Source organism: Parazoarcus communis (genome assembly GCF_003111665.1).
GTDB classification, from domain to species: Bacteria; Pseudomonadota; Gammaproteobacteria; order Burkholderiales; family Rhodocyclaceae; genus Parazoarcus; species Parazoarcus communis_B.
Genome location: NZ_CP022188.1, coordinates 850,732 through 960,245, shown reverse-complemented (window position 1 = coordinate 960,245; position 109,514 = coordinate 850,732). Strand labels below are relative to the sequence as shown.

Annotated in this window: 123 protein-coding genes and 1 pseudogene (2 of these 124 only partly in view); 81 read left to right on the top strand and 43 right to left on the bottom strand. The window is 63.3% G+C overall.

Annotated elements, in window-relative coordinates:
- Both CEW87_RS04470 and CEW87_RS04465 read left to right on the top strand, forming a co-directional pair.
- Window positions 1-967, top strand: partial view of a UbiH/UbiF family hydroxylase gene (locus tag CEW87_RS04470; RefSeq protein ID WP_108971639.1) — the 3' portion only. 197 nt of this gene lie to the left of the window's left edge; 967 of the gene's 1,164 nt are visible here — the last part of the coding sequence; its start codon lies beyond the left edge, outside the window; the stop codon is at window positions 965-967.
- A 15-nt stretch (window positions 968-982) separates the two neighbouring features.
- The gene (locus CEW87_RS04465; RefSeq protein ID WP_108949749.1) at window positions 983-1,711 is read left to right on the top strand and encodes a DsbC family protein; all 729 of its coding nucleotides are present in this window, start codon (window positions 983-985) and stop codon (window positions 1,709-1,711) included.
- A gap of 39 nt (window positions 1,712-1,750) precedes the next feature.
- Here the strand turns inward: CEW87_RS04465 and CEW87_RS04460 are convergent, their stop codons facing one another.
- Window positions 1,751-2,848, bottom strand: a complete 1,098-nt coding sequence (locus tag CEW87_RS04460) for a murein transglycosylase A (protein WP_234421665.1) — start codon at window positions 2,846-2,848, stop codon at window positions 1,751-1,753.
- A gap of 421 nt (window positions 2,849-3,269) precedes the next feature.
- Between CEW87_RS04460 and CEW87_RS04455 the strand changes: the two genes are divergently transcribed.
- Window positions 3,270-4,133, top strand: coding sequence for an ATP-binding protein (locus CEW87_RS04455; protein WP_108949747.1), 864 nt, complete (start codon window positions 3,270-3,272; stop codon window positions 4,131-4,133).
- A gap of 3 nt (window positions 4,134-4,136) precedes the next feature.
- Entirely contained in the window at window positions 4,137-5,090 is a 954-nt protein-coding gene (locus tag CEW87_RS04450) for a Nudix family hydrolase (RefSeq protein WP_108971637.1), read from the top strand.
- On the opposite strand, the gene CEW87_RS04445 is transcribed toward CEW87_RS04450, so the two are convergent.
- From CEW87_RS04445 to CEW87_RS04395, 11 genes are all read right to left on the bottom strand, one after another.
- Complete coding sequence (locus CEW87_RS04445; protein ID WP_108971636.1) at window positions 5,087-5,254, bottom strand: DNA gyrase inhibitor YacG; 168 nt, start codon at window positions 5,252-5,254, stop codon at window positions 5,087-5,089. The genes CEW87_RS04450 and CEW87_RS04445 overlap by 4 nt on opposite strands.
- A gap of 23 nt (window positions 5,255-5,277) precedes the next feature.
- Window positions 5,278-6,033 carry a cell division protein ZapD gene (zapD, locus tag CEW87_RS04440; protein ID WP_108971635.1) on the bottom strand — a complete coding sequence of 252 codons (756 nt, stop codon included), beginning with the start codon at window positions 6,031-6,033 and terminating at the stop codon, window positions 5,278-5,280.
- 102 nt (window positions 6,034-6,135) lie between these two features.
- Window positions 6,136-6,750, bottom strand: coding sequence for a dephospho-CoA kinase (gene coaE, locus CEW87_RS04435; protein ID WP_108971634.1), 615 nt, complete (start codon window positions 6,748-6,750; stop codon window positions 6,136-6,138).
- Window positions 6,747-7,454 carry an SPOR domain-containing protein gene (locus tag CEW87_RS04430; RefSeq protein ID WP_108971633.1) on the bottom strand — a complete coding sequence of 236 codons (708 nt, stop codon included), beginning with the start codon at window positions 7,452-7,454 and terminating at the stop codon, window positions 6,747-6,749. The genes coaE and CEW87_RS04430 overlap by 4 nt, the downstream gene beginning before the upstream one ends.
- An 88-nt stretch (window positions 7,455-7,542) precedes the next feature.
- Window positions 7,543-8,259: a type III pantothenate kinase gene (locus CEW87_RS04425; protein ID WP_108971632.1), complete on the bottom strand. Its 717-nt coding sequence runs from the start codon at window positions 8,257-8,259 to the stop codon at window positions 7,543-7,545.
- Complete coding sequence (locus CEW87_RS04420; protein ID WP_108971631.1) at window positions 8,256-9,086, bottom strand: biotin--[acetyl-CoA-carboxylase] ligase; 831 nt, start codon at window positions 9,084-9,086, stop codon at window positions 8,256-8,258. The genes CEW87_RS04425 and CEW87_RS04420 overlap by 4 nt, the downstream gene beginning before the upstream one ends.
- Before the next feature lie 63 nt (window positions 9,087-9,149).
- Window positions 9,150-10,577, bottom strand: a complete 1,428-nt coding sequence (gene ntrC, locus CEW87_RS04415; RefSeq protein WP_108971630.1) for a nitrogen regulation protein NR(I) — start codon at window positions 10,575-10,577, stop codon at window positions 9,150-9,152.
- Window positions 10,578-10,617: 40 nt separating this feature from the next.
- Window positions 10,618-11,685: a nitrogen regulation protein NR(II) gene (gene glnL, locus CEW87_RS04410; RefSeq protein ID WP_108971629.1), complete on the bottom strand. Its 1,068-nt coding sequence runs from the start codon at window positions 11,683-11,685 to the stop codon at window positions 10,618-10,620.
- Window positions 11,686-11,738: 53 nt separating this feature from the next.
- Entirely contained in the window at window positions 11,739-12,248 is a 510-nt protein-coding gene (locus CEW87_RS04405) for a DUF4124 domain-containing protein (RefSeq protein ID WP_420094129.1), read from the bottom strand.
- A gap of 92 nt (window positions 12,249-12,340) precedes the next feature.
- Window positions 12,341-13,750 (bottom strand): type I glutamate--ammonia ligase, encoded by a 1,410-nt coding sequence (gene glnA / locus CEW87_RS04400; protein ID WP_108971627.1) that lies wholly within the window; start codon window positions 13,748-13,750, stop codon window positions 12,341-12,343.
- Between the two features lie 192 nt (window positions 13,751-13,942).
- Window positions 13,943-15,130, bottom strand: coding sequence for a cation diffusion facilitator family transporter (locus CEW87_RS04395; RefSeq protein ID WP_108971626.1), 1,188 nt, complete (start codon window positions 15,128-15,130; stop codon window positions 13,943-13,945).
- 58 nt (window positions 15,131-15,188) lie between these two features.
- Between CEW87_RS04395 and CEW87_RS04390 the strand changes: the two genes are divergently transcribed.
- The 4 genes from CEW87_RS04390 (at window position 15,189) to clsB (ending at window position 18,766) form a co-directional block, all read left to right on the top strand.
- A complete protein-coding gene (locus CEW87_RS04390; RefSeq protein WP_108971625.1) occupies window positions 15,189-15,641 on the top strand; it encodes a rhodanese-like domain-containing protein in 453 nt (150 codons plus the stop codon).
- Window positions 15,642-15,729: 88 nt separating this feature from the next.
- The gene (nadA, locus tag CEW87_RS04385; RefSeq protein WP_108971624.1) at window positions 15,730-16,830 is read left to right on the top strand and encodes a quinolinate synthase NadA; all 1,101 of its coding nucleotides are present in this window, start codon (window positions 15,730-15,732) and stop codon (window positions 16,828-16,830) included.
- Between the two features lie 32 nt (window positions 16,831-16,862).
- Window positions 16,863-17,612, top strand: a complete 750-nt coding sequence (locus CEW87_RS04380) for an endonuclease/exonuclease/phosphatase family protein (RefSeq protein WP_108971623.1) — start codon at window positions 16,863-16,865, stop codon at window positions 17,610-17,612.
- Window positions 17,609-18,766 carry a cardiolipin synthase ClsB gene (clsB, locus tag CEW87_RS04375; RefSeq protein ID WP_108971622.1) on the top strand — a complete coding sequence of 386 codons (1,158 nt, stop codon included), beginning with the start codon at window positions 17,609-17,611 and terminating at the stop codon, window positions 18,764-18,766. The genes CEW87_RS04380 and clsB overlap by 4 nt, the downstream gene beginning before the upstream one ends.
- A gap of 210 nt (window positions 18,767-18,976) precedes the next feature.
- Here the strand turns inward: clsB and CEW87_RS04370 are convergent, their stop codons facing one another.
- A complete protein-coding gene (locus CEW87_RS04370) occupies window positions 18,977-20,068 on the bottom strand; it encodes an IS5 family transposase (RefSeq protein WP_108971474.1) in 1,092 nt (363 codons plus the stop codon).
- 124 nt (window positions 20,069-20,192) lie between these two features.
- On the opposite strand from CEW87_RS04370, the gene CEW87_RS04365 reads away from it, so the two are divergent.
- Window positions 20,193-20,648, top strand: coding sequence for a helix-turn-helix domain-containing protein (locus tag CEW87_RS04365; RefSeq protein ID WP_199917116.1), 456 nt, complete (start codon window positions 20,193-20,195; stop codon window positions 20,646-20,648).
- A 202-nt stretch (window positions 20,649-20,850) separates the two neighbouring features.
- Here the strand turns inward: CEW87_RS04365 and CEW87_RS04360 are convergent, their stop codons facing one another.
- On the bottom strand, window positions 20,851-21,936 hold the full coding sequence (locus CEW87_RS04360) for an IS5 family transposase (RefSeq protein WP_075146924.1): 1,086 nt from the start codon (window positions 21,934-21,936) through the stop codon (window positions 20,851-20,853).
- 103 nt (window positions 21,937-22,039) lie between these two features.
- Between CEW87_RS04360 and CEW87_RS04355 the strand changes: the two genes are divergently transcribed.
- Window positions 22,040-22,507: an AraC family transcriptional regulator gene (locus tag CEW87_RS04355; protein WP_199917115.1), complete on the top strand. Its 468-nt coding sequence runs from the start codon at window positions 22,040-22,042 to the stop codon at window positions 22,505-22,507.
- A 161-nt stretch (window positions 22,508-22,668) separates the two neighbouring features.
- Here CEW87_RS04355 and CEW87_RS04350 read toward each other — a convergent pair whose 3' ends face one another.
- From CEW87_RS04350 to CEW87_RS04330, 5 genes are all read right to left on the bottom strand, one after another.
- Window positions 22,669-23,082 carry a CoA-binding protein gene (locus CEW87_RS04350; RefSeq protein WP_108971621.1) on the bottom strand — a complete coding sequence of 138 codons (414 nt, stop codon included), beginning with the start codon at window positions 23,080-23,082 and terminating at the stop codon, window positions 22,669-22,671.
- A 13-nt stretch (window positions 23,083-23,095) separates the two neighbouring features.
- Window positions 23,096-24,004, bottom strand: a complete 909-nt coding sequence (gene gluQRS, locus CEW87_RS04345) for a tRNA glutamyl-Q(34) synthetase GluQRS (protein ID WP_199917114.1) — start codon at window positions 24,002-24,004, stop codon at window positions 23,096-23,098.
- A complete protein-coding gene (locus tag CEW87_RS04340; RefSeq protein ID WP_108971620.1) occupies window positions 24,001-25,605 on the bottom strand; it encodes a Na/Pi cotransporter family protein in 1,605 nt (534 codons plus the stop codon). The genes gluQRS and CEW87_RS04340 overlap by 4 nt, the downstream gene beginning before the upstream one ends.
- Window positions 25,606-25,838: 233 nt before the next feature.
- Complete coding sequence (locus CEW87_RS04335) at window positions 25,839-26,660, bottom strand: ferritin (protein WP_108971619.1); 822 nt, start codon at window positions 26,658-26,660, stop codon at window positions 25,839-25,841.
- Between the two features lie 204 nt (window positions 26,661-26,864).
- On the bottom strand, window positions 26,865-27,785 hold the full coding sequence (locus tag CEW87_RS04330) for a MerR family transcriptional regulator (RefSeq protein ID WP_108971618.1): 921 nt from the start codon (window positions 27,783-27,785) through the stop codon (window positions 26,865-26,867).
- 82 nt (window positions 27,786-27,867) lie between these two features.
- Between CEW87_RS04330 and CEW87_RS04325 the strand changes: the two genes are divergently transcribed.
- From CEW87_RS04325 to CEW87_RS04250, 17 genes are all read left to right on the top strand, one after another.
- Window positions 27,868-28,098, top strand: coding sequence for a hypothetical protein (locus tag CEW87_RS04325; protein WP_159098081.1), 231 nt, complete (start codon window positions 27,868-27,870; stop codon window positions 28,096-28,098).
- A 17-nt stretch (window positions 28,099-28,115) separates the two neighbouring features.
- The gene (locus tag CEW87_RS04320) at window positions 28,116-28,658 is read left to right on the top strand and encodes a glutathione peroxidase (protein WP_234421663.1); all 543 of its coding nucleotides are present in this window, start codon (window positions 28,116-28,118) and stop codon (window positions 28,656-28,658) included.
- Between the two features lie 33 nt (window positions 28,659-28,691).
- Window positions 28,692-29,516, top strand: coding sequence for a GTP cyclohydrolase FolE2 (gene folE2 / locus CEW87_RS04315; RefSeq protein WP_108971615.1), 825 nt, complete (start codon window positions 28,692-28,694; stop codon window positions 29,514-29,516).
- Complete coding sequence (locus CEW87_RS04310) at window positions 29,503-30,840, top strand: NAD(P)/FAD-dependent oxidoreductase (RefSeq protein ID WP_108971614.1); 1,338 nt, start codon at window positions 29,503-29,505, stop codon at window positions 30,838-30,840. Before folE2 ends, CEW87_RS04310 begins: the two co-directional genes overlap by 14 nt.
- A complete protein-coding gene (locus CEW87_RS04305; RefSeq protein ID WP_108971613.1) occupies window positions 30,837-31,631 on the top strand; it encodes a DUF1365 domain-containing protein in 795 nt (264 codons plus the stop codon). Before CEW87_RS04310 ends, CEW87_RS04305 begins: the two co-directional genes overlap by 4 nt.
- Window positions 31,631-32,860 (top strand): SAM-dependent methyltransferase, encoded by a 1,230-nt coding sequence (locus CEW87_RS04300; protein WP_108971612.1) that lies wholly within the window; start codon window positions 31,631-31,633, stop codon window positions 32,858-32,860. The genes CEW87_RS04305 and CEW87_RS04300 overlap by 1 nt, the downstream gene beginning before the upstream one ends.
- Window positions 32,861-32,875: 15 nt before the next feature.
- Window positions 32,876-33,442: a chalcone isomerase family protein gene (locus CEW87_RS04295; RefSeq protein WP_108976915.1), complete on the top strand. Its 567-nt coding sequence runs from the start codon at window positions 32,876-32,878 to the stop codon at window positions 33,440-33,442.
- On the top strand, window positions 33,439-34,731 hold the full coding sequence (locus tag CEW87_RS04290) for an MFS transporter (RefSeq protein WP_108971611.1): 1,293 nt from the start codon (window positions 33,439-33,441) through the stop codon (window positions 34,729-34,731). Before CEW87_RS04295 ends, CEW87_RS04290 begins: the two co-directional genes overlap by 4 nt.
- Window positions 34,731-35,261: a DUF3833 domain-containing protein gene (locus CEW87_RS04285; RefSeq protein WP_108976913.1), complete on the top strand. Its 531-nt coding sequence runs from the start codon at window positions 34,731-34,733 to the stop codon at window positions 35,259-35,261. Before CEW87_RS04290 ends, CEW87_RS04285 begins: the two co-directional genes overlap by 1 nt.
- Window positions 35,261-36,046, top strand: coding sequence for an SDR family NAD(P)-dependent oxidoreductase (locus tag CEW87_RS04280; protein WP_108971610.1), 786 nt, complete (start codon window positions 35,261-35,263; stop codon window positions 36,044-36,046). The genes CEW87_RS04285 and CEW87_RS04280 overlap by 1 nt, the downstream gene beginning before the upstream one ends.
- A complete protein-coding gene (locus CEW87_RS04275; RefSeq protein ID WP_108971609.1) occupies window positions 36,046-36,486 on the top strand; it encodes a nuclear transport factor 2 family protein in 441 nt (146 codons plus the stop codon). Before CEW87_RS04280 ends, CEW87_RS04275 begins: the two co-directional genes overlap by 1 nt.
- 198 nt (window positions 36,487-36,684) lie before the next feature.
- Entirely contained in the window at window positions 36,685-37,815 is a 1,131-nt protein-coding gene (gene coxB / locus CEW87_RS04270; protein WP_108971608.1) for a cytochrome c oxidase subunit II, read from the top strand.
- A 103-nt stretch (window positions 37,816-37,918) separates the two neighbouring features.
- Window positions 37,919-39,517 carry a cytochrome c oxidase subunit I gene (ctaD, locus tag CEW87_RS04265; protein WP_108971607.1) on the top strand — a complete coding sequence of 533 codons (1,599 nt, stop codon included), beginning with the start codon at window positions 37,919-37,921 and terminating at the stop codon, window positions 39,515-39,517.
- 84 nt (window positions 39,518-39,601) lie between these two features.
- Entirely contained in the window at window positions 39,602-39,733 is a 132-nt protein-coding gene (locus tag CEW87_RS22995) for a cytochrome oxidase small assembly protein (protein ID WP_420094128.1), read from the top strand.
- Window positions 39,730-40,308, top strand: a complete 579-nt coding sequence (locus CEW87_RS04260) for a cytochrome c oxidase assembly protein (protein ID WP_108971606.1) — start codon at window positions 39,730-39,732, stop codon at window positions 40,306-40,308. The genes CEW87_RS22995 and CEW87_RS04260 overlap by 4 nt, the downstream gene beginning before the upstream one ends.
- Window positions 40,305-40,505: a DUF2970 domain-containing protein gene (locus tag CEW87_RS04255; protein ID WP_108971605.1), complete on the top strand. Its 201-nt coding sequence runs from the start codon at window positions 40,305-40,307 to the stop codon at window positions 40,503-40,505. The genes CEW87_RS04260 and CEW87_RS04255 overlap by 4 nt, the downstream gene beginning before the upstream one ends.
- 16 nt (window positions 40,506-40,521) lie before the next feature.
- Window positions 40,522-41,373 (top strand): cytochrome c oxidase subunit 3, encoded by an 852-nt coding sequence (locus tag CEW87_RS04250; RefSeq protein WP_108971604.1) that lies wholly within the window; start codon window positions 40,522-40,524, stop codon window positions 41,371-41,373.
- Between the two features lie 35 nt (window positions 41,374-41,408).
- Here the strand turns inward: CEW87_RS04250 and CEW87_RS04245 are convergent, their stop codons facing one another.
- On the bottom strand, window positions 41,409-41,603 hold the full coding sequence (locus CEW87_RS04245; protein WP_108949713.1) for a twin transmembrane helix small protein: 195 nt from the start codon (window positions 41,601-41,603) through the stop codon (window positions 41,409-41,411).
- Between the two features lie 84 nt (window positions 41,604-41,687).
- Here CEW87_RS04245 and CEW87_RS04240 point away from each other — a divergent pair, with 84 nt between their 5' ends.
- The 5 genes from CEW87_RS04240 to CEW87_RS04220 are packed head-to-tail and all read left to right on the top strand — an operon-like array spanning window position 41,688 to window position 45,602.
- The gene (locus CEW87_RS04240; protein ID WP_108971603.1) at window positions 41,688-42,428 is read left to right on the top strand and encodes an SURF1 family protein; all 741 of its coding nucleotides are present in this window, start codon (window positions 41,688-41,690) and stop codon (window positions 42,426-42,428) included.
- Window positions 42,394-43,038: a hypothetical protein gene (locus CEW87_RS04235; RefSeq protein WP_234421662.1), complete on the top strand. Its 645-nt coding sequence runs from the start codon at window positions 42,394-42,396 to the stop codon at window positions 43,036-43,038. The genes CEW87_RS04240 and CEW87_RS04235 overlap by 35 nt, the downstream gene beginning before the upstream one ends.
- Window positions 43,035-44,081, top strand: coding sequence for a COX15/CtaA family protein (locus CEW87_RS04230; RefSeq protein ID WP_108971602.1), 1,047 nt, complete (start codon window positions 43,035-43,037; stop codon window positions 44,079-44,081). Before CEW87_RS04235 ends, CEW87_RS04230 begins: the two co-directional genes overlap by 4 nt.
- Window positions 44,082-44,111: 30 nt before the next feature.
- Window positions 44,112-45,011: a heme o synthase gene (cyoE, locus tag CEW87_RS04225; RefSeq protein ID WP_108971601.1), complete on the top strand. Its 900-nt coding sequence runs from the start codon at window positions 44,112-44,114 to the stop codon at window positions 45,009-45,011.
- Between the two features lie 9 nt (window positions 45,012-45,020).
- Window positions 45,021-45,602 (top strand): SCO family protein, encoded by a 582-nt coding sequence (locus CEW87_RS04220; protein ID WP_108971600.1) that lies wholly within the window; start codon window positions 45,021-45,023, stop codon window positions 45,600-45,602.
- Window positions 45,603-45,660: 58 nt separating this feature from the next.
- Here the strand turns inward: CEW87_RS04220 and rpoH are convergent, their stop codons facing one another.
- Complete coding sequence (rpoH, locus tag CEW87_RS04215) at window positions 45,661-46,515, bottom strand: RNA polymerase sigma factor RpoH (RefSeq protein ID WP_108971599.1); 855 nt, start codon at window positions 46,513-46,515, stop codon at window positions 45,661-45,663.
- Between the two features lie 253 nt (window positions 46,516-46,768).
- Here rpoH and CEW87_RS04210 point away from each other — a divergent pair, with 253 nt between their 5' ends.
- A complete protein-coding gene (locus CEW87_RS04210) occupies window positions 46,769-48,241 on the top strand; it encodes a cobyric acid synthase (RefSeq protein ID WP_108971598.1) in 1,473 nt (490 codons plus the stop codon).
- Window positions 48,242-48,256: 15 nt separating this feature from the next.
- Here the strand turns inward: CEW87_RS04210 and CEW87_RS04205 are convergent, their stop codons facing one another.
- The gene (locus CEW87_RS04205) at window positions 48,257-49,039 is read right to left on the bottom strand and encodes an enoyl-CoA hydratase/isomerase family protein (RefSeq protein WP_108971597.1); all 783 of its coding nucleotides are present in this window, start codon (window positions 49,037-49,039) and stop codon (window positions 48,257-48,259) included.
- Between the two features lie 257 nt (window positions 49,040-49,296).
- On the opposite strand from CEW87_RS04205, the gene CEW87_RS04200 reads away from it, so the two are divergent.
- The 4 genes from CEW87_RS04200 (at window position 49,297) to CEW87_RS04185 (ending at window position 54,211) form a co-directional block, all read left to right on the top strand.
- Window positions 49,297-49,617, top strand: a complete 321-nt coding sequence (locus tag CEW87_RS04200) for a DUF485 domain-containing protein (protein WP_420094127.1) — start codon at window positions 49,297-49,299, stop codon at window positions 49,615-49,617.
- Window positions 49,617-51,293, top strand: a complete 1,677-nt coding sequence (locus tag CEW87_RS04195) for a cation acetate symporter (RefSeq protein WP_108971595.1) — start codon at window positions 49,617-49,619, stop codon at window positions 51,291-51,293. Before CEW87_RS04200 ends, CEW87_RS04195 begins: the two co-directional genes overlap by 1 nt.
- Window positions 51,294-51,436: 143 nt before the next feature.
- On the top strand, window positions 51,437-52,858 hold the full coding sequence (gene fumC, locus CEW87_RS04190) for a class II fumarate hydratase (protein ID WP_108971594.1): 1,422 nt from the start codon (window positions 51,437-51,439) through the stop codon (window positions 52,856-52,858).
- A gap of 63 nt (window positions 52,859-52,921) precedes the next feature.
- Complete coding sequence (locus tag CEW87_RS04185; protein ID WP_234421661.1) at window positions 52,922-54,211, top strand: hemolysin family protein; 1,290 nt, start codon at window positions 52,922-52,924, stop codon at window positions 54,209-54,211.
- A 33-nt stretch (window positions 54,212-54,244) separates the two neighbouring features.
- On the opposite strand, the gene CEW87_RS04180 is transcribed toward CEW87_RS04185, so the two are convergent.
- Entirely contained in the window at window positions 54,245-54,916 is a 672-nt protein-coding gene (locus CEW87_RS04180; protein WP_108971592.1) for a GntR family transcriptional regulator, read from the bottom strand.
- A gap of 309 nt (window positions 54,917-55,225) precedes the next feature.
- Here CEW87_RS04180 and scpA point away from each other — a divergent pair, with 309 nt between their 5' ends.
- From scpA to CEW87_RS04145, 7 genes are all read left to right on the top strand, one after another.
- The gene (gene scpA, locus CEW87_RS04175; protein WP_108971591.1) at window positions 55,226-57,391 is read left to right on the top strand and encodes a methylmalonyl-CoA mutase; all 2,166 of its coding nucleotides are present in this window, start codon (window positions 55,226-55,228) and stop codon (window positions 57,389-57,391) included.
- 79 nt (window positions 57,392-57,470) lie between these two features.
- Entirely contained in the window at window positions 57,471-58,481 is a 1,011-nt protein-coding gene (meaB, locus tag CEW87_RS04170; protein ID WP_108971590.1) for a methylmalonyl Co-A mutase-associated GTPase MeaB, read from the top strand.
- Between the two features lie 94 nt (window positions 58,482-58,575).
- The gene (locus CEW87_RS04165; protein ID WP_108971589.1) at window positions 58,576-60,108 is read left to right on the top strand and encodes an acyl-CoA carboxylase subunit beta; all 1,533 of its coding nucleotides are present in this window, start codon (window positions 58,576-58,578) and stop codon (window positions 60,106-60,108) included.
- Window positions 60,109-60,127: 19 nt separating this feature from the next.
- Window positions 60,128-62,119 carry an acetyl-CoA carboxylase biotin carboxylase subunit gene (accC, locus tag CEW87_RS04160; protein WP_108971588.1) on the top strand — a complete coding sequence of 664 codons (1,992 nt, stop codon included), beginning with the start codon at window positions 60,128-60,130 and terminating at the stop codon, window positions 62,117-62,119.
- A 212-nt stretch (window positions 62,120-62,331) separates the two neighbouring features.
- Window positions 62,332-64,773: an EAL and GGDEF domain-containing protein gene (locus tag CEW87_RS04155; RefSeq protein ID WP_108971587.1), complete on the top strand. Its 2,442-nt coding sequence runs from the start codon at window positions 62,332-62,334 to the stop codon at window positions 64,771-64,773.
- Between the two features lie 230 nt (window positions 64,774-65,003).
- Window positions 65,004-66,395 carry a KamA family radical SAM protein gene (locus CEW87_RS04150; protein ID WP_108971586.1) on the top strand — a complete coding sequence of 464 codons (1,392 nt, stop codon included), beginning with the start codon at window positions 65,004-65,006 and terminating at the stop codon, window positions 66,393-66,395.
- Window positions 66,396-66,511: 116 nt separating this feature from the next.
- Window positions 66,512-67,384 carry a neutral zinc metallopeptidase gene (locus CEW87_RS04145; RefSeq protein ID WP_108971585.1) on the top strand — a complete coding sequence of 291 codons (873 nt, stop codon included), beginning with the start codon at window positions 66,512-66,514 and terminating at the stop codon, window positions 67,382-67,384.
- A 6-nt stretch (window positions 67,385-67,390) separates the two neighbouring features.
- On the opposite strand, the gene CEW87_RS04140 is transcribed toward CEW87_RS04145, so the two are convergent.
- The 4 genes from CEW87_RS04140 to CEW87_RS04125 all read right to left on the bottom strand — a co-directional run bounded on the left by CEW87_RS04140 (window position 67,391) and on the right by CEW87_RS04125 (window position 71,995).
- Entirely contained in the window at window positions 67,391-67,870 is a 480-nt protein-coding gene (locus CEW87_RS04140; protein ID WP_108971584.1) for a VOC family protein, read from the bottom strand.
- Between the two features lie 98 nt (window positions 67,871-67,968).
- Window positions 67,969-68,694 (bottom strand): response regulator transcription factor, encoded by a 726-nt coding sequence (locus tag CEW87_RS04135; RefSeq protein WP_108971583.1) that lies wholly within the window; start codon window positions 68,692-68,694, stop codon window positions 67,969-67,971.
- 1 nt (window position 68,695) lies between these two features.
- Entirely contained in the window at window positions 68,696-70,726 is a 2,031-nt protein-coding gene (locus tag CEW87_RS04130) for a PAS-domain containing protein (RefSeq protein ID WP_108971582.1), read from the bottom strand.
- Between the two features lie 159 nt (window positions 70,727-70,885).
- Entirely contained in the window at window positions 70,886-71,995 is a 1,110-nt protein-coding gene (locus CEW87_RS04125; protein ID WP_108971581.1) for an AraC family transcriptional regulator, read from the bottom strand.
- A 135-nt stretch (window positions 71,996-72,130) separates the two neighbouring features.
- On the opposite strand from CEW87_RS04125, the gene icmF reads away from it, so the two are divergent.
- The gene (gene icmF / locus CEW87_RS04120; RefSeq protein ID WP_108971580.1) at window positions 72,131-75,397 is read left to right on the top strand and encodes a fused isobutyryl-CoA mutase/GTPase IcmF; all 3,267 of its coding nucleotides are present in this window, start codon (window positions 72,131-72,133) and stop codon (window positions 75,395-75,397) included.
- A gap of 231 nt (window positions 75,398-75,628) precedes the next feature.
- On the opposite strand, the gene CEW87_RS04115 is transcribed toward icmF, so the two are convergent.
- The 16 genes from CEW87_RS04115 to CEW87_RS04045 form a co-directional block, all read right to left on the bottom strand.
- A complete protein-coding gene (locus CEW87_RS04115) occupies window positions 75,629-75,976 on the bottom strand; it encodes a Mor transcription activator family protein (protein ID WP_108971579.1) in 348 nt (115 codons plus the stop codon).
- Between the two features lie 14 nt (window positions 75,977-75,990).
- Window positions 75,991-76,641, bottom strand: a complete 651-nt coding sequence (locus CEW87_RS04110; protein WP_108971578.1) for a gp16 family protein — start codon at window positions 76,639-76,641, stop codon at window positions 75,991-75,993.
- A 261-nt stretch (window positions 76,642-76,902) separates the two neighbouring features.
- On the bottom strand, window positions 76,903-77,271 hold the full coding sequence (locus CEW87_RS04105; RefSeq protein WP_108971577.1) for a hypothetical protein: 369 nt from the start codon (window positions 77,269-77,271) through the stop codon (window positions 76,903-76,905).
- A 217-nt stretch (window positions 77,272-77,488) separates the two neighbouring features.
- On the bottom strand, window positions 77,489-77,704 hold the full coding sequence (locus CEW87_RS04100) for a hypothetical protein (protein WP_108971576.1): 216 nt from the start codon (window positions 77,702-77,704) through the stop codon (window positions 77,489-77,491).
- Entirely contained in the window at window positions 77,701-78,087 is a 387-nt protein-coding gene (locus CEW87_RS04095) for a hypothetical protein (RefSeq protein ID WP_108971575.1), read from the bottom strand. Before CEW87_RS04095 ends, CEW87_RS04100 begins: the two co-directional genes overlap by 4 nt.
- Window positions 78,087-78,581: a host-nuclease inhibitor Gam family protein gene (locus CEW87_RS04090; RefSeq protein WP_199917113.1), complete on the bottom strand. Its 495-nt coding sequence runs from the start codon at window positions 78,579-78,581 to the stop codon at window positions 78,087-78,089. Before CEW87_RS04090 ends, CEW87_RS04095 begins: the two co-directional genes overlap by 1 nt.
- A gap of 50 nt (window positions 78,582-78,631) precedes the next feature.
- Entirely contained in the window at window positions 78,632-79,036 is a 405-nt protein-coding gene (locus tag CEW87_RS04085; protein WP_108971573.1) for a hypothetical protein, read from the bottom strand.
- Between the two features lie 10 nt (window positions 79,037-79,046).
- On the bottom strand, window positions 79,047-79,286 hold the full coding sequence (locus tag CEW87_RS04080; protein ID WP_108971572.1) for a hypothetical protein: 240 nt from the start codon (window positions 79,284-79,286) through the stop codon (window positions 79,047-79,049).
- The gene (locus CEW87_RS04075; RefSeq protein ID WP_159098080.1) at window positions 79,283-79,501 is read right to left on the bottom strand and encodes a hypothetical protein; all 219 of its coding nucleotides are present in this window, start codon (window positions 79,499-79,501) and stop codon (window positions 79,283-79,285) included. The genes CEW87_RS04080 and CEW87_RS04075 overlap by 4 nt, the downstream gene beginning before the upstream one ends.
- 2 nt (window positions 79,502-79,503) lie before the next feature.
- Window positions 79,504-80,778 carry an ExeA family protein gene (locus tag CEW87_RS04070; RefSeq protein ID WP_108971570.1) on the bottom strand — a complete coding sequence of 425 codons (1,275 nt, stop codon included), beginning with the start codon at window positions 80,776-80,778 and terminating at the stop codon, window positions 79,504-79,506.
- A gap of 100 nt (window positions 80,779-80,878) precedes the next feature.
- Window positions 80,879-82,642, bottom strand: coding sequence for a DDE-type integrase/transposase/recombinase (locus tag CEW87_RS04065; RefSeq protein WP_108971569.1), 1,764 nt, complete (start codon window positions 82,640-82,642; stop codon window positions 80,879-80,881).
- 10 nt (window positions 82,643-82,652) lie between these two features.
- Window positions 82,653-83,615, bottom strand: coding sequence for a DUF3102 domain-containing protein (locus CEW87_RS04060; RefSeq protein WP_108971568.1), 963 nt, complete (start codon window positions 83,613-83,615; stop codon window positions 82,653-82,655).
- Window positions 83,616-83,617: 2 nt separating this feature from the next.
- On the bottom strand, window positions 83,618-83,923 hold the full coding sequence (locus tag CEW87_RS04055) for a helix-turn-helix domain-containing protein (RefSeq protein WP_108971567.1): 306 nt from the start codon (window positions 83,921-83,923) through the stop codon (window positions 83,618-83,620).
- 1 nt (window position 83,924) lies between these two features.
- Window positions 83,925-84,389, bottom strand: coding sequence for a hypothetical protein (locus tag CEW87_RS04050; RefSeq protein WP_108971566.1), 465 nt, complete (start codon window positions 84,387-84,389; stop codon window positions 83,925-83,927).
- An 87-nt stretch (window positions 84,390-84,476) separates the two neighbouring features.
- Entirely contained in the window at window positions 84,477-84,602 is a 126-nt protein-coding gene (locus CEW87_RS22875; protein ID WP_267897194.1) for a hypothetical protein, read from the bottom strand.
- An 11-nt stretch (window positions 84,603-84,613) separates the two neighbouring features.
- Window positions 84,614-84,859: a DNA-binding protein gene (locus tag CEW87_RS04045; RefSeq protein WP_108971565.1), complete on the bottom strand. Its 246-nt coding sequence runs from the start codon at window positions 84,857-84,859 to the stop codon at window positions 84,614-84,616.
- A gap of 133 nt (window positions 84,860-84,992) precedes the next feature.
- Here CEW87_RS04045 and CEW87_RS22990 point away from each other — a divergent pair.
- The 36 genes and pseudogenes from CEW87_RS22990 to CEW87_RS03890 all read left to right on the top strand — a co-directional run.
- A pseudogene (locus CEW87_RS22990) lies at window positions 84,993-85,142 on the top strand (hypothetical protein); the annotation flags it as partial.
- A 6-nt stretch (window positions 85,143-85,148) separates the two neighbouring features.
- Entirely contained in the window at window positions 85,149-85,520 is a 372-nt protein-coding gene (locus CEW87_RS04040) for a hypothetical protein (protein ID WP_234421660.1), read from the top strand.
- 481 nt (window positions 85,521-86,001) lie between these two features.
- Window positions 86,002-86,163 carry a hypothetical protein gene (locus CEW87_RS22325; protein ID WP_159098079.1) on the top strand — a complete coding sequence of 54 codons (162 nt, stop codon included), beginning with the start codon at window positions 86,002-86,004 and terminating at the stop codon, window positions 86,161-86,163.
- 157 nt (window positions 86,164-86,320) lie between these two features.
- Window positions 86,321-86,761, top strand: coding sequence for a DUF4124 domain-containing protein (locus tag CEW87_RS04035; RefSeq protein ID WP_159098078.1), 441 nt, complete (start codon window positions 86,321-86,323; stop codon window positions 86,759-86,761).
- A gap of 100 nt (window positions 86,762-86,861) precedes the next feature.
- Complete coding sequence (locus CEW87_RS04030) at window positions 86,862-87,377, top strand: N-acetylmuramoyl-L-alanine amidase (protein WP_108971562.1); 516 nt, start codon at window positions 86,862-86,864, stop codon at window positions 87,375-87,377.
- On the top strand, window positions 87,374-87,586 hold the full coding sequence (locus CEW87_RS04025) for a hypothetical protein (RefSeq protein ID WP_108971561.1): 213 nt from the start codon (window positions 87,374-87,376) through the stop codon (window positions 87,584-87,586). Before CEW87_RS04030 ends, CEW87_RS04025 begins: the two co-directional genes overlap by 4 nt.
- Entirely contained in the window at window positions 87,586-87,918 is a 333-nt protein-coding gene (locus tag CEW87_RS04020; protein WP_108971560.1) for a hypothetical protein, read from the top strand. The genes CEW87_RS04025 and CEW87_RS04020 overlap by 1 nt, the downstream gene beginning before the upstream one ends.
- Window positions 87,915-88,121, top strand: coding sequence for a hypothetical protein (locus CEW87_RS04015; protein WP_108971559.1), 207 nt, complete (start codon window positions 87,915-87,917; stop codon window positions 88,119-88,121). The genes CEW87_RS04020 and CEW87_RS04015 overlap by 4 nt, the downstream gene beginning before the upstream one ends.
- Window positions 88,118-88,696, top strand: a complete 579-nt coding sequence (locus tag CEW87_RS04010) for a hypothetical protein (protein ID WP_108971558.1) — start codon at window positions 88,118-88,120, stop codon at window positions 88,694-88,696. The genes CEW87_RS04015 and CEW87_RS04010 overlap by 4 nt, the downstream gene beginning before the upstream one ends.
- Before the next feature lie 5 nt (window positions 88,697-88,701).
- Window positions 88,702-89,073, top strand: a complete 372-nt coding sequence (locus CEW87_RS04005; protein WP_108971557.1) for a DUF2730 family protein — start codon at window positions 88,702-88,704, stop codon at window positions 89,071-89,073.
- Entirely contained in the window at window positions 89,070-89,369 is a 300-nt protein-coding gene (locus tag CEW87_RS04000) for a hypothetical protein (RefSeq protein ID WP_108971556.1), read from the top strand. Before CEW87_RS04005 ends, CEW87_RS04000 begins: the two co-directional genes overlap by 4 nt.
- A 3-nt stretch (window positions 89,370-89,372) precedes the next feature.
- Window positions 89,373-89,912 (top strand): DUF3486 family protein, encoded by a 540-nt coding sequence (locus CEW87_RS03995; RefSeq protein ID WP_108971555.1) that lies wholly within the window; start codon window positions 89,373-89,375, stop codon window positions 89,910-89,912.
- On the top strand, window positions 89,909-90,232 hold the full coding sequence (locus CEW87_RS03990; protein WP_108971554.1) for a hypothetical protein: 324 nt from the start codon (window positions 89,909-89,911) through the stop codon (window positions 90,230-90,232). Before CEW87_RS03995 ends, CEW87_RS03990 begins: the two co-directional genes overlap by 4 nt.
- Before the next feature lie 49 nt (window positions 90,233-90,281).
- The gene (locus CEW87_RS22320; RefSeq protein ID WP_159098077.1) at window positions 90,282-90,440 is read left to right on the top strand and encodes a hypothetical protein; all 159 of its coding nucleotides are present in this window, start codon (window positions 90,282-90,284) and stop codon (window positions 90,438-90,440) included.
- 28 nt (window positions 90,441-90,468) lie between these two features.
- Window positions 90,469-90,633: a hypothetical protein gene (locus tag CEW87_RS22315; RefSeq protein WP_159098076.1), complete on the top strand. Its 165-nt coding sequence runs from the start codon at window positions 90,469-90,471 to the stop codon at window positions 90,631-90,633.
- Complete coding sequence (locus CEW87_RS03985; protein ID WP_108971553.1) at window positions 90,630-92,216, top strand: hypothetical protein; 1,587 nt, start codon at window positions 90,630-90,632, stop codon at window positions 92,214-92,216. Before CEW87_RS22315 ends, CEW87_RS03985 begins: the two co-directional genes overlap by 4 nt.
- Before the next feature lie 466 nt (window positions 92,217-92,682).
- Entirely contained in the window at window positions 92,683-94,170 is a 1,488-nt protein-coding gene (locus tag CEW87_RS03980; RefSeq protein ID WP_108971552.1) for a hypothetical protein, read from the top strand.
- Window positions 94,167-94,388, top strand: coding sequence for a Lar family restriction alleviation protein (locus CEW87_RS03975; RefSeq protein WP_108971551.1), 222 nt, complete (start codon window positions 94,167-94,169; stop codon window positions 94,386-94,388). The genes CEW87_RS03980 and CEW87_RS03975 overlap by 4 nt, the downstream gene beginning before the upstream one ends.
- Entirely contained in the window at window positions 94,385-95,263 is an 879-nt protein-coding gene (locus CEW87_RS03970) for a phage minor head protein (protein ID WP_108971550.1), read from the top strand. Before CEW87_RS03975 ends, CEW87_RS03970 begins: the two co-directional genes overlap by 4 nt.
- A gap of 90 nt (window positions 95,264-95,353) precedes the next feature.
- Window positions 95,354-95,608, top strand: coding sequence for a hypothetical protein (locus CEW87_RS03965; RefSeq protein WP_108971549.1), 255 nt, complete (start codon window positions 95,354-95,356; stop codon window positions 95,606-95,608).
- The gene (locus CEW87_RS03960) at window positions 95,608-97,893 is read left to right on the top strand and encodes a hypothetical protein (protein ID WP_199917112.1); all 2,286 of its coding nucleotides are present in this window, start codon (window positions 95,608-95,610) and stop codon (window positions 97,891-97,893) included. Before CEW87_RS03965 ends, CEW87_RS03960 begins: the two co-directional genes overlap by 1 nt.
- A 125-nt stretch (window positions 97,894-98,018) precedes the next feature.
- Window positions 98,019-98,381 carry a hypothetical protein gene (locus CEW87_RS03955; RefSeq protein ID WP_108971547.1) on the top strand — a complete coding sequence of 121 codons (363 nt, stop codon included), beginning with the start codon at window positions 98,019-98,021 and terminating at the stop codon, window positions 98,379-98,381.
- Window positions 98,378-99,712, top strand: coding sequence for an SGNH/GDSL hydrolase family protein (locus tag CEW87_RS03950; protein WP_108971546.1), 1,335 nt, complete (start codon window positions 98,378-98,380; stop codon window positions 99,710-99,712). The genes CEW87_RS03955 and CEW87_RS03950 overlap by 4 nt, the downstream gene beginning before the upstream one ends.
- 72 nt (window positions 99,713-99,784) lie before the next feature.
- On the top strand, window positions 99,785-100,090 hold the full coding sequence (locus CEW87_RS03945; RefSeq protein WP_108971545.1) for a hypothetical protein: 306 nt from the start codon (window positions 99,785-99,787) through the stop codon (window positions 100,088-100,090).
- Window positions 100,091-100,186: 96 nt separating this feature from the next.
- A complete protein-coding gene (locus CEW87_RS22310) occupies window positions 100,187-100,870 on the top strand; it encodes a hypothetical protein (protein WP_159098075.1) in 684 nt (227 codons plus the stop codon).
- A gap of 2 nt (window positions 100,871-100,872) precedes the next feature.
- Window positions 100,873-101,376 carry an HK97 gp10 family phage protein gene (locus CEW87_RS22305; protein WP_159098074.1) on the top strand — a complete coding sequence of 168 codons (504 nt, stop codon included), beginning with the start codon at window positions 100,873-100,875 and terminating at the stop codon, window positions 101,374-101,376.
- Window positions 101,376-101,858, top strand: a complete 483-nt coding sequence (locus tag CEW87_RS03935) for a hypothetical protein (RefSeq protein WP_108971543.1) — start codon at window positions 101,376-101,378, stop codon at window positions 101,856-101,858. Before CEW87_RS22305 ends, CEW87_RS03935 begins: the two co-directional genes overlap by 1 nt.
- Window positions 101,855-102,052 (top strand): hypothetical protein, encoded by a 198-nt coding sequence (locus tag CEW87_RS03930; RefSeq protein WP_108971542.1) that lies wholly within the window; start codon window positions 101,855-101,857, stop codon window positions 102,050-102,052. The genes CEW87_RS03935 and CEW87_RS03930 overlap by 4 nt, the downstream gene beginning before the upstream one ends.
- Entirely contained in the window at window positions 102,049-102,822 is a 774-nt protein-coding gene (locus tag CEW87_RS03925; protein ID WP_108971541.1) for a hypothetical protein, read from the top strand. The genes CEW87_RS03930 and CEW87_RS03925 overlap by 4 nt, the downstream gene beginning before the upstream one ends.
- 1 nt (window position 102,823) lies before the next feature.
- The gene (locus CEW87_RS03920) at window positions 102,824-103,183 is read left to right on the top strand and encodes a hypothetical protein (RefSeq protein WP_108971540.1); all 360 of its coding nucleotides are present in this window, start codon (window positions 102,824-102,826) and stop codon (window positions 103,181-103,183) included.
- 87 nt (window positions 103,184-103,270) lie between these two features.
- Complete coding sequence (locus tag CEW87_RS03915) at window positions 103,271-105,679, top strand: hypothetical protein (protein WP_108971539.1); 2,409 nt, start codon at window positions 103,271-103,273, stop codon at window positions 105,677-105,679.
- Complete coding sequence (locus tag CEW87_RS03910; RefSeq protein ID WP_108971538.1) at window positions 105,679-106,203, top strand: hypothetical protein; 525 nt, start codon at window positions 105,679-105,681, stop codon at window positions 106,201-106,203. The genes CEW87_RS03915 and CEW87_RS03910 overlap by 1 nt, the downstream gene beginning before the upstream one ends.
- The gene (locus CEW87_RS03905; RefSeq protein ID WP_108971537.1) at window positions 106,203-107,048 is read left to right on the top strand and encodes a hypothetical protein; all 846 of its coding nucleotides are present in this window, start codon (window positions 106,203-106,205) and stop codon (window positions 107,046-107,048) included. Before CEW87_RS03910 ends, CEW87_RS03905 begins: the two co-directional genes overlap by 1 nt.
- A 3-nt stretch (window positions 107,049-107,051) precedes the next feature.
- Window positions 107,052-108,965, top strand: a complete 1,914-nt coding sequence (locus CEW87_RS03900; RefSeq protein WP_108971536.1) for a hypothetical protein — start codon at window positions 107,052-107,054, stop codon at window positions 108,963-108,965.
- Window positions 108,965-109,369: a hypothetical protein gene (locus CEW87_RS03895; RefSeq protein ID WP_108971535.1), complete on the top strand. Its 405-nt coding sequence runs from the start codon at window positions 108,965-108,967 to the stop codon at window positions 109,367-109,369. Before CEW87_RS03900 ends, CEW87_RS03895 begins: the two co-directional genes overlap by 1 nt.
- 1 nt (window position 109,370) lies before the next feature.
- On the top strand, window positions 109,371-109,514 hold the start of the coding sequence (locus tag CEW87_RS03890) for a hypothetical protein (RefSeq protein WP_108971534.1). Its footprint extends 162 nt past the window's final position; 144 of the gene's 306 nt are visible here — the first part of the coding sequence; the start codon lies at window positions 109,371-109,373; its stop codon lies off the right edge, out of view.

The following is a 109,514-nucleotide window of genomic DNA, read 5'->3' as shown; positions in this document are numbered from 1 at the left end:
TGATCATGCCCGCCTGTGCCCGGTCGAGCGGATGGACATCAAGGGCGACGGCAATGGCTGCGTAAAGTTTTCCGCTTATCAGAGCGGGCTATCCGAACTTGCCTGGATTGGTGAGTCAAGCCTGATTCACTGCGAACTGTGGGAGAGTCTCAAGCGCCAGCACAACGTCACGGTCTTTGCGCCCGCGCATCCTGGCGCGCTCGACGTGAGCGAGTCCGAAGCCAGGCTGGTGCTCGATGACGGACGACGCTTGAGCGCTGCGCTGTTAGTCGGTGCCGACGGACGCGATTCCTGGGTGCGCCAGCAGTCGGGGATCAAGGCAAGCGTGAAGGCGTATGACGAGATGGGTGTCGTCGCCAACCTGAGCTGCGAGCAAGAACATCGGCGCACTGCGTTTCAATGGTTCAGGGACGACGGCGTGCTTGCGTGGTTGCCCTTGCCCGGCAATCGCATTTCAATCGTCTGGTCTGCCCCGGATGCCGTCGCCGCCGATCTGATGTCGATGAGCGACGAGTCCTTCTGCGAGCGGGTCGCGGATGCCGGTGGACGGCGGCTCGGGCGGTTTGAAATGGAGTCGCCGCGTGCCGCGTTCCCACTTCGGCTGATGCGGGTCGAAAGCATGATCGGCCGTCGCGTCGCGCTGATCGGCGATGCCGCACATGCCATCCACCCCCTTTCCGGCCATGGCATCAATCTTGGTTTCCAGGATGCCCGGATGCTTGCCAGTCTGCTCGGTGAGCTGAAGCCGTGGCAGGGCGCCGGAGACCATGGCGTATTGCGGCGCTATGCCAGAGCGCGCGCAGAGGAACCCTTCCTCCTGCAGTATGCGACCCACGGCCTGAACCGCCTCTTTGCGAGTCGTAATCCCGCGTCGGCCTTGCTGCGCAATGTCGGGATGAACCTCACCGATCGTTTGCCGGTCATAACCAACGCACTCACCCGATACGCGGTAAGTGGAAAGTTCTAACTCCTGGAGATCCTGATGTTTTCTTTTCCCGGCCTTGCCCGTGCGCTTCCGCTTGCACTGAGCCTGTCCCTGTTTGGCGCTGGTGCGCATGCCGATGAAGCTTCCGTGCGCAAAGGTATGGAGGCCTTCGTCGGTGCGCCTGCAGTCGAGTCTGTTGCGCGTACCCCATACGCCGGGCTTTATGAAGTTGTGCTCAAGAGCGGCGAGCTCGTGTACACCGATGAAAAGGTCAGCTTCATTGTCGATGGTCGTGTGATCGATGCTCAAACCCGTCGCGACATGACCCAGCTTCGGCTCAACCAGCTTTCGGCCATCGACTTTTCGACGCTTCCGCTCGATCAGGCCATCAAGCACGTCAAAGGCAACGGGAAGCGGGTGATCGCCACCTTCGAGGATCCGAACTGCGGCTACTGCAAACGGCTCGGAAAGGAACTCGCGCAGATGAAGGACGTGACCGTCTATACCTTCCTGTATCCGATCCTGAGTCCCGATTCGACGACCAAGTCGCGTGATATCTGGTGTGCTAAGGACAAGGCAAAAGCCTGGAGCGACTGGATTGTCGACGCGAAGGTGCCGGCAACGGCGGACTGCGACACGGGTGTGATCGATCGCAACGTCGCGCTGGGGCAGAAGCTGAAGATCAACGGCACGCCGACGATCTTCCTGTCCAACGGCAGCCGCATCGGCGGTTATGTGCCGGCAGCAGAACTGGAAAAGGCGATTGGCGCGATCGCAGCCAAGTGATCGGAGCAGGGGGCGGTGCAAGGCCGCCCCCTGCCGTAATCAGCCTTTACCCAGCGCATTCGCTGGTTTCACCCCGTTCGGGAGCAATACCCAGATCCGGCCGTTCTGCCGCATCTTTCCGGCCTGTGTGCCGGCCTGCGCACCAAAACCCCAGAAGTAGTCCGCCCGTACCGGCCCCTTGATCGCACTGCCAGTGTCCTGTGCCAGCACGAGCCGGTTCAGCGTGCGGTTGCTGTACGGCCATGTGGTAGCGAGGAAGACAGGTGCCCCCAGGGGAATGTAGGCGGGGTCGATGGCGATGCTCCGCTCCTCCGTGATAGGGACCCCGAGGGCGCCGATTGGGCCGCTGGTGCTGGCGGGAAGTTCGCGGAAGAAGACATAGCTCGGGTTGCTGTTGAGCAACTCGCCGAGGCGGGCGGGATTGTCCCGCGCCCACTGCCGGATGCCTTCCATCGAGGCCTTGTCGAGCGACAGTTCGCCCTGACTGACGAGCCAGCGACCGATGGATTGATACGGGTGTCCGTTCTGATCCGCGTAACCGATGCGGAGCCGGCTGCCGTCGGGAAGCTCGACGCGGCCAGAGCCCTGCACCTGCAGGAAGAACAGGTCGATCGGATCGTCTGCCCACAGCAGAATCTTCGGGGCAAGGAGCTCCTGGCGCTGCTCCAGTTCGGCGCGCGTCCAGTACGGCACGACCTTGTTGCCGACGAGCCGGCCGCGCAGGCGCAGCGATTTGAGCTCCGGGTAGACGCTGGCGAGATCGATGGTCAGCATGTCGTCGGGTGGGGCGTGGATCGGCCACCGGCTCTGCGCTGAACGGACCCGACTGCCCTTGATAAGGGGTTCGTAGTAGCCGGTTACCAGTCCGGTGTCGGAGCCGTCGGCGTTCTGCGAACGCCATGGGGTGAAGTGCTGTTCAAAGAAAGCCTTGACCTGATTGGTTGAGGGACTGGCGGGCAGTCGTGCGCCAAGCGCACAGACGGCCTTCCAGTCATTGCGGCGGGAGAGCGTCCCGCAGGACTCGCGGAAGGCTGGCCACGCGGCGGCGTGATCGTCTTCGGCCCAGCCGGGGAGTTGCGCCCAGGTCGCCATGCTCATCGCGCCGGTCTGGCCTGCGGGCGGCGCTTGTGGGGGCACGGGAGCGGGCGCCGGACTCGGGGCGGGCGTCGGGGCAGTTGCGCCGGGGGGCGGGCATGCAGGGCAGGCCGGACAGGCCTGTGTCCGCACACAGGCCTGCGGTTTCGCTTCCGTTACCGGTGTCGGTGCCGGTTGTGGCGGTGTCGCGCAGGCGGCAAGAAGGGCTGCAAGCGTGGCGGTTGCGAGGTGTCGCGGAAGGCGGTGATGGGCCTGGCTCATGATGGGGATCGGTTAAACTCGGGGCATCCGGCCCCGCAGTATACCGGGGTCAGCTTCCGAATCCGGTAACCGGGCTGTAACGCACAGAGGCATGGGATGTGGGTCATTTTCCTTGAAGCGGGGCTTGCCCTGTTGTTGTTACTGATCATCGTGTGGGCGACCTTGCCGCGCCGCAAGAACAGAATGGACGAAGACGATGGAAATGAATGAACTGAGTGCCCTCATCTGCAGGGCGGAGCGGGTGCTTGAGCGGCTGGAGGGCATTCTGCCGGGACCGGCAGCGCCACCCGACTGGAGCGCGGCGCACGCCTTCCTGTGGCGGCGGCGTCATGGGCGCGGGAGTTTGCAGGCCGTGGGCGTGCCGCACGGGATTCGTCTGAAGGATCTGCAGGACATCGATGATCAGAAAGCGCGCATCGATCGCAATACGCGACAGTTTCTCGCCGGTAAGCGCGCCAACAACGTGCTTCTGACCGGCGCGCGTGGCACCGGCAAGTCCTCGCTGATCAAGGCATTGCTCAACGAGTACGGCGACCAGGGACTGCGCGTCGTCGAGGTGGACAAGGCCGATCTGACGGATCTGCCCGAGATCATGGAGATGCTGGCCGGTCGTCCCGAGCGTTTCATCGTGTTCTGCGACGACCTTTCGTTCGAAGAAGGGGAAGGGGCGTACAAAGCGCTCAAGAGCGTGCTCGACGGTTCCGTTTCTGCAGTGGCCGATAATGTGCTGCTGTACGCGACATCCAACCGTCGCCACCTGATGCCCGAGTATCACGACGAGAACCTTCAGGCGCGGCATGTGGACGGCGAGGTTCACCCCGGTGAGGCGGTGGAGGAGAAAGTGTCGCTGTCCGAGCGCTTCGGCCTCTGGATCTCCTTTTATCCCTTCGCTCAGGATGAATATCTCGACATCGTTGCGCACTGGCTCCGCGTCTTTGGTGTTCCCAAGCGCAAGCTGGCCGCTGCCCGCCAGGAGGCGCTGCAGTGGGCCTTGATGCGCGGTTCGCGATCGGGTCGGGTGGCCTGGCAGTTTGCCCGGGATTACGCGGGCCAGCTGGAGGACTGAGTGATGTCGAGGAAGGTGGTCAACGTGGCGGCCGGCGTCATTACGCGTGACGATGGCAGTTTCCTCATCGGACAGCGTGCGCCCGGAACCTTCTATCCGGGTTACTGGGAGTTTCCCGGTGGCAAGGTCGAGGCGGGCGAATCGCCGGCGGATGCGCTGAAGCGAGAGCTCGATGAGGAACTCGGTATCCGTGTCGAGCGCCTCTATCCGTGGCTGGTCAGGGAGCACGCCTATGAGCACGCGCATGTGCGGCTGCACTTCTTTGAAGTGCCGCAGTGGCAGGGCGCAGTAAACGATCATGTGCACAGCGCCCTGGCCTGGGTGCGACCGGGGCATGTCGACCGTTCGCCGATGCTGCCCGCGAACGGTCCGATCCTGAAGGCGCTGCGTCTGCCACGCAGGATGGGAATCACCTGTGCTGCAGCGATGGGCGTTGGCGCCCAGCTCGATGCGCTGGATCAGGCGCTGGTGCAGGGGCTCGGGATGGTGCAGGTGCGCGAAGCGGGGCTGGACGCGCGCGAGCGGCGGGCGTTTGCAACAGAGGTCGTGCGTCGCGCCCATGCGGTCGGCGCACTGGTGGTGATCAATGATGACGAGGCCCTGGCTGAAGAGTCGGGTGCGGACGGGCTGCATCTGCCCGCCCGCCGGCTCGCGGAACTGACGCAGCGACCGGCGTTCGAGTGGGTTGGGGCCTCATGTCACAGCCGCGAGGAGCTTGAGCGGGCCGCGGCGCTGGAGCTCGACTACGTGCTGCTGGGGCCGGTGAAGGAAACGCTCAGCCATCCCGGGCAGCCTGGCTTGGGGTGGGATGCATTTGCCGCGCTGCGTGCAGACCTGCCGATGCCGGTGTTCGCCCTGGGCGGGCTGGACGACGCCGACATGACGGATGCCCGTCTTGCCGGGGCACATGGTGTGGCGGCGATCCGGTCCTGCTGGCGCACGCCGCGCCGCGACTAGGACTGCGTGTCTTCGCCGGCGTCCGGCGGGGAGGTCGGGACGCGATAGCTTTCCGACGCCCATGCGCCGAGGTCGAGCTGTTTGCAGCGTTCCGAGCAGAAGGGGCGGAACCGGTTTTCGGTGCGCCATTCGGTCATCTTTCCGCACTGCGGACAGCGGACCATGCGGGGTGCTGAGTCGGGTTTGTTCACAGGCTGCAGAAGGTCAGTTCAAAGGGGATGTCGCGCTCGGCAACCCGTGGCCGGACGACGGTTTCGGGCAGCATGAAGCGGATGTTGAGCGCGTACTTGTTGGCGCTGATCTCGGGGATGACCGGCTCCGAGCGCGGAATGCGAATGCGCAGCATCTGGGCCGTACGCCCCGCCATCGTCATCTGAAACGTGCCTGCCTTGGCCTGCAGCTCTTCCGGACGACCGCTGCTGCGCAGCAGGCGCAGGACGATTTCCAAGCCGCTGCGTATCGGTGCCATCGGCCGCGCCCAGGTGTCGAGGTCGCGCCGACGCGCGTCGGCCTCGCGGCTGAGCCAGAAGTGGTAGGAGGGCAGGTCGAACTGGCATACGCCACCGGGAATCGCCGCACGGCTGCGGATTCCCATCAGCCATTCGTTTTCGCGCAGGTACTGGCCGATCTTGCCCGCCATCGCGAGCAACCCGGATGAGGCCTGCTCGATTTCGTAGAGCGCACCCGACAGGGCTTCTTCCGAGATCTCCGGGTTGTTGCGGAAGGAGATCAGAATCTGGCGCTGGCGTTCGAGTTCCTGGACGAGGTCGACCTTGAGGTCGGCCCGGCCGGCCACTTCGAGAATCTCGAACAGGCTCAGCAGGCCGGCGTGGTTGTCGAGCGGCGCATCGCTGCTGCAAAAATGGGCATGCTTGCGAAACAGGTCCTCGAGGCGCAGCAGAGTGCGGATACGCTCATTGAGAGGATATTCGTAGCTGATCACGCACACGTTCCGAAGGCTGGTGGAAGTACCGGGTTAGCGGACGATGATAGCACAGGGGTTACGGACGCTTCGGCCAAAGGCTGGCAACCGCGCTTTTCGGATTCAGCGAGCAAGCGCCAGATAGGACGCGTGCAATGCGTCGACCTGCGTATCTAGCGCTTTAAGCGTACCACTGTTGTCGATCACGTCGTCGGCTGCGGCAAGCCTTGCAGCGCGCTTGGCCTGGGTGGCCATGATGGCGCGCACTTCGTCCTCGCCCAGTCCGCTGCGCGCGCGGACGCGCTCGATCTGCACGCTTTCCGGGCAATCCACGACGCACACCCGGCTACATCGTTCGCGGTAAGTTCCGGACTCGATCAGCAGTGGTACGGCGAGGATCACATAAGGGCTGGATGCACTTGCGCACTGGCGTTCGCTTTCAGCGCGGATCATCGGGTGCAGGATGTGCTCGAGACGCTTGCGGGCTGCAGGTTCAGCGAATACCAGGCTGCGCATGCGGGTGCGATCGAGGCGACGGTCGGGCGCGATCATCTCGGCCCCGAAGACCTCGGCAATGCGGGCAATGGCCTCACCATCGGGGCCGGTCAATGCATGCGCGATCAGGTCGGTGTCCACCACGACAATGCCGTGCGAGGCAAAACGTGAGGCCGCAGCGCTCTTGCCGCTGCCGATGCCGCCCGTCAGACCGATGACGACCGGGGGGCGTGCCGTGCTCATGGCAGACAGCCCGTGCGGTGCCGTGCCAGGGCTTCATCGTCGGCAATCGATGCCAGTTGCGCTTCGTCGCCATCGACCTCGATCCGGTACTCGACCGTCGAGCGCGTCGCGATGCCCGCGCCGCGAACGCCTTTTGCCCGCAGTTGGGACAGATGCACGTTGGACGAGGCCTCGGTCTTGAACAGACCCAGCGAAATCGCATACTGATTGGGGCCTGCTTCCTGGACGATGAAGAGGTCGTCGATACCTTTGGCGCGCAATGCCCTGACCTGCCGCTCCGCCGCATCACGATTGGGTTGGGGGGGAATGCGCACCCACCATGATGTAGGGACTTCCGTGCTGCGCTGTCTGGGCGTCATTCCCGATGCAGTCAGGCGCGCGCTCAGCCGGTCGGCATCGGAGGCATTGAGGCCAGACCATGCCTGGCAGATGAGCACTGCTGCTGCGGTGGGGACAGGCTCCTGCTGCGGCGCGACCTCGTCGGGCAGGGTGGTAGGTTCGGGCGCTGGGTGCGGCTCGATTGCGGCGTTGTTGTCGCGCGTCGATGTCGGCGCCAGCAGTTTGATGCGGTCGGGATGAAGCTGATTGGTGATGCGCTCGGGTTCGCCGGCAGGCGCCGCAAAGCCGAACCAGCCCTTGAGTGCACCGAAAGCCAGCGCATTGAGAATGACCAGCAGGATGAACAGAAAACGCAAGGTTGTCATGCCTGAAGCTTACCCGATCAGGGGCAAGGTGAATAAGTCGGAAAAGGCTGTGGCGGGCACAGGGCGCTGACCCCACTCCCACCGCGTTTCATGCATCCTGGGCGATGCGGGCGAGGCCGTCGAGAACGAGATTGTCGACCCGCTGCACGGGCAGGGACAGCAGGCTGGAAAATGCGTCTGCCGCACCACCGCCGAGCAGGCAGCACGCGCCTGCAGACGATTCGATCTGGCGGAACATCCGCTCCACCGCGCCGGCCTGTGCCTGCAGGCAGCCGGAGAGGATGGCGTCCGCCGTGCTGCGCGGCGTGGGGCTGTATTGGCCGGTCAGCAGCGGCAACTGCGCAGTGTTCGAGGCCAGTGCGCGCTGCATCAGCTCGACACCGGGCAGGATCAGCCCGCCGAGAAAATCGCCCGCGGCATCGAGCAGATCGATGGTGGTCGCTGTGCCTGCCATCACCACGAGGCAGGCATGGGGGTGCTGCGAACGCGCACCGATCAATGCGGCCCAGCGGTCGGCACCGAGCTGCGCGGGCTGGCGGTAGAGATTGCGCACGCCGCAGCGTTCGGCGTCCGGGGTGATCCATTCCGGGGTCATGCCGCGCAGCGCCGCGAGCGTGCCGATCTGTCCGCCTACGCCGGGGCCGGCCACGTTGGCACCGATCATGCGACGGATGCCAGGGGTCTCCGCCAGGACGGCATCGAGAACCTCGAGCTGATCGTGCTCGCAGGCGCCCTCGACGGGCTTCGGCGTGCCTTGCAGGCGCCATTTGATCCGGGTGTTGCCGGCATCGATCAGCAGGATCATGTGTTTGGCCTCAGTGAGACTTCGCCCGACAGGATGCGCACCAGGCCGCTGTCGCCCTGGATCAGCAGTGCGCCGTCTTCGTCCACGCCGACACAGGTGCCGACGATGTCCTTGCCTTCGCCACTGATCCTGACCGGCAGGCTGGCAAAGGCGTTGTGTTGTTGCCAGGCGCCGCGCAGGGCATCGAAGCCTGCGACGGCGTAAGTCTGGAACAGGCCGTGGAGTTCGGCGAGGACCAGGCCAAGCAGGGCCTCGCGGCTGGGCGCATGCCCCAGCTCGTGGGTGAGATCGCTGACGCCGGCCTGCTCCGGGATGTGTACGCCGGCTGGCAGTCCGATATTGATGCCAATGCCGACCACGGCAGCCATCGTGCGGCCGCGACCGGGAATCAGCTCGACGAGTACGCCTGCCAGCTTGTGTCCGTGGACGAGGACATCATTTGGCCACTTCAACTGCACGCCCTCGACCCCAAGCTTCTCGAAGGTAAGCGCGAGCGCCAGGCCGACCACGAGCGACAGCCCGGCCGGCACGGGGGCGCCCGGCGTGAAGCGCCACAGGGAGGAAAAGGTCAGGCTGTGTCCGGGCCACGAGAGCCACTGCCGGCCACGTCTGCCGCGGCCGCCGGTCTGCGCGCTGGTGGCCAGCACGTGAATCCGCCCGTCGTCCGCCGGAGTGTGCGTCATCAGCTCGGTGTTGGTCGAGACGCAGGTCTCCAGCCAGCGCACGCTGAAATCGTGCGCGAGCGAACCCAGCGCAGCAGCAACGGCTGACACGTCTGGCGCGGTATTGTCAGGGAGAGAGCTCAAGCGGACCGTCCCGGGTGGCATTTGGCCCGGGATTATCCTTCATCTGGCGGTCATCTACGAGGCCTTCGCCTCTTCTGCGTCAGATCAGCTCTCGTGATCGCTGTCGCTGGGCGGCGAACGATCGTCATCCATGCCCAGTTCCTGAATCTTGCGGGTGATGGTATTGCGCCCGATGCCGAGCAACTGTGCGGCCTCGATACGGCGTCCGCCGGTGGCCGTCAGCGCGCGCCGGATGAGGGTGCGCTCGAACTCCTTGGTCAGTCGATCGAACACTTCGCCAGGTGCGGTCGAGATCAGGCGGTCGGCCTCCAGGCCGAGACCGTCGACCCAGTTGACCGGCGACTCCCGCATCGGCTGATCACGCATCTCCGGCGGCAGGTCTGCCACTTCGATGACCTGGCCGGGGGCCATCACGGTCAGCCAGTGACACAGATTCTCAAGCTGGCGCACGTTGCCGGGGAAAGGCATGGCCTGAAGGTACTTCTGTGCTGCATCCGAAATGCGCTTGCTCTCGACGCTCAGTTCCTGCGCGCTGCGAAGCAGGAAGTGACGAACCAGGATCGGGACATCCTCGCGCCGTTCGCGCAAGGGCGGCAGACGCAGGCGGATCACATTGAGGCGGTGGAACAGGTCTTCCCGGAACAGCCCCTGGCGCACGCGCTCTTCCAGGTCCTGGTGGGTAGCCGCGATCACGCGCACATTGGCGCGGATGGGCTGATGGCCGCCGACGCGGTAGAAGTTTCCGTCCGACAGCACCCGCAGCAGGCGGGTCTGGAGCTCGGGCGGCATGTCGCCGATCTCGTCGAGGAAGAGCGTGCCGTCGGCGGCCTGTTCGAAACGGCCGCGACGCTGCGTGGCGGCACCGGTGAAGGCGCCGCGCTCATGGCCGAACAGCTCGGATTCGAGCAGGTCGCGCGGAATGGCTGCCGTGTTGATCGCGATGAAGGGCGCATCCCGCCGCGGGCTGTGGCGATGCAGCGCGCGGGCAACGAGCTCCTTGCCGGTGCCGGACTCACCATTGATCATCACGGTCGCATGGGACTGGGACAAGCGGCCGATGGCCCGGAAGACTTCCTGCATCGAAGGCGCCTGGCCCAGGATCTCCGGCGCAACGGTGGTTTCCTCTTCTGCACCCTCCTGGTGCGGACTCTGCTCCAGCGCACGGCGGACGAGCGCAACAGCCTGGTCGACGTCGAAGGGCTTGGGGAGGTATTCGAAAGCGCCGCCCTGAAATGCCGATACGGCGCTTTCGAGGTCAGAGTACGCAGTCATGATGATCACCGGAACCTGAGGGAAGCGGGTCTTCACCCGCTGCAGCAGGGTCAGGCCCGATTCGCCAGGCATGCGGATATCGGACAGCATGACGTTGGGCGGCTGGCTGGATGATTCGAGCTCTTCCAGCGCCTCATTCGCGGACGCGAAGCTGCGGTGGTTGATCTCCTCGCGGCTGAGCGCCTTCTCCAGAACCCAGCGGATGGAGCGGTCGTCATCGATGATCCAGACAGTATTCATGGTGTATGCACTTTTTTGGTGCGGACGGCTGTGCGCATGCTCAGGCCCGCTCGGTAATCGGAATCAGAATGGTGAAGCAGGTGCGTCCCGGGTGACTGTCCACATCGATCATGCCCTGGTGCTGCTCCACGAAACTCTGTGCCAGTGACAGGCCCAGGCCGCTCCCGCCGTCTCGCCCCGATACCAGCGGATAGAAGATCTTGTCGCTGATCTCTTCCGGGATGCCGGGGCCGTTGTCCACCACTTGCAATTCCAGTGCCAGTTTGAAGCGACGCTTGGCAAGCGTCACCTGACGGGCCACCCGCGTGCGCAGGATGATCTCGCCGCAACCTTCGAGGGCTTGCGCCGCGTTGCGCGTGATGTTGAGAATGGCCTGGATCAGCTGCTCCCGGTCTGCGGTCAGTTCAGGCAGGCTGGTGTCGTAGTCGCGGCGGATGATCAGTTCTGGAAACTCGGCCAGGATGAGGCGGCGCACGCGTTCGAGCACGTCATGAATGTTGAGCTGCGCTGGGCGCATCATGCTGTGCGAGGTCAGCAGGCGATTCATCAGGTCCTGCAGGCGATCGGCCTCGGCGATGATCACTTCGGTGTATTCGCGCAGGAGCGGGTCTGCGAGTTCGCGCTCCAGCAACTGCGCAGAGCCACGAATGCCCCCCAGCGGGTTCTTGATCTCATGCGCAAGGTTCCGGATCAGCTCGCGGTTGGCCTGCTGCTGCTGCAGCAACTGCTCCTCGCGCGCAACGCGCAGTTGCGCGTCAATCGGGCGAAACTCCAGCAGCAAGCGTACCCCGGTCGCATCGATCGGGCTGACCGTGCAGTCGAGATGAATGACTTCGGTTTCGGAGCGCTGAATCTTCAGGTCCTGGCCGGTGTAGCTCCAGCTGGTACGCAATGCGTTCTGCAGCGCGGTGCCGAGTCCCGGAGGTTCGCCGAGCAGGCGCGACAAGGGCAGGCCGATCAGCTTGCGGCGGCTGATGGCAAAAAGGTTTTCGGCGCCGGGGTTGATGTAACGGACAATCAGCTTCTCATCGATCAGCACGACGGCTGAGGAGAGGAGTTCGAGCCCGGCGAAGGGGCCTGTGACCGGAGGATGCGGATGGTGTGCCATGGGTGGTTTCGGTTGTTTGCGATTTATTACGCAAGAACCACGCCAGGCCGTTGCTAACGGAGGCCGGAGAGCTCCCGGCGCAGCGCGTCCACATTGCGCTGGTGCAGTTCCGCCTTGTCCTTGAACGGTTGCAGACGGTCCAGCACTTTCTGGTAGTTGCGCTCGTTGCCGAGGCGGGTGGCCTCCTGCTCGGACAGCGCCTTGCGTGCTTCGGCCAGGGCCGCTTCTTCGGTGGCGAGTTCGGTTTCCAGCACTTTGCGACGGGCATCATCGCGCTCGCGCTGCGCATCGGGACTGACCTTGGGGAAGCTCGATGGCGTAGGTTGCGCTGTGGATGGCCGTGGTGCCGGGATGGAGGAGACCGACTGGTCGCCGTCCAGCTGACTGCATCCGCGGGCAAGGCTGCGATCGTTGGTGTAGGTGGTTCTGCCCTCGGCGTCGACGCACTTGTAAACCTGGGCATGTGCCAGCGGGGCGATGCAAAGAGCAAGGATCAGCGGCAGTGTTCGCATGGGTCTCTTGAAGTTGTCGAGATCATGGCTGCACAAGCGTTTGCGAGGCATGACCGGTCGGAAAGCAACCTTGTAGGAGATTAGACCCGATAAAAAAGGGACGGGCAATGCCCGTCCCTTTCGATGCCGTCGTAATCGGAGGATTACAGGCTGTAGTACATGTCGAATTCCACCGGGTGGGTGGTCACGCGCATGCGGTCGACTTCTTCCATCTTCAGTGCGATGTAGGCATCGATGAAGTCGTTGGAGAACACACCGCCACGGGTCAGGAACTCGCGGTCCTTGTCCAGGTACTCCAGCGCCTGCTCAAGGCTGGTGCACACGGTCGGGATCAGCGCGTCTTCTTCCGGCGGCAGATCGTACAGGTTCTTGTCAGCCGGATCGCCCGGGTGGATCTTGTTCTGGATGCCGTCCAGACCCGCCATCATCAGTGCCGAGAAGCACAGGTAGGGGTTGGCCAGGGGATCCGGGAAGCGCGCTTCGATACGACGACCCTTCGGGTTGGCGACGTAGGGGATACGGATCGAGGCGGAACGGTTGCGGGCGGAGTAAGCCAGCTTGGTCGGCGCTTCGTAGTGGGGAACCAGACGCTTGTACGAGTTGGTGCCCGGGTTGGTGATGGCGTTCAGCGCGCGAGCGTGCTTGATGATGCCGCCGATGTAGTACAGCGCGGTTTCCGACAGGCCGGCGTAGCCGTTGCCTGCGAACAGGTTCTGGCCGTCCTTCCAGATCGACTGGTGAACGTGCATGCCGGAGCCGTTGTCGCCAACGATGGGCTTGGGCATGAAGGTGGCGGTCTTGCCGTACTGGTGCGACACGTTGTGCACGATGTACTTCAGAACCTGGGTCCAGTCTGCACGCTTGGTCAGGGTGCTGAACTTGGTGCCGATTTCGCACTGGCCGGCGTTGGCCACTTCGTGGTGATGCACTTCAACCGGCACGCCAGCGGCTTCGAGTGCCAGGCACATTGCAGCGCGAATGTCGTTGAGGCTGTCGACCGGGGGAACCGGGAAGTAGCCGCCCTTGACGCGCGGACGGTGACCGGTGTTGCCGCCTTCGAACTTGTCAGCGGTGGACCAGGCTGCTTCTTCAGAGATGATCTTGCTGAAGACGCCGGACATGTCGACCGACCACTCGACTGCGTCGAAGATGAAGAATTCGGGTTCCGGGCCAAAGAAGGCGGTGTCGCCGATGCCGGTGCTCTTGAGGTAGGCCTCGGCGCGCTTGGCGATCGAGCGCGGGTCACGGTCGTAGCCCTTGCCGTCGGACGGTTCGATGACGTCGCAGGTCAGGACCAGGGTCGTTTCGTCGAAGAACGGGTCGATGTAGGCGGAGCTCGGTTCCGGCAACAGGATCATGTCGGAAGCCTGAATGCCCTTCCAGCCGGCGATCGAGGAGCCGTCGAACGGGTGACCATGCTCGAAGTGATCTTCCTCGAAGGCCGAAACCGGCAGGCCAACGTGTTGTTCCTTGCCGCGGGTATCGGTAAAGCGCAGGTCAATGAAGCGGACTTCATTTTCCTGAATCATTTTCATGACGTCTTGAGCGTTCATATTCACTCCTGGTGAGATGAGGCAAGTTATTCGAAAAGATCAGTCAGATAACGGCCAGACTTCCGTTGTCGCGGATTCTAGCAGTATCCGTGCCACCCAAATTCTGTCCTGCGAGCATTGTGCCACAAGGCCTTCTTGCCGATACAGGTCTGCTTTATGCACCAATGAGGTGCGTCAAAGAGGGTGCGTGCCTCAACGTGGTGCAATCTCAACAAAGAACGAGATCCGCCGATAGTGTGGATGTGCGCGCATCCAGGTTTCCGTGCGCCGTTTGAGTGCATCCATCGCGGCGGGGGCATCGTCTTCGGCAAAAAATGCGTCAACTTCGATGCGTTGCCCCAGGTAATGCACCTGAGTGCGCCGTGGTGCCGGCCCGTCCGTCCCGATCAGGGCTTGCAGGTCGGATGCGATGGTCCGGCGCTCGGGGAGGGTGCCCAGCGGTACGGACGGCACGGCATCGTCGTCTTCGGGGTCGATGTGCACCAGGACATCCTTGACTTCCGGATGTGCGGTGCGCACGGCGATGTAGACGCTGTCCGAGATGTGATGCCCTTCAGACACGGTGATGCGGGGATCGACCTGAACGTGGGCATCGCACAGCACGCGGTCGGCCATGCGCCGTGTGCGCAGTTCGTGCAGGCCGATCACGCCGGGTGTCGATACGATGGTCTGGCGCAGTCGCGCGACCTCCTCCTCCGGCAAACCGGTGTCGATGAGCTCACGAACAGCCTTCCAGCCCAGCTTCAGCCCCATGCGCATGATCAGGAAGCCGACGACTGCGGCGGCCAGTGGCTCGAGGAAGGGGTAGCCAGACAGGCTGCCACCGATTCCCACGGCAACCACCAGCGAGGATGCGGCGTCCGAGCGCGCGTGCCACGCATTCGCCTCCAGTATCGGGGCCTTGAGCCGACGGCTTGCAGCCAGGGTGTAGCGAAACAGGCCTTCCTTGGCGAAGAGGGTGATGACGGCCACGACCAGTGCGGCCGGATGCAGGGCGGGGAGGTCGTGCATGTTCTGCAGCCGCACGCCGGAGCTGAGGAGAAAACCGATGCCCACGGCGGTCAGCACGGCACCGAGCAGCAGCGACGTGATGGTTTCGATGCGGCCGTGGCCGTAAGGGTGGTCGTGATCGGCCGGGTCCGCGCCGTGCCGGCCTGCGAGCAGTACCAGCAGGTCGGTCACAAGATCGGAAAAGGTATGAGCGGCGTCAGCGACCAGGCTGAACGCGTTCGCAAACAGGCCGATGATGATCTGACTGACCGCAAGCACGGCATTGGTGACGATGGCGACCAGGGCGGTGCGCTGTATGCCGCGGCTGCGAAGGGTGGCACTGTCACCAGCCGTCGGCGGTGCGGAAACGGTGTGTTCTGAGGTGGGCATGTGGATGGCCGGAGGGGATGTATACTGCGTGTCTGACGAATTCTAGCCGGATGCTGCCATGGGAACCCTCTCTGCCTTGCTCGAGCTTGCTCATCAGCGGGCTGCTGACATGAATTTGCCCTATCAGGGGGCGTTGACGCCCGCTGAGGCACATCAGGTCTGGCAACTGGCCCCGGGCGCGAAGCTGGTCGATGTGCGCACCCGTGCCGAATGGGACTGGGTCGGCCGGGTGCCGGGCGCAGTCGAAATCGAATGGCTTGCCTACCCGGCGATGAAGCCCAATCCGGATTTTCTCGTGCAGCTGCGCCATCAGGTCGACCCCGAGGCCATGGTGCTGTTCATGTGCCGTTCCGGCGCCAGATCGGACGCTGCGGCCAAGGCTGCGATTTCGGGCGGTTTCAGCAATTGCTATAACGTACTCGAAGGGTTCGAGGGTGACAGGGATGCCGCCGGACATCGCAACCGTATCGGGGGCTGGCGCCATGCCGGCCTGCCCTGGCAACAGGGCTGACGTATTCATCCCCGGGCGTCTGCGGGCGCCGGGTATCCGTTTTTGTGTGACCGGTAAATCCCGGCATTTCTAAAGCGAGTTCTGTCTCATGCAAGTAGCCACCATCAGTTTTGACCGCTTCAACGCGCTCGCGGATGCCGAGGCGCAGGAGCGCATTCGTGCAGCACGCGCCCGCCTCGGCGACAAGGCGGTGTTGCTGTGTCACCACTATCAGCGCGCAGACGTTTATCAGTACGCCGACCTCACGGGTGATTCGCTCAAGCTGGCGCGACTCGCCTCGCAGACCGAGGCCGACTACATCGTGTTCTGCGGTGTGCACTTCATGGCAGAAGTGGCCGACATTCTCTCCAAGCCCAGCCAGATGGCCATCCTGCCTGACCTCGCCGCCGGCTGTTCGATGGCCGACATGGCCAGTCTGGCCAAGGTCGAGCGCTGCTGGCGCGAACTGACTGAGGTGCTGGACAAGCCCGACGAACACATCACGCCGGTGACCTACATCAACTCGGCTGCCGACCTGAAGGCCTTCTGCGGCGAACACGGCGGCATCGTATGCACGTCGACCAATGCGCCGACCATCCTCGACTGGGCGTTTTCGCGTCGCGAGAAGGTGCTGTTCTTCCCTGACCAGCACTTGGGGCGCTGGACCGGATTCAAGAAGGGCATTCCGCTCGACCAGATGGTGGTGTGGGACCCCGATCTCGAATACGGCGGCCTGACGCACGAGCAGATCCGCAAGGCCAAGGTGCTGCTGTGGAAGGGGCATTGCTCGGTGCACCAGATGTTCCAGCCGGCCCACATCGAGCGCTGGCGTGCAGCCAATCCGGACGGACTGGTGATCTCGCATCCGGAAAGCAGTCTCGAGGTGTGCCAGCAGTCCGATTACGTGGGTTCGACCGAGTACATCATCAACACCATTACGGCAGCGCCTGCCAACACGCGCTGGCTGGTGGGCACCGAGCTCAATCTGGTGAATCGCCTTGCCGAGGAGATGAAGCCGCAGGGTAAGAGCGTGCAGTTCATGGCACCCACGGTATGCATGTGCTCGACCATGCAGCGCATCGATCCGCAGCACTTGGCATGGACGCTGGAGAACCTTGCCGACGGCAATGTGGTGAACCGCATCCAGGTGCCCGCGCACGAGGCCGAGCTGGCACGGATCGCGCTCGACCGCATGCTGGCTGTTTCCTGATCACGGTGGCCTGAACCCGGAGCGTTGCGACCATGACGCTGCGCATCTGCACCTACAACATCCACAAGGGCTTCTCGCAGTTCAACCGCCGCATGGTGGTGCACGACCTGCGGGAACGCCTGCGCAGCCTCGACGTCGATCTGGTCTTCCTGCAGGAGGTGCAGGGGCTGCACGTCAATCATTCGGTGCGCCACGCTGACTGGCCGCAAAGGCCGCAGCACGAGTTCCTCGCCGAGGATGTGTGGTGCCAGACCGCTTATGGCGGCAACGCGGTGTACGACCACGGTCACCACGGCAACGCGATCCTGAGCCGTCACGCCATCCTCAGCAGCGATAATCAGGACGTCTCTGATCACCGCTTCGAGCGCAGGGGACTGCTGCATTGCGAGGTTTCCCTTCCTGGGCTGGATGTGCCCTTGCATTGCGTCTGCGTGCATCTGGGCCTGATGGCGGGTAGCCGGCGGCGGCAGATGGATGCGCTGGCCGAACGCATGGAGCGGCTTGTGCCCGATGGTGCGCCACTGATCATCGCCGGCGACTTCAATGACTGGCGCAATCGTGCCGACGATCTGCTGGGACGTCGGCTGGGGCTGGTCGAAGCCTTTGGGCGCGAGGGCGGGCGGCCACCGCGCAGCTTTCCGAGTGCGCTGCCCTTTTTCCGCCTCGACCGCATCTACGTGCGCGGATTCAACGTGAGCCGTGCCCTGGTGCATTTTGGCGAGCCGTGGTCGAAGATTTCCGATCACGCCGCGCTGACCGCAGATCTGGAGTTTGCGCGTTGACCGTCCTGGTTGGCGGCAATGCAATTGCCCTGCTGGAGAACGGCCTGCAGTACTTTCCCGCGCTCGAGGATGAGATCGAGGGTGCCAGGCGGGAAATCTTCTTTCAGACCTACATTTTCGATCCGGACGACACCGGGCGCCGTATTGCTGCTGCGCTGGTGCGCGCGGCTTCGCGCGGGGTGGCGGTGCATCTGCTGGTCGACGGATTCGGTGGTCGGGCTTTCGTCCGCGAGCTGATGTCCGATCTGGTGTCCTGCGGCGTGAAGGTGCTCATTTACCGCATGGAGCTGCGCGCGCTTTCACTGCGTCGCCACCGGCTGCGGCGCATGCACCGCAAGGTGGTGGTGGTCGATGGCAGGGTGGCTTTTGTCGGTGGGATCAACGTGGTTGACGATGTCAGCGGCGATGCTGTCCGGCCGCCGCGCTATGACTATGCGGTGCGGGTGGAGGGGCCGCTGCTGGGGCCGATCGTCGATTCGGTGCACCGTCTGTGGCGCATGCTGGCGTGGGCGAGCTTCCGGCGGCGGGTGCGCGTGCCGGTGCTGGCACCGGCGCGGGTGGAGGTGGCGGGCGATCTTCGCGCGGCATTTCTGATCCGCGACAATCTTCGCCACCGTCACGACATCGAAAACGCCTACCTCGACGCAATCGGGCGCGCGCGTGACGAAGTGGTGATTGCCAATGCCTATTTCTTCCCGGGGCGGCGTTTTCGCCAGGCGCTGGTGGAGGCGGCGGCGCGCGGCGTGAAGGTCACACTGCTGCTGCAGGGCCTGGCCGATCATCCGGTGCAGCAGTATGCGACGCGGGCCTTGTATCCGTTCTTTCTGGAGCGTGGCATCCGCCTGTTTGAATATCACCGCAGCGTGCTGCATGCAAAGGTGGCGGTGGTGGATGGTCGCTGGGTGACGGTGGGCTCGAGCAACATCGATGCCTTCAGCCTGCTGCTGGCGCGCGAGGCCAACGTCGTGGTGGAGGACACCGGCTTTGCCGCGACCCTGCGTGCCAGCCTGGACGCGGCGATGACGGATGGTGCACGCGAGTTGCGAGGTGCCGACTGGCGAAGCCTGCCGCGCTTTCGCCGGCTGCTCAGCTGGCTGGCGTATCAGGGGGTGCGGCTGGCGATTGGTATTGCGGGGTTTGGGGGAAAGCACTGACGCTACTTGGGTGAAGGCCGGCCCGGGGCCCGCGAAAGACGCTGATTCAGGCGTTAGCAGGATGATGCAAAAACCGGCGATTCCGCGTCAGCATTGAGGTTCAGGTCGAATTTCATCGTGACATCGTTTTCCGAAATAGCTTTCTCGCCACTTTCGAATAGCCTTCGTGGCCGCAACGGCGGCCGCGAAGGCTATTTTGTGCGCCTGCACTCATGCCTTTACCTCCGTAACGCTCAATTTCGCGATTCGGAGCAGGTTGTATGCAGCGCCGGAAATAAAGGCCGCCATCTGGGTCTTCGCCTGGCCGATGAAGCGGGTTTTTCTCAACCCGCCGACCGTTTTCAACCAGCCGAATATTTCCTCAACGCGCTTTCGCTTTCGCTGGCTGACCCGGTAGCCCTCGGTCCGGGTGGTTCGCCCATCCAGTCCAGGTGTCTTCCGACCCTTGATGCGTGCAATGTGCGGACGGATCTGATGCTCGCGCAGATGCTCGACGAACGCCTTCACGTGATAGCCCTTGTCCGCACCCAGTGTCTCGGGGTGAATGTGCCTGCGTCGCGCTCGCGTGAGCAACTGCCGGGCCGCACGGTGCTCGGCCTGAATCGATTCGGTGATGAGGATATCGACGCACAACCCGTTGCGATTTTCCATGAGCACATGTCCGCCGTAGCTGAGTTTGGCCGGCTGGCCGTTGCCCTTTCTCATGAGGCGGGACTCGGGGTCCGTTGTGCTTTGATGCGTGGCGTTCGAGCGCTTCTCGCCCTTGAAGTCGACCATCCCCGTGCCATCATCACCGTCATTGGGCGGGGTCCCGTCCTTGCGTTTGAAGCTCTTGAACGAGGCCCAGGCGTCGATCAGCGTGCCGTCTACCGTGAAATGGTCCGAGGACAGCAGATTCTGCTTCCGGGCCAGATTGACGACCTCGTCGAAGAAGCGTCGGGCTACGTCAGTGGCGACCAGGCGCTCACGCAGACGGCTGAAATTCGATTGGTCCAGCGTCGGACTCTCGAGATCCATGTCGAGGAACCAGCGGAACAGGATGTTGTAGTCGAGTTGTTCGCAGAACTGCCGGTCGGAGCGAACCGAATACAGCGCGATCAGCAATTGCGCCTTGAGCAGACGCTCTGGCGGAATCGACGGACGGCCGACCGACGAGTAAAGCGCATCCAATTCCGCGCAAATCAAACCAAGGGCTCGATCCGCCAAACGCTTCACCCGTCGCAGCGGATGATCGGCAGGCACACGCGATTCCGGCGAGAAATAATGGAACATCGAGGACTGGGGGTCGAGTTGGCCGCGCATCGTTGCAGTACAAGGAGTTTGGAGATGGTTCTATGACAAGCAGCTTGATGGATCGTTCACTGACTTTTGCATCACCCTGTTAGCTTCCTTTGAGTATCTTTGCAGTATTCCTAATTAGGTATCTATGAATAAAGAATACAAGAAGCGTATAGAAAGAGTAATTCAATACATTGAAGCGAATCTGGATAACAAAATTTCACTGGCTGAAGTGGCAAATGTAAGTCATTTTTCGGCATATCACTTTCACCGAATTTTTACAGCTATTGTAGGTGAGACGGTAAATGATTACATCGTGAGGCGAAGGCTTGAACGAGCAGTCAACTTATTAATCTTTAAAACTGAACTATCCGTTACTCAGGTCGCTTTAGATACCGGTTTTTCGTCAAGTGCCAATTTTTCAAAAGCAGTGAAGCTGCATTTTGGCTTTAGTCCGTCAGAAATACGTAATCCCGATAAGGTTAAGGATAGCAAGATTGGAAAAATATCCAGCAAGTATGGAAAAGATTTTAAACCCTCTGATTTGTATCCTTCTCGCGTCACAAATGAAGTGATGAATGTACTTAACTTAGCAGGGTGTTGAAAATCTCGGGTTCACCTTCGGTTTCCAGTCCCCTGGGAAAAATCGACTTTGAAAATCGCCCGCTTTCCCCGTGATCATGCCGATTCAAGCTGACTTTTCCGTCGATTGTGCTACCGCAAATCAGCAGCGCTCCTGTCGCCGCAAAGACATGGTTTTTCGACTACAACGTTTCCCATCCGCAGGGCGCCAGGGCGCCCGCGAATTACGGCGCCAGCAGATTGCCCAATCTCGTCAGGTTATAAGCCGAGAAATTGAGCAACGCATGCGCACGGATTCGATCCAGCCCACGCGCCATCGCATGGCGCAGCGTGCCGATATCCTTCGCCCAGCCAAAGGCCTCTTCGATCATCTTGCGTCGGCGCAGGCTGACCGCGTAACCGGGGGACGACTTCACCTCATTGGGCACGGCGCTGCCCTTGACCTTGGCCGCGACATGCGGGGCAATGCCCAGCGGCTCGAGCGCGGCGATGAACTCGGCGGTGTCGTACCCCCGGTCGGCCGCCAGCGTCGGCTTGTGCGCCGAATTGCCGGGCTTGATGCTGCGCCTGGCCATCACCAACGCCGCCTCACGCTCAGCGGTTCCGGTGGCGGTCGTAGTGTGGACATCGACGATCAGACCGTGACGATTCTCGGCCAACGCATGCGTGGTGTAGCTCAGGTACGCCACGCCGCCGCCCTTGCTGGCGAGCAGGGCCTGCGGGTCGGTGCGCGAGACGTGCGTCTTGTTCGAGCGCTTCTTGCCGCGAAAGTCCACCTCGGGGTTGCGTCCCTGATCCGGTCCGGGCGGCTCGTCGGAGCCGTCCCGGGCCATCATGCTCTTGTGCGAGGCCCACGCCCGCAACAGCGAGCCGTCGACACTGAAATGCTCGTCCGACACCAGCTCGGCCCATTCGGCGATCGCCACCACGCCACCGAAGAACTCGCGCATCACGCTCTCCTTGAGGAGCCGCTCGCGATTGGCGCTGAACGTCGAGTGATCCCAGACCGGCTCGTCCAGCGTCATGCCGACGAACCACCGGAACATCATGTTGAAATCGATATGCTCGACCAGCGCACGCTCCGAGCGAATCGAAAACAGACATTGCAACAGCGACGCCCGCAACAAGCGTTCCGGTGCAATCGACGGGCGGCCACCATCGGCATACAACGCATCGAATTGCGGCGACATCGTGCGCAGAACCATATCGGCCAGCGTTTTGATCCGGCGCAACGGATGATCCCGGTCAATGCGGTCTTCGATATTGACGTAGCTGAACAGGGCGTTCTGTTTATGGTCGATGCCGCGCATGAGAATAATCAGTTTCTTAATGCAGATGTAATTATATCAGCCTCACAACCCGCATGGATGCTGGAAAACCTATTAAATCAACATCCTGTTAGAGGATAAAAATATGAACATTGAAGTAAGAGAGCTTGATCGCCAGCGTGTATGCACTTTAGCGTCGCAGCGTGGCTATGAGCCTGAAGCAATATATGAGGCATGGGATAAGCTCATAGATTGGGCATCTAACAACGGGATAAAGCAAGATGAACAAAGGCGATTTGCTTTTGCTTTTGATAACCCAACAGTTACGCCGGTTGATAAATGTCGCTACACTGCTTCAGTTGTGATTGGTGAAAATATACAAGTTAAGCAACCATTTTCACTATCTGAAATACCAAAGGGTAAGTACGCTGTACTCTATTTTAAAGGTAGTCCGGAGGAAACAATTAAGGCTCAATTGAGTATCTACTCTGATTGGCTGCCTGATAGTGGATTTGAGCCAGATAATTTTCCGATGTTAGAGCGTTATCTGAACGATGCAAGAATTGATGGGCATGTAGAAATGGAAATTCACGTTAAACTGAAGGAAATATAGGCATTTGCGTGAAAAGCTAACAAGCATGTCAACTGGACAATTTTTTGCTACGCGCTTTTGTGAATTTCGCTGCGCTACATTGTTTCGCAAAAGCACTCCACAAAAAATTGCGCGGTTACATGGGCGGTAGCGAACATGATCATGAGTGCGGTGGCTTCGAATCATCCACCTGTCAGCAGGCGGCGGTGTTCGATCTTGGTGCAGCGATCCATGACCGTGCTCAGGCCGGCGGTTTCTGCCAGGGCGATGGCTTCGGGGGCAATGACGCCCAGTTGCAGCCAGACCGCACGGGCGCCGACTGCGACGGCATCTTCCACCACCGGCAAGACTTCCTCCGAACGTCGGAACACATCGACCAGGTCGATCTTCACCGGCACCTCGCGCAGGCTGGGGTAGCACTTCAGGCCCAGCACTTCGTCGCAGGCGGGGGTGACCGGGACGATCGTGTAGCCGTGATGCTGCAGGTAGAGGGCCACCTCGTGGCTGGCGCGCTCGGGTTTTGCCGAGATGCCGACCACGGCGATGGTCCGCGTCGATTCGAGCAGCTGTTTCACTTCGGTATCGGTGCCGAGCATGGGTCGATCCTTGTCAGAAGAGTGGGGCGATGGCTTGTCTCAGGCGCGGCACCTTGTCCAGCCGCCAGTGCGCGCGTGACCACGACCAGACCTCGTCCAGCGCAGCCTGCCCGAGTTCAGGTGGCGGATCCTGTCCGAGAAAGGCGAGGGCCGCGACCAGTGCAATGGAGGGTGGATGGTCCTCGATGGCGCGGGCAAGCGTCTGCTTCGACAGCTTCTCGCCTGCGTCATTGGTTGCGACCGGCAGATGGGCGTAGGCGGGTTGCGGTACGCCGAGAAGGTGTTGCAGGTGGGTCTGGCGTGCGCTGGAGTCGAGCAGGTCGGCGCCGCGCACGACATGCGTGATGCCGGCGGCGGCATCATCGACGACGACGGCAAGCTGGTAGGCAAACAGGCCGTCCGCGCGCAGCACGACATAATCGCCGACATCACGCGCGAGGTCCTCCTGCTGCGGGCCTTGCACCGCATCGTCGAAGCGGATCACGCCGTCGGCGCGTACACGCCAGGCGCGGGCGCTGCGTCCTGGCGGCAGTCCGTCGCGACAGGTTCCGGGGTAGCGCCGGGAACCGTCGCGGGCGAGCGCGGAGTCGGCCATTTCGCGACGGGTGCAGGCGCAGGGAAAAACGGCACTGCTGCGTTTGAGCTGTTCGAGCGCGGCGTGATAGGCGTCGGTGCGCCGGCTTTGCCAGACCACCTCACCATCCCACGCGAAGCCGAACCGTTCCAGTGTGGCCAGAATCGCGTCTGCTGCACCGGGGACGGTGCGCGGGGTGTCGACGTCCTCGATGCGCAGCAGCCACTTGCCGCCGTGGTGGCGGGCATCGAGACAGCTGCCGAGTGCGGCGACCAGCGAGCCGAAGTGGAGCGGACCGCTGGGCGAGGGCGCGAAGCGCCCGACATAGGCCGGAGTCATGCCGGTCATCGGTCGTTACCGTTCTCGTCGTCGCCGCGGTGTTCGAGGACAGGCTGGGGCAGGCCTTCTTCCAGGGCTGCCAGGGTCCGCGCGGACTTTGCGATCTGTTCGGTCGCACGCCTGAGCAGGCTCGCAAGGCGCAGCCAGTCCTGCATGCTGCGGATATCGAGGTGCGCATGCGCGCCGGCGACAAGCAGGGCCTCCTTGAGGGCGGCGTAACGGGTCTCGGCACTGCCGAGCAGTCTTTCGATGTCTTCGCTGTGGAAACCAGGCTTTCCCGGCATGCTGGCGTCGGCGAGTTCACTGGCGGCATCGCGAAAATGTGCAAACGCCTCGTCGATGCCATGTGCGGGCGGCAGACCCAGCGCTTCGCCGAGTTCCGCTGCCGAGCGCGCGGCATCCACCGCGCTTTCCTGGTACTGGAGCGCACGCAGATTGCGGGCGAGTGCTTCAGCGAGGGCCAGCGGAAGGCTCGTGGTCGTGACGCCGCGCGTGTAACTGCCGATGGCCGTGGTGAGTGCGACGAAGGCGTCGCCGTTACGCGAGACGAGTGGCGTGTCGGGTGGGCTGTGAATGACGGCACGCAGGCAGTTTCCGGCCAGCACATGGGTTCGTCCGAGTTCCATGCGCAGCGCCCGCAGCGCGAGGTCGGGCACGCTCACCGAGTTGGCGTCCAGGTGCTGGGGACGCGCGCTTTCCTCGTCGCTGCGCCGGAAGCGCGCCGACAGGAAGCTGAGCAGGAACTTCGCCGCCGGCACCATCAAGGCGACGCCGAGAAGGTTGAAGGTGGTGTGGAACATTGCAATCATCACAGCCGGGGTCGCCGGTTTCTCCAGCCACTCGCTGAGCACCCCGAGGAGGCCGATCAGCAGCGGCAGCAGCATGAGTGCGACCGCGCCGGTGACGAGGTTGAAGAACACATGGGCCGCGGCCAGACGGCGGGCGTTGGCAGTGGCGCCGATGGCCGACAGGATGGCGGTCGAGGTGGTGCCGATATTGGTGCCGATGACCATGGCGCAGGCGGCCTCGGTGCTCATCAGCCCGGTCTGTGCGGCGGTGATGATGATGGCGATGGCTGCGCCGGAGGCCTGCATCAGGATGGTGATGACGGTGCCGATGGCGACCAGCATGACCCATCCGGCGAGTCCGGGCATGATGAACTGCTGCAGGTCGATTCCGCTGCCGAATGCCGAAAACGTGTCCTTGAGCACGTCGATGCCGAGGAAGAGGACGCCGAATCCGGAAAGCGCCTGGCCAAGCGCCCGCGGGCGCATGCGACTCGTGGCCAGCATCAGGACCGCACCGATGCCGACAAAGGGCAGGGCAAAGGCGTCGATCTTGAAGCTGAACCCCAGCGCGGCGACCAGCCATGCGTTCATGGTGGTGCCCACGTTGGAGCCGAAAATGACCCACAAGGCATTCCTGAGCGACAGGAGACCGGCGTTGACGAAGCCGATGCCGGCCACGGTCACCGCACTCGAGGACTGGACCAGCGTGGTGATCAGCATGCCGGCGCAGAGGCCGCGCAGTGGCGTCGAGGTCCAGCGCTCGAGCATGTCTTCGAGGGCCCGGCCTGCGGCCAGCTTGAGGCCGTCGGTGAGCAAATGCATGCCGAGCAGGAACAGGCCTAGCCCGCCGATCAGGCCGCCGATGACTTCGAATGACGTGGGAGTGACAGTGGGCAGGACAGGTCTCCGTCAGCACAATGCGCAGGAGTGCATCATTGTGGGCGAGCACGGGGCGCGCGGGCAAGTCGGGGAGTTCCCCGGGGGCGTCTGTCCCTCCATCATTGGCGGGGGCGGTGGCGGGTATCGGGGGGCCGAAACCCGCGTGCGACCACCGCTCAGGCGAGCGACTTGCGGTAGCGATTGAGCTCACTGACGGTGTCGAACTTCTGTCCGAACAGGCTGGACAGGTTGCGCAGGATGCCGCCGACCACCCGCGCCTCGCAGTCACGGTCGAAGTCGATCTGCGTGTCGAGCCAGTGCTCCAGCCAGTCGGGGTCGGGTACGCGCGACTGCACGGTGTCGCGGGGGAAGAACTGCTGCGCCACGTGCAGGTTGGTGGGGTGCAGGGGGCGGGCGCTGCGCGAGGAGTTGGCCATCAGGACGCCGAGTTTGGCGAAGGCCCGCCGGGCTTCATCGCCGCTACGCTCAATGGCGCGCTTCATGTACTTCAGATAGGCCCCGCCGTGGCGCGCCTCATCGCGTGAGATGTGATCGTAAATGTTCTTGATGACCGGTTCTGTATGCCACTCGGCCGCCCGACGGTACCACTGGGTGAGGCGGACCTCGCCGCAGAAGTGCAGCATCAGCGTCTCGAGCGGCGGCGCGGGGTCGAACTCGAAACGTACGGCGTCGAGTTCGGCTTCGGTCGGCTGCAGGTCGGGGCGGAAGCGGCGCAGGTATTCCATCAGCACCAGTGAGTGCTTCTGCTCTTCGTAGAACCAGATCGACATGAAGGCAGCGAAGTCGGAGTCGGTGCTGTTGTCGCGCAGGAACATCTCGGTGGCGGGGAGCGCCGACCATTCGGTGATCGCATTCATCTTGATCGTCACCGCCTGTTCGTCCGTCAGCAGCGCGGGGTCGAAGTCGGACCAGGGTATGTCCTCAGCCATGTTCCAGCGCGCGGACTCGAGGGTGCGGAAGAGCTCTGGGTAAAGCATGTGGGTCGTCTCCCTTTGTTATGTGCAACGAATGCCTCTCCGATGCACAGTCTATAACGCGCCGCGTTTCAGTCCGAAGCGTTCTGCGTTGCGTCGCACGGGGCGCACTGTCGGCGGTCGGGAGGAGCGCGTCGTGCCACGTTTGCACGAATGTGCCTGGGGTGAGGGCGAAAGCCGCGCACGGGGCGGGCAATGGACCCGGATTCAGCCGGGATGGGCGGCGCGCCACTCGTGCAGTGCAGTCACGGTGTCGGTCAGGCCGTTGATCACCCGGATGCCTGGCAGACGGCGCTGCTTGCCCTTGACCGCTGCGCCACCTGCCCAGATCGTGATGTGCTCGGGGAGCGCAGCGCGAAGTTCGATCAGGCCTTCGATGGCCTGACGGGCCGGGTAGGCAATGCTGAAGGACAGGCCGACGATATCGAAATTGCCGCTGACCGCAGCGCCGCGAATGTCCGCCAGCGGCGTGCGGGTGCCGAGCGAGACGCAGGACGCGCCTTCCGGAACCAGCGTGGCCTCCGCCATCAGCAGGCCGAGGATGTGATGCTCGTCCGGGAAGGTCGTGAGCAGCACGCGCGGATGTCCGCCCGAAACTGCATTGGCGCCAATGGCGCTGCGGAGCACGTTCTGCACCTGCTCGGTATACAGATGTTCTTCCGGCACGTCGATCTCGCCCCGCATCCAGCCTTCGCCCACGGCTTCGTTGAGCGGAGAGATGGTTTCGAGGACGAAGCGCTGCAGGCCCTGTTTCATCAGTGCCTGATGCAGGCCCGACACCAGTTCGCTGCTGCGGTGCAGGCGCACGTACTGAAGCAACGCCTGCTCCCGCACCGCCTGTTCCGGCGAACTCGCCTTGTTTCGGTGCGCATCGAGCAATGCGCCGAGTTCCTCCGGCGTGGCGGAGATGATTCGAGACGGTCTGTGTCCAGTGTCGAGCAGGCGCCTGATCAGGCGCAGCTTGTCTACCTGGTGCTGCGGGTAGAGCCGTTCGCCATTGCTGTCCCGCTTGGGTGTGGGAAAGCCGTATCTGCGTTCCCAGACCCGCAGGGTGTCCTTGGAAAGTCCGGTATCGCGTTCGACCGCGGCGATGCTCAACTCGGTTTCGGTGTTCGGTGAGGTTTTCATTTTGTCGTGGACAAACCGTTGACAAGTTGTTTCGTTGAATCTATCTTAGGGTCATCGAACTCATTTGTCTAGGACAATGGCCATGAACAAGGAAGCGCAACACACGACGGGAAAACGACCGGCTCCTGTGCTGATTGCAGCTGCTGTCTTCGTTTCGTTCGGGGCATTTGCGGGCAGCACGGGTCTGGAGCGTGCTACTGCGCCAGAAACCTTGTCTACGCAGTCTGTCATGGACAAAAGGGCTGGAAACGATCTTGAGCTGATGATTTTCATCCATCGCTCCGATGCTGGTATCCAGGGCGTCGTCAAGTGATGACTGGCCGGTTGAAAATGCTCTTCGGAAGCATGCTGCTGACGGCCGTGATGCCGGCAATGGCAGCGCCGTCGGCATGTCCGGCTCTGCTCGACCATGCCTTTCCCCGACTGCAGGATGCGTCGCCGCAGTCGTTGTGTCAGTACGCAGGCAAGGTGTTGCTGGTCGTCAATACCGCGAGCTATTGCGGCTACACGAACCAGTACGACGGGCTGGAGCGTCTCAACCGGAAGTACGCGGCGCGCGGGCTGGTCGTAATTGGCTTCCCGTCCAACGATTTCAATCAGGAGCCGGGCGAGAACGCCGACATCGCGGATTTCTGCCGCACGACTTACGGCGTTCAGTTTCCGATGTTTGCCCGCAGCAAGGTGTCCGGACCGCAGGCCAACCCTTTTTACCTGAAGCTGGCCGATCTTTCCGGCGAGCGTCCGCGGTGGAATTTTCACAAGTATCTCGTCGACCGCAGCGGATCGCGGGTGAGCAGCTTTTCCACCCAGGTCAGCCCCGAGAGCCCGATTCTGGTCAGCGCGATCGAGCGTCTGCTCGACGCGCGGCCCTGATTCTTCATTGACTTCATTTCTTCAGGAGCGAGCATGAACGCACCCGACAAGTTCTTTCTGCCTGACGTTCAGGCCAGCCGCGACGAGCGTGCGCTTGCCATCCAGCATGTCGGCGTCCGTGGCCTGCGCTATCCGCTCACCCTTGCGGGCGACGACGGCCGGGTGCAGCACACCGTTGCCACGATCGAGATGACGGTCGGGCTGCCTCCCGAGGTCAAGGGTACGCACATGTCGCGTTTCGTCGAACTGCTGGAGGCCGAGCGCGAGGCGCTCGATCTGGCAGGTCTGCGCGGTCTGTTCGCCGCGATGCTGGAGCGCCTGGAAGCACTCTCGGGGAGAATCGAGGCGGCCTTCCCCTGGTTCATGTACAAGACCGCGCCGGTGTCGGGCGTCGGCAGCCTGCTCGATCTGGATGTCCGGCTTGTCGTGGAGCAGTCGCCCGGTGGCGACCTTCAGACCACGATCAAGGTGGTCGTGCCGGTCACGAGCCTGTGCCCGTGCTCGAAGAAGATCTCCGACTACGGCGCTCACAACCAGCGTTCGCACATCAGCATTTCCGCGCGTCTGCGTGCCGATCTCGATGTTCTCGACCTGGTGCGGATTGCCGAGGAGGAAGCCTCCTGCGAAGTGTTTGGCCTGCTCAAGCGGCCGGACGAAAAGTGGGTGACCGAGCGCGCCTACGACAATCCGAAGTTCGTCGAGGATCTGGTTCGCGACATCGCCCTGCGCCTGCGTGCGGACCAACGCATCGCAGCGTGGACGGTCGAGTCGGAGAATTTCGAGTCGATTCACAACCACTCTGCCTATGCGCTGATCGAGGGCGAGAATCCGGAGGGCCCTGCCCATGCGCATGGGTGAAATCGAACGGGTGATCACCGGCGGCAGCCGCCGCATCGCGGTGGTCGGCGGCGGTATTGCCGGACTGGGTGCCGCCTGGCTGCTGTCGCCGCGAAATCAGGTCACCCTGTTTGAGGCAGCGGGCTATGTTGGCGGCCATACCAACACCATCGACGTGACGGTGGAAGGGGTGACGCATCCCGTGGATACCGGCTTTCTGGTGTTCAACCGTCGCACGTATCCGAACCTGTGCGCCTTGTTCGAGCATCTGGGGGTCGAGTCGGTCGAGAGCGAGATGAGCTTCGGGGTCAGTCTCGAGTCGCCCGCCATCGAGTGGGCCGGCTCCGACCTCGGTACCGTGTTTGCCCAGCGCCGCAACCTGCTGCGCCCCTCCTTCCTGGGCATGTTGCGCGACATCATGCGATTCAACCGCGACACGACCCGGATGGCTGCAGAGGGCTCGATGCCGGCACTCAGTCTGGGTGAGTTCCTGCAGCGCGAACGCTACGGTACGCCTTTCCGCGACTGGTATCTGTTGCCGATGGCGGCCGCGATCTGGTCATGTCCGACCAGCACCATGCTCGCCTACCCGCTCGCCACCTTTGTGCGCTTCTGCCACAACCATGGGCTGCTGCAGGTGCTCGATCGTCCGCAGTGGATGACGGTGCGCGGCGGCGGACGCAGCTATGTAGAGAAGATCATCGTCGCGCTCAAGGACGTACGTGCCGCTTCGCCGGTGCTGCGGGTGGATCGAGACGAGGACGGTGTGTGGGTGCATTCCCGTGCCGGCGTGGAGCGTTTCGATGACGTGGTGTTTGCCTGCCACAGCGACCAAACGCTCGCCCTGCTTGGCGATAACGCCAGTGTTGCGGAGCGCCGCGTACTCGGTGGCGTCAGCTATCAGGCCAATACTGCCGTGGTCCATACCGACGAAGCACTGCTGCCGCGTCGGCGCAAGGTGTGGTCGGCGTGGAACTATCTTGCCGGTGCAGGCGCGGTCGACGCGCGACCGGTGTCGGTGAGCTATCTGATCAACCGCTTGCAGCCGCTGCCTTTCGATACGCCGGTGGTGGTGTCACTCAACCCGTTCCGGCCGCCGCGCGCGGACAGGATTCTGCGCACCATCCACTACGCGCACCCGGTTTTCGACCAGGCAGCGATCGACGCACAGGCGGCGCTGCCCAGCATTCAGGGGCGGAACCGCAGCTGGTTCGCCGGCGCGTGGACGGGCTATGGTTTTCACGAAGACGGGCTGAAGTCGGCTGTTACCGTTGCCGAAGGGCTGGGCGCCGAGATTCCGTGGCATGCGGACACTGCGCCGGCCCACAGCGGAGCGGGGGCATGAAAGCGGCCGCCGCACCGGGCGTGGCCGGTCCGCTCGACGCCACCGTGTGCTTCGGTGCGGTGATGCACGAGCGTCACGTCGGCGCTCGCAACCGCTTTGTCTATCCGACGGCCTTCCTGCGATTGCCGCTCGGCAGTGTCGACCGGCTCAGCGTGCCGCTGCTCGGTATCGACCGCTTCAACGTGTTCGCCTTCCTGTCGCGAGACCATGGTCGCCGCGATGGCTCACCCCTCCTGCCCTGGATGCGCGAGATCCTTCGGCATCACGGCCTGGCCGAGGTGTGCGACGGCGAGGTGGTGCTGCAGACCATGCCGCGCGTCCTCGGCTACGTGTTCAATCCGGTCAGCTTCTGGTGTTGCCATGACGCCGCAGGAAAGCTGCGCGTGGTGCTGGCCGAGGTCAGCAATACCTTTGGCGAGCACCACAACTACCTTGTCCATCACCCGGATTGCCGCCCGATCGAGCATGGCGACGAGTTGCGCGCCAGCAAGGTTTTCCATGTTTCCCCCTTCTTTCCGGTGCGTGGCGAATACCGCTTCCGCTTCGAGAGCCGCGGCGCGGTGCATGCGGTCGCGATCGATTACTGGGACGGTGGCGAGCAACAGCTCACAACCCGCGTTGGTGGTCGTGCGCAGGCACTGACCGGTGGCGCGATGCGCAAATGGCTGCTGCGCTACCCCTTCATGACCCTGGGCGTCGTTGCCCGTATCCACTGGCAGGCCTTGCGACTTGCGCTGAAACGGGTGAGTTTTCACCGCAAGCCGCTGCCGCCGATCGAGGAGACCTCCTGATGAACGCCGTCGACAATGCCGTGCGCCCCGTGGCGCTCGAATCCCTCGGCCACTTGCCGCGCGCGACGCGGCTGGCGCTTGAAATGTTCGACCGCCTCGAAGGCGGCGCGCTGGCGCTTGAGCTGCCGGACAACCAGCATCTGCGGGCGGGACACGGCCAACTCGTCGCCCATCTGCGGGTTCGTGACCACGCGGTGTTCAGCGAGGCGCTGGCGCGTGGTGACATCGGTTTTGCCGAAAGCTACATGGATGGGGACTGGGGCACCGAGGATCTGACGGGGCTGCTCACGCTGCTGTCGTCGAACCGCGAACAGCTCAAGAAGGCGATCTACGGGCGGGTACTGCGTCTGATCGGGCACCGCCTCACCCATTTGCTGCGGGCAAACACGCGTACGGGCTCGAAGCGCAACATCGAGGCCCATTACGATCTTGGCAACGACTTCTACAAACTGTGGCTCGACCCGGGCATGACCTATTCGGCCGCCGTGTTCGAGCATCCGGATGAGGCGCTCGAGGCGGCCCAGCAGCGCAAGTACCGCCGCATCCTGCAGCAACTCGATGTCCGCCCGGGGCAGATCATCCTCGAGATCGGCTGTGGCTGGGGTGGTTTCGCCGAGGTGGCGGCAACCGAGTTTGGCTGTCGGGTGCTGGGGCTGACGCTGTCGCCGTCGCAGCTCGCACATGCACGCGAGCGCGCAGAGCGCGGCGGTTTCTCCGACCGGGTGCAGCTCGAGCTGTGCGATTACCGCGACGTGAAGGGACAGTACGACCATATCGTGTCGATCGAGATGATCGAAGCCGTCGGCGAGCGCTTCTGGCCCACCTATTTCAGGCAGCTCTCGGCGCTGCTCAAGCCTGGCGGACGCTGTGTTGTGCAGTCGATCACCATCGCCGACGAACTGTTTGCGCGCTACCGTCGCGGCACCGATTTCATCCAGCGCCACATCTTCCCGGGCGGCATGCTGCCCAGCCCCGCGGTGGTGCAGCAGCAGGCCGGGCGCGTTGGGCTCGACGTGGTGGACGACTTTGCCTTCGGGCCGGACTATGGGCGCACGCTGGCGCGCTGGCGCGAGACCTTCGAGACGCGTGTTGCCGAGGTCAAGGCATTGGGCTTTCCTGATCGCTTCATTCGCATGTGGCGCTTCTACCTCGCCTACTGCGAGGCGGGCTTCAATACCGGCGACATCGATGTGCGTCATTACACCTTCTCCCACGCGGCGGCGCGCTGAGTCATGCGTGCAGTCATGCCCGTAATCGCCATCGTCCTGCTCGGTTTCTGGCTGCAGGTCGGCCCGGCGCGTGCTGCGCTGCCGGGCCACGTACCGCTACCGGAGGCGGTAACGGCCCACGTGCAAGCCGTGACCGGGGCAATGCGCCCGCTCGGCAGCGGGGAAATGCGCTGGTTCGGGTTCAAGGTCTACGATGCGGCCCTGTGGGTGCCAGCCGGCGCAGCCTGGTCAGAAGACACTGCCTTCGCACTCGCCATCCGTTATGCACGAGACATCGAGGGCGAGCGCCTGGTCGATACCAGTATCGACGAGATGCGACGGATGGGTTTCGCAGACGAAACGCGCCTTGCACGCTGGCGCGAGATGCTGGCGCGCGCGCTGCCCTCGGTTGCGGCGGGCGAAACGCTGGTGGGCCTCAGGCAGCCGGGGGCAGGTGCCCGGTTCTGGCATGAAGGGAAGCCCACGGCCGCGCTTACCGATCCTGATCTTGCGCGCGCCTTCTTCGCCATCTGGCTGGACCGTCGCACGCGCGAGCCCGGCTTGCGTGAGCGTCTGCTGGGAAGCACGGGCGCTGCAGAATGAGCGCCGCCGACGCGGGATTCGGTCGTTCCGCCATTCTCGCCTATGGTGCGCTGGGCTTGCCGCTTGCATTCGCGGCACTGCCGATCTACGTGTATGTGCCGCGACTCTATGCGGACAGCCTCGGGCTTTCGCTGGCGACTGTCGGCTTCGTGCTGCTCGGGGTGAGAGTCTTCGATGCGGTCTCCGACCCGCTGATCGGCTGGCTCAGCGACCGGCTCGCGGGTCGTCGCCTGCTGGTGCTGTCGGCGATGCCCTTGCTCGCAGTGGGCATGTTCGGCCTGCTGGTGCCGCCGCAAGGTGCAGGGGCGCTGTGGCTGGCGGTGCTGGTCACGCTGGTGTCGCTCGCCTACTCGGTGGCCACCATCGCCTACAACGCGTGGGGGGCGGAAGTCGCGCCCACGCGTGCGCTGCGCACCCGGGTCGTGGCCAGCCGCGAGGCTTTTGCCCTGTTCGGTGTGGTGATGGCGGCGGCACTGCCCGGGCTGCTTGCGGCCGAAGGAGGGGAGGCGCAGGGCCTGTCACGCATGGCGTGGCTGTTCATTCCGCTGCTCATGCTCTGTGGCGGATGGACCCTGCTCGCTGCCCCGCTTGCGCCACCGCGGCGGCACATGCGCCAGCCTGTACTGGCCGGCCTGCTGGCGGCGCTGTCATGCCGACCCTTCAGGAAGCTGCTGCTGGTGTTCGCTGCCAACGGAATCGCGGCGGCCATCCCGTCGGCAACGGTCCTGTTCTTCGTTGCCGACGTGCTGCAGGCCCCTCAGCTGGCCGGGCTCTTCCTGGTGCTCTATTTCCTCAGCGCCGCGCTCAGCCTGCCGGCGTGGGCGAGCCTGTCGCGGCGTATCGGCAAACTGCAGACCTGGCTCGCCGGCATGGTGCTGGCAGTGCTGGTGTTTGCGTGGGCAAGCCTGCTCGGCGCCGGCGAGACCACGGCCTATGCGGCAATCTGCATTCTTTCCGGCATGGCACTTGGCGCCGATCTGGCGATGCCGCCGTCCATGCTCGCCGATCTGCTGGCTGGCGAGGGCGATTCCGGCGATGCACGTGCCGGGTCGTGGTTCGGTTGGTGGAACTTCGTGACCAAGGCCAATCTGGCGCTGGCGGCCGGCCTTTCGCTGCCGCTGCTCGGCTGGCTCGGCTATGCGCCGGGCGTGCGCAGCGCCGACGCGCTGTCGGGTCTGGCGACGGTGTATGCCTTGCTGCCGGTGGCGCTCAAGTTCGTCGCCATCGGGCTGCTGTGGCACTGGCGCAGTGCCATTGAGCCTGCCCCCAAACATGGAGAAACAGCATGATGCGAAAACTGGTTCTGTTGCTTGCCGGCCTGATGAGTCTGGCAGGGTGCTCGTCCGTGGATATCGAAAAGTACCGGGGCACCACGCCGGTGCTGGATCTGCGCGACTACTTCAACGGTACGATCGACGCCCACGGCGTCTTCCAGGATCGCGCCGGCGAAGTGGTCAAGCGCTTCCAGGTGGTGATCGAGGCCAGCTGGGAGGGCGACGTGGGGACTCTGGACGAGCGCTTCACCTACTCGGATGGAAGCACCCAGCGCCGCGTATGGACCATCACCCGCAGTGGCCCCGAGTCGTACATCGGCACGGCAGATGACGTTGTCGGCCAGGCGCACGGCGAGGCGCGCGGAAACGCACTGCGCTGGCGCTATGTAATGGCACTACCCGTGGATGGGAAGGTCTACAACGTAGACTTTGACGACTGGATGTTCCTGATGGACGACAAGGTGATGCTGAACCGCTCGGCGATGAGCAAGTGGGGCGTGAGCCTCGGCGAGGTCACGCTGTCCTTTTACAAACGGGCGCGCTGATGGCCTTGTTCACACCTCTCAATCCGACGATCACCGACTGGCACGGGCAGCGGGTCTGGCTGGTCGGCGCCTCGACCGGCATCGGCGCGGCGCTGGCGCGCAAGCTGGCGGCAGGTGGCGCGCGGGTGGCGCTGTCCGCACGCGGGCTCGATCGCCTGGATGCGCTGGCCGCGCAGTGCGAGGGCGCGGTCGTCGCGGCCATGGACGTGACCCGGCGAGGCGAGATCGAGCGCGTGCGCGACCGTCTGCTGGCCCAATGGGGCGGGCTCGATCTCGTGATTCTGAATGCGGGCACCTATCAGCCGCTGCGGGCGTGGGAGCTGACACCGGAGCGCATTCGGAAGACGCTGAACATCAACCTGCTCGGGGTCATGGATGGCGTGGCCGCGGTGGTGCCCGGGATGCTCGAACGCGGGCAGGGGGCAATTGCCATCGTGGCCTCGGTTGCAGGCTATGGCGGCTTGCCCAATGCCACCACCTACGGGCCGTCGAAGGCGGCGCTGATCAACTTTGCCGAGACGCTCTACATGGATCTGGCGCCGCGCGGACTGGGTGTGCACCTGATCAGTCCCGGCTTCGTGGCGACGCCGCTGACGGCGCAGAACGATTTCCACATGCCCGCCCTGATCACCGCCGAGCAGGCGGCCGACGAGATCATGGCCGGCTTTGCCCGCGGTGAGTTCGAGACCCACTTCCCCAAGCGTTTCACCCGCTTTCTCAAGCTGCTGCAGTGCCTGCCGCGGCGCCTCTACTTTCCGCTCATCCGGCGGGCAACGGGCTTGTAATGACCTCCTTCGACTGTCGCGCGGCGGCCGAGAACGTGGCGCGGTTCTACGAGAATCTCACGCCCCTGCTGCTGGGGAAGATCGACGCCTTCTATGCCGAGAATGCCCGTTTCAAGGACCCGTTCAACGATGTTACGGGTCTGAAGGCGATCACCCGCATCTTCGAGCACATGTTCGATACCGTGGAGTCTCCCCGCTTCGTGATCACGAACATCATTGCCGATGGGCAGCAGGCGATGCTTGCCTGGGACTTTCACCTCAATCTGCGCGACCGGGCGATCGTCATTCGCGGCGTCAGTCACCTGTCCTTCGACGAAGCTGGGCGCGTCGAAGTCCATCGCGATTACTGGGATGCGGCTGAGGAGCTGTATGCCCGTTTGCCCCTGATTGGTGCGCTGATGCGCCTGCTGAGGCGCAAGCTGTCGGCAACGGAGGGCTGAAACACAGTTTGTTGTCATGCAGCAAACATGCCTGCGGGAAAACCCCGAGTACTCGTCACAGGGCTTTATGCGGCTTGATGGTTATCAGATACTGCGTCGCAGCATATTGATTTTTATCAAATAAGTATGTTGCGACCCTGATTTTCACTGTGGCAACATCGATCCACCTGCTCATCGTGTTCTTTGCTGGGGGTCGACATGGGTTTTGCCGGTCGTATCGCAGGATCTTCGCTTCTTCTCGGGTACGTCTCCGGCGTACTCGCACAGGATGCGCCGAGCCGTTACAACCTCCAGCAGCCGGTGACACGGATCGCTTCAGAGATCTACAGCATGCATACCCTGATGCTGATCATCTGCCTGGTGATCTTCATCGCGGTGTTCGGTGTCATGTTCTGGTCGGTCATTCACCATCGCAAGTCCCGCGGTGCGGTTGCGGCCAATTTCCATGAAAACACGGCGGTCGAGATCGCGTGGACCGTGATCCCGGTGCTGATCCTGCTTGGCATGGCGTGGCCCGCCACCAAGACCGTGATTGCGATGAAGGACACCTCCAACCCCGACATCACCATCAAGGCCACGGGCTATCAGTGGAAGTGGGGTTACGACTATCTGCAGGGCGAAGGGGAGGGCATCCGCTTCCTGTCCGGTTCATCCACGCCGCGCGCCCAGATCAGCGGTGGCGAACAGAAAGGCGATACCTATCTGCTTGAGGTGGACAACCCTGTCGTGGTGCCGGTGGGCAAGAAGATCCGCGTGCTGGTTACCGCTGCCGACGTGATCCATTCCTGGTGGATGCCGGCTTTCGGCGTGAAGCAGGATGCGATTCCCGGCTTCATTCGCGACACCTGGTTCACCGCCGACAAGGAAGGCATCTATCGCGGCAACTGTGCCGAACTCTGCGGCAAGGACCACGGCTTCATGCCGATCGAGGTGCATGTGGTCTCGGCCGAGAAATACACCGAGTGGGTCGCATCACAGCAGGCTCAGGCCACGACCGCCTCTGCGGACGACGCCCGGGAGTGGGCGCTGGCCGAACTGGTCGAGCGCGGCGAGAAGGTGTTTGCGGCCAACTGTGCTGCCTGCCATCAGGCCGATGGCAAGGGGTTGCCGCCGGTGTTCCCTGCGCTGGATGGCTCGCCCGTGGTGACGGGCGATGCAAGCGGCCAGATCGAACTGGTGTTGAAGGGCAAGGCGGGAACCGCGATGGCGGCATTCGGCGGCCAGTTGTCGGACGCCGAGCTTGCTGCGGTGATCACCTATACCCGCAACGCCTGGGGTAACCAGTCGGGCGTGGCGGTGCAGCCGGCAGATGTTGTGGCCGCGCGCTGAGGCTGAAGCCGAAGCACGTATCGCTGCAGTGTGATTGTAGGGGCCGTCCCGGTCCCGATGGCAAGGTTCTGTCGCGCGTGGGCGCGACAATGGAGGCGTGTGCATGAATACACTGACTCACGATCGGCCCGGCGTTCACCCCCCGCACGGTCATGCGCATGGTCCCACCGGCCTGATGCGCTGGGTGACCACCACCAATCACAAAGACATCGGCACGATGTACATGATCTTCAGCTTCATCATGTTCCTCTCCGGGGGGGTGATGGCACTGACGATCCGGGCCGAACTGTTCCAGCCCGGTCTGCAGGTGGTGGAGCCAGAGTTCTTCAACCAGCTCACGACCATGCACGGTCTGGTGATGGTGTTTGGCGCGATCATGCCGGCCTTCGTCGGCTTCGCCAACTGGATGATCCCGCTGATGATCGGGGCCAGCGACATGGCCTTCGCGCGCATGAACAACTGGAGCTTCTGGCTCCTGCCGCCGGCGGCCATCCTGCTGCTGGGTTCGTTCTTCGTGCCTGGCGGCGCAACTGCTGCGGGGTGGACGCTGTACGCACCGCTTTCGGTGCAGATGGGCATGGGCATGGATCTGGCGATCTTCGCCATCCACATCATGGGCGTGAGCTCGATCATGGGCGCGATCAACATCGTCGTCACCGTGCTCAACATGCGCGCGCCCGGCATGAACATGATGCGCATGCCGCTGTTCTGCTGGACCTGGCTGATCACCGCCTATCTGCTGATTGCGGTCATGCCGGTGCTGGCAGGGGCGGTCACGATGATCCTGACCGATCGCCACTTCGGCACCAGCTTCTTCAATGCCGCCGGTGGCGGTGACCCGGTGATGTACCAGCACATCTTCTGGTTCTTCGGTCACCCCGAGGTCTACATCATGATCCTGCCGGCCTTCGGCATTGTCAGCCAGATCATTCCGACCTTTTCGCGCAAGCCGCTGTTTGGCTATGCCTCGATGGTGTACGCGACCTCGTCGATTGCGATCCTGTCCTTCACCGTGTGGGCACACCACATGTTCACCACCGGCATGCCGGCAATCGGGCAGCTGTTCTTCATGTACGCGACGATGCTGATTGCGGTGCCCACCGGCGTGAAGGTGTTCAACTGGGTGGCGACCATGTGGCGCGGTTCGCTCAGTTTCGAGACGCCGATGCTGTGGGCCACCGGCTTCATCTTCGTGTTCACCATGGGCGGCTTCACCGGCCTGATCTGTGCCGTTGCACCGATCGACATCCAGCTGCAGGACACCTACTACGTGGTTGCGCACTTCCACTACGTGCTGGTCGCAGGCTCGCTGTTCGCCCTTTTCGCCGGTGCCTATTACTGGCTGCCGAAATGGACGGGACACATGCCCAGCGAGTTCCTCGGCAAGCTGCATTTCTGGTGCTCGATCGTGTTTTTCAACATCACCTTCTTCCCGATGCACTTCCTCGGGCTGGCAGGCATGCCGCGGCGGATTCCGGACTACGCCTTGCAGTTTGCCGATTTCAACGCGATGGCGTCCATCGGCGCATTCGGTTTCGGACTGTCGCAACTGATCTTCCTGGCCGCGGTCGTGAAGTGCGTCCGTGGTGGCAAGAAAGCGGAAGCACAGTCGTGGGAAGGCGCGGAAGGGCTGGAGTGGACGGTGCCTTCGCCGGCTCCGCATCACACCTTCGAGGATGCACCGGTGCTGGCCAAGGCATGAACAGCGTTGCAGTGAGAGGGGGGCGGAGCGGAGAGTCGGGAGAGGGCAGGCTCCGCCCCAAACTCTCACTCACGTGCCATTGCAATGTATATGGATGAACTGATGACACGAAGCGATCGACGTAATGCAAACCTGCGGACCGGGCTCATCCTGGCCGGGGTGGCGTTCGTCTTTTTTACTATTGTCATCATCAAGTACAAGGTGTTCGGGCAATGAGCCGCGAGCGTCGTGCCAACCGGATTGCCGGTGAGAACCGTCGCCTGCTCGTGCGCCTCGGGATCTCCGCAGTAGTGATGTTCGGCTTCGGCTTTCTGCTCGTGCCGTTCTACGAGCAGATCTGCGAAGCAACCGGGATCAACAATCTGTTGCAGCCGGACAAGGTGAGTGTGGAGAACACCCAGGTCGATCGCTCCCGCACGGTGCTCGTCCAGTTCGATGCCAATCTGCACGACCTGCCGTGGCGCTTCCAGCCCCAGCAGCGCTCGGTGACGGTGCATCCGGGCGAGATGGTGCATGTCGCATACGAGGTCGGCAACAAGCGGGACCGCCCGATTACCGGGCAGGCGGTGCCGAGCTACGGGCCGCAGGTGGCGGGGCAGTATTTCCGCAAGCTCGACTGTTTCTGCTTCACGCAGCAGACCCTGGCGCCGGGCGAGCAACGCACGATGCCGCTGGTGTTCGTGCTCGATCCAAAGCTGCCTGCGGACGTGACCACGATCACGCTGTCCTACACCTTCTTCGAGATTCAGGGGCGCAACGCAGCAAAAGCTTCGCTTGCGGACAAGTCGTGAGCAGTCAGCCGCCTCGTGCCGGCTTCATCGGTACCGTGAAGGCGGTCCTGTGGTCTTTCGTGGGCATTCGCAAGCGCAAGGACTACCACGACGATGCGTCGTCGCTGGACCCGAAGGCGGTGATCGTCGCCGGCGTGCTGGGCGGCCTGATTTTCGTGCTCACCATCGTGGCGGTGGTGAATTGGGTGGTGAGCTAGTCATGGAGAAGCGGCAATGACCGAAACACTGGAACGCTATTTCGTACCCGAGCCGTCGAAGTTTCCGATCATTGGCGCGATCGCGCTGCTCCTTTTCGGCAGTGGCGCCGCGATGTGGCTGAACAAGGTCGGCGCCGGCCCCTGGATCTTCTTTGGTGGCATCGCCATCCTGATCTACATGCTCTTCGGCTGGTTCGGCCAGGTGGTGCGCGAATCAGAGGGCGGGCTATACGGCAAGAATGTGGACAAGTCCTTCCGCTGGTCGATGGGCTGGTTCATCTTTTCCGAGGTGATGTTCTTCGCGGCCTTCTTCGGTGCACTGTTCTACGTGCGGGTGCTTGCCCTGCCGTCCTTGTCTTCCGGAGACAACGAGGCGCTGCTGTGGGAGGGTTTCACCGGCGCCTGGCCGAGCAGCGGGCCGCGTGTGGGAGATGCCTTCACGCCGATGGGCGCGTGGGGCATTCCCGCAATCAACACACTGATCCTGCTGACTTCAGGAGCAACCCTGACGTGGGCCCACTATGGCCTGCTCAAGGGCGCGCGCGGCCAACTCAAGCTCGGCCTGCTGGCGACCGTGGTGCTGGGGGCGATCTTCCTGTCGCTGCAGATCTACGAATATACCCACGCCTACTCCGAGCTCAATCTGCGTCTCGACAGCGGCATCTACGGCTCGACCTTCTACCTGCTCACCGGCTTCCACGGCCTGCATGTGACCGTGGGCGCGATCATGCTGACGGTGATGCTGTTTCGCTCGATCGCGGGGCATTTCAGTGCCGAGCATCATTTTGCGTTCGAGGCTGCGGCCTGGTACTGGCACTTCGTTGACGTGGTGTGGCTCTTCCTCTTCATCGTCGTGTACTGGCTGTGACGGAGGCAAGGGCGAGGATGGCAGAGGATGCGTGATCAGAGCTTGCCGTCTATGAGTCCGGTGGCGAACCCCGCCATCAGCATCAGGAAAAGGGTAATCGACAAGCCGACCCGGATGGCCAGAGCGCGTGCGGTGCGCGTGCTGCTGCCCTTTTCACGCAGCATGGAAGCCAGCGCACTGCCAAGGCTGACGAGGATCAGGACGAGGAACACGATTACGACGATACGCATGTCGGCACTCCGGACGCAGAAGGCGGATGCCACATTTTTGCCCGAAATGTCGTGGCTGTCCCCTGTTTTCTGTGCAGGTGCGCAATGAAGCGTCAGCTGCTGCGAATCCTGCCCCTGCTTGCCGGTGTGGCGCTGATGGTGCTCACCTTGCAGCTGGGCAACTGGCAGCAGCGTCGTGCGGCAGAGAAGGAAGTGCTGCAGGCGCGCATCGATGTGCTCTTGCAGGCGCCGGCACGGCCGCTGCGTGCGGACACCGCGACGCTGGAGGAATGGCAGCCGGTGACGCTCTCAGGCGTGTGGCTGAAGGACGCCACGCGGCTGATCGACAACCGCACGCATCAGGGCCAGGCCGGCTACCACGTGCTGACGCCCTTGCTGCTGAGCGACGGCTCGGGGGCGGTCCTGGTGAACCGGGGCTGGGTGGCGGCGGGGGACCGGCGGCAATTGCCCCAGGTGCCGGCGCCGGCGGGCGAACAACAGCTCGAAGGCGTGCTCAGGTTGCCCGAGCACGCGCCGTTCATGCTTGCGGCCGACAGTGGCGGGGCAGCGGCGCCGGTATGGCAGCAGGTCGACCCGGGCCGCCATGCCGCGCTGGTCGCACCTGCCTTGCTGGCCGCATGGGTGCTTCAGCAGCGCTCGCCGGCCGCCGACGGACTGGTGCGCGACTGGCCGCAGCCGGCCGCTGGCATCGATCGTCACCATGCCTATGCATTTCAGTGGTACGCCCTGGCCGGCCTCGCCGGCTGCCTGAGCGCCTGGTCCGCCTGGCGCCTGATTACACGGAGATCCGATGACGACCGCTCAACTCGACTCGCCCGTGGCTGAAGCCCGCCCGCCGGTGACAGCCGCCGACCGGCGCAAGGGGCGTCGCACCCTGCTGCTGCTGGCCTTCGTGTGCGTCCTGCCGGTGATCGCGTCCTACCTCATGTTCTATGTGTGGCCGCCTCAGGGACGGGTCAATCACGGCGACCTGCTGACACCCGCCGGGCTGCCGGCAACGGTGCTGCAAGGCGCGGGCGGACAGGCGCCCCTGCAGCGCAGCGAACTCGAGGGCAAATGGACCTTGCTCCTTGTTGCCCCCGCAGCATGCGACGAGGCCTGTGGGCGCGCGCTCTACGTGTCGCGTCAGGCGCGGGTGGCGCAGGCGAAGGAAATGGACCGGGTAGGGCGGGTCTGGCTGCTCGCCGATGCAGCTGAGCCCGATTTGGCCCTGCTCGAGACACACGAGGACCTGCGACTGGCACGCGCCGACAGTGCCTGGCTGGCAGCACTGCCTGCGGCTGCGCCGGGCTCGGTATGGATGGTCGATCCGCTCGGCAACGTGATGATGCATTTTGCCGATGAGGTGGATACGACGACTGCCGCGCGTGCAATGAACAAGGACTTGCAGCGTCTGCTGAAGTATTCCGCGCTGGGCCGGGGAGGGCGCGAATGAACGCATATCGCCGCCTCATCTTCGCGGCGCTGATGCTGACCGCGGTGGTTGTAGTGTTCGGCGCCTACGTGCGTCTGGCCGATGCCGGCCTCGGATGTCCGGACTGGCCCGGCTGCTACGGCCAGATCACGCCTCACCATGCGGCTGAAGACATCCTGGGGGCACACGCCGCCGATCCCCACGGGCCGGTGAGTCTGCCCAAGGCATGGAAGGAGATGGTGCATCGCTATCTGGCGGCCAGTCTCGGCCTGATGATCATCGGCATTGCGGTGCTGGCGTGGCGACACCGCAGTCACAAGGGGGCCGCACCGTGGGTGGCGACGCTGCTGGTGGGGGTGGTGATCTTTCAGGGCCTGCTCGGGAAGTGGACGGTGACCCTGCTGCTCAAGCCCGCCATCGTCACCGGCCATCTGCTGGGTGGGCTGACGACGCTGGCTCTGCTTACGTGGCTTGCCGCACGGGTTGCCGGCGCGCGGCGCGAGGTCGTGCCGCCCCGGCTTCTGTGGGCTGCCCGGGCCGGTTTGCTGGTGCTGGCTGTGCAGGTTGCGCTGGGCGGCTGGACCAGCACCAATTACGCCGCGCTGGCGTGCACGGATTTTCCGACCTGCCATGGCAGCCTGTGGCCCGTGGCCGACTATGCGAATGCCTTTCACGTCGTACGTGAATTGGGGATGACGGCCGATGGCGAGCTGCTCTCACTGTCTGCGCTGACCGCCATTCACTGGTCGCACCGCCTGGGGGCGCTGGTTGCCGGCGGGGTGTTGCTGATGCTGGGCTGGGCGCTGGCACGACGGGTGCCCACTGCAGGCGCAGGCGTGGCGCTGATTGCTGCGGTGCTGATGCAGATCTGTCTCGGTGTCGCCAACGTCGCGCTTTCGCTGCCCCTGCCGCTGGCGGCGATGCACAACGCCGGCGCGGCTGTGCTGGTGGGTTTGATGGTCTGGATCAACTTCCGTCTGCAGGCTCGCGGGATCGCGCGGCCGGCGCCGGCTGCGCTCGGGCGTTTGCTGCCGTTTTCGCCACGTTCGCAGCGCAGGGCCTGAGACGGTGAAATTACACAAAGGAGTGCGTTCATGAAAACCCTCACCCTGGGCCATGCACTCGGCAGCAGTCGGCTCCATGCCTTCTACGTGCTGACCAAGCCGCGGGTCAATGCGCTGATCGTTTTCTGTGCAGTGATCGGCATGTTCCTGGCCGTTCCGGACGGTTTGCCATCGGCCGCGACGGTGTCCGCCGCAACGATCGGGATTGCATGTGTTGCGGGCGCCGCCGCCGCGATGAACTGTCTGATCGAGCAGGGGATCGATGCGCGAATGGCACGCACGCGGGCGCGCCCACTGCCGCGTGGTGAGCTGGCACCGCGCGAGGTCGCCGGCTTTGCGGCGGTGCTCGGAGGCAGCGGGCTGTTCGTGCTGCATCAGGCGGTGAATCCGCTCACCATGTGGCTCACCCTCGCCACGTTTGTCGGCTACGCCGTGGTCTACACCGTGTTTCTGAAGCCCAGAACGCCGCAGAATATCGTGATCGGCGGCGCGTCGGGGGCGATGCCGCCGGTGCTTGGCTGGGCCGCCGTCACCGGCGACGTGAGTGGCGATGCGCTGCTGCTCTTTCTGATCATCTTCGCATGGACACCGCCGCATTTCTGGGCGCTGGCGCTCTACCGCACGGCCGACTATGCACGTGCCGGTCTGCCGATGCTGCCGGTCACCCACGGGTCGGAGTACACCCGGCTGTCGGTGCTGCTGTACACGCTGATCCTGTTCGGCGTCACCTTGCTGCCTTTTGCCACGCAGATGAGCGGGCTGATCTATCTGGCCTCGGCCGTTGCGCTCGGTGCCCGTTTCATCCATTACGCATGGCGCCTGTATCGCGACTACAGCGACGCATTGGCACGCAGGACTTTCCGCTTCTCCATCCTGTATCTATCATTGCTGTTCGCCGCGTTGCTTGCGGACCACTACCTGCGCTTCTGACCCTTGCTGATGCTTCGTTCCCTGATTGTGGCAGCCACCGTGCTGCTGGTCGGCGCTTGCGCCGAGCCCCCGCCTTCGTTTCACGCTACCGACATCACCGGTGCCGATTACGGCAAGGCGCTTGCGCTCGACGACCACAACGGCACGCCTCGAACGCTGGCCGATTTCAGCGGCAAGGTGGTGACGATCTTCTTTGGCTACACGCAGTGTCCGGATGTGTGCCCGACCAATCTGTCGACCATGAGCGAGGTGATGCGCAAGCTTGGCCCGGAGGCGGACAAGGTGCAGGTGCTGTTTGTCACCGTCGACCCCGAACGCGACACGGCAGAGCTGCTCGCGCAGTATGTGCCTGTGTTCGACAAGCGCTTCCTGGGGCTGGTGGGTGATCTCGATGCCACGGCGGCGGTGGCGAAGGATTTCCGCGTGTTCTATCGCAAGAGTGGCGATACCGAGGGCGGCAACTACACGGTCGACCATTCGGCCGGGACCTATGTCTTCGACCCCTCAGGCAAGTTGCGGCTGTATGTGAAGCACGGCGAAACTGCAGACAACATCAGCGAAGACATCGGCAAGCTGCTCGCCGGGCGCTGAAACAAAAACGGCAGCGTTGCCGCTGCCGTTTGTCGGGTGTGATGCCGAGAGACCTTGCTCAGACCGTTTCGGCGAGCAGTCCGCGCATCTTCTGCATGGCCTTGGCTTCGATCTGGCGGATTCGTTCGGCAGACACGCCGTACTCTGCAGCCAGTTCGTGCAGGGTCGCGCTGTCACCTTCGGTCAGCCAGCGACGCTGAACGATGGCGCGGCTGCGGTCATCAAGCGAACCCAGCGCATCGCGCAGGCCTTCGTCCTGCAGACGTGCGTTTTCGGCCTGTTCAAGGGCTTCGGACGGCTCGGCGTGCGGATCGGGCAGATAGGCAATCGGCGCGAAACGCTCGTCATCGTCGTCATTGCTGCCATCGAGCGGTACTTCACGTCCGCCAAGGCGGGTTTCCATCTCCACCACTTCTTCGGGCTTGACGCCAAGGTGGGTGGCGATCGTCTGCACCTCACCCGGGTTCAGGGTGCTTGAGTCCTTCTTCAGACTGCGCAGATTGAAGAACAGCTTGCGCTGGGCCTTGGTGGTGGCAATCTTGACCAGACGCCAGTTCTTCACGATGTACTCGTGAATCTCGGCCTTGATCCAGTGGATCGCGAACGACACCAGACGCACGCCGCGTGCAGGGTCGAAGCGCTTGACGGCCTTCATCAGACCGATATTGCCTTCCTGGATGAGGTCGGCATGCGGCAGGCCATAGCCCAGATAGCCGCGGGCGATGGAAACAACCACGCGCAGGTGTGACATGACGAGCTCACGGGCTGCTTCGACATCACCCTCGTCGCGCAACCGGGTCGCCAGGCTCACCTCTTCCTGCTCGGTGAGCATCGGAAGGCGATTCACCGACTGGATGTACTGGTCGATGCTGCCTGTGGCTGACGGTACGGGAAACGACAAAGCTTGTGACATTGATTCAGGTCCTCCTCAAGCTGCATGTTAGCACTCGATGCGTCTGAGTGCTAACGGACGGGAGAGTTCCCGCTCACGATTCTCCGGGAAGCCTCCTCCGGCGTGACCGGGGGCGTGCAAATGCGACTGGCTGGCAGCTCGATCACAACGGCACCGGATGCCTGAATGTGGTGCACACAGTCGAACCCGACGGCCGGCGAGGACGACGGATGAGCGATAATCGCGGCCCGACTCAGCGCACGGATGCAAATACATGACCAAGGTCTTCACGCTGATGGTGCAGGGCACCACCTCCGATGCGGGCAAGAGCACGCTGGTTGCCGGTCTGGCGCGTGCACTGGTGCGCCGCGGACTGCGGGTGGCACCGTTCAAGCCCCAGAACATGGCACTCAATTCGGCGGTCACAGCCGACGGCGGCGAGATCGGCCGGGCACAGGCGCTGCAGGCGGTGGCGGCGCGGGTGGCCCCGCACACCGACTTCAACCCGGTGCTGCTCAAGCCCTCTTCGGACATCGGTGCGCAGGTGATCATCCATGGGCGGCCGGCGGCGAACCTGTCGGCACGGGATTATCACAACTACAAGCCCACTGCGATGGCAGCGGTCATGCAGTCATGGCAGCGCCTGACGGACGCTTATGAATGCGTACTCGTTGAAGGCGCCGGGAGTCCGGCCGAGATCAATCTGCGCGACCGCGACATCGCCAACATGGGTTTTGCGGAAGCGGCCGACGTGCCGGTCATCCTGGTAGCCGACATTGACCGTGGCGGGGTGTTCGCACATCTGGTGGGAACGCTCGACCTGCTGTCGCCCTCGGAGCAGGCGCGGGTGAAGGGCTTCGTGATCAACCGCTTCCGCGGCGATATCGGCCTGCTGCAGTCGGGGCTCGACTGGCTGGAAGCCCGCACCGGCCGTCCGGTGTTCGGCGTGCTGCCCTATCTGCACGGCCTGTTTCTGGACGCGGAGGATGCGCTCGCGGATGCGACCGTGGATGGCGGCGGCGAGGTGCCGGTGCTGCGCGTGGTGGCACCGGTGTATCCGCGCATCTCGAATCACACCGATCTCGATGCGCTGCGTCTCCATCCCCAGGTCGATTTTCGCTGGGTCGGGCCGGGGCAGGAGATGCCGCCCGCGGACCTGATCGTGATGCCCGGTTCCAAGAGCGTGCAGTCCGACCTCGCATGGCTGCGCGAACAGGGCTGGGACCAGGCGATCCTGAAGCACCTGCGCTACGGCGGCAAGGTGGTGGGGATCTGCGGCGGCTTCCAGATGCTCGGACGCTCGCTCGGCGATCCCCATGGCGTGGAGGGGCGGGCAGACACCGTGTCCGGCCTCGGTGTGCTCGACATGGAGACCGTTCTCGAGCGCGAGAAGCAGCTTGAGAACGTCAGCGGGACGCTCTGTCTCGGGGGCGATCCTGTCGTCAGCGGCTACGAAATTCACATGGGGGTATCGAGCGGCCCCGCCCTGCAGCGTCCGGCGCTGATGCTGGCCGGCGACCGCCCCGACGGCGCCCTGTCGGCCGACGGGCAGGTGATGGGGAGCTATGTGCACGGGTTATTCGATTCGCCCGCGGCCCTTGACGCGCTGCTGCGCTGGGCGGGCGCCGAAGGGGCGCTTGAGCGCGTCGACCTCGCCGCGCGCCGCGAAGCCGATCTCGACCGGCTCGCCGATTCGATCGAGTCTGCCATCGACATCGACGCCTTGATGCTAGCTGCCGCCAGCTGACGTTTCCGCGGGCACTCAATGCCCCTTGAACACCGGCTTGCGTTTGTTGAGGAAGGCGTCGATGCCCTCGCGGTAGTCGTCGGTGGCGAGGAAGTCGAATGCACTGCGTCGTTCGTCCTCGCTCAGCGGGGCGCCCGTCATCAGGCGGCGCACCCATTGCTTGTGCCAGCGCGCAACCAGTGGTGCGCCGGCGGCAATGCGTCCGGCAGCGCCGAGTGCTTCGTCGATGACGCGCTCGTCGTCGACAACCCGCGTCAGCAGTCCCTTTGCGAGGGCTTCCTGCGCATCCAGAATGCGGCCTTCGAGCAGGATCTCAAGTACGACGGCGGGGCCGACCAGCGCCAGCAGGCCGGCCATTTCGCCCGGATACATCGAGAAGCCGAGCTTGTTGATGGGGGCGCCGAAGCGGGCGGACGCACCCGCAATCCGGATGTCACAGCAGCCTGCGATCTCCAGTCCCCCCCCGACACAGGCGCCCTGAATCGCGGCGACCGTGGGTACCGGGCAGTTGCGGATTGCGTCCAGTGCCGCGGCCACGAGTTCCTCGTGGTAGTGCAGGGCGTCATCCACGGTGGCGCGGACGGTCAGGAACTCCTCGATGTCGCCACCCGCGGCGAAAGCCTTGTCGCCTGCCCCGCGCAGGATGACGCAGCGTACCTCTGCATCGCGTCCGCAGTGTTCCATCGCCGCACGCAGATCCCGCCACATCGCAGCGTTGACCGCGTTCAGCCGGTCTGGATTGGAGAGTGAAACGGTGGCGATGCCGTCGGCGCGATCGACAATGATCTGGCTATCCATCTTGTGTTGACTCCGGTCGAAGGTGGGCGCGAAAGGGACTGAAAATGCACGGTAAAAAGGGCCGCGCATTGATGTGGAAAACCACGATTGTCCCACGCGCAAAAAAATTATTTATTTTTCCATACGGAATAGTATGGAGTCTTATGAATGATATATCATTCGCCCGTTTGGCATGCGCCGCGGAAGACGGCACAGCCACATGGAGGAGGGTGGAGGAAGCGACGATTTTTCGTTGTTTTCTTGGAGGGGGAGTAGACGTGTCTATATCAATGTATGCGCACATCAGGCGCAATCCGCGATTCGCGGAACTGGTGGCCAAGCGTACGCGGTTTGCTACAAGGCTTTCCGCAGTGGTGCTGGTGATTTTCTATGGTTTCGTGCTGACGGTGGCCTTCGCGCCCGACGTGATTGCAATGCGCCTCTTCGAGGGCAGCAACCTCACGCTCGGTATCGCACTCGGCCTGTTCCAGTTCGTGCTGTTCTGGGTGCTGACGCTGGTGTATGTGCGTCGTGCCAACGGCGAATTCGACGACATCAACAATGAAATCGTCCGTGCGGCGTGGAAGGAAGAAAAATAATGCGCGCGTCCATCGTTTCCCGTATGGGTGTCGCTTCCGGCGCACTCGCCTGCTCGGCTGCGGCGCTGGCAGGGCCTGCTGTTGAAGCCACGGTCCAGCAACCGCTCAATCTGCACGCGATCGGCATGTTCTTTGTGTTCGTGCTGATGACGCTCGCCATCACCTACTGGGCTGCAAGCCGCACCAAGACGACCGCCGACTTCTATACCGCTGGCGGCGGCATCACCGGCTTCCAGAACGGTCTGGCGATCGCGGGCGACTACATGTCTGCGGCCACCCTGCTCGGCCTGACCGCGATGATGTACATGCAGGGCGTCGACGCCTACATCTACATGATCGCCTTTTTCGTGGGCTGGCCGATCATCCTGTTCCTGATGGCTGAACGCCTGCGTAACCTGGGCAAGTTCACATTTGCCGACATCACCTCCTACCGCCTTAACCAGGGCAAGGTGCGGACCATGGCGGCGGTCAGCTCGCTCACCGTGGTGTGCTTCTATCTGGTGGCGCAGATGGTGGGTGCCGGTCAGCTGATCAAGCTGCTGTTCGGTCTCGAGTACAACGTTGCGCTGTTCGTGGTCGGTGCGCTGATGATGGTGTACGTCACCTTCGGCGGCATGGTTGCCACCACCTGGGTGCAGATCATCAAGGCCTGCCTGCTGCTGATCGGCGGCACCACCGTGATGCTGCTCGCTTTCAGCCAGTTCAACTTCAGCTTTGACGAGCTCACCACGCGTGCGATGGAAGTGCATCGTCTGGGCGCCAAGCTGCTGGCTCCGGGCAGCCTGCTGGCCGATCCGGTCACTGCGATCTCACTCGGTATTGGCCTGATGTTCGGTACCGCCGGCCTGCCGCACATCCTGATGCGCTTCTTTACCGTGACCGATGCCAAGGAAGCACGCAAGTCGGTGCTGTACGCATCCGGGATTGTTGCCTACTTCTTCAACGTCATCGCGCTGATGGGCCTGGCAGCCATCCTGATCGTCGGTCAGAACCCTGAGTTCTTCGAGGGCGGCGAGATTGGCGGCAAGATCGTTGGCGGCAACAACATGGTCGCCATGCACCTGGCGCAGGCCGTGGGCGGCAACCTGCTGCTGGGCTTCCTGTCTGCAGTGGCCTTTGCAACCATCCTGGCCGTGGTGTCGGGCCTGGCGCTGGCCGGTGCCTCGGCGATCTCGCACGACATCTACTCGCGCGTGATCATGAAGGGCAAGGCGTCCGAGTCCACCGAACTGCGTGTGTCGAAGTTCGCCACCATCGGTCTGGGTGTGGTTGCCGTGCTGCTCGGCATGGTGTTCGAGAAGATGAACGTGGCCTTCATGGTCGCGCTGGCCTTTGGTGTGGCTGCGTCGGCCAACTTCCCGGTGCTGATCATGTCCATGTACTGGAAGGGGCTGACTACGCGTGGCGCCCTCGCGGGCGGCTACCTCGGCCTGTTCAGCGCGGTGGCCTTCGTCGTGCTGTCGAAGTCGGTGTGGGTGGATGTGCTGGGCTATGCCTCGCCGATCTTCCCCTACACCCAGCCCGCACTGTTCTCGATGCCGCTGGCCTTCCTTGCCACGATCATCGTTTCGCTGCTCGACAACAGTGGCGAAGCGCAGAACGAACGTGAAGCCTTCGGCGACCAGTACGTGCGCGCTCAAACCGGCGTGGGTGCGGCGACTGCAGCTGCACACTGATTCACGGGTGATCTTTCGGGGCATGCCCCGAAACCGGATTCAACCCCGCATGGTGCTTGTCGCCCTGCGGGGTTTTTTGCTTTCTCCGGATCAAATCCGCTCAGATACGATCCAATATTCACGAAGCCAATCCGGAGAGCATCATGGACACCGTGCGTATCGAGACCGATTCAATGGGGGAGATCGACGTTCAGCGCGACCGCTACTGGGGGGCTCAGACTGAGCGCTCGCTGCACCACTTTGCCATCGGCGTCGAGCGCTTTCGCTGGCAAAGACCGATGATCCGGGCGCTGGGCTTGCTGAAGCGGGCTGCTGCGGAGGCGAATGTGGCGCTCGGCGAGCTGCCGCCTGACATCGGTGGGCTGATCGTGCGTGCGGCCGACGAGGTGATCGCGGGCGAGCTCGACGCCCACTTCCCGCTGGTGGTGTTTCAGACCGGTTCCGGTACGCAGTCCAACATGAATGCCAACGAGGTGATCGCCAACCGGGCCATCGAGATGGCTGGCGGTACGCTGGGCAGCAAGCATCCGGTGCACCCGAACGATCATGTGAATCGCGGGCAGTCATCGAACGACACCTTTCCCACGGCGATGCATCTCGCCGTCGTCGCCGAGCTGGATCAGCGGCTGTTCCCGGCGGTCACCCGCCTGCGCGATACGCTGGCGGCGCGGGCCGCGGCTTTCCGCGATGTGGTCAAGACCGGCCGCACGCATTTGCAGGACGCCACTCCGGTGACCCTGGGGCAGGAGATCGGGGCCTGGGTCAGCCAGATCGATTTCGGGATCGCGGGTGTTCGTGCTGCACTTCCCGGCCTGTATTCGCTCGCCATCGGCGGCACGGCGGTGGGGACCGGGCTCAATGCGCATCCGCGCTTCGGTGCGAGCACGGCCGCCCGGCTCGCCGAGCTGACGGCACATCCGTTCGTGAGTGGGGCCGACCTGTTCTTTGCGCTGGCGGCGCATGACGCGCTGGTGCAGGCCTCGGCAGCCCTGCGCACGCTGGCAGGCGGGCTGATGAAGATGGCAAACGATGTGCGCTGGCTCGCCAGCGGCCCGCGCTGCGGCATTGGCGAACTGCGCATCCCGGAGAATGAGCCCGGCTCCTCGATCATGCCCGGCAAGGTGAACCCGACGCAGTGCGAAGCGCTCACCATGGTGTGTGCGCAGGTGTTCGGCAACGATGCCACCGTGGCTTTTGCTGGCACCCAGGGCAATTTCCAGCTCAACGTCTACAAGCCGGTGATGGCGCACAACGTACTCGAGAGCATTGCGCTGCTGGCCGATGCCTGCGATGCCTTCGAACGCCACTGCGCACGCGGTATCGAGCCCGATCTCGAGCACATCCGCAAGCACCTCGACGCCAATCTGATGCTGGTGACTGCGCTCAATCGCCACATCGGCTACGACAGCGCGGCGGCGATTGCCAAGCACGCCCATCGCGAGGGCCTGAGCCTGCGTGAGGCGGCGATTGCGAGCGGGAAAGTGAGCGCAGAGGATTACGATCGCTGGGTGGTGCCGGCGGACATGACGCATGCTTCCGCGGAGGACGATGTCACGCCGCGGTGATAGACTCGACGACAGGTGCTCCGGCTGGTGCAGATGGCGCTAGCTGTCGGGCCTGGAGTCATCGTGAGCCTGCTGAACAATATCTTCGTCATTTTCCTGCTGATTGCGATCAGCGCATTTTTCTCCATTTCCGAAATTTCACTGGCTGCCGCGCGCAAGATCAAGCTGCGCCTGATGGCTGACGGCGGCGACCCCAATGCGCAGCGCGTGCTGCTGCTGCAAAGCAGTCCCGGCAACTTCTTCACCGTGGTGCAGATCGGCCTCAATGCGGTCGCCATTCTTGGCGGCATCGTCGGTGAGAAGGCCTTGTCGCCGCATCTGGAGGCGATGCTGCGTCCCGCGTACGACGGGCCGATGCTCGGCTCCATCAGTTTTGCCCTGTCCTTTGCCTTCGTGACTTCGTGTTTCGTGCTGTTTGCCGATCTGATGCCCAAGCGTCTGGCCATGGTCGAGCCCGAACGCATCGCGTTGATCATCGTGCGCCCGATGCTGCTGTGCATGAGGGTGTTTGCTCCGCTGGTGTGGATATTCAACGGACTTGCCAACCGCCTGTTTCGCTTCTTCGGCGTGTCCGGCGAACGGATCGAGAGCATTACCGCCGCCGATATCGTGGCCATGGCCGATGCCGGTGCGCAGGCTGGCGGCGTGCTGCGCCAGGAGCAGCACCTGATTAGGAACGTGTTCGAACTGGATTCCCGCTTTGTACCGTCGGCGATGACCGCGCGCGAGAGCATTGTCTTTCTGAGCCTGGGCGAAACCGAAGACAGTATCCGGCGCAAGATCGCCGAGCATCCACACGGCAAGTTTCCGGTGTGCGAGAACTCAATCGACAGCGTGATCGGCTATGTCGACTCCAAGGACATTCTGCCCCGCATTCTGCAGGGGCTGGAGCTTTCGCTGCGCACGCAGCCGATCGTGCGCAAGGTGCTGGTGCTGCCCGACACGCTGACCCTGTTCGAGGCGCTGGAGCAGTTTCGTGCAGCCAAGGAGGATTTTGCGCTGATCGTCAATGAGTACGCGCTGGTCGTCGGTCTGCTTTCACTGCAGGACGTGATGAACACGGTGATGGGCGATCTCGGCAGTCCCTTCCAGGAGGAGCTCATCGTGCGTCGCGACGATCAGTCCTGGCTCATCGACGGCGTGACGCCGATCGAGGACGTGATGCAGGCGCTGCAGATCACGGTGTTCGAGGGATTCGAAAATTACGAGACGATCGCGGGCTTTCTGATGTACCGGCTGCGCAAGGTACCCAAGCGCACCGACCACGTGATCTACGCTGGCTACAAGTTCGAAGTGGTCGACATCGACAATTACCGTATCGATCAGGTCCTGGTAACCAAGGACGCGGGCTGAGCATCGCGCCGACGCTGCCGCGCGGGGGCGAGTTCAGGCGGCGCGGTTGCGTGCGTCGGCAATGCGGGCGAGGGCTTCGCGGCCGCTGCGGATGTGTTCGCGCATGAGCTGGTCTGCGGCGTCGGCGTCGCGCGCCAGCAGGGCGTCGAGAAGGGCGCGGTGCTCGGCCAGTGACTGCTCGAGCCGGCCTTCGGAGAACAGGGAGTGATGGCGCGACAGCTTGATGACCTTGCGCAGGTCTTCGATCACGTGCAGTAGCCAGCGGTTGTCCGCAATGCGCTGCAGTTCGTGGTGGAAGGCCTGGTTGGCTTCGAAAAAGGCGTTGATGTCCTGCGCGCTGGCGGCTTTCTCGAGATCGGCGTGAATGGCTTTCAGGGTGCCGAGTTCGGTCTCGCTGGCGCGACTCGCCGAGGTGCGGGCGCACTCACCTTCGAGCATCGCCATGACCTTGAACACTTCATCCAGGTCGCGCTCGGAGATCTCGGTCACATAACAGCCTCGGCGCGGCTTGAGCGTTACCAGCCCCTCGGATGCCAGCACCTTGAGCGCTTCGCGCAGCGGCGTGCGGGAAATGCCGTAATCCTCTGCCAGCGCCTGCTCGTCCACCCAGGTGCCCGGCTTGAGTTCGTGCGCAAAGATGCGCTGGCGCAGGCGTTCTGCGACCTCCTGGTACAGCGCAAGCGGGGCGATGCGGGTTTCGGTCATGGCGAGAGTGGATCTCCGAAGGGTCGCAGATCATAGCTTATTCAAGGAGATGTCCTCGACCCATTGCATTCATAATTATGGATAAAGTATTATTCGTGCTGTTGAACAAGTCAACTTCCTTGGCGCGGCGTAGCATGGGAGGCTTCGGGTGAAAACCCGAAGAACATGAGAGGGACTACGCCGCGTAGCGAAGCGTCGGCGACCGCCCGCGAACTATTGCGGGCGGTCTCGTCGTCGTGTGGAAGTCGCGGCAAATCCGCCAAGCAACGCAATGCCGCTTATGCGGCCAATGTGTCAGAGAGGTTTTTCATGTCGAACGCCAACGAGCCCACTTATTCCCAGCCCGGTCTGGATGCCTGGACCAAGGCTGCATCCAAGCACGCCCCTGAAGGCGATGTGACCAAGCTGAACTGGACGACGCCGGAAGGGCTGACAGTCAAGCCGCTCTACACCGCAGCCGATATCGAAGGTCTGAAGCACGCCGATACCCTGCCGGGCTTCGAGCCCTACCTGCGTGGCCCGCAGCCGACGATGTATGCGGTCAAACCGTGGACCATCCGCCAGTACGCCGGCTTCTCCACCGCCGAAGCATCCAATGCCTTCTACCGCAAGGCGCTTGCCGCTGGTGGTCAGGGCGTGTCGGTGGCCTTCGACCTGGCCACCCACCGCGGCTACGATTCGGACAATCCGCGCGTGCTCGGCGACGTTGGCAAAGCTGGCGTGGCAATCGACTCGGTCGAAGACATGAAGATCCTCTTCGACAACATCCCGCTCGACAAGGTCTCGGTGTCGATGACCATGAACGGTGCGGTGCTGCCGATTCTTGCCGGTTACATCGTCGCTGCCGAAGAGCAGGGCGTGTCGCAGGAAAAGCTGTCGGGGACCATCCAGAACGACATCCTCAAGGAGTTCATGGTCCGCAACACCTATATCTACCCGCCGACGCCGTCGATGAAGATCATCGCCGACATCTTCGGCTACACCGCGCAGCACATGCCGAAGTTCAACTCGATCTCGATTTCGGGTTACCACATCCAGGAAGCCGGCGCGAACCAGGCCATCGAACTCGCCTTCACCCTGGCCGATGGCCTGGAGTATGTGCGCACCGGCATCGCCAGCGGCATGGATGTGGACAAGTTCGCCGGCCGCCTGTCCTTCTTCTGGGCGGTGGGCATGAACTTCTACCTCGAGATCGCCAAGATGCGCGCGGCGCGTCTGCTGTGGTGGCGGATCATGAAGCAGTTCGATCCCAAGAGCCCGAAGTCGATGATGCTGCGCACGCACAGCCAGACTTCCGGCTGGTCGCTCACCGAGCAGGACCCGTACAACAACGTGGTGCGCACCACCATCGAGGCCATGGCGGCCGTGTTCGGCGGTACCCAGTCGCTGCACACCAACGCGCTCGACGAAGCGATTGCGCTGCCCACCGAGTTCTCGGCACGCGTTGCACGCAACACCCAGATCATCATCCAGGAAGAGACCCACATCTGTAATGTGGTCGATCCCTGGGCTGGCTCCTACATGATGGAAAAGCTCACCCAGGACATGGCCGACAAGGCCTGGGAGCTGATCGAAGAGATCGAGTCCATGGGCGGCATGACCAAGGCGGTCGAGTCGGGCTGGGCGAAGATGAAGGTCGAGGAGTGCGCAGCCGACAAACAGGCACGCATCGACTCGGGCAAGGACGTCATCGTCGGCGTAAACAAGTACAAGCTCGACAAGGAAGACCCGATCGACATTCTCGACATCGACAACCACGCGGTGCGTGAGTCGCAGGTGGCGCGTCTGGCGAAAATCCGTGCAAGTCGCGACAGCGCTGCGGTGCAGGCCGCTCTGGATGCACTGACCCGCTGTGCAGAGACGAGCGAAGGCAATCTGCTCGATCTCGCCGTCAAGGCCGTGCGTCTGCGCGCAACCGTGGGCGAGATCTCTGACGCGCTGGAAAAGGTCTTCGGCCGTTACCGTGCCAACCCGCAAGCCGTGTCTGGCGTCTATGGAGCCGTGGTGGAAAACGACAGCGACTGGAAAGAACTCAAGGCCGACATCGAAGCCTTCGTGGCAGAAGAGGGCCGTCGTCCGCGCATCATGATCGCCAAGCTCGGTCAGGACGGTCACGACCGCGGCGCCAAGGTGGTGGCGTCGGCCTTTGCCGACCTCGGCTTCGATATCGACGTCGGTCCGCTGTTCCAGACCCCGGAAGAGGTGGCGCGTCACGCGGTGGAGAACGACGTTCATGCGGTCGGCTGCTCCAGCCTCGCGGCAGGCCACAAGACGCTGGTTCCTGCCGTGATCAACGGTCTCAAGGCCCAGGGCGCGGACGACATCATTGTCTTCGTTGGTGGCGTGATCCCGGCGCAGGACTATGACACGCTGTACGCTGCCGGCGCCAAGGGCATCTTCGGGCCGGGTACGCCGATTCAGAAGTCCGCGCGCGAAGTGCTCAAGCAGATTCGCGCTGCACGGGCCAAGGCCTGATTGCGGCAGGCGCGGCGGACGGTAGTATTGCCGTTTCGCCGCGCCTGAGTTCGTTACCTTCGTCTTTGCCCCGAGACCGATGAACGCTTCCGATTCCGTGTCCCCGCAGCTGCCGGCAACCGACGCCGCCGATCAGGCGCTGGTCGATGGCGTGCTTGCGCGCAAACTGCGTCCGCTCGCCAAGACCATTACCCTGATCGAATCGCAGCGCGATGATCACAAGGCCCGTGCACGCGCCGTGCTCGAAGCCCTGCTGCCGCATACCGGCAAGTCCATCCGGGTGGGTATTTCTGGCGTGCCCGGCGTGGGGAAATCGACCTTCATCGAAGGCCTTGGTCTGTACCTGATCGAGCAGGGGCTGCGTGTGGCGGTGCTCGCGGTCGACCCGTCCTCGTCGGTGAGTGGCGGCTCGATTCTCGGCGACAAGACGCGCATGGAGCACCTGAGCCAGAATCCTGGCGCCTATATCCGGCCCAGTCCCTCGGCGTGCAGCCTCGGCGGTGTGGCGGAGAAAACGCGGGAGACCATGCTGGTCTGCGAGGCGTCCGGTTTCGACGTGATCATTGTCGAGACGGTGGGTGTGGGCCAGTCGGAAACCGCGGTCGCCGGCATGACCGACATCTTCTGCCTGCTGCAGTTGCCCAACGCCGGTGACGACCTGCAGGCGATCAAGAAAGGCATCATGGAGATCGCCGATCTGATCGTCATCAACAAGGCCGACATCGACCCTTCCGCCGCGATGCGGGCGAAGTCGCAGATCAAGACCGCGCTGCACATGCTGCGGCCGATGAGTCAGAACTGGGTCGTGCCGGTCATCACCCTGTCTGCGCTCAGGAATGAAGGGGTCGCCGAGTTCTGGGAGCAGGTGACGCGTTACCGCGAAACCCTGAGCAGAACGGGCGAGTTTGATGCCAAGCGTCGCCATCAGGCGCTGGCCTGGATGTGGGACATGATCGACAACGGCCTGCGCAGCCGCTTCCGCAGCCACCCGCAAGTGAGGCGGGATCTGCCGGATCTGGCGAGCGCGGTCGAGCAGGGCACGACGACGCCGTCGGCTGCGGCGCTCAAGCTTCTGAGCTACCTGAATTGAATCACCCGAATCAACTGACACATGCAGCAAAGGATTGCGCGTCTGCACTGAAGTAGCGAACGCGCACACAGGAAACCCGCGAAGGAGGTTATCAATGCAAGACATCATTCGTCAGCTGGACGAGAAGCGCGCCAAGGCCCGTCTGGGCGGTGGCCAGAAGCGCATCGACGCCCAGCACGCCAAGGGCAAGCTCACTGCACGCGAGCGTATCGAACTGTTCCTCGACGACGGCAGCTTCGAAGAGTGGGACATGTTCAAGGAGCACCGCTGCAACGATTTCGGCATGAATGCCGACCATATCCCGGGCGACGGTGTCGTCACCGGCTATGGCACCGTGAATGGTCGTCTGGTGTTCGTGTTCTCGCAGGATTTCACCGTGTTCGGCGGCTCGCTGTCGGAAACCCACGCCGAGAAGATCTGCAAGGTGATGGACCACGCGATGAAGGTCGGTGCGCCGGTGATCGGCCTCAACGACTCGGGTGGCGCACGTATTCAGGAAGGCGTGGATTCGCTCGGCGGCTACGCCGACGTGTTCCAGCGCAACGTGATGGCCTCAGGCGTGGTGCCGCAGATTTCGCTGATCATGGGGCCGTGTGCCGGCGGCGCGGTGTATAGCCCGGCCATGACCGACTTCATCTTCATGGTGAAGGACTCCTCCTACATGTTCGTCACCGGTCCCGAAGTGGTCAAGACCGTGACCCACGAGGAAGTCACCGCCGAAGAGCTGGGTGGCGCGATCACCCACAACACCAAGTCCGGTGTGGCCGACCTCGCCTTCGAGAACGATGTCGAAGCGCTGATGATGACCCGCCGTCTGGTGGGCTTCCTGCCTTCGAGTAACCGCGAGAAGCCGCCTGCAATTCCGGCAGTCGACCCCGCCGACCGCCTCGACTTCTCGCTCGACACCCTGGTGCCGGCGAACCCGAACCAGCCGTATGACATGAAAGAGCTGATCGTCAAGATGGTCGACGACGGCGATTTCTTCGAGCTGCAGCCCGACTACGCCAAGAACATCATCATCGGCTTCGCCCGCATGGAAGGCTCTCCGGTCGGTATCGTCGCCAACCAGCCGCTCGTGCTGGCCGGCTGCCTCGACATCAAGAGCTCGATCAAGGCGGCGCGTTTCGTGCGCTTCTGCGATGCGTTCAACATCCCGGTCGTGACCCTGGTCGACGTGCCCGGCTTCATGCCCGGCACCAGCCAGGAATACGGCGGCATCATCAAGCATGGCGCCAAACTGCTCTACGCCTACGCCGAGTGCACCGTGCCGAAGGTCACCCTGATCACGCGCAAGGCCTACGGCGGTGCGTATGACGTGATGAGCTCCAAGCACCTGCGCGGCGACGTCAACTTCGCCTGGCCGTCGGCCGAAATCGCGGTGATGGGCCCGAAGGGCGCGGTGGAGATCATCTTCCGCGAGGAAAAGAACGATCCCGCCAAGATTGCCGAGCGCGAGGCCGAGTACAAGGCCCGTTTCGCCAATCCGTTCGTGGCCGGTGCGCGTGGCTTCATCGACGACGTGATCATGCCGCACGAAACGCGCAAGCGCGTGTGCCGTTCGCTGGCCATGCTCAAGGACAAGGAACTCGAGAACCCGTGGCGCAAGCACGGCAACATTCCGCTGTAAGCCAGGGAAAGGGATAGATATGTTCAAGAAAATTCTGATTGCCAACCGCGGTGAAATTGCCTGCCGCGTGATCAAGACGGCCCGCAAGATGGGCATCGCCACCGTTGCGGTGTATTCCGAGGCCGACAAGGATGCCCTGTTCGTCGAGCTGGCGGATGAAGGTGTGTGTATTGGCCCCGCCGCGTCGAAAGAGTCCTATCTGGCGATGGACAAGATCATCGCTGCCTGCAAGCAGACCGGTGCCGAAGCGGTGCATCCGGGCTATGGCTTCCTGTCCGAGAACGCCGAGTTCTCGCGCCGTCTGGAAGAAGAGGGCATCAAGTTCATCGGTCCGAAGCACTACTCGGTTGCCAAGATGGGCGACAAGATCGAGTCCAAGAAGCTCGCGATCGAGGCCGGTGTGAACACCATTCCGGGCTACAACGATGCGATTGCCGGTCCCGACGAGGCGGTCGAGATCGCGAAGAACATCGGCTATCCGGTCATGATCAAGGCCTCGGCCGGCGGTGGCGGCAAGGGTCTGCGCGTGGCCTTCAACGACAAGGAGGCGCATGAAGGTTTCGCCTCCTGCGTCAACGAAGCACGTAACGCGTTTGGCGACGATCGCGTCTTCATCGAGAAATACGTGCTGGAGCCGCGCCACATCGAGATCCAGGTGCTGGGCGATGGGCACGGCAACTACGTCTATCTGAACGAACGCGATTGCTCGATTCAGCGCCGGCATCAGAAGGTCATCGAGGAGGCACCCAGCCCCTTCGTCGACCCCGAGATGCGCAAGGCCATGGGCGAACAGGCGGTGGCGCTGGCGCGTGCGGTGAACTATGAGTCGGCCGGTACGGTCGAGTTCGTGGTGAGCGGCGCGACCAAGGAGTTCTACTTCCTCGAGATGAACACCCGTCTGCAGGTCGAGCACCCGGTCACCGAACTCATCACCGGGCTCGACCTCGTCGAGCAGATGATCCGCGTGGCCTACGGCGAGAAGCTGCCGCTGAGCCAGGCCGATGTCGGCATCAACGGCTGGTCCATGGAGTGCCGCATCAACGCCGAGGATCCCTTCCGCGGCTTCCTGCCCTCGACCGGCCGACTGGTGAAGTTCCAGCCTCCGGCCGAGGTCGACGGTCAGGTGCGCGTCGATACCGGCGTGTACGAAGGCGGCGAGATCTCGATGTTCTACGACTCGATGATCGCCAAGCTCATCGTGCACGGCAAGGACCGCAACGAAGCCATCGAGCGCATGCGTGACGCGCTCAACGCCTTCGTGATCCGTGGCATCAGCTCGAACATCCCCTTCCAGGCCGCGCTGCTGCAGCATCCGCGTTTCTGCTCGGGCAACTTCAACACCGGCTTCATCGCCGAGGAGTACCCGCAGGGCTTCGATGCGTCGATGGTGCCACACGACGATCCCGCGCTGCTCGCTGCAGTGGCCACCTTTGCCCGCAAGCGCTACATCGACCGTGCGGTGCAGATCGACGGTCAGCTTGCCGGTCACGGCCGCAAGGTTGCCACCAACTGGGTGGTGGTGATGGGTGGCAAGCAGTACCCGATGTCCATCCGTGAGATCGAGGGCGGCCTGTCGCTGACCCATGGCGACACGACCTACGACATCGTCTCCGACTGGAGCTTTGGCGACCTGCTGTTCAAGGGCACGGCCAATGGCAAGCCGATCTGCCTGCAGATCGAGCGCCGCGGCCTGCGCTACTACATCTCGCACTTCGGTCTGCAGGTCGAGCCGATGGTGATGACGGTGCACGCGGCCCATCTGCTGTCGCTGATGCCCGAGAAGCTGCCGCCCGATCTGTCGAAGTTCCTGCTGTCGCCGATGCCCGGCCTGCTGCGTGAGGTTTCGGTGGTCGAAGGTCAGGAAGTGAAGGCTGGCGAGAAGCTTGCGGTCATCGAAGCCATGAAGATGGAGAACGTGCTCAAGGCCGACAGCGATGTGACGGTCAAGAAGATCGTGGTCGCACCGGGTGCAAGCCTGTCGGTGGATGAGGTGATCATCGAGTTCGTCTGATCGGCGGCTGTCAGGCCGATCCTTGTTTCGTTCGATGGGGAGGGAGACGTCGCCGGCTTGTCCGGCGGGGTGCCCGTCGGAGGGCGGGCCCGCGCAAGCGGGCCCTTTTTCGTTAACCGGGTCGATTCATTGCGGGCTCGGAAAATGAATTTCGCAAAACGTCGGCGATGGGTCAAAATGACGGTGATATAGCCAGAAGGCGTGGATGTTCGATGAAGCCCGCATCCCTGAACGAAATTTCGGCAGCGTGCTCGCTCCTCGACCGGGACGAGGGCTTGCTGCGCGTGTTCATCGACGCGCTTCCCGATTTCGTTTTTTTCAAGGATGAAGAGGGGCGCTATCTCGGCTGCAATCGTGCATTCGAAGCCTACGTCAATAGGGCCGAAGCGGAGATCATCGGTCGCACCGATGGCGACCTCTTCGGCGCAGAGCTTGCAGCTTCCTATATGGCGCTGGACCGGCGCGTAATAGAGTCTGGCGTGGCCCGTCGCCAGGAAGAACGGATTGTCTATCCCGACGGTCGCGAGGTCGTGCTCGACACCCTGAAAACGCCGTTCTTTGGTGCCCGGGGCTTTTCCGGCCTGATGGGGGTCAGCCGTGACATCACTTCGCTCAAGCAGGCCGAAGCGGCCCTGCGTGCAAGCCAGGCGTCGCTGGAGCAAGCCCAGACTGTGGCGCGAACAGGAAGCTGGCAGATCAGTCTCGTCGAACGGCAACTGGTCTGGTCGGCCGAGACCTATCGCATTTTCGGTCTGCCGGTCGGCACGCCGGTGAGCTATGAGAGTTTCCTCAACGCGGTGCATCCGGAGGACCGCCTCCGGGTCGACGCCGCGTGGCGGGCGGCGAGGGCAGGGGCCGGACTTGACGTGCAGCACCGGGTCATTGTCGATGGCCACGTGAGATGGGTGCATGAGCGTGCCGAACTGCAATACGACGATGAGGGACGCCTGATCGCGGGCTTGGGCACCGCTCAGGACATTACCGAACAGAAGCATGCCGAAGGAAAGCTGAAGCAGGCTGCGGCCGTCTTCGAGAATACCGCGGAGGCGGTGCTCATCACCGATGTGGACCAGCGCATCGTGGCGGTCAACCGGGCGTTTACCGTGATCACCGGCTTCACCGAAGAGGAGGCCATCGGCCAGCGGCCGACCATGTTGAGTTCGGGGCGGCAGAGTGCGCGCTTCTACCGTGAGATGTGGCGCGAAGTGAGTGTCACTGGCCACTGGCAAGGCGAAATCTGGAACCGGCGGAAGAATGGCGAGATTTTTCCGGAACTGCTGACCCTGTCGGTGGTGCGCGACGAGGAAGGTTTCATCACCCATTTCGTCGGCGTGTTTTCCGATATCAGCCACATGAAGCACGCCGAGGCGCAGCTCCAGCATCTGGCGCACTACGATGCGCTGACCGACCTTCCGAACCGGGTGCTGCTCAACCTCCGCCTCGAGCACGGCGCGGAACGGGTTCGGCGCAGCGGCAAGATCATGGCGGCGCTGTTCATGGACATCGACCGCTTCAAGAACGTCAACGACAGTCTTGGCCATCCTGTGGGTGACGAGTTGCTGGTCGAAATCGCACGCCGGCTGCACGGGCGGATGCGGGCGGAAGATACGCTCGCCCGGCTCGGTGGAGACGAGTTCGTGATCCTGCTCGACCGCGTCGACAGGGTCGACGATGTCGCCAGCTTTGCGCTCGAGATGATCGAGCTGATGAACCAGCCGTTCCAGCTGCGCAGCGGAGAGGAGGTGTTCGTCGGTGCGAGTATCGGCATCAGCATCTACCCGGATGACAACGATGACCATCAGCAGCTGATCCGCAATGCGGATGCCGCGCTGTACGAGGCCAAGGCGGCCGGACGGAACGTCTATCGTTTCTACACCGAGGCGCTCACGATTGCAGCGCAGGAGCGTTTGGCGCTGGAAACCGCCTTGCGCAGGGCGCTCGAGCGCAATGAGCTCGTTCTGCACTACCAGCCTGTGGTTGCGGTGGCTTCCGGATACACGACCGGGGTCGAGGCGCTGGTGCGCTGGCGCCACCCGGCCGACGGGCTGGTGTCGCCCCTGCGTTTCATCCCGGTGGCCGAAGAGACCGGGCTGATCGTACCGCTCGGCATCTGGGTGCTGGAGGAGGCGTGCAGGCAGGGACGAGCCTGGCTCGACGGAGGGCGGGTCATGCCGATCGCGGTCAACATCTCGTCGCGCCAGTTTGCGGACGGGGCGCTGGTCGATACCGTGCGCCGCGTGCTGGATCGCAGTGGTTTCCCCGCGAGCATGCTGACCCTGGAGCTCACCGAGAGCGCGATCATGCACAAGCCCGACCAGGCGGTCAGGGTGCTGGAAGAGCTTAAGGCAATCGGCGTGAAGTTCTCCATCGATGACTTCGGTACAGGCTATTCGTCGCTGGCCTATCTCAAGCGTTTCCCCGTCGATGCGCTCAAGATCGACCGCAGTTTCGTGGCCGATATCGTCGAGGATGAGAACGATCGAATGATCGTGTCGACGGTGGTTGCGATGGCGCGACAGCTGCAGCTCAGCGTGATCGCCGAGGGCGTTGAAACGGCCGAACAGCTGGCTTTCCTGACCCGGCTCGGATGTTCGGCATGCCAGGGCTATCTCTTCGGGCATCCGCTTGAGGCCGGGGAACTCGACTTCGGCTGATGCATCCGACCAGTGTGTCCTCGCTGGTTATATTTGCGCAAAACTAAGTGGCCGCATATAATGGTGCGACTCAGCGCCGACGGATTCACTCGTCGGCCTCACCCGGACCGGCATTGAGGCATTCGCCCATTGGCCACGCAGCCCCCGGTCCCCACCCGTACCCGGTTACAGCTTATCCGACGACCCTGTCGCCTCAGGGGGTGGTGTCCGATGCAAAGAGGAGATCGATAATGAGACAACAAACGCCGACCTTGGCTCGTACCTGGCCCATTGCCCGTGTTGATGAGGTTGAAGATCGCCCCTTCCAGGTGTTTACCCAGCGCGACCTCGATCGCATCGAGCCCCTGACCCGCATGTCGGAAGAGGCACGCTTCGAGATGAAGGTGGTGTCCACCGTGCTGCCGTTCCGGGTGAACCAGTACGTTGTCGACGAGCTGATCGACTGGGACCGTGTGCCCGATGATCCGATCTACCAGCTGACCTTCCCGCAGCGCGGCATGCTGACCGACGCGCACTTCGACCGTATTGCCACGCTTTATCGCGAAGGTGCCGACAAGGCCGTGATCGACGCGGCTGCGCACGAGGTAAGGCTGGAGCTCAATCCCCATCCTGCTGACCAGATGGAGATGAACATGCCGCGCGATGCCGAGGGCAACCGCATCGAAGGCATCCAGCACAAGTACCGCGAGACCGTGCTGTTCTTCCCCAGCCAGGGGCAGACCTGCCACAGTTACTGCACTTTCTGTTTCCGCTGGGCGCAGTTCGTCGGCGACAAGACGCTGCGCATCGCGGCGTCGGAAGCGCGGATGCTGCACGGCTACCTGCGCGAGCATAATGAAGTCACCGACCTGCTGTTCACCGGTGGCGATCCGATGGTGATGAAGACCAAGCATCTGCAGGGCTATCTTGAGCCACTGCTGGCGCCGGAGTTCGACCACATCCAGACCGTTCGTATCGGCACCAAGGCGCTCAGCTTCTGGCCCCACCGTTTCCTTGGCGCAGCCGATGCCGACGAACTCATCGAGCTGCTCGAACGCATGGTCAAGGCCGGCAAGCATGTGGCCTTGATGGCGCATTACAACCACTGGCGCGAAATGGAAACGCCGGCCGCACGTGCGGCAATCCGGCGCATCCGCTCGACCGGTGCGGTCATTCGTGCGCAGGGCCCCCTGATCAAGCACATCAACGACGATCCCGCAGTGTGGGCGCGGATGTGGAAGACTCAGGTCAGCCTCGGCATCATTCCCTACTATTTCTTCGTGGAGCGCGATACCGGTGCGCGCAACTACTTCGAGGTTCCGCTGGCGCGGGCGTGGGAGATCTATCGCGAAGCCATCCAGCAGGTGTCCGGTCTGGCCCGCACCGCGCGTGGTCCGAGCATGAGCGCCAGCCCGGGCAAGGTCGAGGTGCAGGGCGTGTCCGAGATCAACGGCGAGAAGGTGTTTGTGCTGCGCTTCATCCAGGGCCGGAATCCGGATTGGGTGCAACGCCCCTTCTTCGCGAAGTACGACGAGGAGGCGACCTGGCTGCATCACCTCAAGCCCGCATTTGGCGAGGAGAAGTGGTTCTGGGAGGACGAGTACGACGCCATCCGCGACGACAAGGTTGGCGCCGAGGCCTGATCGCGTCAGCTCAGGGAAGGCATAAACAGGACGGGTCCGCATTGTCGGGCCCGTTTTTTTGTTGACGCCGGGCCCGATCGCAGGATGATACGCACACAGGCAGGCGGAGAGCCACGATGCGTTTCGACAATGGCAGGGAAAGCAGCAATATCGAGGACCGTCGGGGGCAGGGCGCGCCCAGACGGGGGATTGGCGGACGCGGCCGGATCGGGCTCGGTACCATCGTGCTCGCGCTGGTCGCCATGTACTTTGGCGTCGATCCCAGTGTGGTGCTCAACGGGGCCGGCGTGATGAATCCGCCGGCGTCGGAGGTGAGTCGCCCGCGAGTCTCAAGCGGACCTGGGGCAGACGATGCGGCCCGCTTCGTGTCGATGGTGCTGGCCGACACCGAAGACACCTGGCGTGCGATGTTCGACGCCGGTGGGCGACGCTATCAGGAGCCGCGACTGGTGCTGTTCAGTGGTGCCACACAGAGCGCATGCGGACTCGGGCAGGCGGCGATGGGGCCGTTTTACTGTCCGGCCGACAGCAAGATCTATCTCGATCTGAATTTCTTCAATGAACTGCGTGATCGCTTCCGCGCACCCGGAGATTTCGCCCAGGCCTACGTCATCGCGCACGAGGTCGGGCATCACGTGCAGAACCAGCTCGGTGTGTCGGCCAAGGTGCAGGCTGCGCGACAGCGCCTGTCCGAGCGCGAAGGCAATCTGCTCTCGGTCAAACTCGAGTTGCAGGCTGATTGCCTGGCCGGGGTCTGGGCGCACCATGCGGATCGCAGCAGGCAGGTGCTGGAGGCGGGCGACGTAGAAGAGGCGCTGGCTGCAGCGGCCGCGACCGGCGACGATCACCTGCAGAAACAGGCGCGTGGCTATGCCGTGCCCGACAGCTTCACCCATGGAACCGCTGCCCAGCGTGCGCAGTGGTTCCGCAACGGGCTTAACGCGGGCACCCTGAGCGCGTGCGACACCTTCAGGGTCGCCACGCGCTGAGGACTTTCAGGCAGCCGCCAGACGGGCGAAGGCTTCGACGACCTCGGGGGGGGCCTGCACCAGTTCGATCAGCACGCCCTCACCACCGATGGGGAATTCCTCATTGCCTTTCGGATGCAGGAAGGTGATGTCGAAGCCCGCCGCGCCGCGACGAATGCCGCCGGGCGCAAAGCGCACGCCCTGCGCGCTGAGCCACTCCACCGCCTTGGGCAGATCGTCGATCCACACGCCGACATGGTTCAGCGGGGTGGTGTGCACCGCCGGTTTCTTTTCCGGATCGAGCGGCTGCATCAGATCCACTTCGACCTTGAATGCACCGGCGCCCATGGCGCAGATGTCCTCGTCGACGTTTTCACGCTCGGAGACGAAGTTGCCGGTGACCTCGAGGCCGAGCATGTCGACCCACAGCGTCTTGAGCTTTTCCTTGCTCGGGCCGCCAATGGCGATCTGCTGGATGCCGAGGGTCTTGAACGGGCGCTGGGACATGGCAAAGCCTCCTGTCAGGTATCTGGATTAAGAATTCATAATTATAGAGCGGAATCGCTCATGGCGAGGAATCCACATCCTCGGGCTTGGGGGGCGCTTCATTCCCAGCTGACCTGGGTGGAGAACAGATAGCCCGCGCCATACACGGTCTTGATCAGCTTCGGGTTCTGCGGATCGTCGTCGAGTTTGCGGCGCAGACGCGAGATGCGCACATCGATGCTGCGATCGAAGGGATCGACGTCACGCTCGCCAAGCAACTGCTCGCGCGAGAGGATCTTGTTCGGGCGCTGCAGCAGCGTGGTCAGCAGGCCGGCTTCTGCGGCCGAGAGGCTGACTTCACGGCCATCGGCCGCGGTCAGCGTGTGCTGTCCGCTGTCGAACAGCCAGGTGCCGAAGCGCGCCAGGCTGCGCTCTACCGGTTCGACCGGCGCGGCGCGCTGGTAGCGGCGCAGGATGGAGCGCACGCGGGCCACCAGTTCACGTGGCTCGAAGGGCTTGACGATATAGTCGTCGGCGCCCAGCTCAAGGCCGAGTACGCGGTCGGTCACATCATTGCGCCCGGTCAGGATCAGCACTGCGCACGGGCTGCCTTCCTGAAGTTCGCGCACCACCTGCATGCCGTCCATGTCGGGCAGGCCCAGATCGACGATGCACAGATCGGGTGCCGCCTGGCGCGCGCGCGCGAGAAGCTGGCGACCGGTCGACAGGTGTTCGCAACGGAAGCCGTATTCGGCAAGGCTGGAGCAGATCAGGCGCGCAATGTCGGACTCGTCTTCGAGTACGAAAATACGTGGTGTTCCCGTCTCCGGGTGTGAGCTGGTCATGTCAGCAGGTCTCCTCGGGCGGATCGAGTTCGTTCAGTGCAGCAGCGAGCACCGCCTGATCGAAAGGTTTGCGTAGCACGGGGATGTCGGCGCTGAGGCTTTGTTCATCCTCTTCGGTACTGGCGTAACCGGTAATGAGCAGGATCGGCAGTTTCGGGCGTAGTGTCCGTGCTCGTGCGGCCAGTTCGCGTCCCCCCACGCCGCCCGGCATGATGGTGTCGCTCACCAGCAGTGAAATGTCGTCGATATTCTCGAGCAGCGGCAGTGCTTCGACGCCGTTCTCGGCTTCGATCACGACGTGCCCGAGCGCGGTCAGCTGCAAGCGGATGATCTTGCGTACATCGGGTTCGTCCTCGACCAGCAGTACCGGCCCCTGGCTGATGTGTGTCGGCGCCGTAACGCGTTCGGCTTGCGCCGCTGCCAAGTCTGGAGCGTATGAGCGCGGCAGCACGAAGCGCACGCTGGTCCCCTTGCCGGGCGTACTGACCACGCGGATGTTGCCCCCGGACTGCCGAACGAAGCCATACACCATGGACAGTCCGAGTCCGCTGCCGCTGCCGAAGGGCTTTGTGGTGAAAAAGGGCTCAAAGACCCGTTGCAGCAGTTCTGGCTCGATCCCGGTGCCGCTGTCGCTCACATCGATCTGCACGTACTTTCCAGCAGGCACTTCAACCAGCCGGGCTACATAGGTGTCGAGATCACGTTCAGACACCGTGATCGTGAGCTCGCCACCTTCAGGCATGGCGTCACGGGCATTGAGCGCGAGGTTGAGCAACGCATTTTCGAGCTGATGCGGATCGACCAGGGCGAACAGCGGTTCGGCGGGCAGGCGCAGCTTTACATTGACGGCTTCGGTCAGCGAGCGCGTCAGCAGGTGCGTCATGTTGTGCACCAGTGCCCCGACTTCGACGCTGGTCGGTTCAAGCGGTTGCTTGCGCGAGTAGGTCAGGAGACGGCGGATGAGTTCTGCGCCGCGCCGTGCGGCCTGCATCGCCGGGTCGACATGCTCGGCGGACTGTGCCGGACCGAGCTGGCCCTGCAGGGCTGACAGGTTGCCGATGATGATCGTGAGCAGGTTGTTGAAGTCGTGCGCCAGGCCGCCGGTGAGCTGTCCGACCGCTTCCATCTTCTGCGCCTGGATCAGCGCCGCCTGGTTGGCCTTTTGTTCGGTAATGTCGATGGACAGCACGAAGAAGCCCTGGAAGCCGCCTTCAACCGACACGTCGGGCACCACGACGCTGCGGGCATGCACCGTGCGTCCGTCAGCGTTGGTGCGTGAATATTCGTAGCTGACGCGCTCGCCGCAAGCCGCTTCGTCGAGGTAGGGGCTGACCGCTGCGTAGGCATCGGGGCCGAACACCTCTTCGACGCTGCGTCCGACGATGCTCTCCTTGCTTAGGCCGAACCATTCGGCGTAGCTGCGGTTGGCGAAGCGGTAGTGCTGCCCTGCATCGACATGGGCGATGAGTGCGGGGATGGCGTCGAGGATGAGGCGCAGGCGCTCTTCGCTCTGGCGCAGCGCCCCCGCGATCTGATCGACTTCCCGGTTCGCGCGCTCCAGCTCGGCGGTGCGTGCCTGTACGCGTGCTTCGAGTTGCGCGTTCTGCTGCTGGATGACCGACTCGTAACGCCGTTGCTCGGTGATGTCGGTCCACAGCGTGACGAAGCCGAGGTTGGGGATGGGCACGCCACGGACTGCCAGCACCTTGCCGTTGGGGCGTGCGCGCTCAATGTAATGAGGCTGAAAGGCACGGGCGGAGGCAACGCGCTCAAGGACCAGGGTGTCGATGTCGCCGGGGCCGTATTCGCCGCGCTCTGCGTTGAAGCGGACGAAGTCCTCGAAGGGCGTGCCGACTCGCACCATGGACTCGGGGAAGTCGAGCAGGCGCAGCATGGCCTTGTTCCAGGTCACCAGCTTGGGGGTGGCGTCGAACACGGCAATTGCCTGGTCTAGCAGGTCCAGCCCTGCCAGCAGCAGGTCGTAGCGCCGGCGTTGTTCTGGCGTCAGTGAGGTGTTGCCGGCTTGCACCATGCGCTGCCTGTCTCCTCTGGCGAGTGTGTTCTTGTAGTGTGGAGGGTGACACTTCCCGGCAGGGGCCCGGAATCAGGGTCTGCATCCATTTGCACACATTAGTGTGCCCGAAGTTAACGTCGACGTTAACTGATCCCGTCGGAAAACGAGAATTTGTGCTCAACCTGCCTTGCCGCGCACGGTGTGGTCGCGGGCGAGCTTGCCGGCCGCACCTGCTGCGAGGCGGTTGCGAAAGTGTTCGGGTGAAACGCCGGACCAGGCAACGAAGGCGCGGTAGAAGGCCGATGGGTCGGCATAGCCGAGATCTGCGGCAAGCCGGGCGATCGGTTGTCGCGTCTTGGTCAGGCGGGCGAAGGCAATGTCGCGTCGGGTTGCGTCCTTTATCGCGCGGAAGCTCGAACCTTCTTCCTCGAGGCGGCGCGCCAGGGTGCGAGGCGATACGTGCAGGCGCGCTGAAACCGCTTCGAGTGAGAGATTGTCCGGCAATGCATCGCGCACCAGGTCGCGAACCCGGAACACCATCTCGCGGTCACGGCGGTAGAGCATGCTGATCTTGCCCGGCGCGCCCTCGAGGAAACTTTCCAGCGCGGCCTCGTCACGGCGGATCGGGAGATCGAGCAGGTTGGCCTGAAATCGGGCGCAGAGCACGGTCGCATCGAAGCTGGAGTGCTCTGTATAGACCAGCGCGTAGTCGTCCGCGTGCGCTGGCCGGGCGTAGGGGAAGCTCACCTCGTCGAGGGCTATTCCGCGCCCGACGAACCAGCACGCCACGCCGTGCAGCAGCCGCAGCAGCCATTCGAGTGCGAACACCCGCGCCGGGGCATTGCGCTCGGTCGACACCGGCGTGACTTCGACGATGCGCAGTTCGGCGCGCTGTCCGTCGCGCTGGATGCTGATCTCCAGGTCGGGCAGGACGATACGGAGAAAGCGTCGCGCGCGGACCAGCGCTTCGGCAAGGTCGGCCGCACCCATCATTCCGCGGCACAGGAATTCGAAACTGCCCGGCGCCATTGCGCGCGAGAACAGGCCGAAGCCTTCGTCGTCGAGTTCGGTCACGATCAGGTTGTACAGCCTCGCATAGCGCTCGACCGGAATACGATTGGCGGCATCTGCAAGATCGATCCCGGCTGCACTCAACAAGGGGGTCTCGTCGCGGCCTTGGTGACGAAGCCCTGAAAGCATGCCGGTCACAAAGCCCATCGCGACGGATGCTCTGGCCCGACTGCGGCGCCGGGACGCGTCGGCGATGTGTGGCGATGCTTCGTTCATGGTCTCGCTGCGGCTTCGGAGTGTATTCGAGTCTTTGGCGGATTTTGCACGATGGACGTCGGCTGCGGCAATGGCATTCCGACCGGATGGCTTCTAAGATGGCATGATCAGACTCTATAAGCGGGGGAGACAAACATGACCGATCTGAGCGTGGCCCAGAAGCTTCAGCCCTACAAGCCGAAAAACAAGGTGCGTTTCGTGACGGCGGCGGCCTTGTTCGACGGCCATGACGCCTCGATCAACATCATGCGGCGCATTCTGCAATCAACCGGTGCCGAAGTGATCCACATGGGCCATAACCGCTCGGTTGGCGAGATCGTCAACGCCGCGCTGCAGGAGGATGTGCAGGGCATCGCCATCACCAGCTACCAGGGCGGCCATGTCGAGTTCTTCAAGTACATGATCGACCTGCTCAAGGCCAACGGTGGGGAGAACATCAAGGTTTTCGGCGGTGGTGGTGGCGTGATCGTCCCGTCCGAGATCAAGGAACTGCACGACTACGGCGTGACCCATGTGTTCTCGCCCGAGGACGGTGCCAAGTTCGGTCTGCAGGGCATGATCAACAGCGTGGTCGAGCGCTCGGACTTCAATCTGACCGATGCCGCGCCGAAGAAGGCGGACGAGGTGCTCAAGGCGCTGGCCAAGGGTGATCGCCGTGCGCTGGCACAGATCATCACCGCGCTCGAGAACGGTGGCTATGGCGAAGACGTCCGCAAGGCGATCATCGACGCTGCGGCCAAGACCAAGGTGCCGACCCTCGGCATCACCGGCACTGGTGGCGCCGGCAAGTCCTCGCTCACCGACGAACTCGTGCGCCGTTTCCGTCTCGACCAGGACGACAAGCTCAAGCTCGCCATTGTCTCCATCGATCCTTCGCGCAAGCGCACCGGCGGCGCGCTGCTGGGTGACCGCATCCGCATGAACGCGATCGAGCACGAGAACATCTTCATGCGCTCGCTGGCCACCCGCGACACCGGCTCCGAAGTGTCCGCGGCGCTGCCCGAAGTGATCGCCGCCTGCAAGCTCGCCGGCTTCGATCTCGTTGTCGTCGAAACCTCGGGTATCGGCCAGGGCAATGCTGCGATCGTGCCCTTTGTCGACAAGTCGCTGTACGTGATGACGCCGGAGTTCGGCGCCGCCAGCCAGCTCGAGAAGATCGACATGCTCGACTTCGCCGATTTCGTCGCCATCAACAAGTTCGACCGCAAGGGCTCGGAAGACGCGCTGCGTGATGTGCGCAAGCAGTACCAGCGCAACCGCGAGCTGTTCACCAGCCCGACCGAAGAGATGCCGGTATTCGGCACCATGGCCGCGCGCTTCAACGACGACGGTGTGACCGCGCTCTATCAGGCGATGCTGCCCGAGCTGATCAAGGCTGGTCTCAAGGCCAAGCCGGGCAAGCTGCCGATGGTCACCATCCGTGCCTCCAGCCAGGGGCGTGCGATCGTGCCGGCCGAGCGTATCCGCTATCTGGCCGAGATCGCCGACTCCGTGCGCGGCTACCACAGGCACGTCGAGCAGCAGGCGCGTGTCGCCCGCGAGCGTCAGTCGCTGAAGATCGCCAAGTCACTGTTTGCGGAATGTGGCAAGCCGGGCGAGCATTTTGACGAGCTGATCAACTGGAAAGACGGCGAACTCACGCCGGCCGCGAAGAAACTGCTCGAGCAGTGGCCGACCACCAAGGCGCTGTATGCCGCCGACGAGTATGTGGTGAAGATCCGCGACAAGGAGATCCGCACCCAGCTCACCTCGCAGTCGCTGTCGGGCAGCAAGATCCGCAAGGTTGCCCTGCCGAACTTTGACGACGAGGGCGAGACGCTGAAATTCCTGATGAAGGAAAACGTCCCCGGCTCCTTCCCCTTCACCGCAGGCGTGTTTGCGTTCAAGCGCGAGGGCGAGGACCCGACGCGGATGTTTGCCGGCGAAGGCGATGCTTTCCGTACCAACCGCCGTTTCAAGCGCGTGTCAGAAGGCATGCCGGCGCACCGTCTGTCGACTGCCTTCGACTCGGTCACCCTGTACGGTTGCGACCCCGACCTGCGCCCCGACATCTACGGCAAGATCGGCAACTCGGGCGTGTCCATCGCCACGCTCGACGACATGAAGGTGTTGTACGACGGCTTCGACCTGTGCTCGCCGACCACCTCGGTGTCGATGACCATCAACGGCCCCGCACCGATCATCCTGGCCTTCTTCTTCAACACGGCGCTTGATCAGCAGGTCGCCAAGTTCAAGGCCGACAACGGCCGCGAACCGACCGAAGACGAATACGCCAAGATCCGCGCGTGGACGCTGTCTTCGGTGCGCGGCACGGTGCAGGCCGACATCCTGAAGGAAGATCAGGGGCAGAACACCTGCATCTTCTCCACCGAATTCGCACTCAAGATGATGGGCGACATCCAGGAGTTCTTCGTTCATCACCAGGTGCAGAACTTCTATTCGGTGTCGATCTCCGGCTATCACATCGCCGAGGCCGGTGCGAACCCGATCAGCCAGCTCGCCTTCACGCTGTCGAACGGCTTCACCTACGTCGAGAGCTATCTGGCGCGCGGCATGCAGATCGACGACTTCGCGCCCAACCTGTCCTTCTTCTTCAGCAACGGCATGGACCCGGAGTACTCGGTGATCGGCCGCGTGGCCCGCCGCATCTGGGCGGTGGCGATGAAGAACAAGTACGGTGCCAACGAGCGCAGCCAGAAGCTGAAGTACCACGTGCAGACCTCGGGCCGTTCGCTGCATGCGCAGGAGATGGACTTCAACGACATCCGCACCACGCTGCAGGCACTGATCGCGATCTACGACAACTGCAACAGCCTGCACACCAACGCCTACGACGAGGCGATCACCACGCCGACCGACGATTCGGTGCGTCGCGCGATGGCGATCCAGCTCATCATCAACCGCGAGTGGGGCCTGGCCAAGAACGAAAACCCCAACCAGGGCGCCTTCATCATCGACGAACTTACCGATCTCGTCGAAGAAGCCGTGCTCAAGGAGTTCGAGGCCATCGCATCGCGTGGCGGCGTGCTCGGTGCCATGGAAACCGGCTACCAGCGCGGCAAGATCCAGGAAGAGTCGCTGTACTACGAGCACAAGAAGCACGACGGCTCCTACCCGATCATCGGCGTGAATACCTTCCTCAACCCCAAGGGCCAGGCGCAGCAGGAAATCGAACTTGCGCGCTCGACCGAGGACGAGAAGCAGGGGCAGCTCAAGCGCCTGCAGGACTTCCATGCCCGCAACAAGGCCGAGGCGCCGAAGTGGCAGGCCAAGCTGCAGCAGACCGTGATCGAGAACGGCAACGTGTTCGCGGTGCTGGTCGATGCAGTGCGCTACTGCTCGCTGGGGCAGATCACCGAAGCCCTGTACAAGGTGGGCGGCCAGTACCGTCGCAGCATGTAAGTTGCGACGATGCACCTTCGCACGAAGGGGTAACAGTGAAACGGCGCTTCGGCGCCGATTTTCTTTGCGCGGACATGCTGTGAATGAGAGAAGACAGGAAAACTCAGGGGGCTGTGGATAGAAAAGTCCGGGATACGGCGGGACGGTAGGGGAGGAAACGGGACGGGCTGTGAAAGGAGTTTGTACGGTGCGCAAATGCGGACGGGGCCAATCGAGGGCCCCGTTTTGCGTTCAGAAGAGGCCGGTCTGGCGGGCCTTGATGTCGGCCTTGCGGCAGCGATCGACGATCTGGCGGATGCGCATTTCGGTGAGGTCGAACTCTCGGGCGAGCTGGGTGTAGTTGTCGCCGTGGAACTTGCCGTAGATCTGGCGATCTCGGCGCGAGAGTTCGTAGTCGCGGCCCTTCGGGATGTACTGATGGCCGCCGCCGAGTTCCTTGCGGGCGCGCTCGGCGATCGATAGCGCGGCTTCGGCGGCGGTCTGGTGGTCGAGCTTGAGATGCTCGACGAGCCAGGTGTAGGCCGCATTCGCAATCAGGCCCAGCGCCTCCGGGTAGTCGTCGTCGAGCATCAGTGACATGGCGGGATGACCTCCTATTGTTGAGACGTGGCAACGGTGGCCGCGCCGGCCTGCTGCGTCTCGATCTTGTCCAGGTATTCCCAGGCGCGTTGCAGCGCTTTGAAGCTGGACGGGTTGAGCGTGGGGCTGACCGCGGACACAAGACTGTCGGACGATCCCTCGCCAATCACGATGCCTGCGGATTGCATGCGGGCGAACCGGGCGGCGAGCACAGCAGGAATATGGCGAGCGGACCAGATCTTGAGGCCTTCGATGACCTTGTCGGGGCGGCGTGCCCAGCGCAGATCATCCACGCCCGCAGTGCGGCGGACGAATGCGGCGAGCGCTGCTTCGCTGGGGTCGCGGACGATACCGACCTGGTGCAGCCACAGCCACAGCGCGCGGGCCTTGGTTGACTCTGCTGCAGTGTCGAGCTTGCGGGATTCGCGGGGCTTTGCGCTGGCCGGCTTTACAGTCTTGAACCCACTCGCGCGCATGTGCTGCTCGACAAGCTGCAGCTGGGCCGTGGTGAGATCCTTGGCGGAGCGCTTGCCATCCGACTTTGCCGCGAGCAGGTCGCGGTAGGTGTCCTCGTCCATCCCCAGCGCACGGCGGCCGGTGTGGATGATCTTGATCAGGCGGGCGCGCTGTTGGGCGCGGGCAGAGGCGAAGGGGGCGGATGTCATGCTGCAGTACTCTTCCGTTTTATTGGGCTGTTGGACGCAACTTTCCGAATTGCGTCTGCGATGGAAATCGCCTCTTCTGTTGTCAACACAACAACCGGTGCGTCTGCACCAACCCATCGAATCGAAACCACTGGATAGCCGTATCCGCTGGTTGATCGCTCGACAATCAAACGAGAGAACTCACCTTTAACATCTACAATTGCCGTTGTATTTCTGCGTGACATCGCTAATCCTTGCGCCATAAATTAAAACTCATCACTGTCACCACTTGATCAGATAGCCGGAAAACGTGGGGCCGAACTCGTCCTTGAAGAAGGCGAAGAATTCGGCGGCGGAGTTGAAGCCGTCATCGTTGGCGAGCTGCTCGACGGCGTCTTCCTCGAGGTCGTACCAGGCGTTTCCGCGCACCATGCGAACGGTGTTGTTGCGCGTGGAGATCTGGATGTCCTCAACCGAGGTGATGGGGTGTTCGCCCAGGTGTGAAACAGCAAGCGTGCCCAGCCCCGCGTAGAGATGTGCGATCTGTCCGACGGCCGGCGCCGGTCGCTTGCCCCTGGCGCGGATGGTCTGGCGCTTGTGGCCAGACCGGATTGCCGCGCAGAACTGCGGCTTGAAGTTGAATGACGGCATACGTGCTACTCCTCTTCGACCGGCATGATCCACAACAGCAGATCGTGCGCCCAGCCTGCAATGGTTTCGATGATGTTCATGGTGCCTCCCGTCGTCGTGTGTCGCAGCGGAGGTGCCGGCTCCCGGCAGCATTTTTGGCTTTCGCCTAAGGCGCTCTTTGATTTCTCCGTACCGGCTGGTTCCGTTATGTCCCCACGGTTTCCTCGGGTTGTAGAGTTCAGCGGTCGGACCAGCCGACGGGTTCGAAGCGGGCGTCGAGTGCGGACAGGGTTACGTTCTTGTCATCGGTGATCTTGAAGCTGACCGATCCGCCAGCCGCCTGCAGGAGCTGCTCGCAGGCGTCCTTCACTTGATCTGACTTGTCTGCAGGAAACAGCAGCACGTTGGCCCAGCTGCCGCGCGAGTTGGCTTTGAGGTGGCGTGCTGCGCTCATGCTGTGTGGTCCTCCTCGTCGTCGCGCATAACGCTGCGAATTTCCGCCATTGCAACTCTCATCTCCTCGAGTCGGGCGGCACACTCTTCGCGCATGGCTGCGATTTCGGCGCGGCGCTCGGCGAGTTTCGTCGGGAATACGGCTGGACCACCCATTCGGCAAACAAACACATGCAGGTTGAAAAGGGCTTGTTCGCGGCTGTCTCCGCCCGCTACACGGAAGCCTGTTATCGGGTCGGAGATCGTCATTCCCTCGCTGAGCGATGGGCAGCCGTAGAGATCGAGGCCGGTGTGAATAACCAGTCCGTATTCAATGACTTCAGCATCCATCGCGTGGCCTTTCGTGCCGTCGTGGAATACAGGAGCAAATTGCGTCATCGTCATCAGCGCACCTCAGACAACTCGGTTTCAAACGGCGTAATAATGAAATCCTCGCCCTGCTGGATGCTGATGCCGGGCACGTTTGCCACCGCTGCCGGCTCGTTGAGGATGGCCTCTTTGTTGATCTCGGTCTTCGGGCGGATGAATCGGTCGAGCCCCATCTTGCGCAGCATGTCGAGCACCGCCTCGGCACCGGTGACGCGGACCGATGGCGGGCGGGTCCGCCACGCCACTTCACCGGCAGGAAGCGCTGCAGTTTTGGTTTTGCCGCCCTGCGTGAGCTGCTCCCGATTGGCCTCGCACCAGATCTGCACACCCTTCGTCAGCGACTCGATGCGCTGCTTCAGCGGCTGCGCTTGCGATTCGTGGCGCTCTTTGATGCCGGCCAATTCATCGTTCATCGCGGCTTCAATTCGCGTGATGTCACGCTGATGCTCGCCTATCTCGCGGATGTAGTCGCTTGCCTGGGCGATGCTTTGCGGCACGGTTACGGCCATGCTGCGGGCTTTATGGCGGGTTGGTTTTTTTGCCATTCTTGAGGCTCCTGTCAGTGCTTGTTTTGTGCGGACGATCCGGCCTTTTGGATAATCTCTTCGGCTTTCTTGAAGCCTTCTTCGGTCAGCGCGAAGCGCTGCGAGACCCGCCCTCGAGATACGCCAACCCTGCGCACCAGGTTGCGTTCGCACAGGGTTTTGAAGATCCACGGCCACTGCGCTTGAGTGGTTTCAGGATTAGCTGTAACGAGGTCGTTGATCACCACGGTCTTGCGCTTCTGCAGCATCACCAACACCTTGTTGCGCATCTCATCTGCGCGCGCGATGCGGCTTGCATCCTTGCGCAGCTGGCTTGGTGATTTTGTCGGAGGCACCCGGCTGGACAGGCTCGATAGCGTTTGCCGATGTGCGCTCAGTGCGGAGACCTGGGCGACCATTGAAAATGGGTTGTTCGTCATATCGCTCGCCTCACTGCGCCGTGAACGTTGCAGTGCCGATGTAGCCGAAGTCGAGCGGGCGGCCCTGCTTGATGCTCATCAGTGCAGCCTGATACAGCGTCTCTTCGAGCACCCATTCAACGTCTGACGAAAGCAGTGCGCCGTCGATGGCCTTCGCTACCTTCTCGATCAGCATTCGGCCATCTGCGGTCTCGGAGAGGCAAGGCTTGGTGAGCAGGATCTCTGCTGCTTCTGCGGGGGAGATACTCATTTGGTCACCTCTTGCGGATAGAGATAGGCGTTTGCATAGGTCGGCGCACAGGCATCGGCACGCGTTTGCATCTGGTAGATCGTGTTTCTGGCTGCTGCCAGCCTGGTGTCCATGCGGTAGTCCGCGCAGATGCTGTGCAGCAGCACGCCACCAGCAAACGCGATCACGAGCGGAAGCACCTTCGATTCGATGAATTCGGCATCGAGCACAGACATGATCAGCACCCCCTCACGATATCTGCGGTGACCTTGGTCGCCCCGGCATGGGCCGCTGCGTTCATGGCCTTGGTGAGCGTGTTATTCACGACCAGCGGGTAGGTCATGCTCACAGTCTGGTTGCGCTGTGGGCCGCGACCGACGAATGTGAGCCGTTGCCGGATGGCGTCGATCGCGTTGCTGTCGATGATGTTTGCCAGGTCGCAGCCAATGCGCTTGAACTTGAGCGTCAGGTAATCCGCCAGCTGGTTGTCCAGCGGCAGCAGCTCCACCACTTCGCAGCGGCGGATCACCTCGCGTGCTTCGAAGTACTGGCGCTCGTTGAGCTTTTCCTTCAGCTCGGGCTGGCCGATCAGCACGATCGAAAGCAGCTTCTTGAAGCCGTCTTCCATCTCCCAAAACCGCTTCAGGTACTTCAGCGTCTGGATGCTCAGGTCGTGGGCCTCCTCGATCATCAGCACGTGGGTCTGGCCGCTGCGGCCGGACTCGATCAAGGCCTTTTCCACCTGGCGGGCGAGCCCCTCGAGGCTGCGCTTGGGGTGCTCGTTGGGCTTCACGTCGGCCAGGATCGCGTGGCAGATGTGTGCAGCCTTGAGCGCAGTCTTGTCGAAGCTCTTCGGCTGGATGACTGCCACCGGGATCTGCTCGCGGTTGATGCGATCGATGGTTTCGCGGCGCAGCGTGGTCTTGCCGCTGCCCGACTCGCCCACTACCGCAATGAACCACCCCCCCGTCTTGCTCGCTTGATACATGGCCTCGCGCACGTAGCGCTGGTCTGCGCTCATGAAGAGGTCATCCGGCCCCTGGACATCATCCTGGAACGGGTCGCGGAACAGAGAGAAGTGACGTTTGGCTTGAGCAGATAGCATTTCAGGTTCGATCTCGATGGCGTTGTTGTCGCGGGCGTGCTTTCGGTCTTCGCCCATGCGGGTGTTCAGCGGCTTTGTGCTGTGACGGCGGATGCCGTCTTCCTCCCAGATCTGGGCCAACTCCTCGGGCGGCACGCCGCGCTCGGCGAGCAGCTGCTCGGTGGCTGCCTGGATCTCGTCCCACGGCGTGTAGCTCGGGCGCCAGCTGTGGTTCAACATGCGCGTGAATGCGCTCCGGCTCAGCGGCTGGCCGGCTCGGCTGCCGCCGCGCTGGATCAGTCGGTCGCTCACCTCTTCGTGGCGGATGCCATGGCGCAGCAGCGTGGCCTTCAGGCGCAGCGGCATCGCCTCTGGCTGGTCTGTCGTGGGGGGCGGGGATTCCGCGATGCCCCTTCGTGTTGCTTCCATCGGTACAATCTCCTGGCAGTTGTTGCATCGGGCTTCGCAGTTGCTGCTGCAGGCCCACTTTCTCGGCCTGGTGCGTTCGCGCGCACCGGGCCGAATCCGTTCACCCCACCGACGCCAGTCGGGGGGCAGTACGCTCGCCCTTGAGCGAGGCGGCAATGTGTTCCAGCTCGGCTTCCTGCACGCCGTCCGGGTAGTTCGCAACCAGCCACGGGTGCAGGTCGCTGCGCTCCACGCCTCGGCCGCGCAGCGCCTTTGCGGCTTCGAAATGCGTCATCGGGGCGGTTTCGAACATCGGCGCGCTGATGGAAATGTCGGTGCCACGGCGCGGCAACGCGGCCGGGATTTCGACATCGGCCAGGTGGCGCACGGTGTTCATCTTTCCGCCCATCAACGCGGCGTTGCTGCGGCGGGCCTTGTCCATTTCGTCCGCCGTCATGCCCGGGTACAGCAGGCCGTCGAGCTGCTTGGCGCTGCGGTCGGCATCGGTCTCGGGGCGGGATGCGTAGGTCTCGCCGATGACCGGCGCCGACATCGGGCGGCCATAGCCGTCGAGATCCACTTCCACGGGTTCCAGCCGGTAGGTGATGTCCTCGCCGTCGTAGCGCGGCACCCGCACACTGATAGCGCAGTCGCCAAACAGCAGCGGCGAGATATCGAGCTTGTCGCCAGCACATACGCCGGCCAGCCCCGCCATGTCATAGGTGCGCGTGCCACCGGCCCGGGGGTGTGCAAACGAAATCGTCAGATCGCGCGCCACCTTGCGCTGGGATACGCGGCCTTCGAGGAATGCCTGGCACACGCTCTCGGGCGGAAGCAGGCGCAGCTCGTCTTCGCGGATGCGCATCCACAGGTCGTAGCGCGCGGTGGCGGGCATGCCGTCGCGGCGCAGGCGCGTGTCCTGGTGCGGGATAGCGTTGGCGTTGTAGGCCTCGGCCCATGCGGATGCGGCGGCGTTGAGTTCCTCAACCGTATGCACGGGGTCAAAGCGTAGCCGGCTTTCAAACTGCGTCTCGACGATGTTGTTGCCGCCCTCCACGCCGCCCTTGGCGCGCGCGTTTCCGGGCGCGTGGGTGATGCTGGTTACCTCGAGCGCCTTGAGCAGGTTCTGCACCGCGTGTGCCGTGTTGGCGCTGCCCTTGTCCCACATCAGGATCTTGGGCACACCATGAAAACGCCGGCCCGGTTGCGCTCCCCAGGCGTACATCAGGAATCGGTACAGGTTGGCGGGGCTCTCGCCCGCGGCCTCTACATACCACGGGATCAGCGTGCTGCTGGCGTGATCCCACAGCACATAGCGCCAGCACTTGAACTGCACCTTGGCGAGCTTCTCGAGCTTGTTCTTGTAGAACTCGTCGTCGCGGATGATGCGCTGCTCGCCGCGCAGGTAGTACACCAGGCACAGCGACGGATCGACCTGATGCACGTGATTGGGGTGCAGGCTGCGCAGGGCCACCGGTGCCCGTTGTTCGGACTGCTGGCGGGTGTTGATGCGGGTTGCGCGCATCAGGCGGTTGATCTGACGGGCAGACACAGACACGTCCAGGCCGTTGATCATTGCAATGCTGCTGGCCACCGGCGTGAACATGGTCTGCTTACCGTTGGCGCGCACGCTGCCGCGCTGCATGGCGGCAATCGTCTCCAGCGCTTCCATGCTCTGGCGACTCCTGCCCTTGTCGGCGCGGGTCTTGCGGCCGCTGGTCCAGCCGGCTTGGCGCTCCAGCTCGGCATACAGCTTGCCGGCGCTCCAGCCGTACAGGGTGCGCGCCTCTTCGAGCAGCGCGCCCTTGCCACCGTGAGCGGCGGCGTCGAGCCGGCTTGCGAGCTGCTGCAGGTATTCGCGGGTGGTGTCGGGCGTGATGGCCATGATGTGCTCCTCAGGCCTCAGCGTTGTCTGCGGCAACACCCACCTGCAGGGCGTGTCCGTCCAGCTCTGCACGCCATCCGGCCAGCGTCGCTTCGTAGTGGTCGCACAATTCCGCGAGCTGCTGTGCGGATCGGTTGAGCCGGTCGCCGAACAGGGTCGCGAACTGGCGCAGGATCAGCCGCTCGGCGTCGTCGGTGTCGCCCCACTGCACGTCCTCTTTCAGGATCGCGCCATGCACCAGGTACATCTGGCTGATGGTGGTTTCGAGCGCATCGAAGCCTGCGGCGATCTCGGCTTTGAAGGCGCCGACCTTCTCGTCAACCTCGGTTACCACCGGTTTGTGGCGTTTCGTGCCTGTCGAAAGTTCGTCGATCTTGGCGTTTTTGTCTGCCAACAGGCGGTCTTTTGCGCTGCCTTGCTCGCGTGCGTCGCGCAGTGCTTCGCGCAGCTCTTTGACTGACATCGTTGCGATATCGTCGAGGTTCAGCTCGCCGGTCTGCCCGGTGAGCTCAAGCTCTTCGATCTGCTCGTCGTCGAGCACGAGCATCTCAAGCAGCTTGCTTTGCGTCGCCGCCGCTTTCAGCAAATGCGTCGACGTCGACGCATTTGCGAACTTGCGCACCACTTGCATATAGCGCTGCGCTGCCCGGCTATCGAAGCCGAGCACGTCGAGACGTGCCATGAACTCGCCGTGCGCGCAGGCTTCGCGCAGCACGATCAGGCCGCGGCCCACCTCGATCATGGCCTCCACCGTCCGGCGCATGTTCGACGCGATGTCGCGCTGGATCAGATCGGGGTCGGTGCAGTCTGCCGGGAGTTGATAGCCGACCTGGTGCGCAACGGCACGCACCATCATGTTCTGCTCGGATGTCGCTGCTGCCAGATTGTCGATGGTGTTCAGGTCGTTGCGGACCAGCTCAGGGGCGGGTTCTGCGATCTGCGGCAGGACTGCTTCGGATGCTTTTCGTGCCATGGTTACGGCTCCCTCGTGTAGCGGTTTTTGACTTCAGCCAGGCGCGATTCAGCGCGGGCCAGTTCGGTTGAGAATGCGTAGGAGATCTGAACCACTTTCGGCCCCAGCCTCCAGCGCCCGGTCTCCTGGATCTGCTCTGCAAACCCGGCCTCTTTCATGTTGTGCAGGTCGCGGGTTGCAGTGCTCGGCGATTCGCCCAGGGCCTTGGCGAGTTCGCCGGGGGCGATGCCCATGAACTCGTTGCCGGCCAGCACCACCACGGCGCGCAAGATGCGCTGCTGTGCTGCGTTGTCGTAGCGCGATGCCATGTCAGTTCAGCTCCAGCTCGGGTTGATCGTTCTTGCGCACGTTCTCGCGATGCCATGCCAGGCTTTCGAGGCCAGCGCCCAGCAGCGAGAGCGTGGTGTCGCGGTCTGTTTCGCCGTTCATGAACGCGAGCAGGGCGCCCACTGCGGAATTGAGCGTGATCTGCAGGGACTGCACGTCGGAGGCCGTGCTGCTGCGTCCCGTCGGGATGTCGATCACCACGCGGTGCGCGTTTGCCGTGAGATAGCGCCCCACGTAGTCGCTGCCGGTGATGTGCTCCCACAGCGGCAGGCGGTTAACCGGCATGGCATCGTTTTCGAGCCACTTGTAAAGTGTCGCGGGGGTGATGGCCATCAGCTCGGCGAGGCGCTCGATGCTGAGGCGGCGCTTGCTGATAGCGTGGGCCTTGTCGGCTTCAAACGCAGCGCGCAGGCTGGTCGGCAAGGGTTTCGAAGAATGGCGGTTCATTCGATATGACCTGATCGTGAGGGGTAGAAAACGAAACCCGTTTGGATGTGAGAAAAGCGGTTTTCGTGGCCTAAAATCGGGGTGTGTTCAGGCCCCGATGGCAAAGCAGGTGCCAGCCTCCATGCCAACGGACATGAAGGTGTCTGCGAACGCGTCGCAAAAGTCGGGATTGAGATCGGTGAGGTAAACGATGGTTTGAAGGCGGATATGCATGGCATTGCTCCTCAGGCGGCTGCGCGTTGGCGGGTGGGTATAACTAGGGCGCGGGCGGGGTCGGTACAGATCTCTCCGTCCTTCATCCCGAGCTTGATGGCGATTTCATGGGCCTGGCCGCGCACACACTTCTTGCGGCCACCGAGAACCTCAAATACGAGGTTGGGCGAAAACTTGTTGGCGATCGCCCACTGGGTGATGGAGATGCCCTTCGCCTGAAGGGCTGCGCGGGCTTCATCAGCGGTACGAAGTTTCATGGTTGCTCCTGTGGGGCAGCGGCGCGCAATTGCGTGTCGTCTAAGTTGCCGTTCGTGGTCGGACGGTGTGGTTTAATGTTCGCGCAATTGTGCGAGTCATGTCAACACAATTGTGCGAATTGAGGAGATATTTATGTCGGAAGATTCGGCCGCGTGGCCCGACCCCCCTCCATTCGTTTACAGGCTTGAGAAGACCATTGGCGCGGAGAGCGTCAATGCATTCGCAAAGCGCGCGGGGATGGCCGAGAGCACGCTGAGGTCTTACGTCAGCGGCAGGTCGAAGCCAGGCATGACTCAGATCAACAAGATCGCTGCTGCAGGCGGGGTGAGTGCGGAGTGGTTGCTCACCGGAATGGGGCCGTGGAAGCTGGACAACGACGTGAAGCACGGAGTCAGTGACCAGACTGAAACCTATAGTGTCCGTAGTCCAGAATCTGCTGGTCGTGAGACGCTTGCGCGTGGAACTGAGGCCGATCCTGCATGGCCCATGGTGGCAGAGCTTGTGTATGACGCTCTGCTCTCTAAGGACACTGGCGCAGAAATGCCAAACGGGCGAAGGTTTCGGGAGTTGGTGACTGCTGTGCTGGTTGTTCTACGCCTTGATGAGAACGGCGATATTCGGCGCGATACAGCCCGGAAGAAGGTTTCTTCGATTGTGTGAATATGGTCACGTATTCATCGCAATGAAATCACGAGATCTATGTGGCGTAGATATGATCAATGCTTCTCGTACTAGCATTGAGGTGCCAACATGGATGACAATTGGGCGCGTGAGCGCGTGAGTGCATTGCTGCGCGGAAACACTCCGCAGCAGTCAGACCCGTCCGAGATGAAGGTCGAGTTCTGTGGTGTCCGCATTACGTTAAAGGGGAGTGGTGTTGCGCTACTCCTCGCACCAGGAGTCAGGTCACGCCGAACCGACGAGGAAAGCTGACCACAGAATGGGAGAATGGACGTGACCGTAACTTGCCCAAAATGTGGATATGTCCGCCATCCGAATGACCCAGCACCAGACTACGAGTGCCCCCGGTGCGGGGTTGTTTATGCAAAGGCAAAAGCCAGGCAGGCTGAACTTTCAATCGCCAGTGCGGAGAAAGCAGATAAGGATGAAAGAGCCGCAGTAGAGGCTGAGAGACGCAGGAATGAAGATGCCCGTCGGCTACATGAGGATAGCGTCCGCCGTGCTGCTGCAGCATCGCCGGTTGCTGCATGCGCAGACTGTGGCGGCATTGTCAGCAAGCTGGCAGCAAGCTGCCCACATTGTGGAAGACCATTCGGAGATACTCGTCAGCCGGTTGTGGTGATGGATGTACACATGGGGTTCGAGTCGATGGTGACGTTCATGATCAAGTGGGTGCTTGCGTCCGTCCCGGCATTCCTGCTGCTTGTGGCATTTTTCGCTGCCATTGCGGCAGCGATACCAGCTATCTTCGGGTTCTTGCGGCCATGAAGAGAACCGTCGTGTTTTTCATGTCTCTCGCGGTGACCATCCCCGTACACGCACAAGTCTATAAGTGTCAGGAAGGCGGCAAGACCGTGTTCGCAGATCGCCCTTGTAGCCCGGACTCGAAGGTGATCGATGTACGACCCGCTCGCGGAGAGTTCGACCCCAAGGCCGCAGCCGAACTGGAGCGCCAGCGCGTGCAACGCATACGCATTCAAGCCGCCACCCAAGCCACCCGTGACAAAGCCGAGGAGCGCCGCGAGCGGGCCCGCGCCGCACCGCCGGCCCGCGACTACTGCGACGAGCTGCGCGAACGGCATGCAGACGCAAAGCGATGGGAGAAGGAGTTTCGCCATCCCGATAACATCAAGCGCGAGAAGCAGAAAGCGAAAGACGCATCCGAGCGCAGCTTCTTCGAGTGCCCGCCATCAAAACGGGTTTCCGTGTTCGACGAGTGAACCACGCGTTTTCAACAGCAAAACAGTGTGCAGATCGAACAAGAAAACCGCAAAAACCCTTTAGCCCAGCCATCCCCCCGCGCGCGCGTAGTCTCCATGCATGGCTACGACGCGACGAATCGACACCCTTGTAATCCACTGCGCGGCCACCCCCAACGGGCGGTGGACCAGCGTGCTGGATATCGACCACTGGCACCGCGAGGCGGGGTTCCGCCGCACGCTCGCATCCCCTGAACAAAAGGCCTGGAACCCGGGCCTTCCCCATATCGGCTATCACTGGGTGATCTACACCAACGGCGGGCTGGCCACGGGCCGGCACGTGTCGGAGGTGGGCGCGCATGCTCGCGGGCTCAATGCCACCAGCCTTGGTCTGTGCCTGATCGGCACAGACAGGTTCAGCCTGGTGCAGTGGAGCCAGCTGCGGCAGCAGGTCGAGCATCTGTGCAAGACGTACCGCATCCCGACTGAGCTCGCCACCCCCGAGACGTACTGGCGCGGGGTGTGCGGCCATCGCGACACCGGCGCAAAAAAGCTGTGCCCCGGCTTCTCCGTTTCCGACTGGCTGGCGGGGGGCATGCAGCCGCTCGCAGGTCACATCCTGGAGCAATCGAAATGACCATCCGTGTGTCTGTTACCCATCACGAGCCCGACAACCCCCGCCATCTGCTGGCAGAGGTGTTCAACGTCGACGTGTGCGGCCAGGTGCTCGACACCCCCGTGCGCGTGCAGCGCATCGACGCTGGCATTACGGCCACGGTGCATCTGCATGCGGGCAATGTGCTGGTCGTGCGCGAGCCGCTGGAAGGCGAGCCGGAGCGCGCGTGATGAGCATCAGCCGCGAGCCGCTGGTCGAAGTCGTGCGCGCCTGGGACGGCATGCCCGGCGCCAGTGTGCGCCGTGGCTGTGTCGTGATTACGTGGGAGTTCGCCGACACCGTGGTGCTGTCTGCCGCGACAGGAGAACTCACTCGCGCAGACCTGCGCGCCCTGGGCGAGGATCTGCTCGCTGCTGGCGTCAAGACCATCCGCGCCTGGCGCGAGAATGGCCGCCGCCTGCCCGGTGGCCACCTGGTGCATGTTGGTGAGCACCACTCGCTGTGGGAGATGGATCTGCCCAGCGTGCTCGCGCGGTCGCATGCAAAGAGGGCGCCGCAATGAGCAGCGCCGCATGCCCCAAGTGCTGGTGGAAAAGCAAAACCCTGTGGGTGAATGCGATCGCCGCGGGGCTGGTCGCACTTGAAGCAGTCACCGGAAAGCTGCAGCCCATGCTGCCGGTGAACCTTTACACGGCGATGGCCGTCGGCCTGCCAGTGCTCAACGCAATGCTGCGCATCGTGACAAATCAGGGGCTGAAGCCATGACGCCCATCACTCAGATCGTCACCGCCTTCGTGCCGCGCTGGATCCTATGGGCCCTAGTGTTTGCCGCGGGTGCCGCGTCGGGCGCACAGCTTGTCGCATGGTCGAAGAACGCCGAGCTGGCGACACTGCGCGAGACGCATGCAAAGGCCGCAGAGAAGGCCGAGCAGGCCGCGCGCACGGCACTGCAGGACGCGCAGGACCGTGGCGACGAGATCACCCACCAGCTGCACAGCGCAAACCGCGCTGCAATGCTCGTACAGGAGAAGCTCGATGAAAAAATTCGCCAGGCCACGACTGGCCGCCGCTGTCTCGATGGGGCTGCTTTGCGCCTGCTCGACAGTGCCCCCGGCATCGCCCGTGCTGGTGTGCCCGAGGCCGCCCGCGAGCCTGCTGCAGCGCATGCCGCCAGTGCTGCAGCCGATCCCGCGCTCGATGGGATTGAAGATGCCAGCGCAGCTGCAGCCGACACTGACGTGGCCCTCTGGGCCAGAGCCGCCGCTGGGCAGTACGCCGAATGCGTCCGACGCTTCGATGCGCTGATCGATTGGCACGACCCGACCATCAAAAGACCGTGACGCATATGGACCCGAAAGAACTGCAGACCTGGCTGAGCATCATCAACACCGTCGTCATCTGGGCGGTGGCCATTTACACGTGGCAGGCCAACCGCAACCGCGTAACCAACGAGCGCATCAGCAGCCTGCAGGGCTCGCTCAATGCGCGCATCGAATCCATCGGAACCGACATGGACCGCCGTCTCGACACGCATGCCGACCGACTCTCTCGGGTCGAGAAAGACCTCGAGCATGCCCCGACGCATGAAGACCTCAAGCGCCTGCACGCCCGGATCGACGACCTTGCCGGCGGCATTCGCGGGCTCGAGGGCGAGTTCAAGGGGGCCAACCACACGCTGCAACTGATCCACGGCTACTTGCTCCAGGGGAAACAATGAACCAGTTCGCCGACCTACTGATTGCCGACCGCCGGCTCGTCATCCTGCGCCTGCTCGAGCAGGCCCCGGACTATCGCGGCAACGCCTACCTGCTGCAGTCCGCCCTCGAGGGCTTCGGCCACGCCGTAGGCATGGACCGCCTTGTCACCGACCTGCACTGGCTGATGGAACAGGGCCTGGTGCAGTTCGAGACCGTGGGCAGCGTGGGCATTGCCACGCTCACCCAGCGCGGCGCAGATGTGGCCAATGGCCGCAGCGTGGTGCCCGGCGTAAAGCGCCCGGCACCGGGGGGCTGAGTCGTGGCCCGCAAGAGCAGCATCCAGCAGCTCGACCCGCGCCTGCGCAGTGCCGTGGATGAGCTGATCCGCGAGGGCCGCTACACGCTCGACGATATCGTGGCCCACCTCGCCAAGCTCAACGGCGGCGAGGCCCCGGTCAGCCGTTCGGCCCTGGGGCGCTACGCCCAGCGCGCCGAAGAGCAGATGCGCCGCTACAAGGAAGCGCAGGAAGTCGCCAAGGTCTGGGTGAACAAGTTCGAGAACGAACCCGACGGCGACGTGGCACGCCTGCTGCCCGAGATGCTGCGTTCCGTGGCCTTCCAGACCTTGGGCAGCATCGGCGACCGTGAAGAAGGCGCCGACTCGCAAGAGGTGATGTTCCTGGCGAAGGCGATGAAGGACTTGGCCAGCGCCGACGTGCTCACCACCCAGCGCATTCTGAAGATCCGCGAAGAGACCGCGAAGAAGGCCGCAGTGGAGGCGGTGAAGACCGCCAAGGCTCAGGGGCTGAGCGACGACGCCGCCGAGCTGATCCGGCAGAAGATTCTGGGGGTGGTATGAGCACAGACGAATTCCTCGCGGGACTCAACATGGAGCAGCTGCAGTATTGCCACCAGCGCTGCGCTGAACTCATGAACGCGAAGCGTCAAGAGACGATGGTTCCGGTTTGGCGGGTGGGGACCATCGATGTGAATCTGCGCTGGTTCCAGAGTGATGAATATCCGGCGGCGGCCGATTACATGCATGCGGAGGCCATGAAGCTCGCCGCGGCCCCCTCCCGTTACCGCCGCAGTATGGAGATTGGCCTTTACGCCGACCGTCTGCGGCAATCCGAGTTCGACGAGATGTTCAAGGGCGGTGTGGTGCGAGGGGGAGTGTGATGCGCGACGAGTCCGCATTTATCCGGCCGCTGCTGCGGGTGCTGGTGTCATGAGCAATATCTTCGCGGTAATGACGGGGTTCTTCCTTGTAGTGGCAGCGATCATCGTTGCGCCACACCTATCGTGGCCAGATGCGCAAGAGTTCGCGCTGTTCTGCGTCGGTGTCGGCGCTGTCTGTGCCTATCTCGCCTTGGTTGTCGAGCGGTGAAGCGCAGCCGCCTGGAGACGATGCTGAAATGGTCCCGCAAACAGATGCATCAGCGCAGCAAGAAACCACGCAAGGGTACTGGTGCGTGGTGTGTGGACGCTGGCTCGCGGCCGACGACTTTGGCGTCATCGTCCACGACCCTGTCGAGCACCATGAATCCATGCGATTCGACGACGAGGATCGGCCGCAATGAATGACCAGGTGCCGGCCCAGAGTACCGTTGCTCTCGCTGTCGGCCATACGCTGGAACCCCGCGAGGCCCGCACCCCCATGGCGCTGCTGCCGTACCAGCAGCGCTGGTGCGCGGACAAGACGCAGGTCAAGGTGATGGAGAAGTCGCGCCGGATCGGTCTGAGCTGGGGCGAGGCGGCAGACACTGCGCTGCTCGCCGCCTCCACCAGCGGCATGGATGCCTGGTACATCGGCTACACGAAGGACATGGCCGAGGAGTTCATCCGCGACTGTGCGGACTGGGCGCGTATGTACGGGCTGGCCGCAGGCGAGATCGAAGAGGGAGAAGAGGTGTTCATTGATGGCGACGAGCGCCAGAGCATCCTGACCTTCACAATCCGCTTCGCCTCGGGCTGGCGCGTCACGGCGCTATCGAGCAGCCCGCGCAACCTGCGCGGTAAGCAGGGCCGGGTGATCATCGACGAGGCCGCGTTCCACACCGCGCTGGGCGAGCTGCTCAAGGCCGCCATGGCGCTGCTGATCTGGGGTGGTGAGGTGCATGTGATCAGCACCCACGACGGCGCCGAGAACCCGTTCAACGAACTGTGCCAGGACATCCGCGCAGGCAAGGTGCCGTATGCCCTGCACCGGGTGACGTTCGACGATGCCGTCACCGATGGCCTGTACGAACGCGTGTGTTTGCGCACCGGCAAAGAGCCTACCGAGGAAGGCAAGGCCAAGTGGGTGGCAGACATCCGCGCCCAGTACCGCGACAACGCGGGCGAGGAGCTGGACTGCATCCCCAAAAACTCGGGCGGCGCCTGGCTGAACCGTGCGCTGATCGAAGCCAGGATGTACGACGCCCCCGTGCTGCGCTGGAAGCCGCCTGCCGACAACTTCGTGCTGTGGTCCGACGAGCAGCGCACGGCCGAGATGCGCGACTGGCTCGAAGCCAATGTGCTCCCGCTGCTGCTGGCGCTCGATCCGGATCTGACCAGCGGCTTCGGCGAAGACTTCGGCCGTACCGGTGACCTGACTTCAATCGCCCCGTTCCAGATCGAGCGCAACATGACGCGGAAATTCCCCTTCCTGCTCGAGCTGGCCAACTGCCCGTTCGACCAGCAGCGCGAGGCACTGTTCTACATCGGCGATCGTCTGCCGCGAATGCGCTCGGGCAAGCTCGACGCGCGCGGCAACGGCCAATACCTGGCAGAGAAAGCACAGCAGCGCTGGGGCGCGTCGCGCATTGAATGCGTGATGCTCAGCCAGACCTGGTATCGCGATAACACCGCACCGCTCAAGGCCGCGTTTGAGGACGGCACCATCCTGCTGCCGCGCTCGGCCGACGTGCTCGACGACCTGCGCGCATTCCAGGTGGTGAAGGGTATCCCCCTGATACCGGACGTGCGCAGCAAGGGCAGCGACGGCCAGCAGCGCCACGGCGATGCCGGCGTGGCCATCCTGCTGGCGTGGGCAGCGAGCTGCGCCGAGGCAGAGCCGGCCGAGGGCGAGACAGTGGAAGCCGAGCCGGATCTGTACCGCAGCAGCCGACCGGGCGGGTGGCGAGGCAATGGCGGGCGTGGCGGGTTTCTTGGACACCATTGATAGACGAGCAGAGGATCACAAAATGAAATGGGAACCGATATCCACCGCGCCGCGTGACGGCACACTCATCCTCGCGGCTGAGAGCTACTACCGGGACGAGCGCGAGGAGTTCAGCGTGTCAGGGCACCCCCGCGTTTCTGATCCGAGTCAATTCACGGACTGCCCCCAGCGCGGACCACGCCCCGCAATCGCGGTGGTGTGGCTACCACATCGAGAGTGTCCAGGTTGGTACAACGCCGGGTCGTGGCAGCGCATGGTCACGTTCGATCCGGATGTATGGACCCACATTGATGTGCCTGGGCGCGTTCCCGGCTGGCCCGGCTGAACGTCAGAACACGGCAAGCCAATTTAAGCCCCTACAGCCTCCAAAACCGCCCCGGCGTGTCCGAACGGTGCCGGAATCGGCTGCAGGCCCCTTATCACCTCTGTAACACGCGTTACAACACTGCGCGGGAGCGATAGCAGCATGTCCATTCTCAACAAACTCACCTTCGGGCTGCTCGGCAGCGAATCAGAGGATGACCTGGTGCGCATGGTCGAGGCCACTGGCGCGACGATTGACCCGGATGACGAGGACGGCTGGCGCCGGCTCAGTGGCGACAGCTCGCGCGACTTGTCGCCGCTGTCGCAGGAGCGCATGCGCGAGACGGCGCTCTACCTGTGGGACGCCAACCTGCTGGCCAACCGCATCATCGAGCTGCCGCTGGCCTACATGCTCGGCGAGGGCGTGGAGCTGCGCGCGGGTGAGGACTACCAGGACACGATCACCCGCTTCTGGAACGACCCGATCAATCAGATGGACGTGAAGCTGACGAAGAAGGTGCGCGAGCTGGCGATCTTCGGCGAGCAGGTGTGGCCCACGTTCGTGAATGAGGTGGATGGCCACGTGCGCCTGGGCTATCTCGACCCCGCGCTGATCCGCACGGTTGTGGTCGACCCGGACAACCCCGAGCAGCCGATCGGGATCGTGACCGTGAAAGACCGAAAGGGGCGCGCGCTGCGTTACCGCGTGATCGTGAATGGACCCGAGAGCGTGTTCACCGAGCGCACCCAGGCGATCCGCCAGACCTTTACCGACGGCGACGCGTTCTACTTTTGCGTGAATGACCTCTCGGTGAGCCGGCGCGGCCGCAGCGACCTGCGCGCCCCGGCTGATTGGGTGGATGCCTACGACCAGTTTCTGTTCGGCGAGATCGAGCGCTACAACTTTTTGCGCGCGTTTGTTTGGGACGTAACGCTCAACGGCGCCACGCCAGAGGAAGTCAAGGCCAAGGCGCGCACCATCAAAGCCCCGGCGCCGGGTGCGGTGCGGGTGCATAACGAGGGCGAGACGTGGCGGGCCGAGAGCCCAGACATCAAGGCGGGCGACACCAGCGAGGGCGCGCGCCTGTTCCGTAACCACGTGCTCGGTGGTTCGACCATCCCGGAGCATTGGTTCGGCGGCGGTGCCGACGTCAACCGCGCGACCGGCGAGAGCATGGGCGAGCCCACGTTCAAGACCTTCAGCATGCGCCAGCGCTTTCTGAAATACATGCTGGAGTGCGTGGGCCGGTATGTGATCCGCCAGCGCATCATTGCCGAATCCAGCGAGCCGGACTGGGATGACGAGCGTCTGCAGGTGGAGGCGATCTTCCCCGAGATGACCGCCAGCGACACCACAAAGTACGCCAGCGCGCTGCAGCAGGTGGTGATTGCCTGCGCTGCTGCGCTCGGCGAGGGCTTGATTACCCGCGAGACGGCCGTGGCAATGATCGCATCTGTTGCCGGCAGGCTGGGCGTCGAGATCGACCCCGCTGCGGAGCTCAAGGCCGCGCGGAAAGAGGCTGACGATAGCGCCGGCAATGACTTGTTCCCGCCGCCAGACCCGGATCGTGTCGCCGATCCTGCAGATGATCCCGCTGCGGACGGTAACGCCGACGGCGCTGCCGAGCCTGTCCCGGCGTTGGCGCAATGATCCCGGATCTGATCCCCTGCCCGTTCTGTGGCGGGCAAGCAGCAATCAACAACCTCGACTGGCTGTTCGGCCGTCGCCGCGTGGTGTGCGCCTGCACCGAGTGCCGCGCCCAGGGGCAGGACATCGAGTACCGACCAGGGCAGGACGATGGCGCGAAGGCCGAGGCCGAGTACGCTGCCGCCTGTGCCTGGAACACCCGCGCCCCGGTGGCCGCATGACGCCGACCGAAGCCATCCTCGCCGCGCTCAAGGGCCGCACCCGGCTGATCAACGGCACCACGGACGAGCTGAAGGCGCTGCTCGCCGAGGCCAACAAGCAGGTGATGGCGATCCTCGCCAGCGCCCCGAGCGACTACCAGCAGTGGCTGCTGCCGCAACTGCGCGCCGAGATCGGGCGCGTGATGGAGGCGCTCGGTACCGAAGCCGCCGCCGTGGTCGATGGCGGACAGGTGGCAGCATGGCGCGGGGGCTCGGCAATGGTTGATAGCTCGCTCGCGGCCAGCGGCATCAGCGCTGCGCTGCCGCAGCTGGACGTGGTGCAGCTGGGCGCCATGCGGTCCTTCCTCACCGAGAAGATCAGCGGCATCAGCACCGAGGCGGCCAACCGCATCAACACGCAGCTGGGGCTCGTTACCATGGGCGCACAAACGCCGTTCGACGCCATCAAGGCCGTGACCACCACGCTGAACGAGGCCACCTACAAGCGCGCCACCACCATTGTGCACACCGAGCTGAACCGGGCCTTCTCCACCGCAAACCAGCTGCGCATGGAGCAAAGCGCAGAGGCCGTCCCCGGGCTGAAGAAACGCTGGGTACAATCTGGAAAGCGGGAGCCGCGGCCCGAGCATGTTGCAATACATGGGCAGGAGCAGCCGGTCGATAAGCCCTTCCTGCTCGAGGGCGGTGCCGTCAAGCTCATGTACCCCGGCGACCCGACCGGCCCGGCACGCCACACGATCAACTGCGGCTGTGTGTCGGTGCCAGTGGTGCCCAAGGACAACCCTTACGGTCTCAAGCGCACCACCAAAGACCCCGCAGACGCCGAAAAGGCGCGCGCCCGCGCGGCCCTCAAAGCCGCGCAGTCAAAGGGCTGAAAAGCCAAAAACCCTTTAGTCCGGCTCGCCTCGCGCGAGCGCCCATCATCGCCCCGTCAATCCAAACAACCGACGGATACGGAGCGAACAATGGACGAGAAAACCCCGCAGCACCGCATGGACCTGCCCGCTGAACAGGCGGCCAAGCTGGTGAACCGCGTCGATATCGAGCGCGGCAAGGACGGCACCCCCACGGGCGAAGAGTTTGCCGTTGAGGTGATGCCCGCCGAGGTGCTGTCGAACACGGTGCGCGGCGATGTGATCACCGTCATCACCACCGACGGCCAGAAGCTCGTTGGCAAGGCACCGAAAGGCAAGCCTGCCAAGGCCCAGGGCGGCGAGTGATGAAGATCCCCGCGCAAGGCATTGTCGGCGCGCGGCTCATAGAAGCCGCTGCCACCGAGGTGCGGGCGGTGCGCGACCTGGTGGTGATGGCCCTGCGCACCAAGGGGGTCGATACCTATGCCGAGGCCCTGTACCCCGACCGCATCGTGGTTGCCAAGGATGGCCGTCTCGTGGCCTACCCCTACACCATCGGCGACGACAACGCGGTGACCCTCGGCGAGCCGCGTGAGGTTGTCATGCAACACGTCGACGCCGTGACACGCATGGTTGAGGCCGCCCGCAATGGCGACACCGTGTTCATCGAAGCCGTTGGCGGCGACCCCGCCGGCGGCGTGTGGGTGATCCGCGTGATCCGTGCCGGTGAATCCGGCAACCGCAACTATTACCCGGACCAGGTACTGCGCGATGCAGTGCGCCTGGTTGAGGGCGCACGGGTGTTCGAGAAATCGGACACCGAGCACGTGGCCGCAGCCGACAGCAAGACCGGGGTCGCGCCGGGCAAGTCGTTCCGCAACCTCGTCGGCGCGCTGCGCAACGCCCGATTCGTCGAGGGCGCCACGCCCGACAGCGGCGAGATCCACGCCGACCTGCACCTGATCCAGCCAGACGGCGACGTCGCGGTGCGTGTGCGCGAAGCCCATGCCCGCGGCCTCTCCGACCTGTTTGGCTTCTCCATCGACGCGGACGCCAAGGCCAAGATCGTCAGCCGTGGCGGGCGCAAGGTGCGCCAGGCAACAGCAATCACCAAGGTCCATTCCGTGGATCTGATCGTAGAACCCGGTGCGGGCGGTGCCCTGCTGCGCATCGTCGAAGCACAAACCCAAGACCCGCTCCAGGAGGATGCAGACATGGCACTTCGCCAACGCATGATCGAGGCCATCCAGGCCAAGAACCCGCAGTTCGACGGCGCAAGCGCGACCGACGAACAGATCGAAACCGCTTTCCGCGAGGCTGTTGCCGTCGCGCCCCAGGCCCCGGCTGCAGACGCTGCAACCGTGACCGCCGTGCGCATGATCGAGTGCCGCCTGATCGCACGCGAAGCCATCGCCAGCGCCAAGCTGCCGCAGCCCGCCAAGGACAAGCTGCTGTCCCGCTTTACCGAGGCGCAAACGCCTTTCACCGCAGCGGACGTGACCAAGGCAGTCGATGACGAGCGGGCCTACCTGGCGCGCTTCACGGAGAGCGGCAAGCCCGTGATCCACTTCGACGAAACCGTGCAGGTGGAAGACCGCAGCACGAAGATCGGCGAGATGCTCGACGGCTTCTTCACCGGCGGCAAGAACGGCATCCACAGCTTCAAGGAGTGCTACATCGAGATCACGGGCGATCGCCGCGTGACCGGTGACATGCGCGACTGCGATGTCAGCCGCCTGCGCGAGTCCATCGGCGACCGCTTTGTGGAATCGCTCACCTCGGCCGGCTGGGCCAACGTGCTCGGCGACTCGATGACGCGCCGCATGCTTGCCGAGTACGACTCGATGACCGACCTGCAAGCGTGGCGCCGCATCGCCAATGCCGTGCCTGTGAATGACTTCCGCACGCAAGAGCGCACCCGCATCGGCGGATACGGCAACCTGCCGGGCGTCAGCCAGGGCGCCGGCTACGCAGCCCTCACGAGCCCGGGCGACGAGAAAGCCAGCTATGCGGTCACCAAGCGCGGCGGCACCGAAGACGTGACGCTCGAGATGATCCGCAACGACGATGTTGGCGCCATCCGCCGCATCCCGACTGAGCTGGCGCTCGCAGCGGCCAACACCCTGTATGAGTTCGTCTTCGACTTCATCCGCACCAACCCGACGATCTACGACACCGTGGCGCTGTTCCACGCCAGCCACGGCAACCTCGGCACCACCGCGCTGGATGCGACCAGCTTTGCCGCCGCCCGCCTGGCCATGATCAACCAGGTCCGCGCCGGATCGGGAAAGAAGCTCAACCTCGGCCCCGCGTCGGTACTGGTGCCGTTCGACCTGCAGGAAGCGGCGTTCAACCTGTTCGTGCGCAACCAGAACAACGACAAGACCTTCGTGCAGACCATCAACCCCGAAGTGATCGCGGTGCCGTACTGGACCGATGCCAACGACTGGGCTGTTGTTGCCGACCCGCGCCGTATCCCGACCATCGAGATCGGCTTCCTGGACGGCCGCGAAGAGCCCGAGCTGTTCGTGCAGGACACCCCGAACGTGGGCAGCTTGTTCAGCAACGACAAGATCACCTACAAGATCCGCCACATCTACAGCGGCGCGGTGATGGACTACCGCGGCCTGCGCAAGCACGTTGTGGCGTAACCGGACACTCCCCCGGCGAGAGGGATGATCCTGCAGGCCGGCGCCGCTTGGGCGGTCGGTGGCTGGCCTGCAGGGGACTTCTGATGACAAATCCGCCCATCGAATAACTGCCACTGGAGCAAGACATGGCACAGAAAGCCTACCGCACACTGACCGCCACCCTGGACACCGTGATTCAGGCGTCAAACCCGGGCTACGGTGCCAGCGTGCTGCGCGTCGATCTCGAAAACAAAGGGGCCTCTGCCGTGAGCAGCTGGAAGGTGCTCGGGCGTGCGACGCCGGATGCGCCGATGCGCGACATCACGCCATCGAGCATCACGGCCGCCGATGGCTATCTTGTCGTGAGCCCATCCCCGCGCGCCGCAGCGAACCTGGCAGCCGCCGGCAATACGCAGCTCGCGCTCAATATCACGCTGTGGGACCGCATCGAGATCCAGTTTGCAGGTGTCGGGGCTGAGATCGCTGCGAGCTGGGAGTTGATGCAATGACCGTCCGCCGAACTGCCGCCGAGCGTGCCACCGCTGCTGTCGGCACCGTGATTAACGGCACGCCGCTGTATGTAAAAACTAACGAACTCACCGGGGTGAGTGTATCTGCTGGTGCTACACCGATTGGCCTGCCGGGGAGTCCTGTAAAAACACTGCGACGGATAAATATCCCGTGTGGCGAATTCGCAACGCACACGGTCGCGCAGGCGGCGCATCGTACATACCGCGCAGCGACGGCTTTCAAGAGCCGCCCGCGGCGCGTTCGGCTGTGGTTCGCAAATGCTGACTCAGCGACGGCTGCAATTACATCTTGCGCAATATCTCCGTCGACAAACGGCGCGCTCACAGCAAACTTGTGGTCGTCGTCATCATCGTCATGGATCAGCGGCGGCGCAGTATCTATTCCGGCGCGCATCGCGGTAGGTCGTCCGTCAATGGCCGCGTCTGCTTGGATGCAGATTGATGCAGTGGAGTCTGTGACAGCGCCAGGTACGTGGCCGGTGCTTGCCGAAGCGTGGGTCGATACGACCAGCGGGCCGGCGAATGTCACTATCGGTTTTTATGACATGGGGTGGGCTGAGTCTGACCCGCTTGACGGGGGCACGTACTACGCACACCGCTGGCAGGATGGCGATAAATTTACGGTGCCGTCCTCGTTTTCTGATACCACCATCCGGGGTGCTGGCGCGATTATTGGGATGGAGGCTGAGTGCGACGAAGGATCGACGGTCGTGCTCGTTAATGGCGACTCGATTCGCGCTGGAGCCGGCACTACACGCGCCGGAGAGACTGATGCAATGATTGCTGTTCGGAACATGAACCTCGCGGGATACAGCGTCAGCTACATTGCACTAGGATGGGGCGGTCTAAACACGTCGACGTACTCCGCTCGGCTGATCGAGAACGTCGCAACGCTCAAGCCTGATGTCGTTGTATACACAGTCGGATCTCCGAACGACGGCACGCCGGCTGCAACCGTGCTGCGCATTGAGCGATTCAACATGCACGCTGCGATTAGCGCGTCTCGTGCTGCTGGCGCAGCAGTAATCCTGTCCGCACAGGCTCCGAATACGTCATATTCGTGGAATGCTAGCGCAGACGACCTGCGGAAAGCGCTTAATGCTGGCGCGGCTGCAATGGCGTCCCCATCTGCGCTGCGCTGGTATGCGCATGCTGTTGCCGGCCTTGGTGACGGGGCTACACCGGAGCGATACGCGCCTACTTACACGACTGACAACAATCACCCGAATCAGGCCGGCTACGAGTATGCCTCGATCAATATGCAAACGGTGCTGACCGGCGTTATCAAATCAATCGGCCATGCGGTTTAACCCCCTGTTGCACGGGGATCATGTTCTGGCCCGGCAGGCTCCAGGATAACGCGGCACCTATCAGGCGACGAAATGGACGAGCCCTACGGCCCCGATCATCCGGCATATCTGGCAGAGCGAGCGCTTCGGATCGATCCATTTTTCGACCAGCCTGTGCGCTGGATCAACCCACCACCGACGGAGGCAGCGATGTACGGTGTGCGCGATACAGTTGAGTACCAGAGGCTCACAGAGCAGGTGGGCACGCTCGAGGCGAAGCTTGCCCGCCTGCAGCGCGTCGAAGCGGCGGCGGCCAGGCTGGTGAAGGCCATCGAATCCGGCAAGTGGAAGTCCGCGCAAAAGCGCCTCGAGTCAGCGCTCGAAGCAGCTCACCGGTAAGCCTGAACGCCCGACCCCGAAAACGCAAAAACCCTTTGAAGTAGCGCACTCGCGCGCGCGCGGCACCATGTCGGCTAACCCGATGGAGCCGCCGCCGTGCTTGCTGATTTTCTCGAAATCGTTGATGACCTGGTGCGCGATGCCGCGCAGTGGGTAACCCCCGCCCAGCGCGATCGCGCGGTTGGCTTGGCGCTCGCCCGCTACAGCAAAGACCGACCGCGCGAGCTGGTGGAAGACGTGGTGGTGGCAGACGGTGTGCAGATCCCGCTGCCCACTGCATGGGCACAGGGCGCAAGCGATTTGCGCACTGTCGAATGCCCGGTAGTGACGCCGCCGGTGCCGCTGGATTCCGCCTGCTGGTACATCTACCGCACGCCGCTGGGCGAGCAGATCGGGCTGGTCAGTGCGGTCACGCCGGGCACGACCGCGCGCGTTGCGTACTCAGGCCTGCATCTGCTCACCGACACCGACGACACGATCCCCGCAGACCACCTCGAGGCGGTTGCGTGCTACGCCGCAAGCCTGCTGGCCGAGCAAGTGGCCACGGTGCATGCGAATTCGTCGGACTCCACCATCTCAGCAGACAGCGTCGACCGCAGCCACCCGGCCCGGGAATGGGCCGCACGCGCCAAGAGCTACCGCAACCGCTACTTCACTACGCTGGGGATCGAGATCAACGCCCAGGGCGTGGAGCAGCCGCGCATGGAGGCCGCGGGCGTGGTGGTGGATATGGAGCTGCCGAGCACCACCGGCCGCGGCCGTCTGTACCGGAGGGGCTGAGCGTGCAGACCATTGGCCCGGACATGACCGATGTTGCAAAGCTGGCGCTTGCAATTCGCCAAGCGCCCGAGATTGTGGCCGACGAGCTGCGCCGCTTTGTGACCACGGCAACGCTGCACTTGCAGGCCGAGGTGCAGGACCGCACACCAACAACGCACGGCACGCTGCGCACCAGCATCATCGGCAACGTGCGACCGATTGACGGCATCGGGTTCGAGGGCGTGGTGGGCACATCGCTCTCATACGCCGTGCCGGTTGAGCTGGGCACCAAGCCCCACATGCCGCCGATTGAGCCGCTGGCACAGTGGGCCCGGCAGAAGCTGGGCGCCACCGGCAAAGAGGCCTACCGCGCGGCATGGGGCATTGCCCGCAAGATCGCCCGTGTGGGCATCACCGGGCACTTCATGTTCGCGAATGCCTGGGACGCCAACCAGGCACAGATCACGGCCGGTTTCAGCGAGTGCGTGAGCCGCATTGAGCGCCGCATTGCAGGAGGTGCAGCCTGATGGCCGAGACCACCGAGACCACGCGCGCGGCCATTGTTGGCCTGCTGAATGCAGTGCCGGGCATCGGCGTGGTGCATGCGTATGAACGCTATGCCGCCAAGCACCCGGAGCTGCGCGCCCTCTATGTGGTGCAGACCGGTGCAGGAACCGAGCAGCTGCGCGGCTGGTATGTGCGCCGGCTTTCGTTTCGCGTGGAGCGCGACGGTATGGACGGCCGCCGGGTATTCACCACGTGGCTGATTCGCGGGGTGATGGCGCTGCAGGATTCAACGCAATCCGAGCTGGAGTTCGATGCCCTGGTGGATTCGATCCGCCGGGCATTTGAGGATGACGCCACGCTGGGCGGCGCAGTCACGAGCACGCTGACGCCCGACGGCGAGATTGGCGCGCAGCTGACCGGCGCTGGCCCTGTGATGTTTGCCGGTGTCCTGTGCCACGCCGCAGACCTGACCCTGACCACCGAGACCTGGGAGGAATCATGACCCGCAAAACCACCGCAGCCGCTGAAAGCGCGCTGCCTGCCGAGTTGGAGCTGGCGACACGCGTGCGCCACCGCGGCAAAACGTATCCCGCTGGCGAGGTGATCCACCCCGCCGACCTTGGCATGGATGCCGAAACCGTCCGCTGGCTGATCGCCACGGGCACTGTTGTTGATCCCGATGGAGAAGAGAAATGAACGGTGAAGTCCTCAAGTATTTTTCACTGCAGGGCGAGTTCAGCTTGCATGAAATCGTCAGTGGCCTGCCCGGCCCCGGCCGGATGATCGGCGAGTGTTCGGCCGCAGAGTTCAGCGCAACCCCGACTGTTGAGAAGTTCAAGGAAAACACGTCCGGTGCGCGCGGTATCGACCTGGTGATCGACCAGGGCACCGAGGGCGCCTTGAGCCTGACACTGCACAAGGTCAACACGGCGCAGCTGGAGCTGCTGCTGGGCGGCCAGACGCACCTGCAGGATACAGCCGCAGTCGCGGACGAGCTTCTGGTAACGACTCCGGAGGTCGGTCAGCGGCTGCTGCTCGGTGCGTTCGACGTGGCATCGGCGGTGATCAAGGACAGCACGCCCAGCACGCCGAAGACGCTCACCGTGGACGTCAACTACACGATCGATCCGAAGACCGGCACGATCGACATCATCGACCTGAGCACCGGCGGGCCGTTCGTCGGGCCGCTGACCAAGAGCTTTACGCCGGGCACCGATATCACTTACGTGAAGATGCTCACCGATACGCAGCGCGAATGGTGGGGCCGCTTCAATGGCATCAACACGCTCGGCACGAAGCCGCGGATGGTGTACGAGTGGTATCGCCTGCAGACCTCCCCGGCATCCATGCAGCTGATCAACGAGTCGCGCGGCGAAGTGGTGCTGTCTGCAACGGTGCTGAGCGACACCAGCAAGGCGGTGGATGATGAGTTCGGCCTGTTCGGCCGCGCCGTGATCCTGGACTGAGATGCAGATCGCAGCGCATGAAGTGGTGCCGTTCGAGAAGGGCGACACCACCCGCTATGTCGAGATCCACGAGCTGACACTGGCGCAGCTGCGCCAGTGGCTCGTGCACGCCGCCGAGAACCCCACCACCGACTGGATGTCGGCCGCGCTGCTCGAGCAGGGCAGCGTGGCTGACCTGGCCCACTTCACAGACCTGAACCCGGATGGGGCCGAGGCCTACACACCGAGCGAGCTGGCGCACCTGTGGGACCGTGTGAAAGCGATCAACGCGCATTTTTTCGCCATGCTCGGGCGCCTCGAGGCGGGGCGCAATCAGCCGAGCAGCAACTCGAAAGCCTCGAAAACAGCGTCGCTCATCTGATCTGCAGCGGCCATGCCACCGCATGGCACTACCCCTGGCGCACCTACCTGGCCGCCGTGCATGCCCTGAAAAAGAAGTGACCCGCTCATGACCGACCGCAAGATTGCCCTGAAGATCACCACCGAAACGCCCAAGGCCGAGCTTGTCGGCCAGCTGGCGTCCGAGCTGGATCGGCTGGCGAACGAAGGCGGCAAGGCCGGTCCGCAGTTCAAGAAGTTGGCGGCAGAGATCCGCGCAATGGAGGCGCCGGCAGCTAAGGCCGACGGGACGTTTGCCAAGCTGCGCGGCTCGATGTCGGGCCTCGGTGGGGCCGTGTCGTCGCTGGGCGCAGGGCTGGGCAAGCTGGCCGGGTTCCTCGGGATCGGCGGTGTAGGCATCGCGGGCGGTCTGGTGGCCGTGGCCACATCGGCGGCAACCGCAGCGGACGAGATGGGCAAGTTGAGCCAGCGCACCGGTATCAGCACCGAATCGCTGTCGCGCCTGGCGTATGCGGCGAGCCTGTCCGACGCGACCAATGCCGACCTTGAGATGGGGTTCAAGGGGCTGTCCGAGCGCATGCAGGACGCTGCGGAGGGCGGCAAGGACAGCAGCGCGATGTTCAAGGCGCTGGGGATCTCGATCAAGAACGCGGACGGTAGCCTGCGCGGTGTCGATGAAGTGTTCTACGACATCGCGGAGCGGTTCAAGTCCATGCCCGACGGTGCCGAGAAAACCGCGCTGGCGGTGGATCTGTTCTCGCGCTCCGGGCTGGCGCTGATCCCGACGCTCAACAACGGGCGCGAGGGGCTGAAGCAGTTGGCGGACGAGTCGGACCGCTTCGGCAAGACCATCTCCGCCGAGGCCGCAGCCAAGGCTGCGCAGTTTAACGACGACCTGGTGCGGCTGCAGACGGCAATGCGCGGTGTATCGCAAGAGATCGGCATGGCAGCGGTGCCGGCGCTTGATCTTCTGGCGCAAGCCTTTTTGGAGTCGTACAAAGAGCAGGGCAAGCTGGTCGACGGTGGCGGGCTTGAAACGTGGGCCACCCGGGGTGCGCGTGCTGTTGCGTTCATGGTCGATATTCTCGACGGTGTTGCGCGGGTAGTAGAAGTGATCGGCGTGAAGATCGGGGGCTACTCTGCTGCTGCAGTCGAGGCCGCGAAACTAAACTTTAAGGAAGCGAAGGCGATATATGACGCGGTTGCAGAGGATACCGCCGCTATCCTGATGCGCCCTCAGTTCTCAGCCCGAATCGATCGCCAGCTCGACGCAGCCCCAGAGCGCGAGCGCCAGGCGGCAGCGGCACGGGAAGAAAGTGAAGCCAAGCAGCAGGTCGATCGCCTGAAGGCGCTGGAGGCGAATTTGGCTTCAGAGCGTGTTCGCCTGGCAAAGCTGGCCGCGGGTGAGATCGTCGAGACGAACAAGACCATCGAGCAGGCGGACAGCGAGCGCACCAAGGCGCAGATCAAGAACGCCGAGACATTGCGCGACGCGCTGCTGAAAGCATGGGAGGCTGCGCGGCAAGGTGCTCAGAAAGCCGGAGATGACGCCGCGGCACTGTTGCAGAAGGCTGCAGATGCCCAGAGCAGCCGCAGCAAGCAGGCGCAAGACCGTCGCGACAAGAGCCTGACCCCGGATGAGGCGGAGGCGAAAAACACCAGCCGTGCTACCGAACTGACAGACGCCGCTTCCACCCAGGCCACGTTCGCTCAGAACGCAGCAATCGACGGCCGGGCGAAAGAGGCGCAGGCATACGCACAGAAGGCGCTGGACCTGTCGAAGGAGGCTGCTGAGTACGCCGGAAAGGTGCAGGACGATGGCACCGCCGCGCGCATGCTCGAGCAGATCGGCGCGACGGAAAAGGCCGCGATCGAGGCACAGGCCAAGATCAAGCAGCAGGAGCAGGCTGAGTTCGAACAGACCGCTGACGCCCAGCTGGCGAAGATCCGCGAGATCGAGGCCGAGCTGCAGAAGATCAAGCAAGTGAAGATCGACGCGGACACCGCCGAGGCACAGGCCACGATCACTGCGCTGCAGGCCCAGATAAACGAGATCAAGGACAAGACGGTGACGGTGACCGTCGTGCAGAAAGGGACGGTGCCGGATGGCGCTACGGTGACAACGGCGGACATCCCCGCCCGCGCCTACGGCGGCCCGCTTCCCGGCATCGCAAAGGGCATCCGCAGCGACAACCAGTTGTACATGGGCACGCCTGGGGAGTGGGTGGTGGATATCCCCACAGTGCAGCACTACGGGGCGGACTTCATGCGCGACCTGCTGCAGCGCCGTGTGCCGCGGTATGCGTATGGGGGCGAGATTGGCGGCGCCTCGTCCGCGCTGGCCGGGGTTTCGATGCCAGCTGTTGCTGCTTCCCTAGCAGCATCTCAGCGGCCGTTAGTGGGCTCGACACTGGTGATACCTGGTGTGGGGAAGTATCCAATCCAGACGAGCCAGGAAGTGCATGACGATCTGCAACAGCAGCTGCAGCTGGCTGCGCTGCAGGTGGGGAGGCGTTGATGTCACGCAAACAACCGGATCTGACGATCAACGGCCTTGTGCTGCCAGCGCATGCGGTTGGAAAGATCGTGCAGGAGTACTCGCCCATCGGCGGGTTTTCGACAATGCGCTTGGGGGCCGGCACGGCAATTCGTCAGGCCCGCTGGCGCAAGCTGGCAACCACGCTGAGTGCGTCGGGGCTGATCCCGCCCGGTACCGCCGCGATCAACTGGGATCTGCCGGTCGTACTCGGGTGCGTGGAGCCGCGATCAATTCAATCCGTGAGCCCAGTCATCACATTGCCTGCGGCGCGCCGATCCGACGCGGCCCCGTATGCACTGGCGGTCGTCGACGATGGCCGCAAGCTGCGCGCGACGCCCGTGTCTGTAGCGGGTGACGTGGCGACGCTGGACGTGATTGCGGGCGCATCGGCGTATCTCGTCTACTACTACCCACTGCTGACGGTGCTGAGTGATGGGCCGACCGAGCGATTCGATGCGCAGGAGTGCATCTCGGGGTGGGATTTGCAAGCTGAGGAGGTGTGATGATCTACAGAGATATGGTCGAGGAAACCGCGACCTACGCATCAGAGGTATTTACGCTCACGGGGGCGCTGAGTGGTCGCAACGCGTTCGGGTACGACGTCGGCACCGGGTCGGAGGTCTACTATCGAGCAGTAAATGCCGACGGTACGCAATTCGAGGTCGGAATCGCGTCCTACGACGGCAGCTCGCTGACGCGGCTCTTTGCGCTCACCCGCAGTTCTGGGTTTTCGGGTGAGTTCTCCGGTACGGTGGCCATTGCACTTGTGATTCCAGGTAGTGCGATGCCGGTGATCAACCGGCAGGCGCAGTCGCAGGCCAGCGGCGTGAATTCGATCGCGTGCCTGGGTGGAGATGTGCAGGGCGAGAACGCAGTGGCGATCGGCATGCAGGCGCTGACGCAGCACGAGGGCGGAGTCGCAGTCGGAGTGCGATCGGAGACATTCTCGACGTATCAAGAGGCGTTCGGCTGGTCTTTTCGATGGTCCGGGCAGAACGAAACCAGCGGGCTCGAGACCTTGCCCCTCGAGGGCGCGCGCGGATGGGGTGACCCGCTGCAGATCCCTGCCTACAGCACGATCGTCGTGCGCGCCCTGGTTGTAGGGAGCCGCGACAGCGACGCCGCGGCATACGCGGCTGAGATCACGGCATGCGTGCGGCGCGTGGCATCCGGCAATGCCGAGATCGTCGGAACGCCGACAGTGACAGAGGTCGGCAAAACGTCTGGCGTCACTGTCAGCGCCACAATCACGGCAGCGGCGCCGGACAAGGTGCAAGTCGCCTGCACGGGCGTGGCCGGACAGGATTGGCGGTGGTCCGGCGTGATGATCGGCGCGATCAGGATGTAATCGATGACCATCGGCGCATCATCGATCGGTGCAGTAGCAATTGCCGCGGGGCCGTCTGGAAGCGCAGCACTGCCGAATGTCGCAACGCTGTCGTGGCCGGTAACGGTGACCGCTGCCGTGGAGCGGCGAGTAACGCTCGCATGGCCCGTGCGCGTGGCTACGCCGGCGGTATCGACGCTGCAATGGCCGGTGCGTGTGGTAGATGGCGCTGTTTTGGGCGGATTGAATGGCGCGGCATCGTGGGCCGCGGCGCCCTCTGGCGAGTGGGAGCATGTGGTGCATCTCGATGGGGTTGATGTGTCTGCCCGCATCGAGGGCGAGATCACTGTCCGCAGGCTCCGGAATGCCGCTGCTGTCGCAACGTTCACACTGCTTCCGGCATCAACCATGCAGCCACTTGACCTGATCGGCCGCCCGGTCGTGATCGCCTTCTCGCAAGTGGGCGGGGTGAATATGCAGCGCATGTTTACCGGCGTGGTTGAGACGCCTTCTGTTGATTTGCTGACAGGGAAAATCACTTGCACGTGTCACGACCAGGCGCAGGAGATCTGGGCAAACACGTCGCGCGATGCGATCGCTGGGATGGTTGGCGGGCGCTTCCACGTCGCAGTCTCCGGAGAACCGGAGGACAACTTCGCGTACTTGGGTGAGCGCATCAAGTCGGTGCCCGCATCGTGGGCACTCGACGTGTGGCAGCAACCGCGCATCCTTCCGTGGCGTGACACGTCTCGCATGGTGACTGTACGGACGGCGGATGTTGATGGCGGATCGGTGTCCGTGTCGCTGCCGAGTCGATCATCGCTGCGCACGCGTGTGGATGTGCGCATGCAGTACCGATTCACGCGCCTGCGCTGGCGCGGCGTCGAGGCATATTACGCGCAGGACATGTGGCTGTATCGCCCGCGCAAGACGGCCACGCTGAACTATCCGGGCGTAAGCTGGTTGAAGATCTCGATGGTCGAGGGCGCGCTGTCGTCCCCCGCTGGATGGGCGCTCGAGGGGTCGCTTCAGATTGAGCATCCGGTCGCACGTAGTTATCTGATTGGCCCCACGGTGACAGATGGTTTCTACACGATCGATGGTCAGGATGCGGCGGAGTTTGTCCTGTCTGTCCGTGGTCGCTACTCGACGCAGTGGCAGCAGACAATCACAGAGGACTGGTCGCTGTCGGTCGTGTGGGGCGGTCTTGAGTCGCAACTCGGGACGGCGGTAGCGGAGGAGATTGGAGCCACGCTCGAAGCGACGTTCGACCAGCCAAACTGGGGATCAGACCCTAGCGTGGAGCCGGCGATTCCGGGCGCATCCGGCGTGGGCGATGCAACACTGGACTGGAAGCCTGCGGGATACGACGACGCGGCGCGCGACCAGGTATTGCTCACCCTGCTCGATAGGGCGTGGGTGTCGCTCTATTCAGCGTCTAGATCAGGCTCGGTGACGTTCACGATCCCGTGTCGGCCTGATATCTGGCTCGACACGCGTGTGACGGTCGAGCACTACACGCTGCGGGCATCTGGCGATGTCGACGAGATTATTCACACCCTCAACGTGGCCACAGGCCGCGCGGCGTCTGAGCTGACGCTGGCTGTCGGGTTGCCGGGCAACGCAAGCGCGGCGCAGCCATCGTGGGCACTGCCTTTTGCCCCCGTCGATAACTACACCCCGCCGCTGAGCGCATTTTCTTTCGAGATCGGCACGTTTATCGGAAATCGGTTCGGTGCGCCTCCGTTTGACGACGCAACAATGATCGGCTTCTGCACAAACTACGAGGGCGGCGCCGATCCTGCATACAACTACTATCCCGACAAGTTCGAAGTACTTTCGCCGGCGCTCGCGGCTGAAGATCGTGACCCCCGCACGCTTGAGGCGAGCAAGTCGTTCGCCGTGGATGTGCCGACTGACATACTGGAGATGCTCTGATGGCTGGAAACTGGGCGTTTTATTCTGATGATGGCCTGACGGCGCTGGCTGCAGGCGGGGCCGCAGTGGCTACCGATGGCGCGAGCGCAGACCGGTTTGTGGTGTTCGGCTCGCCTGACATTGGCACGACGCTGCAGGCCGCGTCCGATCCCGGCGTGGATGCGATCGAGGTCAGCGTGGTGGATGCTGCTGGAGGCGGTATTGCTGCCACTGCCATCAAGCTGGCGCTTTCCTATAGCGGGCTCGACTCTGCGGTGGCCGGTGCGCCGCTCGTGATTGGAACCACTCTGTCGGGCGGCGCTGCAAACAGCGTGCGGGTCTATGTCCGAACGCTGCGCGGTTCGCTGGCTGAGGGGCTGTATTCCGATCTCAGTCTCACGACCAACGCGTATATCGAGGCCTGATATGTCGTCGAGAACATTCAAGGAAGCGCTCGACAAGCTCAAGGATGAGCAGAAAGGCTGGAAGGCATTTGACCCCGCCCCGGCCCAGGGTGGCCGCCCAGGCCAGCGTTCTACCGGCCGCCCGTCGTCAGCCGCGACGGCCGGC

Bases quoted from the DNA above. Each gene is read 5' to 3' on its own strand.
- CEW87_RS04065 (WP_108971569.1), bottom strand. From the start codon at position 82,642: ATGGCCATCACGCCCGACACCACCCGCGAATACCTGCAGCAGCTCGCA.
- CEW87_RS04230 (WP_108971602.1), top strand. From the start codon at position 43,035: ATGAACGCATATCGCCGCCTCATCTTCGCGGCGCTGATGCTGACCGCG.
- nadA (WP_108971624.1), top strand. From the start codon at position 15,730: ATGCAAGTAGCCACCATCAGTTTTGACCGCTTCAACGCGCTCGCGGAT.
- CEW87_RS04245 (WP_108949713.1), bottom strand. From the start codon at position 41,603: ATGCGTATCGTCGTAATCGTGTTCCTCGTCCTGATCCTCGTCAGCCTT.
- accC (WP_108971588.1), top strand. From the start codon at position 60,128: ATGTTCAAGAAAATTCTGATTGCCAACCGCGGTGAAATTGCCTGCCGC.
- CEW87_RS04455 (WP_108949747.1), top strand. From the start codon at position 3,270: ATGAATGAACTGAGTGCCCTCATCTGCAGGGCGGAGCGGGTGCTTGAG.
- CEW87_RS03920 (WP_108971540.1), top strand. From the start codon at position 102,824: ATGCAGATCGCAGCGCATGAAGTGGTGCCGTTCGAGAAGGGCGACACC.
- CEW87_RS04380 (WP_108971623.1), top strand. From the start codon at position 16,863: ATGACGCTGCGCATCTGCACCTACAACATCCACAAGGGCTTCTCGCAG.
- CEW87_RS04275 (WP_108971609.1), top strand. From the start codon at position 36,046: ATGACCTCCTTCGACTGTCGCGCGGCGGCCGAGAACGTGGCGCGGTTC.
- CEW87_RS04205 (WP_108971597.1), bottom strand. From the start codon at position 49,039: ATGGATAGCCAGATCATTGTCGATCGCGCCGACGGCATCGCCACCGTT.
- scpA (WP_108971591.1), top strand. From the start codon at position 55,226: ATGTCGAACGCCAACGAGCCCACTTATTCCCAGCCCGGTCTGGATGCC.
- CEW87_RS04320 (WP_234421663.1), top strand. From the start codon at position 28,116: ATGCTCTTCGGAAGCATGCTGCTGACGGCCGTGATGCCGGCAATGGCA.
- ntrC (WP_108971630.1), bottom strand. From the start codon at position 10,577: ATGAATACTGTCTGGATCATCGATGACGACCGCTCCATCCGCTGGGTT.
- CEW87_RS22320 (WP_159098077.1), top strand. From the start codon at position 90,282: ATGAGCAATATCTTCGCGGTAATGACGGGGTTCTTCCTTGTAGTGGCA.
- CEW87_RS04140 (WP_108971584.1), bottom strand. From the start codon at position 67,870: ATGTCCCAGCGCCCGTTCAAGACCCTCGGCATCCAGCAGATCGCCATT.
- CEW87_RS03930 (WP_108971542.1), top strand. From the start codon at position 101,855: ATGACCCGCAAAACCACCGCAGCCGCTGAAAGCGCGCTGCCTGCCGAG.
- CEW87_RS04085 (WP_108971573.1), bottom strand. From the start codon at position 79,036: ATGACGAACAACCCATTTTCAATGGTCGCCCAGGTCTCCGCACTGAGC.
- CEW87_RS04145 (WP_108971585.1), top strand. From the start codon at position 66,512: ATGCGTTTCGACAATGGCAGGGAAAGCAGCAATATCGAGGACCGTCGG.
- CEW87_RS04355 (WP_199917115.1), top strand. From the start codon at position 22,040: ATGAACATTGAAGTAAGAGAGCTTGATCGCCAGCGTGTATGCACTTTA.
- ctaD (WP_108971607.1), top strand. From the start codon at position 37,919: ATGAATACACTGACTCACGATCGGCCCGGCGTTCACCCCCCGCACGGT.
- gluQRS (WP_199917114.1), bottom strand. From the start codon at position 24,004: ATGACCGGCATGACTCCGGCCTATGTCGGGCGCTTCGCGCCCTCGCCC.
- CEW87_RS04050 (WP_108971566.1), bottom strand. From the start codon at position 84,389: ATGAACCGCCATTCTTCGAAACCCTTGCCGACCAGCCTGCGCGCTGCG.
- CEW87_RS03905 (WP_108971537.1), top strand. From the start codon at position 106,203: ATGATCTACAGAGATATGGTCGAGGAAACCGCGACCTACGCATCAGAG.
- CEW87_RS22995 (WP_420094128.1), top strand. From the start codon at position 39,602: ATGTATATGGATGAACTGATGACACGAAGCGATCGACGTAATGCAAAC.
- CEW87_RS04165 (WP_108971589.1), top strand. From the start codon at position 58,576: ATGCAAGACATCATTCGTCAGCTGGACGAGAAGCGCGCCAAGGCCCGT.
- CEW87_RS04370 (WP_108971474.1), bottom strand. From the start codon at position 20,068: ATGCGCGGCCAACTCGACCCCCAGTCCTCGATGTTCCATTATTTCTCG.
- CEW87_RS04405 (WP_420094129.1), bottom strand. From the start codon at position 12,248: ATGCCTCGCAAACGCTTGTGCAGCCATGATCTCGACAACTTCAAGAGA.
- folE2 (WP_108971615.1), top strand. From the start codon at position 28,692: ATGAACGCACCCGACAAGTTCTTTCTGCCTGACGTTCAGGCCAGCCGC.
- CEW87_RS03955 (WP_108971547.1), top strand. From the start codon at position 98,019: ATGGCACAGAAAGCCTACCGCACACTGACCGCCACCCTGGACACCGTG.
- CEW87_RS04430 (WP_108971633.1), bottom strand. From the start codon at position 7,454: ATGACAACCTTGCGTTTTCTGTTCATCCTGCTGGTCATTCTCAATGCG.
- CEW87_RS03960 (WP_199917112.1), top strand. From the start codon at position 95,608: ATGAAGATCCCCGCGCAAGGCATTGTCGGCGCGCGGCTCATAGAAGCC.
- CEW87_RS04030 (WP_108971562.1), top strand. From the start codon at position 86,862: ATGGCTACGACGCGACGAATCGACACCCTTGTAATCCACTGCGCGGCC.
- CEW87_RS04210 (WP_108971598.1), top strand. From the start codon at position 46,769: ATGACCAAGGTCTTCACGCTGATGGTGCAGGGCACCACCTCCGATGCG.
- CEW87_RS03965 (WP_108971549.1), top strand. From the start codon at position 95,354: ATGGACGAGAAAACCCCGCAGCACCGCATGGACCTGCCCGCTGAACAG.
- CEW87_RS04075 (WP_159098080.1), bottom strand. From the start codon at position 79,501: ATGTCTGTGCTCGATGCCGAATTCATCGAATCGAAGGTGCTTCCGCTC.
- CEW87_RS04395 (WP_108971626.1), bottom strand. From the start codon at position 15,130: ATGCCCACCTCAGAACACACCGTTTCCGCACCGCCGACGGCTGGTGAC.
- CEW87_RS22315 (WP_159098076.1), top strand. From the start codon at position 90,469: ATGGTCCCGCAAACAGATGCATCAGCGCAGCAAGAAACCACGCAAGGG.
- CEW87_RS04040 (WP_234421660.1), top strand. From the start codon at position 85,149: ATGACTCAGATCAACAAGATCGCTGCTGCAGGCGGGGTGAGTGCGGAG.
- CEW87_RS04015 (WP_108971559.1), top strand. From the start codon at position 87,915: ATGAGCAGCGCCGCATGCCCCAAGTGCTGGTGGAAAAGCAAAACCCTG.
- CEW87_RS04335 (WP_108971619.1), bottom strand. From the start codon at position 26,660: ATGCTTTACCCAGAGCTCTTCCGCACCCTCGAGTCCGCGCGCTGGAAC.
- CEW87_RS04020 (WP_108971560.1), top strand. From the start codon at position 87,586: ATGAGCATCAGCCGCGAGCCGCTGGTCGAAGTCGTGCGCGCCTGGGAC.
- fumC (WP_108971594.1), top strand. From the start codon at position 51,437: ATGGACACCGTGCGTATCGAGACCGATTCAATGGGGGAGATCGACGTT.
- CEW87_RS03970 (WP_108971550.1), top strand. From the start codon at position 94,385: ATGACGCCGACCGAAGCCATCCTCGCCGCGCTCAAGGGCCGCACCCGG.
- glnL (WP_108971629.1), bottom strand. From the start codon at position 11,685: ATGGCACACCATCCGCATCCTCCGGTCACAGGCCCCTTCGCCGGGCTC.
- CEW87_RS03950 (WP_108971546.1), top strand. From the start codon at position 98,378: ATGACCGTCCGCCGAACTGCCGCCGAGCGTGCCACCGCTGCTGTCGGC.
- CEW87_RS03910 (WP_108971538.1), top strand. From the start codon at position 105,679: ATGTCACGCAAACAACCGGATCTGACGATCAACGGCCTTGTGCTGCCA.
- CEW87_RS04125 (WP_108971581.1), bottom strand. From the start codon at position 71,995: ATGAACGAAGCATCGCCACACATCGCCGACGCGTCCCGGCGCCGCAGT.
- CEW87_RS04115 (WP_108971579.1), bottom strand. From the start codon at position 75,976: ATGTCACTGATGCTCGACGACGACTACCCGGAGGCGCTGGGCCTGATT.
- CEW87_RS04310 (WP_108971614.1), top strand. From the start codon at position 29,503: ATGCGCATGGGTGAAATCGAACGGGTGATCACCGGCGGCAGCCGCCGC.
- CEW87_RS04350 (WP_108971621.1), bottom strand. From the start codon at position 23,082: ATGCTCGGCACCGATACCGAAGTGAAACAGCTGCTCGAATCGACGCGG.
- CEW87_RS04070 (WP_108971570.1), bottom strand. From the start codon at position 80,778: ATGGAAGCAACACGAAGGGGCATCGCGGAATCCCCGCCCCCCACGACA.
- meaB (WP_108971590.1), top strand. From the start codon at position 57,471: ATGAACGCTTCCGATTCCGTGTCCCCGCAGCTGCCGGCAACCGACGCC.
- CEW87_RS04025 (WP_108971561.1), top strand. From the start codon at position 87,374: ATGACCATCCGTGTGTCTGTTACCCATCACGAGCCCGACAACCCCCGC.
- CEW87_RS04290 (WP_108971611.1), top strand. From the start codon at position 33,439: ATGAGCGCCGCCGACGCGGGATTCGGTCGTTCCGCCATTCTCGCCTAT.
- CEW87_RS03945 (WP_108971545.1), top strand. From the start codon at position 99,785: ATGGACGAGCCCTACGGCCCCGATCATCCGGCATATCTGGCAGAGCGA.
- CEW87_RS04010 (WP_108971558.1), top strand. From the start codon at position 88,118: ATGACGCCCATCACTCAGATCGTCACCGCCTTCGTGCCGCGCTGGATC.
- CEW87_RS22325 (WP_159098079.1), top strand. From the start codon at position 86,002: ATGAAGATGCCCGTCGGCTACATGAGGATAGCGTCCGCCGTGCTGCTG.
- CEW87_RS04360 (WP_075146924.1), bottom strand. From the start codon at position 21,936: ATGCGCGGCATCGACCATAAACAGAACGCCCTGTTCAGCTACGTCAAT.
- cyoE (WP_108971601.1), top strand. From the start codon at position 44,112: ATGAAAACCCTCACCCTGGGCCATGCACTCGGCAGCAGTCGGCTCCAT.
- CEW87_RS04285 (WP_108976913.1), top strand. From the start codon at position 34,731: ATGCGAAAACTGGTTCTGTTGCTTGCCGGCCTGATGAGTCTGGCAGGG.
- CEW87_RS04330 (WP_108971618.1), bottom strand. From the start codon at position 27,785: ATGAAAACCTCACCGAACACCGAAACCGAGTTGAGCATCGCCGCGGTC.
- CEW87_RS04425 (WP_108971632.1), bottom strand. From the start codon at position 8,259: ATGATCCTGCTGATCGATGCCGGCAACACCCGGATCAAATGGCGCCTG.
- coxB (WP_108971608.1), top strand. From the start codon at position 36,685: ATGGGTTTTGCCGGTCGTATCGCAGGATCTTCGCTTCTTCTCGGGTAC.
- CEW87_RS04420 (WP_108971631.1), bottom strand. From the start codon at position 9,086: ATGCCACCCGGGACGGTCCGCTTGAGCTCTCTCCCTGACAATACCGCG.
- rpoH (WP_108971599.1), bottom strand. From the start codon at position 46,515: ATGTCACAAGCTTTGTCGTTTCCCGTACCGTCAGCCACAGGCAGCATC.
- CEW87_RS04090 (WP_199917113.1), bottom strand. From the start codon at position 78,581: ATGGCCGTAACCGTGCCGCAAAGCATCGCCCAGGCAAGCGACTACATC.
- CEW87_RS03895 (WP_108971535.1), top strand. From the start codon at position 108,965: ATGGCTGGAAACTGGGCGTTTTATTCTGATGATGGCCTGACGGCGCTG.
- CEW87_RS03925 (WP_108971541.1), top strand. From the start codon at position 102,049: ATGAACGGTGAAGTCCTCAAGTATTTTTCACTGCAGGGCGAGTTCAGC.
- CEW87_RS04295 (WP_108976915.1), top strand. From the start codon at position 32,876: ATGCCCGTAATCGCCATCGTCCTGCTCGGTTTCTGGCTGCAGGTCGGC.
- CEW87_RS04155 (WP_108971587.1), top strand. From the start codon at position 62,332: ATGAAGCCCGCATCCCTGAACGAAATTTCGGCAGCGTGCTCGCTCCTC.
- CEW87_RS03900 (WP_108971536.1), top strand. From the start codon at position 107,052: ATGACCATCGGCGCATCATCGATCGGTGCAGTAGCAATTGCCGCGGGG.
- CEW87_RS04300 (WP_108971612.1), top strand. From the start codon at position 31,631: ATGAACGCCGTCGACAATGCCGTGCGCCCCGTGGCGCTCGAATCCCTC.
- CEW87_RS04305 (WP_108971613.1), top strand. From the start codon at position 30,837: ATGAAAGCGGCCGCCGCACCGGGCGTGGCCGGTCCGCTCGACGCCACC.
- CEW87_RS04390 (WP_108971625.1), top strand. From the start codon at position 15,189: ATGGGAACCCTCTCTGCCTTGCTCGAGCTTGCTCATCAGCGGGCTGCT.
- CEW87_RS04260 (WP_108971606.1), top strand. From the start codon at position 39,730: ATGAGCCGCGAGCGTCGTGCCAACCGGATTGCCGGTGAGAACCGTCGC.
- CEW87_RS04055 (WP_108971567.1), bottom strand. From the start codon at position 83,923: ATGGCATCGCGCTACGACAACGCAGCACAGCAGCGCATCTTGCGCGCC.
- CEW87_RS04135 (WP_108971583.1), bottom strand. From the start codon at position 68,694: ATGACCAGCTCACACCCGGAGACGGGAACACCACGTATTTTCGTACTC.
- CEW87_RS04235 (WP_234421662.1), top strand. From the start codon at position 42,394: ATGACGACCGCTCAACTCGACTCGCCCGTGGCTGAAGCCCGCCCGCCG.
- CEW87_RS03980 (WP_108971552.1), top strand. From the start codon at position 92,683: ATGTCCATTCTCAACAAACTCACCTTCGGGCTGCTCGGCAGCGAATCA.
- CEW87_RS04005 (WP_108971557.1), top strand. From the start codon at position 88,702: ATGGACCCGAAAGAACTGCAGACCTGGCTGAGCATCATCAACACCGTC.
- glnA (WP_108971627.1), bottom strand. From the start codon at position 13,750: ATGAACGCTCAAGACGTCATGAAAATGATTCAGGAAAATGAAGTCCGC.
- CEW87_RS22875 (WP_267897194.1), bottom strand. From the start codon at position 84,602: ATGCATATCCGCCTTCAAACCATCGTTTACCTCACCGATCTCAATCCC.
- CEW87_RS04195 (WP_108971595.1), top strand. From the start codon at position 49,617: ATGCGCGCGTCCATCGTTTCCCGTATGGGTGTCGCTTCCGGCGCACTC.
- CEW87_RS04150 (WP_108971586.1), top strand. From the start codon at position 65,004: ATGAGACAACAAACGCCGACCTTGGCTCGTACCTGGCCCATTGCCCGT.
- CEW87_RS04180 (WP_108971592.1), bottom strand. From the start codon at position 54,916: ATGACCGAAACCCGCATCGCCCCGCTTGCGCTGTACCAGGAGGTCGCA.
- icmF (WP_108971580.1), top strand. From the start codon at position 72,131: ATGACCGATCTGAGCGTGGCCCAGAAGCTTCAGCCCTACAAGCCGAAA.
- CEW87_RS04060 (WP_108971568.1), bottom strand. From the start codon at position 83,615: ATGGCACGAAAAGCATCCGAAGCAGTCCTGCCGCAGATCGCAGAACCC.
- CEW87_RS04045 (WP_108971565.1), bottom strand. From the start codon at position 84,859: ATGAAACTTCGTACCGCTGATGAAGCCCGCGCAGCCCTTCAGGCGAAG.
- CEW87_RS04080 (WP_108971572.1), bottom strand. From the start codon at position 79,286: ATGAGTATCTCCCCCGCAGAAGCAGCAGAGATCCTGCTCACCAAGCCT.
- CEW87_RS04105 (WP_108971577.1), bottom strand. From the start codon at position 77,271: ATGCCGTCATTCAACTTCAAGCCGCAGTTCTGCGCGGCAATCCGGTCT.
- CEW87_RS03975 (WP_108971551.1), top strand. From the start codon at position 94,167: ATGATCCCGGATCTGATCCCCTGCCCGTTCTGTGGCGGGCAAGCAGCA.
- CEW87_RS04250 (WP_108971604.1), top strand. From the start codon at position 40,522: ATGACCGAAACACTGGAACGCTATTTCGTACCCGAGCCGTCGAAGTTT.
- CEW87_RS04240 (WP_108971603.1), top strand. From the start codon at position 41,688: ATGAAGCGTCAGCTGCTGCGAATCCTGCCCCTGCTTGCCGGTGTGGCG.
- CEW87_RS04220 (WP_108971600.1), top strand. From the start codon at position 45,021: ATGCTTCGTTCCCTGATTGTGGCAGCCACCGTGCTGCTGGTCGGCGCT.
- CEW87_RS04465 (WP_108949749.1), top strand. From the start codon at position 983: ATGTTTTCTTTTCCCGGCCTTGCCCGTGCGCTTCCGCTTGCACTGAGC.
- CEW87_RS03985 (WP_108971553.1), top strand. From the start codon at position 90,630: ATGAATGACCAGGTGCCGGCCCAGAGTACCGTTGCTCTCGCTGTCGGC.
- CEW87_RS04340 (WP_108971620.1), bottom strand. From the start codon at position 25,605: ATGCATTTGCTCACCGACGGCCTCAAGCTGGCCGCAGGCCGGGCCCTC.
- CEW87_RS04280 (WP_108971610.1), top strand. From the start codon at position 35,261: ATGGCCTTGTTCACACCTCTCAATCCGACGATCACCGACTGGCACGGG.
- CEW87_RS03935 (WP_108971543.1), top strand. From the start codon at position 101,376: ATGGCCGAGACCACCGAGACCACGCGCGCGGCCATTGTTGGCCTGCTG.
- CEW87_RS04365 (WP_199917116.1), top strand. From the start codon at position 20,193: ATGAATAAAGAATACAAGAAGCGTATAGAAAGAGTAATTCAATACATT.
- CEW87_RS04110 (WP_108971578.1), bottom strand. From the start codon at position 76,641: ATGACATCCGCCCCCTTCGCCTCTGCCCGCGCCCAACAGCGCGCCCGC.
- CEW87_RS04445 (WP_108971636.1), bottom strand. From the start codon at position 5,254: ATGGTCCGCTGTCCGCAGTGCGGAAAGATGACCGAATGGCGCACCGAA.
- CEW87_RS04325 (WP_159098081.1), top strand. From the start codon at position 27,868: ATGAACAAGGAAGCGCAACACACGACGGGAAAACGACCGGCTCCTGTG.
- CEW87_RS03915 (WP_108971539.1), top strand. From the start codon at position 103,271: ATGACCGACCGCAAGATTGCCCTGAAGATCACCACCGAAACGCCCAAG.
- CEW87_RS04130 (WP_108971582.1), bottom strand. From the start codon at position 70,726: ATGGTGCAAGCCGGCAACACCTCACTGACGCCAGAACAACGCCGGCGC.
- coaE (WP_108971634.1), bottom strand. From the start codon at position 6,750: ATGAGCACGGCACGCCCCCCGGTCGTCATCGGTCTGACGGGCGGCATC.
- CEW87_RS04100 (WP_108971576.1), bottom strand. From the start codon at position 77,704: ATGAGCGCAGCACGCCACCTCAAAGCCAACTCGCGCGGCAGCTGGGCC.
- CEW87_RS04095 (WP_108971575.1), bottom strand. From the start codon at position 78,087: ATGACGATGACGCAATTTGCTCCTGTATTCCACGACGGCACGAAAGGC.
- CEW87_RS03990 (WP_108971554.1), top strand. From the start codon at position 89,909: ATGAGCACAGACGAATTCCTCGCGGGACTCAACATGGAGCAGCTGCAG.
- CEW87_RS04450 (WP_108971637.1), top strand. From the start codon at position 4,137: ATGTCGAGGAAGGTGGTCAACGTGGCGGCCGGCGTCATTACGCGTGAC.
- CEW87_RS04000 (WP_108971556.1), top strand. From the start codon at position 89,070: ATGAACCAGTTCGCCGACCTACTGATTGCCGACCGCCGGCTCGTCATC.